Below are 115,343 nucleotides of genomic sequence, written 5' to 3' on the forward strand. Positions count from 1 at the left end.
GGTGTTTTATGCCTTGCTCCTGGGTGGCGTGGTTTACCGTACGTTGACGTGGCGTAAACTGCTTAAAGTCAGCATGGAAACCATCGAGACCACCGCGGTTATTCTGTTCATTGTGTCTTCGGCATCGATCTTCGCCTGGATACTGACCAGCAATCAGGTGACTCAGAATGTGATCGCCTTAATGGGCCCCTTTGCCGATAGCAAGCTCGCCGTTCTGGTAATGGCCAATATCGTGCTGATTATCGTGGGCTGCTTTATGGAAACGATCGCTGCGATCACCATCTTAGTCCCGGTGCTGTTGCCCATGGCCGTTGCGGTGGGGGTAGACCCTGTCCACTTCGGGGTCATCATGGTGCTTAACCTGATGATCGGACTATTAACGCCACCAGTGGGCATGGTGCTCTACGTGCTTTCCAGGGTCTCTAACGTGAGCTTTGAGCGCTGCATGCGAGGCACCATTCCGTTCCTAATACCCCTGGTGATCTGCCTTCTATTGGTGACGTTCATCCCGGCTATTTCTATGTGGCTACCCACGCTGATATATCGCTAAGCACCGCTGGAGCTGGCGGAATGCCAGCTCCGCTATTAAGACCCGGAGTATTTTATTAATGACTGATACCTCATTAGATTTTCGCGTTACCCACGAGGATCTTGCTCGTTTTATACAGGCGACACTCGCCGCTGTTGGCGCCAATCAAGCCTCGGCGCAGGCGGTGAGCCGCGCGCTGGTCACCGCATCGCGCATGGGGACCGATAGCCACGGTTTGCGTCTATTGCCTCACTATGTGCAGGCGCTTCAAGGCGGGCGCATTAAAGGGGCGCCTAACATGGTGTTTCAGCGCCGCTTAGCGGCCACAGGCTGCTTAAACGCTGACGACGGGCTTGGTCATCTGGCGGGTTATACCGCGATGGAACACGCCACGGCGATGGCTGATGAGGTCGGAATAGGCGCTGTCGCTGTGGGGCACTCATCGCACTTCGGCGCGGCAGGGTGCTATGCGTTAGCCGCGGCTGAACGCGGCTATCTTGGTATGGCGTTCTGTAATTCAGACCCCTTTGTACTTCTGCACGATGGTGCCAAGCCCTTTCACGGTACCAACCCCATCGCTTTTGCAGCGCCGGTAGCGGGTGAGTCGCCGTATCTATTGGACATGGCCACGAGTTCGATCCCCTGGAACCGAGTGCAGCAATTTGGCGCGATTGGCCGCCAGCTGCCCGACCAAGTCGCTGCAGATGCGGCCGGTCAGGTGAGTCGCGTACCTGCTGATATCGCTGCCTTGTTGCCGCTGGGCGGCAGTGATTTCGGCTTTAAAGGTGCCGGCCTAGGCGGCATGGTCGAAGTGCTGAGTTCGATGCTGTCGGGCATGCAGCATGGCTTCAGGTTATTGCCGATGGGCGGGCCGGATATGGCAACGCCGCGGGGTGTCGGGCATTTCTTTCTAGCCATAAAGCCCGATGCCTTTGTTGATGAAGGCACCTTTGCTCAAGGGCTGGCCGCGTATTTGAAAGACCTTCGCGCCCAGCCAGCCTCAAAAAATGCCAGAGTACTAGCACCCGGTGATCGTGAATGGCGCTGCCAGGCGCAGCGCGATGCTCAGGGCGTTCCACTCGATGTTGCCAACCAATTAGCCTATGCCGAACTGGCTGAGCGGCACCGGATTACGCCACTATCTCGGCTTGATTAAAGGCTCAATGAAAAGACAATGGCGAAAAATGCAGTAAAATGGCGGCCAATTCCAGGTTAACGAGGAGCGACTGCCTATGAGCAGATACCGGATTGAGCGCAAAACGCTTTCCGAACAGGTCGCTGAACAGCTTGAGGCGGAGATTCTTGAGGGGCGGCTGAGCGAGAATGATCAGTTGCCCTCAGAAAGAGAGCTGATGGAGCAGTTTGGCGTTGGTAGACCCGCGGTGCGCGAAGCGTTGTTCCATTTGCAGCAGCTGGGATTGATTGCGATCAACAGCGGCACGCGTGCCAGAGTCATTCGCCCTACGGCCGATGCGGTGATGGCGAGGCTTTCGGGGGTGACACGGCAGCTGCTTTCGAAGCCGGCTGGCCAGCAATACTTCCAGGAAGCTCGGGCTACGTTTGAAATATCGCTAGCCCGCTACGCCGCTCGTCACGCCAGCGATGAGGATCTGACGCGGCTGCGTGAAGCCTTACAAGCCAACCGTGATGCTATTGGTGACGAAGCGCGCTTCAAGCGCTCTGATAACGACTTTCATGGTGTATTGGCGAGTATCGGACGTAACCCTATTTTTGATGCTATCCATGTGGCGCTTTCCGAGTGGCTAGATGATCGGCGTGCTCATGTGTTGCAGCAAAAGGATGAAGACAAGGCTGCGACCGCTGCGCACACTGAGATCATTGATGCCATTGAATCACGCGACCCTGATGCGGCCGAGGCAGCCATGCGGCGCCACCTCGACCGTCACTACGGCACGTACATGCAGCTTAAAAGACGCTTGTCTGATACCCCTTAGCTTTCACGCTTGCCGTCGATTAAGCGTGAAACGTTAAACGGATTGCTATCGCGCAGCGCTTCGGGCAGCAGGCCTGCTGGCAAGTCTTGGTAGCAGACGGGGCGCAGGAAGCGATAAATCGCAGCACTGCCCACCGACGTCGTCCGGCTGTCAGACGTGGCCGGGTAGGGGCCGCCATGTACCATCGCATGACCCACTTCCACGCCGGTCGGCCAGCCATTGGCCATAATACGGCCCACGCGACGTTCCAGTGCGGGCATTAGGCGTTTAGCGGCATCTAAGTCGCCATCGTCTAGCTGCAGTGTCGCGGTCAATTGGCCTTCCAATTGCTCGGCCACGCGCTGCATTTCATCGCTGTCACGGCACTCAATCACCAGTGATGCAGATCCGAAGATTTCGCTCTGCAGCGCTTCTTGAGTTAAGAAGTCGTGGGCGCTAGCGGTAAATAAAGCAGTTTGGCAGCTATGCGGGCCGTCGTTGGTTTGTCCACGCGCGACTTCGTTAACGCAAGCGTTGCCCGAAAGCTCATTCACACCGCTTCGATAAGCCTCATGAATGCCGGGTGTCAGCATCGTTTGGGCTGCGCTGGCTTTTACCGCGTCACCCGCTGTTGCTACGAAGGCGTCAAGGTCAGCGCCTTTAAGGCCAACGACTAGACCAGGGTTCGTGCAGAACTGGCCTGCCCCCATGTTTAGCGATGCCACAAAACTCTCTGCAATTGCAGTGCCGCGAGCTTTCAATGCCTCTGGCATTAGGAACACGGGATTGATGCTGCTCATTTCAGCATAAACAGGAATCGGCTCGGGGCGTGCTTGTGCGGTGGCCATTAATGCAGTGCCGCCGCTACGTGAACCGGTGAACCCAACGGCTTTGATGCGCGGGTCGGCCACTAGCGCCTGGCCAATCTCTTTGCCTGAACCGAACAGCAGCGAAAAGACGCCTTCCGGCAACTCGCACTTAGCAACCGCACGCTGAATGGCGCGACCCACTAATTCGGACGTGCCAGGGTGTGCCGAATGGCCTTTAACAACCACCGGGCAGCCTGCAGCTAGCGCAGACGCGGTATCGCCACCCGCGACGCTGAACGCGAGGGGGAAGTTGCTGGCGCCAAAAACAGCCACTGGGCCTAGCGGGATGTGACGCTGACGCAGGTCAGCGCGGGGCATCGGCTGGCGCTCTGGCAGTGCAGGGTCGTGGCGTACATCCAGCCATTCTCCCGCGCGTACAACAGCAGCGAAAAGCCGTAGCTGGCCACAGGTACGGCCACGCTCGCCTTCAAGACGAGCCTTAGGAAGGCCCGATTCGGCGACACCACGCTCAGTTAAGTCGGCGCCAATGGCTTCAATTTCATCAGCAATGGTTTCTAAGAAGTGTGCGCGTGTCTCAAGTGACGTCTCGCGATACTGATCAAACGCCGCATCAGCAAGTTTGCAGGCCTGTTCCACGTCGGAACGGCTGCCGCCACGATAGCCTGGCTCAAGTACGTCACCGGTAGCGGGATTGATAGCGTGGATCTCATCCTGTGTGCCTGTCACGGTCTGTTGACCGATAAGCAGTGTGCCTTGCAGTGTCATGCTGGTCTCCTATTAAAGGGCATTATTGTCGATCTAGCGTAATACGTAGTGAGGTGATCGGTGTGCTGATCACCTTGTCGCTATTGATTTTATTGGGCGCAAATACTGGGCGTAAATACTGGGCGTAAATACTTAATTACCGCGCACAGCAGTCAGGTCAGGCAGCCACGTCACGATGCCGGGGAAGGCGATCAGGATAACCAGTACTACAAGCAGCGCGGCGTAGTAGGGCAGCATCGCTTTGACAAGTTGTTCCATGGAAACCTTACCTACGCCGCAGCCGACATAAAGGCAAGTGCCCACCGGCGGTGTCAAAAGACCAATGCCTAAAATGAACGACATCAGCACGCCGAAATACACCGGATCAACGCCTACCGAGGTAACGATGGGCGTTAGCATGGGCGCCATGATGACCATTGCTGGCGTTAGATCCATTACAAACCCCACCAGCAGCAGTAGGCCCGCCACTATCAGCAGCAGTAGGAAAGGATCTTGTGTGATCGCCTGTACCTGAGTGACCAGTGTTTGCGGCACCATATTAATGGTTAAAAACCAGGCAATAACGGTGGCAAACGCCAGTAACAGCAGCACCATACCGGTCAAACGGGCGGTACGGATGAGCATTCCCCACAGCTCAGTTATCTTGAATTCGCGATACACGATCAGCGAGATAAACAGTGAGTAAAGCAGCGCCGCAACGGCCGCTTCGGTGGCGGTGAATACGCCGCCGATAATGCCGCCAATCACGATCACGGGTAGCACCAGCGCCAGCCATGCTGCTTTAAAAGCTTCCCAGAGCACATCAAGACGGAACTTACGGGTTTGGCCAGCATGGCCAATGGTCGCCATGATAAAGGTTGTCGTCATCAGGCCGGCCGCAATCAATATGCCGGGTACAATGCCAGCAATAAACAGGCGGCTAATTGACGTCTCGGTAACAATACCGAAAAGAATCAACGGGATAGAAGGCGGAATAATGATGCCGATAACCGATGAAACGGTATTGATTGCGGTTGCTTGAGGTGCGGTATAGCCCTGTTTGGTCATCGACGGAATCATCATCGCGCCGGTGGCTGCCGTGTCTGCCACGGCTGAACCGCTAATGCCGCCGAAGAACATGGAACCGGTAATAGCGACCTGGCCTAAACCGCCGCGTACGAAGCCGACTAAGGCACCGGCTAGGTCCATTAAGCGGCGGGCGATGCCGCCGTTACTCATTACTTCACCGACCAGAATAAAGAACGGAATAGCCAGTAGTGGGAAGCTGTTAACGCCCCGGATAGACTGCTCAATCATGATCGAGAGCGGAATGTCAGACAGTAGCGCCATAATGACGGCGGCAATGCCTAGGCCAAATGCGATGGGCAGGCCAAGTGCCAGGGAGGCGAAAAGAATGCCTAAAAAGATCCATAGCATGATTAGTGATCTCCAGCAGGCGTGATAGTAACGCTAGGCGAGCGAATTTGTTGCACGCTCTGCCAGGCGCGCCAGATAGACACGGCGGCAATAAACACGGCGCAAAGGACTAGCGAAACGTTAATGATATTCCAGGGCACATTGAGAATCGCGGTGCGGCTTGAAGCGCGAGCTATCACCAAGCATCCACCCCAAATGATGACGCCCATCAGCGCGGTGATAACCACGTGCTGGAATAAATACAGCATATGGGCGGCCCGCGGTTTTAGTTTGCGGACCAAAATATCAACTGCAATATGTTCATAGCGGGCAAAGGCCGCGGCGGCACCGATAAATATCAGCCAGATAAACAGCATTCGCGCCAGCTCATCGGCCCAGGGCAGCGATCGGTTGAACACCGCGCGGCCGACGACATTCGCTGATACGGAAATGATCAAGGCGACCAGCAAGGTGGCAATCACATGTTCCATCGCCTGAGTCAGCCAGCGAAATATCGCCGGGCCGCGACGCTGCTCGGGTTCAATTTCCAGCGGTTGGCGTTGGGGATCATCAAAATATGCCGCGGTATCAGGAATTGGAGTATTGGGTGTGTCCATGAGCTTTCCGAAGTGGCGAGTAACGAAAAGGCAAGAGGCCTATGCCTCTTGCCTAACCTCTCAATAGAACGTCTATTGAGAGGAGGTCCTGCAATAGCAGACCGAACATTAGCGTCGGTCTTACCGTCAAGGACGCTTACTTTTCTGTAGACGATTCGGCCATAGAGGATTCAGCAAGACGCTGGAACTCAGCCACTAAATCTTCACCAATGCGCGGTGCCCATTCGGCGTAGACCGGCTGTACGGCTTCTTGGAAAGCAGCAATCTGCTCGTCATCAAGACGCGTGACTTGCATGCCGCGCTCTTCAAGCTGGTCGCGCGCCCAGTCGTCGTATTCGCTAGAAAGCAGAATTTCATAATCGGCTGCCTGCAGTGCGGCTTCCTGTACTAGCTCTTGATACTCGGGGTCGAGCCGATCCCAGGTACGCTGAGACATCATCTGGATGAACGGCGTGTAGACGTGACGAGTTTCCGAGCCGTAATCCTGCACCTCATAGAAGTTGGAGGTCAGAATGGTGCTCCATGGGTTTTCTTGGCCATCAACGACGCCCTGTTCCATCGCAGAGAAAAGCTCACCGAAAGCCATGGGGGTAGGGTTGGCGCCCAGCGCTTGCCAAATGGCCAGGTGCACCGGATTTTCCATGGTACGCACCGACAGACCACGTACGTCTAAGCCTGCGACGTCTTCAGGCGAGGAGACTTCCCGCGCGCTGTTAGAGAGCTGACGGAAGCCGTTTTCAGCGAAGGCCAGGGCTTTAATGCCAGTGCCATCAAACGCATCGAGCATCTCTTGAGCAGCATCGCTGCGCATGGCTTCAACGGCCGCTTCGCGCGTCGGAAGCAAGAAAGGCAAATCGAAAACGGCCAGTTCTGCTACGTAGCCGGTCGCGGGGGAAGACGAAGGATACGTCATGTCCAGCGTGCCGGTTTGCAGCATTTCCATCATCTGCACGTCATCGCCGAGCTGGCTGTTAGGGAACAGGTTAACGCTGATGCGCCCTTCGCTGCGCTGGTCGAGAATGTCCGCAAAATAACGGCTAGAAATGTATTGAGGCGAGGTCTCTGCCAGCCCCAGCCCCATGCGTATCGTCACCTTGCCGTGGTCACCCACCACCGCGCCTTCAATTTCAGGCGGATCTGACAAATCAGGCGTTTGGGCGTAAGCGATACTTGAGCTGAGCAGGGTGGCACCGGTCACTAACAGGGTGCGCTTCCAGAAATGTTGCATTGTATTAGTTCTCCTGGCGAGGTGCTGATGGCTGTGCGCGGCGTACTTCAAGAAACCGGCAAAGCGATAACTGTTGTTGTTTTACGTAAGCGGCCATACGCGTCCGGCGGACATATTGTTCAGAATGCCGTCACTTAGGAGCCTAGTCTTAAAAGGAATAGCCCTAAAGAAATGGCCCTAAAAGAAATAGCTCTAAACATAGACCTTAAGAGCGTATCGCTACCGCAAACACTGGAGGTTAATGTGGGACTTTTTTCGCATATGTTCAACATAGACTTTTGTATGTATCGACGCTGGGGGTAAGACAGCGTAACGTCACGGCATTATTTTCTTATTTCTTCACTTTAGGCGTGGAGTGACACCATGGCCAGTTCTCATCGTATTACGTCTGAACAGTTGCGTTCACGCTACTGGTTTGATAATCCCGATCATCCGGGCACCACAGCGCTCTGTATTGAACGCTATCTTAATTACGGCATCACGCTGGATGAGTTAACCAGCGGTAAGCCGATTATTGGCATCAGCCAATCGGGCTCTGATTTAACCCCCTGCAACCGTCATCACATTGATTTGGTGAAGCGCGTTAAAGACGGTATTCGTGCGGCAGGCGGGGTGCCTTTTGAATTCCCCATGCATCCCATTCACGAAAACGTACGCAGGCCTACTGCCGCGCTAGACCGCAACCTTGCCTATCTGGGATTAGTCGAGATTCTGCACGGCTACCCGTTAGACGGTGTGGTATTAACCACCGGCTGCGATAAAACGACTCCCGCGGCGCTCATGGCGGCAGCGACGGTGAATATCCCCGCGATTGTGCTTTCCGGTGGGCCAATGCTTAACGGTTGGCGCGGGGCTGAGCGCGTAGGCTCGGGAACGATTATTTGGGAGCTGCGCAAACGCCTGGCGGCAGGCGATATCGACTACGCGGAATTTCTTTCCCGCGCCAGTGATTCAGCGCCTTCGATTGGCCACTGCAATACGATGGGCACTGCGTCCACCATGAACTCTATGGCTGAGGTGCTGGGCATGAGTCTGCCCGGCTCGGCGGTAATTCCCGCGCCGTATAAAGAGCGCGCAATGGTGTCCTACGATACCGGCACGCGCATTGTCGATATGGTCTGGGAGGACGTGCGCCCACTGGATATCCTGACCCGCGAAGCGTTCGAAAACGCCATCGTTGCCTGTTCTGCACTGGGCGGCTCGTCCAACGCGCCGGTACACATTAACGCCATTGCCCGCCATGCAGGCATTGAACTAGATAATGACGACTGGCAGCGTTTGGGGCATGAAATTCCGCTGCTGGCGAACGTCATGCCCGCTGGCGTATTTCTCTGCGAAGAATTTTATCGCGCAGGCGGGGTGCCCGCCGTTCTGCACGAGCTTAATGTGGCCGGCAAGCTGCACGGCGGGGCGCTGACAGTGAATGGCCGCTCTATTGGTGAGAATCTTCAAGGTCGAGAAACGCAGGATCTTAACGTGATCTGCCGCTACGCCGACCCGCTGGTCGAGCATGCCGGGTTCCTTAATCTTAAGGGCAATCTGTTTGACTCGGCGCTGATGAAAACCAGCGTAATCTCCCGTGACTTTCGCGAGCGTTTCCTAAACGACCCCAACGACCCTGAAGCCTTTGAAGGGAAGGTGGCGGTGTTTGATGGCTCTGAGGATTATCACGCCCGCATTGATGACCCGGCATTAGGCATCGACGCCCGTACTATCCTGGTCATGCGCGGCGCAGGCCCGGTGGGCCATCCTGGCGGTGCCGAAGTGGTCAACATGCAGCCACCGGAGGCGTTAATCAAACAAGGTATCGAATCACTACCGTGTTTGGGCGATGGTCGCCAGTCGGGCACGTCGGGTTCACCTTCCATTCTTAATGCCTCGCCTGAAGCCGCGACCGGCGGTGGTTTAGCGCTGCTTGAAAGTGGCGACCGGATGCGGGTTGATCTCAAACGTGGCGAGGTGCAGCTGCTGATTGAGCCCGCTGAGCTGGACGCACGCCGTGAGCGTTTAGCCCAGCAGGGCGGTTATCGCTACCCAGGCCATCAAACGCCTTGGCAAGAGATTCAGCGCAGCATGATTGAGCCGCTGGACCGCGGCATGACGCTGGAACCCGCAACCAAGTACCGCGATGTTGCCCGTCTGCATCCGCCTAGAGACAATCATTAAAAGCGCGATGTTTTTAAGGACTAGCTACTAAAAGATTAGCTACTAAAGGATGAGCCACTAAAAGGACAGGTACTCGATGAGCCGGTTTAATAACTTATCGCATCGTCAGCAGGGTCTGCTGTTGACCGGTGGCGGTGCGATCATCATGGCGCCCGATGCTTTGCTGATTAAGGTGGCTGATCTTCCCGATGCCGAGATCCTAATGTGGCGCGGCTTTCTTTCGGCGTTGGGCTTTCTGCTTATCGCGTTAATGCGCTACGGTCGCGGCACGCTGGCGGCCTATCGGCGCTGTGGCTGGACCGGTATTGCCGTGGCGCTACTGTTTAGTCTGACGAGCTGTGGTTTCGTGCTGGGCAATCAATATACCAAGGCGGGTAACGTATTGATGATACTGGCCAGCGCGCCGTTAATTGCCGCCGTTCTCTCCTGGATCATCCTCAAAGAGCGTTTGCCCGGACGAACATGGCTGGCCATTTCACTGTGCATGGTCGGTATTGCCATGATCGCGCTTGATGACGTGGGGGCTGGCTCCTGGGTGGGCAACGCGTTTGCCCTAATGGCGGCGTCGACGCTGGCGATTAACTTTACCCTGTGCCGTACGCGCCCAGGGGTCGACATGAGTCCGATGCTGGTCTTTAACGGTATTATTGTCGGCAGCGTTGCCGGGCTGTTTTGGCTGGCGGGCAGTGAAACGACGCTGCCCACGGTCAATCAGCTCTCGGTGGTGGTTCTACTGTGCCTGATCATTTTGCCCTGCGGTGTAACGCTGCTTCAGCGCGGGCCGCTGTATCTTCCTTCGGCCGAAGTGGGCCTGCTGCTGTTGCTGGAAGTGGTGCTGGGCACGCTGTTGGCCTGGTGGATTCTGAAAGAACAGCCCGCCCCCGTGGCGCTATTGGGGGGAGGCCTGGTACTCGGCACTTTACTGGCCAAGGGGCTTTACGAAAGGCGGTTAGAGCTGAGGCAGCGGGCGGCGTTGCAGCTGGATTCGCCCATAACGGCAGACCGGTCAAGTACGCTATGATTGGCAGCCATTGAAATAGGGACCTATCGCAGTGACGTTATCTCTTAGCAAGCCACTGACTCGCCCTAGTATCGCTGAATACCTCGCCGAAGAGATATTTGGCGGTAACTATCATCCTGGCGACTTTGTTCCGCGTGAACTAGATCTATGCGAACGTTTTGCTATCAACCGCTCAGCGGTGCGTAGCGACTTGCGCCAACTGGTGGATGCGGGAATTATCGAACGTATTTCTGGCCATGGCTCTAAAGTGCGTGAGTACTCAGAGTGGCATATTCTTGATGCCCAGGTAACCGACTGGTTAACCCGCTACGCGGCGCCCAACCCTGATATTCAGCGTGAGATTCTCGCTTTTCGTCTTGATGTAGAGCCCTACGTGGCTATGACCGCCGCCAAACGTGCCACCGCCCGCGACCTTGTTGCTATTGAAGAAGCCTTTGAGGGGCTTGGGCAGAATTTGCGCAACGCGACCTGCGAAGAAGAACGTCGGCTGCACAGCGAGTGTGATATCGCGTTTCATGAGGCTATCTTTAAAGCCACACACAATATCGTCTGGGCACAGCTGTCACATATTTTACGGCCCTCCATCTATCTGCTGGTGTCGATGTCTAACCAGAGCGCCTCTGACCCTGAAGACAGTCTTGAACGTCACCGCCAACTGATGGAAAGTATTCGCCTGCGCCGCCCGCGCGACGCTTTTCTAGCAGCACAGGCCGTATTGGCAGGCACCGCAGAGGCGCTTGGGCTTGAGCATAGCGCTAGCTCCTTAGGGCGCAGCGTTGAGCTACCTCATACGGCTCCTTGAGCTCTTTTACCCGTTTTTTTCAATTAAGCTTCTGTCATCAAAATAAGGCCTGCATATGTCTGACGTTACCATCGGCTTGGTTGGCGTGGGTAAAATTGCCCGTGATCAGCATCTGCCGGCCATTGCTGCGACGCCAAACTGTCGGCTCGCGGCCGTGGCTGACCCCCATGCAGCGCTAGACGATGTACCGTCCTATGCGAACCTGGATGCCATGCTGGACGCGCACCCTGAGATTTCTGCCGTGGCGATCTGCACGCCGGCCCATCTGCGTTACTCCCAGGCACGTGCGGCGCTGCTGCGCGGTAAACACGTGCTGCTTGAGAAACCGCCAGGGGCGACGCTAAGTGAAGTGGAACACTTGATTACATTCGCTGGCGAACAGGGCGTTAGTCTCTTTGCGGCCTGGCACTCGCGGTTTGCGCCCGGCGTGGCGCAGGCTAAACAGTGGCTGGCAGAGCGCCAGGTGCAACGCGTTATGATCGAATGGAAAGAGGATGTGCGGGTGTGGCACCCAGGCCAGGCGTGGATCTGGCAGCCGGGTGGGATGGGCGTGTTTGACCCCGGTATTAACGCGCTTTCAATAGCCACTGAAATACTGCCCCAGCCGTTCTTCTTGCGCCAAGCGCAGCTGCTAGTGCCCAGTAACGCTCAAACTCCGATTGCTGCAGAGTTAGCCTTCACCGACCCGCGCGGCGCGGTAATTGAGGCGAATTTTGATTTTCGCCAAACCGGTCCGCAAATCTGGGATATTCATATCGACAGCGACGGCAGCCGTTTGAGCCTCACTCAGGGGGGCTGTCGTTTAGAAATTGATGATGAGCTGATTATTGAGGCCGAGGAACGTGAGTACCCCGGGCTTTACGCGCACTTTGTAGATCTTGTAGCAAACGGGCGTAGCGAGGTGGATGTAGCCCCGCTGCGCCAAGTCGCTGATGCTTTTTTATACGGCCATCGCGATACGACCGACGCATTTATTTAGTGAGTGTAGCGTCAGTTGCCTGCAGCGATGCCATTGCGCTGCAGGCAACTGTCGTAAGCCTGAGGAACGAAGCTTTCTTCCCCCACGTCGCTTTTCGCCTGTGAAAGAAACTCGCAAAGCGGCGGCAGCATACTCGACGTTAGCTGATAAGACGTTAATGTTTCAGCGAGATAGCGCATGTCTTTATCAGCGTTACCGAGGCTGAACTGCAGTTTGGTACATTCTCTTTGCAGTACCCATTCCATTACGGGCGCCAGCATGGCGCTGTTAGCACCGCCTTGAGAACAGATTTCCAATATTTTTTGCTGGGGAACATCCATGGCGGCGGCCATGGTGGCGGCTTCGCTCACCAGCGCCGCTGCACCTAGCGACAGGAAATTATTGATTAACTTTAGCTTGTGCGCAGAGCCCACCTTGCCAACGTGGAAGATATTTTCGGCAAAGCTTTTAATCACCGGAGTGAGGCGCGCCACCGTGGTATCGTCGCCCCCCAGCATGACATTGAGCCGGCCTTCACGCGCCTCGCGAGGCGTTCGCGCGAGCGGCGCATCCACTAACATGACCCCTTGCTGCGCGACTTTTTCGGCAAGGCGTTCCGTCGACTCAGGGTGTGCGGTAGAGCAGTCGACAATAATTAATCCTTCATGACTACCCGCGAGTAGTCCATCGGGGCCGGTCACGATCTCGTTCACCTGTTCGGATGTTTTGACGCAGATAAACACAATGTCACTGTTTTTGGCCATCTCCGAAGCACTGCTGACGTCTACCGCGCCTTCAGCACAGAGTGCCTCTAAGGGGGCGCGGTTGCGGTTAGCCATAACGCTCAGCGGGTAGCCGTTACGTACGATGTTTCCGGCCATTTCCTTGCCCATTAAGCCGAGCCCAATAAAACCTATGCGTTCCTGTTTCATAATCGCCTCTAAGCAGTTGCTTCAACGTGCCTGTAATAAGATCAGTGCATCAGAACTAGATCAGTACGTTTGAGTTAGGCCGGTGGTAGCCATTACTGTGCGTCAGGAAAAGCGACACCCAGTCGCTCCGACCATTCAGACAGCGCTTCGAATACGCCGTCTGGTAGCGGCACGCCCTCTTGTGAGTAGCGTTTATGCAGGGCAAGCCCGCGTTCTCCGGGGATGCGTACCGGAGGGCTGCCCTCGGCAACGGGGTTACTGCGACAAGCATCGGCCAGCGCCCCTGTTTCGCGCTTGAAGGCTGCTAATCCACCAAAGGCTGCTGGGTCCATCACTTGCACCATGACAGAGGCGCCCCATTGCGTAGGCGCTTGCACGCGGCCGAACCCGGCTAATCCAGACGTCAAGGCTTCTACCATAAGGCCTAGGGCATAACCCTTGTGGCCATGGTCAAGCCCACCGATGGGCATGATGCTGCCTTTGGGTTCATCAAACAGCACACCGGGTTGATCCGTCGCGTTCCCCTGGTGGTCTTTCAGCCACGGGTAAGGCAGTTGACTGTTCTGCTTGTGAAGACGGCCCACCATGCCGTTGGTGGTAATAGACGTGCTGACATCCAGCAAAACGGGGCCTGAATCGGTGGGGTAGCCCACGGCGATGGGGTTGGGCGTATGGGTGGCGGCTAAACCGCCATAAGGGGCCACGGATTTTGTCGCCGGGTCGGAGGATTCGATGACGACCACCAGGTCTCGATCGGTAGCGCGCTTGAGATACGCCGCCAAACAAGCGATATGGTTTGAGCGTCGAATCACAACCGTTCCCGTGCCGCATGAACGCGCCATCGCTTCGGCGGTTTCCATGGCCTTGATGATCAGCCAGGGGCCAGGCAAATAGCGCCCGTCCCAAGTCTCCACGGCGGCACGTTGGGAAATCACCTCGTAATCGCCGGTGACCGGCATCCGGCCTGACTGAATCTCGCCTAGGTAAGGGGAGAGCAGCTGGAGACCATGGGTGGTATGGCCCATCAGGTCGCCTTCCACGAGTATGTCGGCTACCGCCTGAGCTTTGTCATCATCAAGGCCCGCGGCTGCCAATAGCTGAGTGCTGAATTGTATGATTGCCTGCACGTCGCACTGTTTACTCATTGTCATTATTCTCCATACGATTATTCTTCACATGAGGTTCTTCACATGTAGTTCTTCGCGAGATGGCTCTTCAAAAAATTGTTATTGGCAGGTTCGGTTACTCATTGTGTCGTCTGAGTTGGCGTATCAAGGTGCTATGATCCAACTCGCCATCGCCTTGAGCGACGAGCTCTTCATAAAGCCCATTGACCAATGACGATACCGGCAGCTTAAGTCGCAGCTCTTCGGCTAATGCCATGGCCGTTTGGGTATCTTTTAACTGCCACTTTGACGGGCCGCCTGGGGAGAAATTTTCTTGTACCATGCGCTTGCCGTGGATCTTGAGAATTGTTGAGTCGGCAAAGCCGCCTTCCAGTGCCAACAGCATCTGCGCCGGGTCAGCGCCGCCGCGTTCGGCAAGTAATATGGCTTCTGCCACCGTAGCGATGGTATTGGCCACAATCATCTGATTCGCCAGCTTAACCAGCTCACCGCTGCCAGCGGGGCCCACGTGTACCGGCCGGCCGAGCGATAAGAGGATGTGTTCGACAGCTTTAAAGGCGGCGGCGTCACCTCCTGCCATAATCGCCAGGCTGCCATCGATGGCGCCTTGCTCACCCCCGGACACCGGTGCGTCTAAATAGTGGACCTGATAGGTGGCGGCTTCTGCCGCTTGGCGACGCGCAGTATCGACGGGAATGGAGCTCATGACGATTAAGGTCGCGCCCGGCCGCATGGATTGAAGCAGGCCATTGGTACCTAACAAAATGTCATCGCAAACAGGCCCTGAGCTGAGCATGACGATCACCACATCGCTGCCGCTCACGGCGTCTATAGGCGTTTCGACGATGCTGGCGCCCGTTGATTCTAAGCTTTCGGCTTTGTTTTTCGTGCGATTCCAAACACGCACTCTGTGCCCCGCTTTAGCCAAGCGTGCCGCCATAGGCGCGCCCATAATGCCTGTGCCAATAAAGCCGATAGTCTGTGACATTGTCATTGTTGGTTCCTCTGTCCATTTTAATTATTGCCGCAGATAAGGCGGTATATCGATATCTCCCGATTCTCTAAAGTGAATAAGACGATCAAGCACTTTAGATTCCGAGCGCTCTAAATGCGTTACCAGTGCTTTACCCGCCTGCTCTGGCCGCTGTTGGCGTATCTTTTCGAAGATACATAAATGCTCATCGAAAAAAGGATCTTGGTCGGGGAGTTTAAGCACGCGCCCAAGCAGGTGTTTACTGATGAGTAAAATAGGGTGAGTGCGCCTAAGCATATCCATTACCTCCTGATTGCCGCCTAAGCTAACGGCGCTATGGTGGAGGTCGTTTTCTAACGCATCGAGTAGCTCACCTTTAATATTAGGGTAGTTATCGGCGGCATCTTTAAGCTTGGCAATATAGCCGTTGAGCGTGCTTTCAGGCATATGCCGCGCCGCGCGGACAATCATATAAGGCTCTAGTTGGCGGCGTGCTTCATAAAGATTGTGTAGCCTCCCATTGTCGAGAGGCACAACGCTCCAGCTATTGTATTTAATCTTTTCGACCAGCCCGATGGACCGTAAATGGTGCAGAATCTGATGAGTGACCGTGCGACTTACGTTGAGTGATTTTGAAAGCTGCAGCTCGTTGAGCTCAAATGCGCCCTTAATCGAACATAGAACGATGTCATGTTCCACGCCGTCGATATGCGCCTGCCAGGAAACGGTACGATCTACTTGCGGGGCATAGCCTAACTGCTTGAAATCCCGCTCGCTAAGAGGGCGCCGGACGATCTCGCTAGGCGATGCACCCACCAAATAGCCGCGCCCTTCGAAGCGGCAGATGTACTGTTCTTCGTGTAAGCGGCTTAAGGTTTGACGAACGGGGGAGCGGCTAATGCTAAATAGCGCCGCTATGTTGCCCTCAAGCAGTACCAGGCCCGATTCAAGGCGATTGCCAACAATGCTCTGCTTAAGAGCCGTATAAAGTTGGTCGCGCAGCGTTTGTGTCATGATTAGCCCATTGCTCTTGAAACAACGCTTAGGTGACGGCACCTATCAGCCAAGGAACGAACTCATTATTACCGTAACCCAATGATTCGCTTGCGCTCATGTCACCTGAAGCAATCGCGATAATGCGTTCAAAAATTTCTTCCCCAACGCTTTCTACACTGCCAGTACCATCGACGATTACACCGCAGTTGATATCCATATCTTCATGCATTTTCTCATACATGGGCGTATTGGTGGCGAGCTTAAGGCAGGGCGCTGGTTTGAAACCTGACACCGACCCCCGCCCGGTGGTAAAGCACACCACCGTTGACCCGGACGCAATTTGGCCGGTCACGGAAATAGGGTCGTAGCCTGGGCTGTCCATAAAGTTAAAGCCGCGCGCAGTGATTTTTTCTGCATATTGCAGTACATCGTTAAGGCTTGAACTGCCGCCTTTTGCGACGGCGCCCAGCGATTTTTCTAGAATCGTTGAAAGCCCCCCCGCTTTATTGCCAGGCGAAGGGTTATTGTTTAACTCGGCACCGTTAATCTCAGTGTAATGCTTCCACCAAGTAATCCGATCCAGTAGTTTTTGCGCGACGCTTTCATCGATAGAACGGTCAATCAGCAGGTTTTCCGCGCCATAAATCTCAGGGGTTTCAGCTAGGATGACGCTGCCGCCTTGTTGCACGATGAGATCGGCGGCATGGCCAAGCGCTGGATTAGCGGTAATACCTGAATATCCATCCGAGCCCCCGCATTGTAACGCCACCACCAGGTGCTCTATGGAAGCCGGCGTGCGCTGTATTTTGCCGTGCTGAGCCGCCATCTGCATGACGTGATCGCAGGCTGTTTTGATACTAGTGCGCGTGCCGCCCGCGTCTTGAATATTGAAGTAGGCAAGTCTTGAGGCGTCTTCTAAGCCTTGGCGCTTAACGAGCGTTTTAACCTGATTTGTCTCGCAGCCCAGCCCAATAATAAGCACGAAGGCAAAATTAGCATGCTGTGCGTAGCCCGCGATCACGCGTTCAAGGAAGGTAAAACCCTCGGAGTCAGTGTTCATAGCACAACCCGAACCATGGGTAATCGCCACGACGCCGTCGAAGCCCATTTGGCTTAAGTCATCTGATTGATTAAGGATATCGGCGGCGGCTTTAGCCACCGTAGCAGAGCAGTTAACGGTGGAAAGAATACCAATGTAGTTGCGTGTACCTACGCTGCCATCAGCACGCTGAAAGCCTTGAAACGTGCGAGAAGAAGGCGCTGTTTCGGTTTTCGAGTGGGGCTTGAAATCTTTTAATGAAGAATTTAGCTCGATCATAGCGAGATTGTGAGTATGCACGTGCTCGCCGGGCTGTACATCCTGCGACGCTAGACCTATCAGTTGGCCATACTTATAAACGGCCTCACCTTTTTTGATATTAGTTAACGCAACTTTATGACCCGCATCGATATTCTCTGTGGCTAAGGTGCCATTTTTATCAATGGGAACACCTACCGGTACCGCTGTTGAGGCAACGCCTACGTTATCTCTTGGGTTTAGATGAATAATAACGGACGGGGAATTAATGAGTTCCATCGTTTACCTCAAACTGATTGTTGGGCTTTTGATGCGATGACTAGGCACAGGCTCAAAAGCGATCATTGTGGGAGCACTCTACCAAGCAGGCCGCGTACGTCGATTAGACTATCGTCCTATGTAATGGTCATTGAATGCAATGTTCATTTGTTCTAGATTGCTCTCAGCGACTAAGTGCAAGGCAGGTATTAGCTGCTTTAGCCACTGGCCATATCGGTAAAGAGTATTTTTTCGTAAAGGGCTTGGCAGGCACAAAATACGTTACTAGACTGTTGTTGTGCAGTCATACTGTATGACACCTTTTGAGTCTGCATTGGTGTTTTGTTTTGCACCCAATAATAATGAGAAATTACAATGCCTTATATCATCAACTACCTGACTAAAATTCAATTTGGTGAGCATGCCATTGCGGAGCTAGCCAACGAGCTGCATCTGCTGCAGGTTAAAAGGCCGCTGTTTGTGACGGATAAAGGCCTCAGCGCCACCCCCGTTCTTGCGCAAGTCGTTGAGGCAGCACGGCTTAATGCAGATGCCTGTATTTTCGATGGCACTCCTTCAAACCCAACGGAAATAGCCGTAGAAAGCGCCTTGGCATTTTTAAAGGAAAATGACTGCGATGGCATTGTGGCCGTTGGTGGGGGCTCCAGCATCGATTTGGCTAAAGCGGTCGCGTTACTTTTTAATCATCCCGCGCCATTGCGCCAATACGCTGCGATTGAAGGCGGCGTTGCAAAAATTAATGCAGACGTGCTGCCCTTAATAGCGGTACCGACAACGGCCGGCACTGGCAGTGAGGTAGGCAGAGCCTCTTTAATTACGATGAAAGATAATCGTAAGCTCGGCTTTCTTTCCCCATATCTGATTCCTGCGGTGGCTATCTGCGATCCTCGACTCACGCTCAGTTTGCCGCCGTTCTTGACCGCTGCTACGGGTATGGACGCCATCGCTCACTGCGTGGAAACTTTTTTAAGTCCCAAGATAAACCCTCCCGCCGAAGCGATTGCTTTGGATGGGCTGGCGCGTGCCAGCCAATATCTGGTAGAAGCCGTTGAAAACGGCGAAAACTTAACCGCTCGAAACGAAATGATGATGGCAGCCCTGGAAGGGGCGATGGCCTTTCAGAAGGGGCTTGGCGCGGTGCACTCCTTGTCTCATGCGTTAGGAGGCCTGCATGAGTTAAAGCTTCACCATGGCACGCTCAATGCCGTGTTGATGCCCACTGTGCTTAAGTTTAATCAGCCCGGCTGTGAGGAGAAATTTACTCGCCTTAAAGATGCTATGGGCCTCAACCCTGATGACGATTTAGTAAAAGCGTTTGAAAAGCTCAATGTGACATTGGGAATGCCCGCTAGTTTAAGCGAAATGGGGGTTACGGAAGAGCATCTGGACCAACTGGCTCAGTGGGCATTAGAAGATCACTCCACGGCGACCAATCCCAGAGCACCCTCGAAAGAAGATTTTTACAGCATGCTTAAAGACGCTTTCTAAGCGATAGGTCTCCCCACTTATTTAACTGAGAAAGCAGACGTTGTTAGAAAAGAAAGTCCTAAAGCATTAACCCGTGACGTTTCCAAAAAAGATAATTGACGCTAAGCAACCCATGACCAAAGGAAAGTGAATATGACAACTATAAATAATTCTCTTAAATCTATGCTTGTTTCAGGTGTTGCCGCGGCGGTGATGGTGGCATCAGGCGCGGCCCTGGCCGACTACCCTGAACGTCCTATCACGCTGATTGTACCGTGGGCGGCTGGCGGCGGTACCGATGCGACAGCGCGCACGATTGCGCGCGCGCTTGAAGATGAAATCGGGCAAAAAGTTAACGTGGTAAACCGCACCGGTGGCAGTGGCGTGGTGGGCCATACCGCGATGATTAACGCCGCACCAGATGGCTATACGATTGGCTTAGCAACAGGCGAAGTCAATATGATGCACTGGCAGGGTTTAACCGACCTTACCTATGAAGATTTTACACCGATTGCTCAGGTCAACTATGACTTTCCGGGCATACAGGTCGCCGCCGATTCCCCCTATGAAAGCCTTCAAGATCTGATTGATGCTATTAAGAACGAGCCCAAAGGCACCTTCACCGCGTCTGGTACGGGTCAAGGCGGCGTCTGGCACTTGGCCTTTGCGGGCTTCTTGATGGATCAAGGTGTCCCTGCAGATCAAGTGATCTGGATCCCGAGTGAGGGTGCTGCGCCAGCGATGATTGAGCTAGTGTCCGGCGGCATTGATATTGTGCCCAGCTCAGTGCCAGAAGCGCGCTCAATGATGGAAGCTGGGCGCGTCAAAAGTTTCGCCGTTATGTCCCCTGAGCGTATTGATAGCTTTCCCGATATTCCTACCACCCAAGAACTGCTTGACAGTAACTATCAAGTAGGTGAGTGGCGCGGCATTGCAGGCCCCAAAGGGATGGACCCAGAGGTTGTCGCCACGCTTGAGGCCGCGCTGGAATCCGCCTACAACAGCGATACGTATCAAGACTTTATGCATCAGCAAGGCTTCGGTACTGAATGGCGCAATGCTGAAGACTTTGGCCAGCTGATGGCAGACATGGATACCGTTTTCGGCGAGATCGTTGAGCAAGTTGGCCTAGCTAACTAAGGAAAGAAAATGCGGGATGTCCTCATCGGAATAGGGTTTGTTATTGCTGGGGTGGTGACCATTTTCATCGCTCAGCAGTTTCCCACCCTACCTAGTCTCCAGTTCGGGCCCTCACTTTTCCCCTCCATCGTTGGAGGGGGATTTTGTATCGGCGGCGTCGTTCTCATGTTGAGCGGAATGTGGCAAAGGCACAGGGGGGCTGATCAAATGATGCAAGGTGAATTACAAGGCGCTGAACTAGCAACCACAGAATTAGAAACCAACGCTTTTGAAACCAACGCTTTTGAAAACAACGCTTTTGAAAACAACGCTTTTGAAACATCAGCACTAAACGCCACTGAGTCAGAAGGCGCTGAGCACCCATCAGGCAAAAAAAGCTGGGTAATGGTATTGCCGCCGCTAATGATTGTTTTTTACGTCTTGGCAAGCCCTTACATCGGCGCGCTGTTTGCCATGATGATCATTATGTTTTCACTCATGATGCTAAGAAAAACGGCCTTATACGTCGCCGTGGCGGCCTCTGTTGGTGTCTCACTGGCTATTTATTTTATTTTTTCACACTATCTTTTAGTGCCGTTACCTCAAGGCGTTTTATTAGGGGGTAGCTTGCCATGGACGCTTTGATTAATGGCTTTGCGTTAGTTTTAACGCTAGACACTATGTTAGTCATCATAGCGGCTTCGCTATTTGGCATCTTCGTCGGCGCCGTGCCTGGCCTAACGGCGACCATGGCCGTGGCGCTGCTAGTCCCGGTGACCTTCTATATGGACACGACGCCGGCTATCGCCGCTATTGTATCGACATCAGCAATGGCTATTTTTGCGGGTGATATTCCAGGTACTTATTTAAATATACCGGGAACGCCGGCATCGGCGGCTTACGTGACAGAGTCGTATTCGCTGGCGAAAAAAGGCAGGGCACGAGAAGTATTAGGTATCAACTTAGTCTGCTCAGTATTCGGCGGCATTTTTGGTACCGTCATCTTAATTGTGGTGGCTCAGTCTTTAGCGGAAGTGGCGTTAAAGTTCAGTGCGTTTGAATACTTTTGGCTTGCGGTATTGGGTTTAAGCTGTTCGATATTTATTTCGATTGGCTCTAAAACGAAAGCCTTTCTCTCATTGCTCTTTGGTATTCTGCTTTCGACCGTCGGTCTCGATATGATGAGTGGCGCTCCGCGCTTTACCTTTGGCGTGCCTGACCTAATGGCGGGGGTCAACTTTATACCGGTGATGATTGGTATGTTTGCTCTGAATGAGCTGATGAACTACTACAGCTCAAAGTCTGAGAAAAAGACCATCAATATTGTTGCCACGGACAGCGTGTTTCATAACGTGCCGAGACATACGAAGCGCTATTGGCGAAATATGCTGCGCGGCAGCTCAATCGGTACATTGATTGGCGCTTTGCCCGGCGCAGGGGCCGACATTGCTGCCTGGATTGCCTATGCCGTGGGCAAAAGCCGGTCGAAGGACAAAGCGAAGTATGGCACCGGGCATATAGAGGGCATTGTTGATGCAAGCTCTGCGAATAACTCCGGCCTGAGCGGGGCGTGGGTGCCGGCATTGGTGTTCGGTATTCCGGGTGACTCCATTACCGCTATCGTGATTGGCGTGCTGTACATGAAAGGCATGAATCCTGGTCCCACCATTTTTATGGATGGTTCAGGACTGATCTATGCCTTATTTATCGTGTTTATCATCGCTAATTTAATGATGCTTCCCATTGGCTATATGGCGATTAGGTTATCGAAGTTCTTTATCCTGACCCCCAGCCGCGTCTTAATGCCGATTATCTTATGCTTTTGTATCGTTGGTGCTTTTGCGATCAATAACAGCATTGTCGATGTTTGGATAATGCTGGTGATTGGGCTGGTGGCTTATGTGCTTGCCGTCAATGGATTCCCAATGGCACCAGCCATTCTGGGGCTAGTACTAGGCTCAACGGTCGAAAATAACTTTATGAGCGCAATGCTGCGCACCGGTGGCGACTTAACTAGCTTTTTCGCGCGCCCCATCAGCGCGGGGTTGGGTATTGCTGTGATTGTGTTGTGGTGTTCGCCTCTTCTGGTTAAGGCGTATCGCTACCAAAAATCTAGATCAGCGAGAGCCTCTTCATAACGCACGATCATTATCACAGCCATGATGTGGTGCCGCAGGAGAAGATCCTAACGCGATAATGTCACGCAGTGTGCTCATTAACGCGGCGGCCCCGGGAGAGAGGCGCTGATTGCGTAAGCTTACCAGCCCGTATGGCTGAACGCTGAGCGCCTCGCTAAACGGTAATAGGTGAAAGCGCTGCGGTGCACATAGCAGATTGGCGGTTTCCCGGGTGGTGACGGTGATCGTGTCTGATTTATCAACCAGCGCGAGCGAGAGCAGTACATCGGCGGTGTCTACTATCTGGCTAGGGGGCGCTACCTGATGATGCAAAAAGAGGCTGTCTACACGCTGGCGCATGAGGGCGCCAGCAGGCTGTAGCGTCCATGGGTAGTCCGCCATATCGGTCAAGCTCAGTGACGTTTTGTCGGCTAGTGGGTGGCCTTGGCGACATACAAAGCAGAGCTCTTCTTCGCCAATTTCTTCAAAGACGAAGCGCTCTATATCAAAGCCTGCCTGGATACGTGTAATCGCAAAATCTAGCTCGCCCTCAAGCAGGCGCGGCACGAGTGTTTTACTGACATCGACATCAACGCGAATTTTTAACCCTGGCCGCTCTCTATGCACGCGCTCGATAGCGCTGGTGAGCAGCGTGACCGCTGGTGCCATCACGGTACCGACGGCAACCGTTCCGGCATTGCCGTCACGTAATGCATTTAGCTCTTCGCCGGTGTGGCGTAATGCCGACAGTATGCTGTGGGCGTGGCGAATCATTATTTCGCCGTACCAGTTAGGTGTTAACCCGCGGGCGTGTCGATCAAATAAACGAATCCCCAGATTTGTTTCTAGGTCGCTGAGTAGCTTTGAGGCCGCGGGCTGGCTCATGTTGAGCTGAGCCGCTGCCCTATGCAGATTACGCTGCTCATCAAGCGCCAAAAATAACTGAAAGTGACGCAACTTTAGTCTCACGTGGAGAAACCAGTTTTCATCGAGTACGCCCATGGAATAAGCCTTGTTGTGTGCGTGATAACTAAAAGTATATCGATATTGGCAGTTTTTGGCATTGGTTGGTTATTGCGTGGCTGCCTATAGTGGATTTGCTTTGGTGATTGCCAGTAACGGCAACACCAATAACAACAAAATTTTAGGAAAAAACGCCATGCTAGAAACGACGCAAGCAGCAGGAGCTTCAACGTTAGCGCTTATGCTGATCGCAGCTGCTGCCATTATCATTTTGCTGTTGTTAATTATCAGAGTACGCCTTCATCCATTTTTTGCGCTTGTTATCGTCAGTATTGGCACTGCATTGGCGACAGGTATTTCCGGCGCAGACTTAGTACCGACGCTTTTAGGAGGGTTTGGTAAGACGCTAGGCAACGTTGCGCTATTAATTGGCTTTGGTGCGGTACTAGGGCGGATTGTCGCTGTATCCGGCGGCGCTCAGGTGCTGGCCGATACGTTGATCAAGCTATTTGGCCATAGCCGGGCGCCGTTAGGGCTTTCCATTGCCTGCCTGTTATTTGGCTTTCCCATTTTTCTTGATGCCGCATTCGTTGTCATGCTTCCGGTCATTTATTCCGTGGCAAGAGAGCTAAAAGCGTCTTTATTACTCTATGGGTTACCGGCTGCAGGCGCCTTCTTGGTGATGCATGCGCTGGTGCCGCCGCATCCTGGGCCGGTTGCCGCCGCCGTTTTTCTTCAAGCGGATATTGGGCAAGTGCTGTTTATCGCCCTGCTTGTTGGATTACCGACGTGGTATCTGATGGGGTACCGGCTGTCACTGATACTGGCCAATCGTATGCCGTTTCAAGCGGTGCCCAATCTTATGGGCGGAAGCAATGCAGAAGTGCCGGCAGACAAGCGCCCCGCGTTTCGTACCGTACTACTGGTGCTGCTATTGCCGCTGGTACTTATTTTCCTCAATACGGGCCTTTCGACACTTTCTCATAGCGGCATGGTGGATGCAGACAATCCGCTGATTCAAGGGTTGATCTTGATCGGTGAAACGCCCATCGCGATGCTGATCAGTACCTGTATTGCTATGTGGCTATTGGTGATTCGTTCGCCACAGCGTGAAGCGATTGGATCTATTAATGAGACAGTTGAACAAGCGTTATCGCCTGTTTGTAGCATTATCTTAATCACCGGCGCAGGCGGCATGTTCGGCGGCGTACTGACCGCCAGTGGTATCGGCGACGCGTTGGCCGATAGCCTGCAAAGCTATGGCTTGCCGATCATCCTGGCAGGCTACGTGATCGCTTCAGTGATCCGTATTGCGCAAGGCTCGGCAACAGTTGCTGGCACTACGGCCGCCGGAATTATGGCGCCCGTTGTATTGGCAGACCCATCGCTTTCAGGCTTACCCGCAGCCTGCATTGCCGTGGCCATCGTCGCGGGTGCCATTGGTTATTCTCATGTCAATGACTCTGGATTCTGGCTGGTAGGTCGTTTTTTAGGTGTGGATACCAAAACCATGCTGAAGACCTGGACCGTCATTTCAATCGGAATTTCATTGATGGCGTTTGGTTTAGCGTGGCTGGTGTTCTCACTGGTGTAACTAAGATGTTGTGACTAAGAGCGTCACCAAATCTGTATGGATTGACCACTAATAAAAACATTGAGCTGCAGACAGTTCGAGACCGAGGAGAAGAATATGAGTGATTCATCAAATGTTAATAAGCCAAAACTGCGCTCTGCCGAGTGGTTTGGTACCGCTGATAAGAACGGTTTCATGTACCGCAGTTGGATGAAAAATCAGGGCATCCCCGACCATGAGTTTCAGGGCAAGCCGATTATCGGTATCTGCAATACCTGGTCAGAGCTGACGCCGTGCAACGCGCATTTTCGAAAATTGGCAGAGCACGTTAAGAAGGGCATTTTAGAAGCGGGCGGCTACCCGGTCGAGTTTCCGGTGTTTTCTAACGGCGAGTCCAACCTGCGCCCGACCGCGATGTTTACGCGTAATTTAGCCAGCATGGATGTCGAAGAAGCCATCCGCGGCAACCCGATGGATGCCGTGGTGCTGCTGGTGGGCTGTGATAAAACCACCCCGGCGCTGCTGATGGGCGCAGCGAGTTGCGATATTCCCACTATCGTGGTCAGCGGTGGGCCGATGCTCAACGGCAAGCACAAAGGTAAGGATATTGGTTCTGGCACCGTGGTGTGGAAACTCTCTGAACAGGTTAAAGCGGGCGAAATATCGCTGCACGACTTTATGGCCGCCGAGGCCGGTATGTCACGCTCGGCCGGCACCTGCAACACCATGGGCACTGCTTCCACAATGGCCTGTATGGCGGAGGCATTAGGTACCTCGCTACCCCATAATGCGGCAATTCCTGCGGTAGATTCCCGCCGCTATGTGCTGGCACATCTTTCCGGTAACCGAATTGTTGAGATGGTCCATGAAGATCTGCGTCTCTCCAAAATTCTCACCAAGGAAGCCTTCGATAACGCCATTCGTACCAACGCGGCAATTGGAGGCTCCACCAACGCAGTGATTCACCTAAAAGCGATCGCCGGGCGGATCGGTGTGGATCTCACGCTAGACGACTGGAGCCGGGTAGGGCGCGGCACGCCCACGGTGGTTGACCTGCAGCCGTCGGGCCGTTTCCTGATGGAAGAGTTCTACTACGCGGGTGGCTTGCCAGCGGTACTCAAACGCCTGGGCGAAGCCGACCGGCTGCCCTTCAAAGATGCATTAACCGTTAACGGCAAAACCCTCTGGGAAAACGTCCAGGACGCCCCGCTTTATAACGACGAAGTGATTCGCCCGCTGGATAATCCTTTGACGGTAGACGGCGGCATCTGCGTGCTGCGCGGCAACCTATCTCCCAATGGTGCGGTGCTAAAGCCTTCGGCAGCAACGGCAGAACTGATGCAGCATCGCGGTCGTGCGGTGGTGTTTGAGGATTACGATGACTACAAAGCGCGCATCAACGACCCGGATCTGGACGTTGAAGCCGACGATATCTTGGTCATGAAGCACTGCGGCCCACGCGGCTATCACGGCATGGCGGAAGTGGGCAACATGGGCCTGCCGCCGAAGATTCTGGCTCAGGGTATTACCGACATGGTACGTATTTCCGATGCGCGTATGAGCGGTACGGCGTATGGCACCGTGGTGTTACATGTGGCACCAGAAGCGGCCGCAGGTGGCCCGCTGGCGGCCGTGCGTAACGGCGATATGATTGAGCTTGATTGCAACGGTGGGCGGCTGCACCTGGATATTAGCGATGCCGAGCTTGCCTCGCGCCTGGCCGAGAGCGACCCCACCGCAGCGTCAACGGTCATCGCCAGCCAGGGCGGCTATCGTCAGCTTTATATCGAACATGTGCTGCAAGCGGACGAAGGCTGTGATTTTGACTTTTTGGTCGGCTGCCGAGGCTCTGATGTACCGCGTCACTCGCATTAACCGTCAACATTAATCATCAATATTAACCGTCAACAGTAACCATCAGTATTAACAACAAAGTCATAACATCCGGTTATAAAAACAGGAGAACGGTATGCGTCTGATTCAGTGTTTACACGAAGGCCAATTGAGAGCCGCCATGGTCGAAAGCCCTCAACAGGTTCGGCTTATCAGCGGTAGCCAAGGAGTATATGGCTTGGCCCAGCAGGCTATCGCCGAGTCGCGCCCGTTAACGGAGGTTGTTGAGGCGGCATTGACCGAAGAGCGCTTAGATTATGCCGCGCTGATAGAAGCAAAGCAGCTACTCCCACCATTGACTCACTCAAGCCCAGCGAACTGCCTTGTGACGGGAACGGGGCTGACTCACCTGGGCAGTGCCGATACCCGCTCGGCCATGCATGCTAAGGCGCAGGCCAAAGAAAGTGAGCTGACTGACTCGATGCGCATGTTCAAGCTCGGCGTGGAAGGCGGCAAGCCCGAGAGCGGTGCGTGCGGCGCGCAGCCAGAGTGGTTCTATAAAGGCGATGGCAGCATTATTGTTAATCCAGAAGGCGAATTTCCGGTGCCAGCGTTTGCGCAAGACGCGGGCGAAGAGCCAGAACTGGCCGGGCTCTACTTAATTGATGGCGATGGGCAGCCCCGGCGGGTTGGCTATGCGATCGGCAATGAGTTTTCGGATCACGTGACCGAGCGCTTTAATTATCTGTGGCTGGCGCATTCAAAGCTGCGTGCCTGCAGCTTTGGCCCTGAGCTGCTGGTTGGCGAACTGCCTACGCACCTTGAAGGCACCAGCCGTATTGTGCGCGATGGTAAAACGCTGTGGGAAAAGCCGTTTCTGACCGGCGAGGCGAACATGGCGCATTCACTGGCCAATCTTGAACATCACCACTTCAAGTACGCTAACTTCCGCAGAGCGGGCGATGTGCACGTGCATTACTTTGGCACGGCCACGCTTAGCTTTGCCGACAGCGTGAAAACCCAGCAAGGCGACCGCTTCGAGATCGACCTGCCCGAGTTTGGCCGTCCGCTGCGTAACACACTGCGCTTTAGCAGTGATGATGAAGCGATTGTCACGGTGCGTTCACTCTAAATTTCTGGTCATGTGAGAGGCCGCCAGTGCTCTCGCCAGTACTATCGCCAGTCTGATGGAGCCGGTGGCTCCATCGTGAGAGTGCTTATTCGATGCAAAAGAGTGAGCAGTGGGGCAACTTTAGTCGCGTATCTAGAAACCCGTTCTCATCGAGAATGCCCATGGGATAAGCCTTGAATTGTTATTGATACTTAGACGTATATCGATAGTGATGTATTTGTATATTGGTTGGTTATGAAAGACGTGGCTACTGTAGTGATTGAATCGGTATTAATAGCACTGACCTAACAACAAAAAGCTAACAACAAAAATCCCACCAGGAGGAAGCTCATGCCTCTCATGTCCAGCCAACGATTAAAAAACGGTTCTCCTCTGCTGCTCAGCGCTATCGCCGTGTTGCTGCTGATAAACGCCGCGCAAGCCCAGGACAATGCTGAAACTGACACGACGAGTAAAGCCGACAACAGCGTCCAGACGTCGGTGTTTGGTCACTTGCCCGATGGTCGCCAGGTCGATGTCTATCAGTTCACTAACGCCAATGGGATTGAGCTGCGGGTGACCAACTATGGCGGCATCATTCTGTCGCTGAAAACCCCTAATCTGACGGGCGAGTTTGATGATATAGCGCTGGGCTTCGACGCCTTGGAAGCGTATCTCTCCGATGAGTACCGACAGGCCAGCCCTTACTTCGGTGCCATCATTGGCCGCTACGGCAATCGTATCGCGGATGGCCAGTTCTCGCTTGATGGGGAAAACTACTCATTGGCCACCAACGATGGTAGCAACCACCTGCACGGCGGCCAGAAAGGGTTCGACAAAGTGCTGTGGCAGGCTGAGCCGTTTGAGAATGATTCGGGCACTGGGCTTGTGTTGCGCTATACCAGTGAGGATGGCGAAGAGGGCTACCCCGGCAGGTTGGAGACCGAAGTGACCTACACCCTGACCGATAATGACGAACTGATGGTGGATTATCGGGCGGTGACTGACAAAGCCACACCGATTAACCTCACCCAGCACAGCTACTTCAACCTTAAGGGCGAGGGTAGCGACACCATTCTCGATCATCAGCTAATGATTAACGCCCCTGCGTTTACCCCGGTCAACGACACGCTGATCCCTACCGGCGAGATTCGCCCGGTAGACGGCACGCCGTTCGACTTTACCCAGGCGACGCCTATCGGCGAACGGATTGAGCAGGACAACAAACAGCTCGCTTTCGGCGGCGGTTATGACCACAACTTTGTGCTGGCCCGTGATAACGCAGCATCGGATGAACTCGTTGTGGCTGCCAAGGTGTGGGAGCCGCAGAGTGGGCGCATGGTGGAAATCACCACCACCGAACCCGCGATCCAATTCTACTCTGGCAACTTTCTTGACGGCAGCCTGACCGGTAAGCAGGGCCAGGCCTACGGGCACCGCTCGGGTTTTGCCCTGGAAACTCAGCACTATCCTGATTCCCCCAATCAGGAAGCGTTTCCCAGCACGATCCTAGAGCCGGGTGATACGTACCGCTCGCGTACGGTATACCGCTTTTCGGCACAGCAGGATTTTGAAGAATAACCACCCCAATGGGTTGGTAATAAAAGATTGAAATATCAATAAAAATAACGTTAAAAATTGCAGGAGCATAACAATGAGAGTGACTAAGACATTTAGCCGTTTAGCACTTGGAAGCGCCATCATGCTGGCCTCGCTGGGATCAGTACAGGCTCAGGAAGACGAGGTGAAAATTGGCTTTATTGTTAAAAAACCGGAGCAGGCATGGTTTATTAACGAACAACAGGCCGCTACGGCGATCGGTGAAGAACTCGGTTTCGACGTGGTACGCCTGAGCGGCGAAGATGGCCAGGAAGTGCTCACCGCCATTGACAACCTCTACGCCCAGGGTGCGGACGGCTTTGTGATCTGCCCGCCGGACGTGCGTCTAGGGCCCGCGATCATGAACCGTGCCAACCAGTACAATATGAAAGTGGTCACTGTAGATGACCAGTTTGTTAACTCGAGCGGTGAGCCGATGGAAGGCGTACCGCACCTAGGCATGTCAGGTTATAAGATTGGCCAGCAGGCAGGCGATGCGATTGCTGCCGAGATGGAGGCGCGCGGCTGGGATCCCGAAAAAGTCGCCGCGCTACGCATTACCAATAACGAGCTACCCACTGCCGTTGAGCGTACCGACGGTGCGACCGCCGCCCTCCTTGACGCAGGCTTTCCTGAAAGCAACATCTTCGATGCGCCCCAGCAAAACAGCGATACTACAAGCGCCTTTTCGGCGGCATCCCCGGTGCTCTCTCAACGTGGCGATTATGAGCACTGGGTGATCTATGCCCTTAACGAGGAAAGTGTGTTGGGTGGCGTCCGGGCCACTGAGCAGTACGGCCTAGCGGCCGAAGACGTGATTGGTGTGGGTATTAACGGTTCCGGTGCTGCCTTTGCCGAGTTCTCACGCGATAACCCCACTGGCTTTCACGGCACAGTCGCGGTCAGCTCTACCATGCACGGCCGTCAGACCTCAGAAGATCTCTATCGCTGGATTAGCGAGGACACACAACCGCCGGCCAATACCGAAACCTCAGGTGTCTTAATGACGCGTGACAACTGGCAGGAAGTACGCGCAGAGCTGGGTTTGTGACGTGCATGTTTGTGAAGCACATGATCTGTAACGGTAAGTGACCGCGGGAGTTTTGACGCATGTCTGATGCTTATCTACGTTTCGACGCGATTAGCGTCGTCTTCCCTGGGGTGCGCGCGCTGGATAAGGTGAGCTTTGGCGCTCAAACCGGTCAAGTACATGCACTGATGGGTGAGAACGGTGCGGGTAAATCCACCTTGCTCAAAGTGTTGAGCGGCGTTAATCGCATGGCGGAGGGAGCGCTGTGGATAAACGGCCAGCGCCATGTGTTCGGTAACGCCCGAGAAGCGCTGCGGGAAGGGATCGCCATCATCTATCAGGAGCTGACGCTCTCGCCCAATATGTCGGTGGCCGAGAACCTGCTACTGGGCCAGCTTCCCACGCGGCGAGGCTTTGTTAACCGCCGCGAGTTGCGCGAAAAAGCGCTGGCAATTCTGGCCGACCTTGGCGAGGGGAATATCCACCCCTCGACCAAGGTGCGCGATCTCTCCATCGGCCAACAGCAGATGATTGAGATTGGCCGCGCACTGTTGCGCGACGCCAAGATCATCGCCTTCGATGAACCCACCAGTAGCCTCTCTATTCAAGAGACCCGTCAGCTAAAGCGCATCGTCAAACGGCTGCGCGACGAGGGGCGGGTAGTGCTCTACGTGACACACCGCATGGAAGAAGTATTCGAGATGTGCGATGCGGTCACGATCTTCCGCGATGGCCAGCATATTCGCACACACGAGGATATCTCGGTGCTCAACCACGACCTCCTGGTGAGTGAGATGGTGGGCCGGGATATCAACGATGTTTACGGCTATCGCCCTCGCGAACATGGTGACGTGATTTTGAACGTCGAGGGCATTCAGGGGCGCGGTCTCAAGGCGCCGGTCAGTTTCTCCGTTAAGCGCGGTGAAGTGTTTGGGCTGTTTGGTCTCGTCGGTGCCGGACGCAGCGAGTTGCTACGGCTGGTCTGCGGAGTCGAGGCGACCAAAGCAGGCAGTGTGCAATTCAACGGCGAGGTGCGACGGTTTAAAAGCCCTCAGGATGCCATCCGCGCGGGGATTGCCATGTGCCCGGAGGATCGTAAGTCCCAGGGTATATTCCCGGTGGCCAGCGTGGCCGACAACCTCAATATCAGCTGTCGACGCTTTTTTAAACGCTGGGGAATGTTCCGCCATCCTGGCCGTGAGCGGCGTAATGCCGAGTCGTATATCCAGCAACTCAGCGTTAAAACGCCGGGCCCGCGAACGCCCATTGGTAAGCTCTCGGGGGGTAATCAGCAGAAGGTAATTCTGGCCCGCTGGCTGGCTGAAGAGATTGATCTGTTCGTGATGGATGAACCGACCCGAGGCATCGACGTGGGCGCGCGGCGAGATATTTACTCGCTGCTTTACGACCTGGCCGAACAAGGCAAAAGCATCGTGGTGATTTCCAGCGACCTAGCGGAAGTCAGCTCTATTTGCGACCGCATCGCGGTGATGCGCGATGGGGAGCTGGTGGACGTGGTGCCGCGAGAATCGGCCACTCCCGAACGACTATTGGGGCTGGCATTACCCGCCTAAGTCGGCTTTTTTCAGCCCGCTTGCTCTTAAAAGAACACGCTCAGGACGACAACCATGACAACGAACGATGTAACCCAAGGCGATGGCCATGAGGCGCCTGCTCGCCCGGCGGGGCGCCAAGGGCTTATCAAGCCGCTACGTACACTGCTCGACACCTCGGGCATGATTGCGATTTTTTTGTTGTTGTTTATCACCCTAGCGGTGCTCATCCCCGATTTCCTAACTGGCCGCAATATGGTCGGGTTGCTGCTGTCGGTGACGCTGATCGGTAGTTTAGCGGCCACCATGATGTTGGTATTGGCGCTGGGTGAGGTGGATCTCTCGGTGGCCTCTACGGTGGCCTTTGCAGGGGTGGTAGCCGCGACGGTGACCACCAGTACCGGTAGCGTGTTTGTCGGTGTAATGGGAGGCATTCTTGCTGGCGGCGCGGTAGGCGCCTTTAACGGCCTAGTCATTGCCAAGTTCGGCATTAACTCGCTGATCGCGACGCTGGCGGCGATGGAGTTTGTGCGCGGGTTGGCTTACATCACCTCTGGCGGTGACGCTGTGATGATTACCGTGCCGGGCTTTTTTGACCTCGGCAGCGCCTCCTTTCTCGGTCTAACCCTGCCGGTATGGACGATGCTGGCCTGCTTTGTGATCTTTGGTGTGATACTCAATATGACGGCCTTCGGGCGCAATGTACTGGCTACTGGCGGTAACTCAGAGGCCGCCGCGTTGGCGGGGGTCAACGTCCGCCGTCTCAAGATTATTGTTTTTGGCCTCCAGGGTGTGGTGGCTGGGGTCGTAGGGGTGCTGCTGGCCTCGCGCATGGGTCTGGGCGACCCCAATACCTCCATGGGCCTGGAACTGGCGGTGATCTCCGCCTGTGTACTGGGCGGGGTCGCGCTGTCGGGCGGTGTGGCGACGATCACCGGCGTGGTGGTCGGGGTGCTGATCATGGGTTGCGTGCAAAATGCGATGGGCTTGCTCAACGTGCCGACGTTTTACCAGTACCTAGTCCGCGGTGGGATTTTACTGCTGGCGGTGATGTTTGATCGCTGGAAGCAGACCCGCCGTCAACGGGCCTGACAGGCGCACATTAATGCTTGATTGGCTAACTGAAAAGAAGACGTGAGGTGGGGTAATGACCGCTAGATTGGCCGCTAAGCATATCCTGGTGACCGGGGCAGCCACCGGCATCGGTCGCGCCATCGCCGAGGTCTGCGTGCAGGAAGGAGCTACAGTCGCCTTGCTGGATCGGGATGGCGCTAGCGTCGAATGCCTAGTGGCTAAGCTGCGTAGCGAAGGCTATAAGGCTCTGGCGTTAGTCGCCGATATTGCCGATCGTGCTGCGGTGGAGGCCGCCGTGGCGAGGGCGCGTGAGATTAACGGGCCCTTTACTACCCTGGTTAATAACGCCGGGATGAATGTCTTTCATGAGCCGCTCGCCATGCCGGATGAGGCCTGGCGACAGTGCCTCGCTGTCGATCTGGAAGGTGCCTGGTACTGTAGTCGGGCGGTGTTACCGGATATGTTGGAACAGGGCGGTGGTGCCATTATCAACATTGCCTCTACGCATAGCTTCTCGATTATCCCCGGCTGCTTTCCCTACCCGGTGGCTAAGCATGGTTTGATTGGTCTGACGCGGGCACTCGGCATTGAGTACGCCGCTCAAGGCGTCCGGGTCAATGCGATTGCGCCGGGCTATATCGCCACCCCGGCGGTGGAGATGCATTGGCAGACATTCGATGACCCTGGCGCGGCGCGAGCGCATATCGAAGCCTTGCTGCCGCCTGGGCGGCTTGGGGAGCCCAAGGAAGTGGCGATGACGGTCGTTTTTCTGGCCTCAGATGAAGCGCCCTTTATCAACGCAAGCTGCCTGACCATTGATGGTGGGCGCAGCGTGGTCTATCACGATTGAAGGCTTTTACGCCCGCTCATTGGTGGATAACAGCGTCTGAGAATCGGTGGCGTAAAGCGTCATGGCGATGCCGCCCATACAGGTCATGTCTTGATCCCAGGCGTGGCTTTCTATGCGGGTTGAGCCAACCAGTTCTGCCACTAGCGCTTCGCTGATAGCGTGTTGCATCGCTTCCTGCATCGCATCAAATCCGCGTACGCCAGCGCCGGTGATCAGCACTAGATCAGGATTAAACAGCGCCAATACATTGGCGATACCGTAGCCCAGTGCGCGGCCTGCCTCGGCATAAATGCGCATAGCCTGCGGGTCGCCCTGTGCTGCCATTTGCGTTAGTGACCGCATCTGTGACTCTGAGGGATGAGTCGTCTCGTCATTAAGCAGCACTGAATGGTGAACGGCCTCTCGGTAAAGTGCGTAATCGCTGACGTAGGCCTCGATGCAGCCGCGTCGTCCGCAGGCACATAGCGCGCCGTCCGGCTGATATTTACTATGTCCAAGTTCGGCTGCCGAACCGTTAGCGCCAACAAACGGCACGCCGTTAATCAGTACCGACATCCCAATGCCGTAGCCCAGCATAATCACCACTAAGTTGGGGCTGTCAGCGTAGGCAGGCTGTGCTGCCAGAAGGCTGATAATGCAGTTGGCATCGTTTTCCAGCAGCACGCTGCAGTTAAAGTACTCGACTAAATGGTCGGATATTGATGCGTTGCGAAAGCTTAGCGCGGGCGACCAGATAATCGTGCCATAAGCTGATGAAACCACTCCCTGCACCGCTAAACAGATTCCCGCTAAGCGCTGAAATTTCCCCTGCTGTTGTGCGCATACCGCGCTCACTTTCTCTTGCAGCAGCGTGACTAAATCGTCGGCTGTCAGCTTCAAGGTGGGGATTATATGGTATTCGCTGTGGCACACCTGGCCCGCAAAATTGCCCACTACCAGCTGAATCTCATTAATTGATAGCTTAATGCAGACCACGTAGGCCGCCTGTGGATCGAGCGCAATCAGCGTTTTAGGCCGTCCCCGCACGGCGGGGCGAGGCGTTGCATGGGGATGTTCGGTAATCAAACCCTGCTGGAGTAATTCTGCGCTGATTGAGGTCACGGTGGCGGAGCTGATGCCGTTCAAAGCACCTAGGTCAACGCGCGCGACCGGGCCCTGTTCACGCAACGTGCGCAGCACCGCCAGGATATTGTCGTGGCGGCTAGTATCAGTCGACGGAAGGGACATAGGGTCGCCGTTATACATCGTGATGAAAGGTAGCGTGTTAAAAAATCGCCTAGTGACATCATCGTGAGACGTTAACGCGATTACCAAAATACGACCTAAGTTGTATTTGCAGATATTTATTTTAGCACCTAAAGTAAATCAAGCGATTCAATTAAGCCTTACAGACAATAATAATAGTGATCATAGGTGGCCCCATGCCCGTGTCGGCGCGCAATATCTGCCGTTCTTTTGGCGACAATCAGGTGCTCTTCGATGTTGATCTCGACCTGCAGGCAGGCGAGGTTCACGCGCTGCTAGGTGAGAACGGCGCTGGCAAATCGACGTTGGTAAAAATTCTGGCAGGCTATCTTCGCCCCACCTCGGGGGAGGTGCTTTGCGACGGCAGCCCGCAGGATTACCGTTCAAGTGGCGACGCCGAAGCTGACGGCGTGGTGATGATCCATCAGGAGCTGGCGCTAGCGGAACAGCTTAGCGTGGAAGAAAATATTTTTCTGGGTCGCGAACTGCGCCGTGGGCCTTTTCTGGACCGCCGGGCGATGCGCGAGCGCAGCCAAGCGGCGCTTGCAGAACTTGAAACGCACGTTGACCCCCGCGCTAGAGTGAAAGACCTGAGTACCTCCGACCAGCAAATGGTCGAGATCGCCAAGGCGATTACACGCGATGTGCGCGTACTGATCATGGATGAACCCACCGCCACCCTGACGGAAAACGAAGTGACGGTGCTGTTTGCACTCATTGCTCGCCTGCGCCAGCGCGGGGTAGCCATTCTGTATATCTCTCATAAGCTGCGTGAAATCGAACAGATAGCCGATCGCGTGACGGTACTGCGCGACGGTCATTTAATTGATAGTGGGCCGATGGCCGGGCGAAGCAAAGAGGAGTTGGCACGCCTGATGGTCGGGCGTGAAATTACCGAGATGTACCCGCCGCTGACCGTGCTTTCAAGCGATGCGCCGGTGGTATTAGAGGCGCGAGCATTTGTCGTGCCTGGCGCGGTTAAACAGGCCAGTTTTACGCTTCGCCGGGGTGAAGTGCTGGGGTTTGGCGGGGTGGTGGGCGCTGGGCGTACCGCGTTGATTGAAGCGGTGCTTGGCCTGCGTGCGAAAAGTGCAGGGCAGGTGCTGCGTAGCGGTCAGCCGGTTGTGTTGCGCCACCTGCGCGATGCCGTGCATCAGCGCATTGCCTACCTGACGGAAGACCGCAAAGGTAAAGGGCTGGTGCTTAATATGGACTTGCGCTCAAACGTTACTCTGCTGAACCTGCGCGCTCACTGCCATCCGCTGCTAGACCGCCGCCGCGAAGAAAAAGCCTTTCAAGAGGCCGTCCAGCGCTTTGATATTCGGCTACGAACGGCCGCGCTCACCGCCGCTGAACTTTCCGGTGGCAATCAGCAGAAGCTGCTGCTCGCGAAAGTCATGTCCATTGATCCCGATATCGTGATTATCAACGAGCCTACTCGGGGTATCGATGTGGGCACCAAACATCAAATCTATCATTTCATCCATGAGCTTACCGAGGCGGGGCGTTCGGTCATTTTGATTTCTTCAGAGATGGGGGAATTGATAGGACTTTCGCATCGTGTCGCCGTGATGTGCGCGGGCGTGCTCACCGGCATTATCGAAGGCGAGCAAATTAATGAACACAACATTATGCAGTACGCATCCGGCATTAAGGGAGTAGGGGTAGATGAGCAGCGCCATGCTTAATAACAAAACAACTCAGAACACGGCAGCCCAGAACACAGTCGCTAGGCCTAAAGGCTTCTCCATCGACCTGAAAACCTGGGGGCCATTTATTGCGCTGGTGGTCTTAGCCATTTTAGGCGTGCTGATTAACCCGGCGTTTCTGGGGCTAGATAATCTTTCCAACATGCTTACCCGCAGCGCCTTTATCGGCATTATTGCCATCGGCGCTACTTTCGTGATTACGGCCGGCGGGCTGGATCTTTCGGTAGGCGCGATGGCCGCCTTTATTGCCGGGGTCATGATTATTCTGATGAACAGCCTGGTCGAGCAGTTTGGCGCAGGAATCACCACTATTGTGCTAGGCATAGGCGCTTCGTTACTGCTCGGGCTATGCGCTGGTTTTATCAACGGCATCGTCACTACCAAAGGCAAAATTGAGGCGTTTATCGTTACCCTCGGTACCATGGGTATTTATCGTTCGCTTGTCACTTACCTTGCCGATGGCGGCACCTTAACGCTGGATTGGGCCGTTCGCGATATTTACCGCCCGGTTTACTACGGCAGCTTTATGGGCATCACCTTCCCCGTATGGGTGTTTTTCGCGGTCGCCGTGATTGGCTACATCTTGCTTAACTACACCCGCTTCGGGCGTTACTGCTTTGCCATTGGCTCTAATGAAAAAGTTGCTGAGTACAGTGCGATTCATGTCGACCGTGTCAAAACGTTGACGTACATGCTGCAAGGCGTGTGCGTGGCACTGGCGACCATTATTTATGTGCCGAGGTTGGGGTCTGCCTCCGGCGCGACCGGTGTGTTGTGGGAGTTAGAGGCCATTGCCGCGGTAATCATCGGCGGCACCATGCTGAAGGGTGGGCATGGCCGTATTTGGGGCACGGTCATTGGCGCCATCATGCTCACTATGATTGGCAATATTCTCAATTTGACCGACGCCATTTCCAACTATTTAAACGGCACTGTGCAGGGGATCATCATTATTGTTGCGGTCTACCTGCAGCGAGCATCGTGGAGAAAAACTCGGCCCTAGGGCCTCTTGGCAACACTGCCTATCAGCGCATTATCGTTAGAAGCTAACGCAGCATAACAACTACAACAGCAAAGGAGCATTATCATGCCCAGCATCAAAACAGCGGTGGCGACTATCACCGCTACCGCAGCGCTCACGTCAGCAATAGGGTTCTCCGGTGCCGCCATGGCACAAGAACTCACCATTGGCGTTTCAATTCCGGCGGCCACGCATGGCTGGGCCGGCGGCGTTAACTATCATGCTGAAGAGGCTAAAAAGCGGCTCGAGGCACTCTATCCTGATATTGAAATCACCATCTCAACCGCGGGCACGGCAGGCGAGCAGGCCAATGACCTGGAAGACTTGGTGTCGCTGCGCAGTATTGATGCGCTGGTAATTCTGCCATTTGAGTCAGGCCCACTCACCGACCCGGTACGCCGCGTTAAAGAGTCTGGTGTGTTCGTGACGGTGGTGGATCGTGGCCTGACCGAAGAGGGCATCCAAGACCTTTACGTGGCGGGCAATAATCATGAGTTAGGTCGCGTTTCTGGTGAGTACATACGCGAACAGCTCGATGGCGAAGGCGATATTGTCGTGCTGCGAGGTATTCCTACGGTGATTGATGACGAGCGCGTTCAAGGTTTCCAAGAGGCTATCGAAGGCTCTGAGATCAACATCCTCGATATGCAGCACGCTAACTGGAATCGCGATGATGGCTTTGAGGTCATGCAGGATTATTTGTCGCGCTTCGACAACATCGATGCGGTTTGGGCTCAGGACGATGATATCGCCCTGGGCGTCATTGAAGCGGTGCGCCAGGCGGATCGTGAAGACGAGCTGTTTATTGTCGGCGGTGCTGGCATGAAAGAAATTATCAAGCGGGTGATGGAGGGTGATGAACTGGTGCCGGTAGACGTGCTCTATCCGCCCGGCATGATTGCCACCGCCATGGACCTGACCGTGCAGCATTTTGTTTCTAATGGCCCCGTATTGGGCGAGTACATTCTTGGCTCACCGCTGATCACCGAGGAAAACGCCGAGCAGTACTACTTTCCCGATTCTCCTTTCTGACCGCTCTAATCAAACGGGGCGGGTGGGACATCACTTCGACCCGCGCCTCACCAAGCACTTAATCGCAACGTTATTGAGAGAGTCCTATGAAAACAATCAAAGGGCCAGCGCTCTTTCTCGCCCAATTTGCCGGTGACGAGGCACCCTTTAATAGCCTGGATAGCATCGCCGCCTGGGCATCCGGGCTTGGCTATAAAGGTGTGCAGATTCCTAGTTGGGATGCACGCCTGTTCGACCTAAAGCGCGCAGCTGAAAGCCGTACTTACTGCGACGAGGTGAAAGGCACCCTGGCTGAACACGGCCTAGCACTCACCGAACTCTCTACCCATCTGCAGGGCCAGTTGGTGGCGGTGCATCCCGCTTACGATGAGATGTTTGATGGCTTCGCCGCCCCCGAAGTGCGTGGTAATCCCAAGGCGCGGCAAGAGTGGGCGGTGGGGCAGCTAAAGCTGGCCGCTAAAGCGTCACAAAATCTTGGCCTAACGGATCACGGCACCTTTTCGGGGTCACTGGCGTGGCCGTATATCTACCCTTGGCCCCAGCGCCCGGCAGGGTTGATCGAAACTGCCTTTGATGAGCTGGCGAAACGCTGGCGGCCGATTCTAGATGCCTTTGACGAGGCCGGAGTGAACCTCTGCTACGAGATCCATCCGGGCGAAGATCTGCACGATGGCATCACCTTTGAGATGTTCCTTGAGCGGGTCGGCAACCATCCTCGCTGTCACATTCTTTATGATCCTAGCCACTTAATCCTTCAGCAGCTCGACTACCGCGGCTTTCTCGATGTGTACCGTGAGCACATTCAAATGTTTCACGTTAAAGACGCCGAGTTTAACCCCAGCCCCAAACAGGGCGTTTATTCGGGCTATCAGTCATGGGCGGACCGTGCGGGTCGTTTTCGTTCATTGGGCGATGGCCAAATCGATTTCAAGTCGATCTTCTCGTGGATGGCGGCCAACGATTACCACGGCTGGGCGGTGCTGGAGTGGGAATGTTGCCTGAAACACCCGGAAGTCGGCGCGCGGGAAGGGGCGACCTTTATTCGTGATCACATTATAGAAGTGACCGAGCGGGCGTTTGACGACTTTGCCGCTGGCGGGGCCGATGAAGCTGCCAACCGTCGCATTCTGGGACTCAAATAGCAGGGAGAGCATTACGACATGGGTGACGACATGAGCCATCAACACGAGACGCCGCGTCGGCTGCGCCTAGGCATGGTCGGCGGCGGCCAAGGGGCCTTTATCGGTGGCGTGCATCGCATTGCCGCACGACTTGATGACCACTATGAGCTGGTGGCCGGGGCTTTCGCGTCTGACGCCGAACGCAGCCAAGAGGCGGCGGCACAGCTGCACGTAGCCGCTGACCGCGCCTATCCCGATTACCAAACCATGGCTGAAGAAGAGCAAAAGCGCGCGGATGGCATTGACGTGGTTGCGATCGTAACGCCCAACCATGTGCACTTCGACGTAGCGCGCACCTTTCTTGAGGCAGGCTTTCATGTGATCTGCGATAAGCCGATGACGATTACGTTGGAAGAGGCCCAAACGCTGGCGGAACTTGTCGAACGTAGCGGGCTGTTCTTCGGCTTAACCCATAACTACTCCGGGTACTCGCTGGTACGCCAAGCTCGCGAGATGGTCGCTAATGGAGAATTGGGTGATCTGCGCGTGGTGCAGGTGGAGTACCCACAGGACTGGCTTTCCACACGCCTGGAAGATAGCGGTGTTAAGCAAGCTGAGTGGCGCACTGACCCCAAACGCAGTGGCCCGGCGGGCTGTTTGGGCGATATCGGCACGCATGCTTATCACTTGGCGCGTTATGTGACCGGCCTGGAGCTTGAGTCCCTTGCTGCCGATATGCACACCTTTGTAGAAGGGCGTGCGCTGGATGACAACGTGCATATGCTGCTGCGCTTTAAGGGCGGCGCGCGAGGCATGTTGTGGTCTAGCCAAGTGGCGCCCGGTAACGAAAATGGCCTGCAGCTGCGTGTTTACGGTAGCCGAGGTGGCCTTGAGTGGCGACAGGAAAACCCTAATCAACTCATGCATTCACCGCTGGGAGAGCCCACGCGAATACTGACGCGCAATGGCCCAGGTCTTGGCGATGCTGCCATGGCCGCTGCGCGTATCCCGGCCGGTCATCCCGAAGGTTATCTGGAGGCTTTCGCTCAGCTCTATCGCGATTTCGCCTTGCAAATCCACGCGCGCCAACGTGGCGATACTACCAATGCGCTGGAAGCAAAAACGCCGGACGTGACCGATGGCGTCGATGGTTTGACGTTTATCACCCGCGCACTGGCGTCGTCTAAGGCGGGTGGGCAGTGGGTCGATTTCTAAAACAGCATAAGTAAGACACTACAAAATGGATATGAGAATCGATATGAACCAGCACTCAGTGCGCTATGCGAGCCTTGACCAGCGTGTGGTCTTTATTACCGGCGGCGGCAGCGGTATTGGTGCCGAGCTTACCCGTGCCTTTCACCATCAGGGCGCGCGGGTAGTGTTCGTCGATATCAATGATGACGCCAGCCACGCATTGGTCGCGGAGCTTAAAACCGAGACCGGACAAGCACCGATTTACCACCACTGTGATATTCGTGATGTGGCGAGCCTACAGCAGGTCGTCGCCGAGACTGGCGAAAACGTCGGGCCTATCCATACGTTGGTGAATAACGCTGCCAGCGATGATCGTCACTCCTGGCGGGATATCGATGTTGCCTACTGGGATGAGCGGATGTCGCTTAACTTACGGCCGATGTTCTTTACCGCCCAGGCGGTGGCCGAACAGATGATAAAAAACGGTGGTGGTTCGATCATTAATTTCGGCTCGGTGAGTGTCCAGATGGCGCTGGGCGGTTTGCCCGCCTACGTCACCGCTAAAGCGGCGGTACATGGATTAACGCGAAGCCTGGCGCGGGAGTTAGGTGAGCACAATATCCGCGTTAATACGCTGGTGCCTGGTTCGGTGATGACCGAACGACAGCTGGAAAAATGGATCGGCCCCGACGATGAGGCCGCCATTCAAGAACGCCAGTGTCTAAAGCTACGGCTTGAATCTGTACATATCGCGCCCGTAGCACTGTTCTTGGCCAGCGCCGAAAGCCAGGCCATCACAGGGCAAGAGCTGGCGGTAGACGCCGGTTGGGCTTAGGAAGAAGACGTATTAATAGAAATAAGCGATGACAATGACTTGCGTATCGCTGCGTGGTCCGAAAAAAATACGCAAAAACAAACGTTAAATAATAAGTACAAGGAGCTTCAGGTATGACTCAACAGCGAACGCTAAGCCGCTCATCTTATATCCTGGTGATATGTTGCATTGCCGCCATCGGTGGTTTTCTTTTCGGTTTCGACAGTGGCGTCATCAACGGTACGGTTGATGGCTTGCAGGCTTCTTTTAACTCCGATAGCGCGGGTACGGGCTTTAATGTTGCCTCTATGCTGTTGGGGTGTGCCATAGGGGCTTTCTTTGCCGGTCGCTTGGCGGACCGTTTTGGGCGGCGCACATTGCTTATTGTGGCCGCAGTATTTTTTCTGGTCAGCGCCTGGGGGTCGGGTATTTCCGGCAGCTCTATGGAGTTTGTGCTGTACCGTATTCTTGGTGGTATTGCGGTAGGTGCAGCCAGTGTCATGACGCCAGCCTACATTAGTGAAGTGGCACCTTCTGCTTATCGCGGTCGGTTAGCTACTATCCAGCAAGTGGCGATTATTTCAGGCCTGTTTGTGGCGTTTCTGAGTAATTATGTGCTGGCGTACGTTTCTGGCTCAGCAATGACTGAACTGTGGTTTGGTTTTGCGACGTGGCGCTGGATGTTCTGGATTGAGCTAATCCCTGCATCCATCTTCCTAGTGGCGTTATTGTTTATTCCCGAAAGCCCACGTTATTTAATCAGCACGGGCAAAGACACTGAGGCACGCCGCGTACTTGGCTTGGTGATGCCTGAGGAAGAAATTGAACCCAAAATACAGGAGGTTAATGCCACACTGAATCGTGATCATAAACCGCGTTTAAGCGATGTGCTTAACCGCACCACGGGGAAGGTGCATGGCATCGTGTGGGTGGGCATTGGGTTAGCGGTTTTCCAGCAGTTAGTCGGTATAAACGTAGTGTTCTATTACGGTGCCGTGCTGTGGCAGTCAGTTGGCTTTTCAGAAAGCGATGCGCTGCTGATTAATGTGATTTCGGGGGCCGTCAGTATTGCCGCCTGCCTCTTGGCGATTGCGCTGATCGACAAAATCGGCAGAAAGCCTCTGCTATGGGGCGGCTCCGTGGGAATGACAATAACACTGGCTTGCCTCTCCTATGCTTTCTCTACCGCAACAATGGTGGATGGCAGTCTGCGCTTATCAGATGACATGGGTGTGTTTGCGCTCGTTGCGGCCAACCTTTACGTGCTGTTTTTCAATGCTTCCTGGGGGCCGGTGATGTGGGTAATGCTGGGCGAGATGTTCCCCAATCAGATGCGCGGTTCGGGTCTGGCGATTGCAGGGCTTTTCCAATGGTTAGCCAACTTCGGTATTACCATGACATTTCCTATCATGCTGGCTTCCGTCGGGCTGTTCGGTGCTTACGGTTTTTATGCGATCAGTGCCGTGGCATCGGTGTTCTTCGTTGTTCTCTTCGTCAAAGAAACACGCGGTAAAGAGCTTGAAGAGATGACCTATGAGTAAACGGTAGATGCAGGCGGGGCAATTAAACATAGCAGGCTTACATTGCCCCGTTTGGCTGTACCGTTAAGGAGCATGTGCCAATTATAGGCAATAAAAAATTAATTTTTATTAATAAAAACAAATGGTTGGCATGAATATTAGAACTATAAGATACTGTTTGGTAATGATTTTTATTAATGATTGCCAGTAACTGGCACGGGGGGTGCAATGATAGAGGTAAGAACGGAGCAGGCAAGAGGCCTGACGTTCTTAACCTTTAAACCACTCTATGATTCTCGTATTGCGGTTTAAGAAGTAACGTTATTAGGAGGCAGTATCATGATGAAGAAGGATTCTCTCAAGAAGCTTGGCATCCTAGGTGTATCGTTTGGCCTGATGGCTAGCCCTCTCGCCTTTGCACAAATGGAAGGTAGTGGCACAGAGCAAGAACCGACGCCGCAAGAAGAAACCATGCAAGACGATCAAGGTACCTACAACTCTTACGACACTGAGCAAGAGCAAGGCCAGGACGTAGGAACGGAGTATGAAGAGGAAGAGGAAGAATTCACTTTCGAAGAAGAGGAAGAGGAGCAAGAAGCACCCACCACTGACGATCAGCAGGGCGATTCCGGGTGGTAATTGCAATCTTTAAGGAATAACTTTTCTCGGGTTCAAGGATGAGCCACAAAATGCCCCGTTCATTGCGGGGCATTTTTGTGCCTGACCATTTAAGGCCATCAACGTTAAGGTCATCAACGTTAAGACGATCAACTAAGGCGCACGATATAGTGGTGCATTGCTCCTCTACAAGGATGTCTCGATGCAGCTGACATGGTCGCAAATACCTCAATTGCCCAAAGCAGAGGGCCGTATACAGGCCATTGATTTGGCGCGTGGCCTGGCGATTGGCTTGATGATTATGAGTCACGCGGTCAGTGGGCTAGTCGGCATACGCAATGTGCCGGACTGGGGCATGGTGCCGATCCATTTTTTGACAAAGTTTTCTTCCTCGCTGTTTATTTTAGTCTTCGGTATTGCCTTGGCCGTGGCATTTTTGTCGCATACTCAAAGCGATGATTGGCCCAAGCGCAGGCTCAAGCTTTGTCTGCGCGGCGTGGAAGTATGGTTCTGGTACAAAGCGCTGCTCGTGATTGAAATGCTGCCGTTCTATCCCCCCGGCGATATCGTGGATGCCTTGCTCTACGGGCGCTTCGCGATATGGACGGAAATCTTAGGCTTTTACGCTATCGCGCTGCTGTGGGTGCCACTGATGTTGCCGCTATGGGCGCGGGCACCGCTGTGGAGCCGACTCGCCACGATTGGTGTCTTCATCGCGCTAACGGTGTGGCTGCAGAGCCTGACCTTCGGTGGTAACGATATTCTGAAAGCGCTGCTGGTCGACCACGAAAACCACTACGCATGGGGGCAGATTAGTCGTGCACCGTTGATTTTAGTTGGGCTGCTTATTGGTGAGTCGCTGCTACGCTGCTACTTTGAACCCGCCGCACGGCGCCGCTTAGTGCTTACGCTGCTGGGGCTTGGGGCGCTCATGGTCGGCGGATTTTATGCCTTAGCATTGGCGAGCGGCGATGTGCACGCGGCCATGCTGGCGGTGGCTAATAATGTTGGCAAGCATCCGCCTGGGCTTGAGTTTATGCTGTTTAGCTTAGGCGGTGCGCTGGTGCTGTTAGCCCTTGCACTGGCCGGGGGCGCCCGTGCCGCCAAGGTGTTAATGCCGCTGACTGTGATTGGCACAGACGCGCTGAAGACGTTTATTTTCCACATTGTGATGATTTTCTTGGTGCTGCGTTTTCTATTGCAAGGCGAGGGCCTTTACAGCTATCCACAGGCGCTCGGTATTGGCGGGCTGTTGATAATCGGTGCCGCCGCATGGATTTGGGTGACCCGTTGGATGGCCGCTCACCGCTGATTTTCACATAAAGCATTAAGAGGTAACGCATTTGCGACACTGGATACGGCGTGGGCTGATAGCGCTAGCGCTTCTCATCGTAGCTCTTCCCATCGTAGCTCTTCTCAACGTACTGCCTGCCTCTGCACAGGCTGACGAGACCAATGAGTACGATACTAATGGGTACGAGACCAATTGGTACTACGAGGTAGATAAGCGCAGCACCTGGCAGGGCGATTTAACTGCTCGACTGCAGGCCATCGAAGGTGTGTTTGGCGGCCAGCTAGGCGTTTATGTACAGAACCTGGCCACTGGCGAAGCCTACTCTTGGCATGCTGATGCCCCTTGGTATTTGGCCTCGCTGATCAAGGTGCCGGTAGCGGCCCAGGTGCTGGCAGAGCGCCAAGCAGGCACGCTGACGTTAGATGAGCGCTTAACGCTTGCGCGCAGCGACTTTGTCGATGGCGCAGGCCCCACTAATTGGCACGACCCCGGCACGCCGATTTCTATTCGCTACTTGATGGAGCAAATGATTACCGTCAGTGATAACACCGCCACCGATATGCTGATTGACCGGGTAGGGCTGGCGGCGGTTAATGCGCGTGCGCGAAGGATGATCGCGGCAAGCGGTGGTGATCCCTCTGCAATCGGCCCTATTACTAAGCTAGTCGGTGTGCGCCAAGGCATTTATGGCCAGCTGCACCCCGATGCCCGCGCGCTGGGCGGCATGGACTTCATGGCGCTGCGTCAACACGCGGTAAGTCAGCGCCCAAAAGCGCTAGCCCGCGCGCTTGGGGTAAGCACCGACACCTTCGCGCAGCCGGATTACGACCACGCCTTTGATGCCTACGAAGCCATGGGCGAAAATGTCGGTACGCTGAGTGCTTACGGGGATTTACTGGCGAGCCTGTACGGCACGCAGCAAGGTCTTTCACAAGAGCAGGACGGCCCGGACAATCTAGATGCCGAGCAGCGCCAAGCGCTATTAGAGGTGATGCGGCGAACGAGTTCCGGCAAGCAGCGCCTCAAGGCGGGCTTGGGTGAAGGCATTAACTTCGCGCATAAAACCGGTACTCAGCAGCAGCGCAGCTGCGATGCGGGCATTGCCCAGCGCGAACAGGCCGATATTAGCGCCGATGGCCCCTGGGTGATTGTTAGCTGTATGCGCGGCCCTGCGGCCTTAAGCACTCATGAGCGGGCGATGGCAAGTGTGGGTGAAGCGTTACGCCGCAGTGGTGCTCTTGGCAGGCCATGATAAACTAGTGCGTCCTCGTTTCCGTCGGCATCAAAACGGCGACGAAAAAACCACTTTAGGAGCAATTTATGTCACGCGCCAGCGCCCGCCACATTTTGGTCAGCAGTGAAGAACAGTGCCTAGCACTTAAGAAAGAAATTGAGAGCGGCAGCGATTTTGCTGACGTCGCCAAGCAGCATTCTAGCTGCCCTTCTAGCCGCCAAGGTGGCGATCTGGGCACCTTCGGCCCCGGTCAAATGGTGCCTGAGTTCGACAAAGTCGTCTTCAACGACGAAGTAGGCCAAGTCCACGGCCCGGTCAAAACACAGTTCGGTTACCACCTGTTAGAAATCACCAGCCGCAGCTAATGTCAGCAACGTTTGCCTGAAGGCCGTCAAGCGCCGCGACCCTTTGAGGGCGCGGCGTGAGGAGTACGCCTTGAACGACCCAATTATTACCATTAACGGCCTGAACAAAACCTATGAAGGTGGCTTTCAGGCGTTAACCCGTGTCGATTTAACGATTCAGCGCGGCGAAATATTTGCCCTGCTTGGCCCCAACGGGGCGGGCAAAACAACCCTGATTAGCGTGGTATGTGGCTTGGTCAATCCGACCGCTGGCCACGTCACCATCGACGGTTTTGATAACGTCAGCCAGTACCGCCAAGCCCGCGAACGCATCGGGCTGGTACCTCAAGAGCTCACCAACGAAGCGTTTGAAACGGTGTGGAACACGGTCAGTTTCAGCCGAGGCCTGTTTGGCAAGCCACCCAACCCTGCGCATATCGAAAAAGTGCTGAAATCGCTGGCGCTGTGGGATAAACGCCACAACCGGCTAATGACGCTGTCAGGCGGCATGAAGCGCCGGGTGCTAATTGCTAAAGCGCTTTCGCATGAGCCGCGCATTCTGTTTCTAGATGAGCCCACCGCTGGCGTTGATGTTGAGCTGCGCCGCGAGATGTGGGAAGTCGTGCGCCAACTGCGTGACAACGGTGTCACCATTATTTTAACCACGCACTATATCGAAGAAGCCGAAGAGATGGCCGACCGTATCGGGGTCATCAATCATGGCGAGATTGTGCTGGTTGAAGAGAAAGCGGTATTGATGAGTAAGCTAGGCAGCAAGCAACTAACGCTTAATCTACAAACGCCGCTTACCGAGGTGCCCGCTGCTCTACAGCGCTTCGAGCTAAGTTTGGCAGCAGAAGGCCATGAGCTTATTTATACCTACGACGGTCGCCAAGAAGAAGACGGGCGCGGCATGTCAGAGCTGCTGAGCGCCTTGGAGCGGGAAGGGGTGGCCTTTAAAGACCTCAACACCCGGCAAAGCTCGCTTGAAGATATTTTCGTCGATTTAGTTAAGGAGCGCGCATGAACCTTCATCCCGTTCGCGCCATTTACATGGCGGAAATGGCCCGTACGCGTCGCACCTTGCTGCAAAGTATCGTTTCGCCCGTCATCTCCACCTCGCTATATTTTGTGGTGTTTGGCGCCGCGATTGGCTCGCGCATCAGTGAAATCAACGGGGTCAGCTACGGGGCGTTTATTGTGCCGGGGCTGATTATGCTGATGCTACTGACGCAAAGTGTTTCCAACGCGTCGTTTGGGATATTTTTTCCCAAGTTTTCCGGCAGTATTTACGAGCTGCTTTCAGCGCCTATTTCGCACCTTGAAATTGTGATTGGCTACGTAGGGGCGGCGGCCTCGAAATCGATTCTGCTGGGGCTGATAATTTTAGCCACCTCAAACTTTTTCGTGCCGCTAGAAATCGCCCATCCGTTTTGGATGCTGAGCTTTTTAGTGCTTACGGCCGTCACCTTTAGTCTGCTCGGTTTTATTATCGGTATTTGGGCCGACGGTTTTGACCGGCTGCAGCTTGTGCCGCTATTAGTCATCACGCCGCTGACATTTCTTGGGGGCAGTTTTTACTCTATCGATATGCTGCCGCCGTTTTGGCAAACCGTCACCCTAGCCAACCCCGTGGTGTACTTGGTGAGCGGCTTTCGCTGGAGCTTTTACGGCATTAGCGACGTAAGCCTTGCGGCTAGCGTGGGCATGATTGCGCTATTTCTAACGGTTTGCCTGGCCACTATTAGCTGGATGTTCCGCACCGGCTATCGCCTCAAGCCTTGAGCCAACTTTTAACCCTTGGACACTGATAAACCCCTATGCCGCTACTGCAAAGTATTGTGCACCGCCTTGACCCGACGCTAGACGGTGAGCGCTTAACCTTGACCGCCGCGCCGGGTACTTCAGAGCCGAATGCTTCAGAGCCCGGTGACGATCCGGTGATGACGAGCCTGGTAGGTGCGCTCAATGACACCTACAACACCAAGCCCAAGGGCTGGGGGCGCTTCGCGGAAGAGGGCGAGCAGGCGGGGCCGCTGGCCATGTGGCTGCGCGACTACTTAGCCGGCGAGAAAAGCTTTGCTGAGCTTTCCGTTTCATTAGCTGAGCGGCTGGCCAAGCAGCTTCAAGAGCAGCTGTCAGTCAGTGGCTATTTAGTGGTCAGCCATCAGCGCCAGGGCGATACGGAAACTCTGCTTGTTGCGTTAGTGCACCAGCGCGAAGGCATTGGCATTAATCCTCAGCATCACGCAGTGCCTGCCGCACAGCTCAATACTAGCCAGCTCACGCTAGCTGCGCGCATTAACCTTACCCAGTGGCAAAGCGATGCGCCCAACGCGCAGTACGTCTCGTTCTTGAAAGACCGTGGCGGTAAAAAACTGGCTGAAGGCTTGATCGCGTTGCTAGGCATGGAGGAAGGCATAGATTCTCCGGCTGAAACGCGCACGCTGCTTAAGGCGTTTAGCGACTACGTCGAAAAAGAAGATTTCGATGAAGAAGTCAGCCGTGAAAAAACCGATACGCTGGTGGACTACGCCAACGAGCAGCTGCGCCGCGGGGAACCGATGACGCTTGAAGAACTCTCAGGGCTCGTCAATGAGCAGCAGCCGAAAGCGTTTTACGAGCATATCCGCAACGCCGATTACGGGCTCTCGCCGGAGATTCCGCCCGATAAGCGCACCTTAAGCCAGTTCCGGCGCTTTACCGGCCGCTCGGGAGGCGTTTCAATCAGCTTTGACTCGCACCTTCTGGGTTCCAGCATTGAATACGACGCCGCTCAAGACCGCTTGATCATCAAGCAAGTGCCCAAGCAGTTAAGAGAGCAACTTACCAAGCAGGATTAAGGCAAAAAGGCCCTGTTGCTATCCAGGAGAACACCCATGCTGAATGCCATTAGTGATTTTTTCCAGCGCACCCTAGCGCAGCCAGAGCAGCGTGAAAATCACAGCCTAACGCTGGAGCTAGCCACGGCGGCACTGCTGTGTGAAATCGTGCGCGCGGACTACAACACCACCGATGAAGAGTTGGCCACCCTGCGCACTATGCTGTTGACTCGCTATCGGTTAAGCGAAAGCGCCGCAGAAGAGCTGATGACGATGGCCGAAGCGCAGGTGGAAGAGGCCGTTGATCATTACCAGTTTGTCAGCCTGATTAAAGAGCACTATAACTACGACCAGCGCTGCGAGCTGGTCGCGCTTATGTGGCAGCTAGCTTGGGTTGACGGCAGCGTTGACCCGTTAGAAGAGCATCGGATTCGCCGCTTGGCAGCCTTACTGTACGTTAGCCACAGCGATTTTATTCGCACCAAGCTATTGGCGGAAGAAAGCCATTAACATTTATAGCGGTGATAAAAGAGTCTCGATCAGCCTATTCAACTGCTGCTGAAACTTCCCGCCCGGCGAGGGTGGGTTGGGGTCTGAGGTAATTACCACGGTCATCTCCCGTTCGGGAATTACGTAGAGCGCTTGGCCGCCGTAGCCGCGCCCGTAGTACACGTCTTCTCCTGCCAGCTGGGTAATAAACCAACCGAAGCCATAGCCGTCACCGGTCCAGGGGGACGAGCCGCGCGGCAGCCACGATGCAGCAACCCACCCTTCAGGCAGTACGCGCTGTGCATTGCCGCTTTCATCTAATACGATGCCGTCGTTGCGATATAGCTCACCTATCTCAATCAGCGCCCGCGGTGAAAGCTGCATATCGTTGCCGCCAAAATAGATGCCCTGCGGATCACGTAACCAGGGGCGAATATCGATATTGAGTGGATCACCCAGCAAGCGCTGAGCAAGGGCATGAGTGGTCTCGCCGCTGGCATGGGTGAGGGCTGCTGAAAGTAAGTGGCTGGTGCCGGTTGAATAGAGCATTTGCCCGCCGGGTTCATCAACGAACGGGCGTGTGATCGCATCGTTCACCCAGTTGGGGCTAGCGACCCAGGCGCTATAGTTGCTTCCCGATGTGCTCTCTAGCCCAGCCTGCTGGGCAAGCAAATGCGCCACGCTGATCTCGTTAACCCGTGGGTCAAGGCCGTTAGGAAGATGTTCGCCAAACAGCTCAACGATTGGCTGCTCAACGGATTCGATAACGCCCGCCTCAATCGCCGCACTGGTAATGGCCGCAAGCACCGTTTTAGATAGCGATTTAATGTTGGCAGGCGAGGCCACGCCCGGCCCATCTTGGTGAAGCTCATGGACAATATCGCCTTCGTAAGCCACCACGACGTTATGCACGCGGTTCAGTGCAGCGGCCTGCTGATCAAGCGCCTGAAGAGCATTGGCGGAAGGTTCATTGGCGGCGGCACTAAAGGTAGGAAATAACCACATAACGGCGAGCGAAATCGGCAAAACATGAACGCGCATTGCAATACCTTTGGTGTAGAGAATACAGGTTTGAGCAACCAGGCGGGATGGAGGTTCCGAATCTGCCATTAAACGTTGGGACAGATCCTTTTTAGTGGTCTGTCTCTTATGGTCAGGCGCTGTGCTGGTCAATGCGGAGCCACGCTTACAAGCAAATTTTGGGCCCCGAAACGCGTCAATATTACGCAAAAGGGTCAAAAGCCTGCTAGGATATGGGTGCTAGCTCAAGGGTGAGCAACCCTTTGATTTTCTCTAAAACGCACTAAGCAAGGAGCGCCCTATGCGTAATATTATCTATATCATCGGTCTTATCGTGGTAGTTCTGTTCATTCTTTCGATGCTTGGTCTGCGTTAATACCATGACAAAAAAGCCCGCCGGTTTTATACCGACGGGCTTTTTTTATGCGCTGCGTTCAGGTGTTTCTATCTGCGAGCTGCTAGGCGCAGTCAGCGGCGCCTTGCCCAAACATATCAAACATCAGCTCGCGGCCAAGGTGGGTTAGTACAAAGCGGCCATACTCGTTGAACGTAGCGGCTTCGCTGGTTTCCATCACCTGTTGGCAGGTTGCCCAAGTAGGGGCCGCGGCGCTAAGCGCTAGCAGCTCACGGCGGGCTAAGCCGCGCTGGGGCAGGGTAATGGTTTCTAACACATGGCCATGGTCGTAGAGCAGCTCGGCGGCAATCGATAAACACTGGCGAAGGCTACGCTGTACATGCGCAAGAGGCACGGGTGCTTTTATTAGCTCGGCAGGCATAAGTAGTGAAGGCATCAAATGATCTCCTGCAGTCAGCCCAAGGTGGGCCTGTTGCAGTGCATTATAGACCAAGGTCTAAGTCTGGCCAATGTCTAGATCGGGGCAATGTCTGTTGTGGAGTGGCCTATGACAAAGAATAGACGTTGGCCAGAGTAGGCAAGAGCAGGGCATTTGCTCTCACTAACCTTAACCTGCGGGATTGAAAATAGTGATTGCTGGAAAGGCGAAAGCTTAGCGGCGGTGGGCCTGCTATCAGCCGCTATTGTGAGAGAGTCGTTTGATAAGGTCGCGTCGGGCACTATATTCATAAAAAGAATAAAAAGAAGATTTAATATTCCTTTGTTCGTTTTTGTTTGAGCGAGTAAGATAATCTTCATTAGCCTTTTACCACTTAAGTAAGGAAGCAACGTTATGCGGTTAACTCGCCAGTTTAGTCTTACCCTTGCGGCACTCTCGCTTAGCCTTGCAGGTGGTTTGTTTGCCGCTTCAGCCCAGGCTGATACGCTGCGCGTGGGCATGTCCGGGGGCTATTTCCCGTTCACCTACGTTGAGCAAGACGAGCTTAAAGGCTTTGAGGTTGATGTCATGAACGCGGTGGGTGAGCTTTCCGGTGACGACATTGAGTTCGTTACTGCAAGCTTCTCTGGCTTGGCGGGCATGTTGGAGTCTGGGCGTATCGATACGATTGCCAACCAGATCACCATTACCCCTGAACGTGAAGCCAAGTACGTATTTACCGCGCCCTATGTGTATGACGGGGCACAGGTGGTTGTGAAGGCGGGCAATGACGCCATTGAAGGCGTTGAAGATTTATCCGGCAAAAGTGTCGCGGTGAACCTAGGCTCTAACTACGAGCAGCTGCTGCGCGAACAGCCCAATGCCGATGAAATCGACATTCGCACCTACGAGTCTAACGTTGAACAGGATGTGGCCTTGGGCCGTGTTGATGCCTTCGTGATGGATCGTGTGAGTGCATCGCAGGTCATTAGCGAGCGCGGTTTGCCGCTGATGCTGGCGGGCCAGCCGTTTACCACTATCGAAAACGCGCTGCCGTTCCGCGATGACGAAGCGGGTCGTGAGCAGCGTGATCGTGTTGATGCGGCGTTGTCAGAACTGCGTGAAAACGGAGCGCTACGTGAAATATCTGAAAAGTGGTTTGATACGGATATCACTCAGCCGTAACGCTTGGCCTAACCTGTTGAACGCGGCCGTGGCATTGCCACGGCCGTTTGCTTATCAGCGAAGTAGCGATGTTTACTTATATGTTTATTGATACGTTTAACTATCATGCTTAACCTTGAATATATGTGGGGGCTGCTGCCGGTTCTGCTGCGCTATTTGCCGCTCACCCTTCAAATGGCGACCATCGCAATGTTCTTTGCGCTGATTTTGGCATGCCTGCTGGCGGTCGTGCGCGTGTCAAAAGTGCCGGTGCTAAACGGGTTTTCAATGCTGTTTATCTCGTTTTTCCGCGGTACGCCGCTGCTCGTTCAGCTGTTTTTGTTCTACTACGGCCTGCCTCAGTTGGTTGAAGCGTTGGTGTCGATTAATGGCGTAACGGCGGCGGTATTGGGAATCACGCTACACTTTTCTGCTTACATGGCCGAGTCCATTCGTGCCGCGATTGTGGGAATAGACCGCAGCCAAACCGAAGCGGCGCTTTCTATTGGCATGACCCAGCCGCAGCTGATGCGGCGGATTATTTTGCCGCAGGCCACCCGCGTAGCCACTCCCACGCTGATGAACTACTTCATCGATATGATTAAAGCGACCTCGCTGGCGTTTACACTGGGTGTCACTGAGCTGATGGGCGCGACGCAAAAAGAGGCGGCGGGCAGCTTTTTGTATTTAGAGGCGTTCTTGCTAGTGGCGCTTATCTATTGGGCGGTGGTGGAAGTGCTTTCCTGGGGGCAGCGCCGTTTAGAGACGTATCTGAATAAGGCCTACCAACGATGATTTCGCTGCAAGGCATTACTAAGCGCTTTGGCGCCCATACGGTGTTTCAAGATGTCGATTTAAGTCTTTCGCAAGGCGAGATTATCGTGATCATTGGCCCTTCGGGTACCGGTAAGTCAACGCTACTGCGCTGTATTAACTTCCTTGAACGGCCGGACTCAGGTCGCCTGCAGGTGGGTGACCTGAGTATCGATACCCAGCGCGCCAGCCGGGCAGATATTCTTGCCCTGCGCCGTCGTACGGCATTCGTGTTTCAGAGCTACGGCCTGTTTGCGAATAAAACCGCGCTTGAGAACATCAGCGAAGGCATGATCGTGGTGGATAAGCTGCCCAAAGCGAAGGCGTATGCGCGGGCCAGGGAAATTCTAGAGCGAATCGGCCTAGCTGATAAAGCAGATGCTTACCCGGCTTCGCTTTCCGGCGGCCAGCAGCAGCGGGTAGGCATTGGCCGGGCCATGGCGGCCAATGCCGATGTGATTCTGTTTGATGAGCCTACCTCGTCCCTCGACCCGCAGTGGGTAGAGGAAGTGTTGAGTCTGATGAAGCAGCTGGCGGTTGAGCGCCAAACGATGATCGTCGTGACCCACGAAATGCAGTTCGCTAGAGAAGTCGCCGACCGCGTGGTGTTCATGGACGACGGCGGTATCGTTGAACAAGGTCCGCCTGAAACGTTATTCACTGCGCCCAAAGATGAGCGAACGCGGCACTTTTTGCGCAAAATTTTAGCTCCCTCGGGGCAGGCTGCGCCGTAAGCGCTGAACGTATATTGTCTGAGAATGAAATGCCGACACTGACCAAAGTGTTACTTAAAAGCGTTGAGCAGCTGGCTGTTGAGGCGGGCGCGGCGATTATGCAGGTGTATCGCCGTGAGTTTGCCGTTGAGCTTAAGGCTGACCATAGCCCGCTAACCGAGGCGGATAAAGCCGCGCATGTGATTATCGTGCGAGGCTTACAGGCGTTGACGCCTGACGTGCCGGTACTTTCAGAAGAAGACACTCAGCGCTTTGAAGGCGCTAACGCCGAGGGGTTTTATTGGCTGGTGGACCCGCTGGATGGCACTAAAGAATTTATTAAGCGCAACGATGAGTTCACCGTCAATATAGCGCTAATTGAGCGCGGGCAGCCGGTGTTGGGCGTGGTGGTGGCGCCGGCTTTATCGCGCACTTATGTGGCCGCCAGCGGCCTAGGCGCATTTAAAATTGTTGAAGACGGGCAATATGTGGCGATTAATACCGCCCCCGCGCCGCAAGTAGGGCAGCCATGGCGCGTGCTGGGAAGCCGCTCGCACCCTGATCCGCGGATGTCGAACTGGTTAGCGGCGCTTGGGAAGCACAGCGTTCAGCCCATGGGTAGCTCGCTGAAGTCATGCTTGATCGCGGAAGGTCGCGCCGATGTTTACCCGCGTTTTGGGCCAACCAGCCTGTGGGATACGGCCGCCGCCCAGGCGATTGTTGAACAGGCAGGCGGGCGCGTGGTGACATTGGAAGGAAAGCCCTTGTGCTACGCGGATTCGGCGCAAGTGTTGAATCCTGATTTTGTAGTGTGGGGAAGTTCTGCCTAGTGCTGTGTGGCTCTGTTTGGTGTGGAATGCTCTACTTTACCTTCGCTGACGTATTGACAACCGCTAGCAAGCACGCGTAGCGCGTGATAGACTACGCCATCCTGTTAGGCAAGAATTTTGAAAAGATAGTGCTAAACAACTGTCTTTTATGATTTTTGCAGGATTATTTTTTCAGGATTAGTTTTGTAGGGTGAAACGTCGCGCTGTGATAGCGCAGCCGACGAATACATATTTAATTTCGTTGCCGCTTATCGGCAACCTTTATTCTCCAAGGAGATACCCTGTGGCGAACAGCAAGCAAGCACGCAAGCGCGCCCGCCAGGCCGAGAACCGTCGCGTCCTGAAATCCAGCCAGCGCAGCATGGTCCGCACCTACATCAAGCGTGTAGTGAAAGCGATCAGCACCGGCGACCACGCTAAGGCAATGGAAGAGTTCAAGGCCATGCAGCCGGTCGTTGACCGTATTGCAGACAAAGACGTGCTGTCTAAGAAGAAAGCAGCTCGCCTGAAGAGCCGTTTGAACAAGCGTATTAAAGCACTGGCGGCGTAAGCCGGCAGGCGCCATAAAAAACCGGCTGCGGCCGGTTTTTTTGTGTCTGAATGGTTTCTCTAGTTACGATTGCTAAATACGTTTTTTGGGCGGGTTTTCTGGATAGCTTATGACGGCGACAAAAACACCCAATACTTCCCCCGATGCCTCGTCAGCCCGCCGTGGGCTAATGCGCTCTGGCCTCGTGGTGAGTGCGATGACCATGCTGTCGAGGGTGATGGGGCTTGCGCGTGATGTGGTGGTCGCTACCCTTTTAGGGTCAGGCGGCGGCGCTGATGCATTTTTCGTCGCGTTTAAAATCCCTAATTTCCTACGCAGGCTGTTTGCAGAAGGGGCCTTCAACCAGGCCTTTGTGCCGGTGCTTTCAGAGTATTCCACTCAGCGTAATCGGGACGAAATTCGTGAACTGCTGAACGCCACTGCGGGCAGCTTAACCGCGATATTGGCGCTGATTACCGCCGTGGCGATGCTCTGCGCGCCGTGGCTCATTTGGGTGTTTGCCCCTGGCTTTGGGCGTGATCCTGAAAAGCTGGCGCTCACCGCAGATATGCTGCGGCTAACGTTCCCCTATTTACTGCTGATTTCGCTCACTGCGTTTTCCGGCAGCGTCATGAATACCTGGAATCGCTTTGCGGTGCCCGCTATTACGCCGGTGCTGCTTAATCTTTCGCTAATCGGCGCAGCGCTGTTCTTAATGCCGATGATGGAAGAGCCGGCCATGGCGCTGGCCTGGGGCGTGCTGATCGCCGGGGTTGCGCAGTTGGCTTTTCAAGTACCGTTTTTACTGCGCTTAGGGCTGATGCCGACGCCGTGGCCCAATTTTGCCCACGAAGGTGTGCGGCGGATTCTAAAGCTGATGGGCCCGGCGCTGTTTGGGGTGTCGGTATCGCAAATTAATTTATTGCTGGATACCGTGTTGGCCTCATTGCTGGCCGCAGGCAGCGTGTCGTGGCTTTATTATTCAGATCGCCTCGTTGAACTACCGCTGGGCGTTTTCGGGGTGGCGATTGGTACGGTGATCTTGCCCGCGCTGTCGAAACGCCATGCCGACCAGTCTAAAGAGCACTTTGCAGCGATGCTCGATTGGGCTATTCGCATTGTATTGTTGTTAGGCTTGCCGGCCGCGCTGGCGTTGGCGGTGTTGGCGGAGCCGCTGCTGATTACGCTATTTCATTATGGCGCGATGACCGACAATGACATTCAAATGGCGGCCATGAGCCTGCGGGCGTACGCCTTCGGCCTAGTCGCGTTTATGCTGATTAAAGTGCTGGCGCCGGGGTTTTTCGCCCGCCAAGATACGCGCACCCCGGTGAAGGTAGGTATTATTGCCATGGTCGCTAATATGGCCCTGAATCTGGTGCTGATTTGGCCGCTGGCTCATGCCGGGCTGGCGCTAGCGACGGCACTTTCTGCGTTCCTAAATGCTGGCTTGCTGGGCTATTTGCTGCATAAACAGGGTGTGTTGGTCTTTCAGCCCGGCTGGAAACGCTACGCTGTGCAGCTAGTGGGCGGCAGTGCGCTAATGAGCGGGGCGCTCTATTTTGTTGCTCCTGACTGGCAGGCGTGGCTGACCTTTAGCCTTTGGCAGCGGATAGCCTGGGTGAGCGGGTTAGTAATGTTGGGTGGCTCGCTTTACGCTGCGTGGCTGGCAGCATTTGGCCTGCGTTTTCGCCATCTTAAAATGCAATCGTGAGACTGCGCGCTAGCGGGTGTATTTGTTACACGGCGTGTTCGTTATAATCAGAGGCTTTATGTCCTCTAACGGCTGAGGTGCCATGCGCGTCATTCGAGGTCTGCACAACTTAAAAGCGGCTCATCGTGGCTGCGTTGCAACGATCGGAAACTTCGATGGGGTGCATCGCGGCCATCAAGCCATTCTGCAGCAGTGCCGCGAGCATGCGGCGCGCTGGAATGTGCCGCTTACCGTGGTGGTGTTTGAACCCCAGCCGCGTGAGTTTTTTGCCGGTGATCAAGCGCCGCCACGTTTAACGCGGCTGCGTGAAAAGGTCCGCTTGCTGCGTGATTTCGGCGCCGAGCAGGTGTTGGTTCTGCCGTTTAACGAGGTGCTGCGCAGCCTGACCGGGCGTGAGTTTATCGATCAGGTGCTGATTGATGGGCTGGGTGTTAAGCATCTTGTGGTCGGTGATGACTTCCGCTTTGGCTGTGATCGTCTTGGTGATTTCGCACTGCTGGCAGAAGTTGGCCTCACCCAGGGCTTTGGCGTGGAGCACACCCGCACTTTCACCGTGGACGACGAGCGCGTTTCCAGTACGCGGGTAAGAACCTTGTTGGCCAGCGGCAATTTTTCCGCCGCTGCGCGCTTGCTTGGTCGGCCCTATTCGTTAGATGGCCGCGTGGTGCGCGACCAGCAGTTAGGCCGCACGATTGGCGTGCCGACCGCGAACCTGCCGCTTCTACCCCAGCCGTTAACGCTACGCGGTGTGTTTGCAGTCATCGTTGAGCTTGAAAATGGCCGGCGCTACCCGGCAGTCGCCAACGTAGGGTTTCGGCCCACGGTGGGGTCAAAACGGCCGACGCTAGAGGTACACCTGTTGGATTTTAGCGGTGACCTTTACGGCCAGCACATGACCGTTTTTCCCTGTACGCGCCTGCGCGGCGAGGTGAAGTTTGACGGCCTTGAGGCATTAAAAGCGCAAATTGAACGCGACCAGGCCCGCGCTCGCCAGTACTTCGCGGCGCCCCCGGGTGATCAAGGCAGCTCTGAACAAGACAGCTCTCTTCCGCTGGCCTCGGCTCCGCTTGAGCGTGAGGCTGCCGTTTCCATGACGACTGTTTCTAATACAACTGTTTCTAAGACAACTGCTTCCAAGACAATTTCTTCTGATTCTTCTTCGGCGGATGACGCCGATGCTACCAACGGCTGACCAGACCATGGATTATAAGCACACGCTGAATTTGCCTGAAACTGACTTTCCTATGCGCGGCATGCTGCCTAAGCAGGAGCCGGGGCGAGTTTCCCAGTGGCAGGATATGAATATTTACCAGCGCCTGCGGGAAGCACGTGCAGGCGCGCCGCTGTTTGTGCTTCACGATGGCCCTCCTTACGCCAATGGCAGTATCCATATTGGTCACGCCGTTAATAAGATTCTTAAAGACATTATCGTTAAGTCGAAAAACTTAGCCGGTTTCGATGCCCCCTATGTGCCGGGTTGGGATTGCCACGGCCTGCCCATTGAGCACAAGGTAGAAACGACCCACGGAAAGCATCTTGAACCGAGCCGAGCCCGTGAACTCTGCCGTGAGTACGCGGGTGCCCAAGTTGAAACGCAGCTGGCTGACTTTGTGCGCCTGGGCATTATCGGCGATTGGGATCACCCTTATCGCACCATGGATTACGCCAATGAAGCCGGCGAGATCCGTGCGCTAGCCGATATGGTGGAAGCGGGCTATGTGTTTAAAGGCCTGAAGCCGGTTAACTGGTGCTTTGACTGTGGCTCGGCGCTGGCGGAAGCAGAAGTGGAGTATGCGGATAAGAAATCGGATGCCATTGATGTGGCTTTTCCGGTGGAAGATACCGACAAGCTTGCCGCGGCCTTTGGTCTAAGCGAGCTTCCCAAGCCTACTGCTGTGGTCATCTGGACCACCACGCCGTGGACTATTCCCGCTAACCAGGCGCTGAACGTTCACCCTGAGTTCACCTATGCATTGGTTGATACCGGCGAGCGTTTGCTGCTGCTAGCAGAAGAGCTAGTGGCAAGCTGCCTAGAGCGCTTTGGCCTGGAAGGTGAGGTGATTGCCACCACGCAAGGCGCCAAGCTTGATCTGATCAATTTCCGCCATCCGTTCTATGACCGCCTGTCGCCGATTTATCTAGCGGATTACGTCGAGTCAGAGGTCGGCAGCACCGGTATTGTCCACTCTGCGCCGTCTTACGGTATGGATGACTTTGTCACCTGCCGCGAGCATGGCATGGAGTTCGACGACATGCTGAACCCGGTGCAGGGTAACGGCGTGTACGCTGACGACCTGCCGTTCTTCGGCGGCCAGATGATTTGGAAAGCCAACCCAAATATCATCGAGAAGCTGCGCGATGTTGATGCGCTGATGGCGCATACGCCGATCAAACATAGCTATATGCACTGCTGGCGCCATAAAACGCCGGTGATCTACCGCGCCACGGCGCAGTGGTTTGTGGGCATGGATATTCAAGGTAAAGACGGCAAAACCCTGCGCGAGAGCGCGTTGGAAGGCATTGCCGCCACGTCGTTTACCCCCGCCTGGGGGCAAGCGCGCTTGCACAGCATGATTGCTAACCGCCCAGACTGGTGTATCTCCCGCCAGCGTAACTGGGGCGTGCCTATTCCGTTTTTCCTTCACAAGCAAACGGGCGAGCTGCATCCGCGTACCGTTGAACTGATGGAAGAGGCGGCCAAGCGCGTTGAGCAAGAAGGAATCAACGCGTGGTTCCGTCTTGAGCCCGCTGAATTGCTGGGTGCTGAGGCCGCTGAGTACGATAAAGTCACCGACACACTCGATGTGTGGTTCGACTCCGGTACCACCCATCGCCACGTGCTGCGCGGCTCGCACCCGCACGGCCATGAGAGCGGCCCGCGCGCCGATCTGTATCTGGAAGGCTCTGATCAACACCGCGGCTGGTTCCATTCTTCGCTGCTCACCGGCTCGGCGATTGACGGCCATCCGCCATATCGTCAGCTGCTGACCCATGGTTTCACCGTGGATTCTCAGGGCCGTAAGCAGTCCAAGTCATTGGGCAACGTGGTCGCGCCTCAAGAAGTGATGGACAAGCTGGGCGGCGATATTCTGCGCCTGTGGGTCGCTTCTACCGATTATTCCGGTGAAATGGCCGTATCGGACGAAATTTTGAAGCGCACGTCAGACGTCTACCGTCGCATTCGTAACACCGCCCGCTTTCTGCTTTCAAACCTCAACGGGTTTGATCCTGAGCGTAATCAGGTGGCCTTTGGCGACATGCTGGCGCTAGACCAGTGGGTGGTCGATCGCGCCGCCCAGCTGCAGGTGCGCATTGAAAAAGCCTATGAAGAATATCGCTTTTTAGATGTTTACCAGCAGGTGCACGGCTTCTGCGCGCGTGAGCTAGGCGGCTTCTATCTCGACGTTATTAAAGATCGCCAGTACACCACGCAAACAGATTCGCTGGCACGTCGTAGTGCACAAACCGCGCTGTATCATGTCGTGGAAGCACTGAGCCGTTGGATTGCACCGATTCTCTCGTTCACTGCTGAAGAGATCCACGAGAACATCCCCGGTAAACGCGGCGATAGCGTGCTGCTTGAAACGTATTACACCGGCCTTGCCACTCTAGACGAAAGCGCTGACCTGGGTCGCGCCTTCTGGGAGCAGGTATTGGAAGTTAAGCACTCGGTGAATAAGTGCCTGGAAGATGCTCGTAATGCCAAAGTGATTAAGGGCAGCCTTGCCGCCGAGGTCACGCTGTATGTCAGCGATGAGCTGCAGGCGACGCTGGCCAAGCTGGGCGATGAGCTGCGCTTTGTGATGCTGACCAGCGATGTCACGCTCAAGCCTTTAGCAGACGCGAGTGATTCAGCGGAAGCAACCGAGCTTGATAGCTTGAAAGTCGCGGTTAGCACTAGCGAAAACACCAAGTGCGAGCGCTGCTGGCACCACCGTCCGGATGTCGGCACCCATGCCGATCACCCTGGTTTGTGCGGTCGCTGCATTAGCAACCTTCCCGAAGGCAAAGGCGAGATTCGTTACTATGCCTAATGCTGCCAATACGCCCAATGCTACCAATGCCAGTGAGCGGCCGCCCATGAAGCGGCCCTTGAGCTGGCTGTGGATCGCTGCGGCGGTGATCGTGCTCGATTTGCTCACCAAGTACGTGGCCAGCAGCCAGCTTGGCTACGCACAGCCGGTGGAGGTGCTGCCCTTTTTCAATCTCACTTTGCTGCATAACCCTGGGGCGGCGTTCAGCTTCTTAGCCACGCATCCGGGCTGGCAGCGCTGGTTTTTCGCCATTATTGCGGTTGGCGCCAGCGTCGCCCTAACGATATGGCTATCAAGAGTCAAAAACGATGAAAAGCTGCTGGTGATTGCGCTACCGCTGATTATTGGTGGTGCTTTAGGCAATCTGTACGATCGCCTCGTGCATGGCTATGTGGTTGATTTTCTCTCCTTTCATGTGGCGGGATGGTACTACCCGGCCTTTAACGTGGCGGATATTGGCATCACCCTGGGCGCAGTTGCACTAATCTGGGAATCTATCATGGGTGAGCGGCGGCGCAAGAAAGCGCACGCTGCTTCTCATTAATCGACTATTGAGAGCTGTAATGAGCGACTACCGTATCGATGATGGCATGGAAGTGACGCTACACTTCACCTTGAAGCTAGAAGATGGCACGCTGGTGGATTCGACCAAAGACAAAGCGCCGGCAACCTTTGAGTTTGGCGATGGAAACCTGCCGCCAGGCTTTGAGCACCCGATTAAAGGCTTAGGCGCCGGGCAGAACGGGAGTTTTCAAATTACCCCCGAACATGCGTTTGGCCAGCATAACTCGCAGAATATCCAGACGCTGAAGCGTGCCGACTTTGGTGATGAAGCGCCAGAAATAGGCATGGTGATGTCGTTTGCGGATAAAGCGGGAACGGAATTGCCTGGTGTGGTCAAAACTATCGACGGCGAGCGCATTGAGGTCGATTTTAATCATCCGCTAGCGGGCCGTACGCTCACGTTTGAAGTGGAAGTGCTGGACGTTAAGCCCGCCACCACGCACTAGGCTTACCATCACTAGGCCTACTAGCACTAGCGACGTTCTTATTCACTAAGCGATGCGCTTACGCATCAAGGCGCTACTATGCAATCGATGCAACCTATGCAACCGACGCCAGCACAGCCCATACAGATCAAATTGGCCAATCCACGTGGCTTTTGCGCCGGCGTGGATCGCGCAATCGATATCGTTAATCGCGCACTGGATGTCTTTGGCCCGCCTATCTATGTGCGTCACGAAGTCGTGCATAACCGGTTTGTGGTTGAAACGCTGCGCGCCCGTGGGGCTGTGTTTGTAGAAGAGCTGGATGAAGTGCCGGACGACGTCATCGTGATTTTCTCTGCCCACGGCGTGTCTCGCGCGGTTCAAGCAGACGCCGAACGGCGTGGCTTGAAGGTCTTTGATGCCACCTGCCCGCTGGTCACCAAAGTACACCTGGAAGTGCTGCGCTACGCTAAACGCGGTCAAGAGTGTGTGCTCATCGGCCACGAGGGCCACCCTGAAGTTGAAGGCACCATGGGGCGTTACGACACCTCCCTGGGTGGGCATATCTACTTGGTAGAAGATGAGGAAGACGTGGCTAAGCTTGACGTGCACGATCCTTCGCAGCTGGCTTTCGTGACTCAAACGACGCTTTCGATGGATGACACTGCCAAGGTCATTGCTGCGCTACGCGGCAAGTTTCCAGCGATCCAGGGGCCGCGTAATGACGATATCTGTTACGCCACTCAAAACCGTCAGGACGCCGTGCGTGAGCTAGCCGCCCAGAGTGATTTACTGCTGGTGGTGGGTAGCCCGAATAGCTCGAACTCAAACCGCTTGCGTGAGCTCTCAGAGCGCATGGGCACCCCGGCCTATCTGATCGACAATGCTGATCAAATTGATCCTCAGTGGCTTGAAAATGTAGCCCATGTTGGCGTTACCGCCGGTGCTAGTGCCCCTGAAGTATTGGTCAAAGGCGTTATTGCTAAGCTGCAAAGCCTCGGTGCTGCGGTGCCGGAAGAGCTGCAGGGGCGCGAAGAGACCATTACTTTCTCTATGCCTAAAGAGCTACGTGAAAAGGTCATTGTGAGCGGCTAGGCATCGTGTAGCAATCTGTGACATGCTAACTTTAATACGCTTTTTCAGTGCTGTTTTTAAGCACTATTTACTAAGCGCTGTTTTTTAAGAGCTATCGTTAGGTACTAATCTCTACGTGCTATATCCGCTCGCTAAGCCGTATGAGCGGATTGACCCAGGAGAAAAGTCGCATGTCCTATGCTCCTCATTCCTCCACTGGCCGTTTTCCGTTGAGCGGCCAGCTGGGTTTTACCTTGATTGAGCTAATGATGGTGGTCGCTATCATTGGCGTGATTGCGTCCATTGCCTATCCCAGCTATACCCGCTACGTGCAGCAATCAGTGCGCACGGATGCTCACGCTGGCCTAATGCAGGCAGCCTCTGAGCTTGAGCGCTGCTACTCGCGTACCTATTCCTATCATGACTGTGCCATTGGTGAGCTGTCTCCCGATCAGCACTATGCCATCGCGTTAACACCCCACGATAGCGGCTATATGCTAACCGCCAGCTCGTTTAAAGAAGACGGCTGCGCTGAAGATCTGCGCTTAAATGCACGTGGTGAAAGGTTGCCTAATGCGTGTTGGTGAGCCGAGCCAGCAGCGGGGCTTTAGCTTAATCGAAGCATTGATTGCGCTGGTGATTCTGTCCGTTGGCTTAATCGGCGTGGCGGCCATGCAGCTAAAGGCGCTACACAGCGCCACGACCGGCTATCAACATTCGATCGCTAATCTGGCCGCGGTGGACGCACAGGAACGGCTCTGGGCCCAGCTAGCAAGCGACGATGTCGATGGCTGTGCCAGTATTGATGTCGAAACAGACTGGAAGGCTCATTGGTTTGGTGGTAATGGATTGAACCCGCTGCGCGTCGCTGATGAATCAGCAACTGGCATACGGCGCTCTGGGTGTGAATTTACCATTGTGATTGCGTTGGCGAGTCGCGAAGGTGGCGCCGAATCAAACGCGCTGAACCATACGCTGACCTATACGCTTGGCCTGCCTGATCTAGCGGGAGGCGGACGATGACGAGCGGGCAAAGAGGCTTTACGCTTGTTGAAGTAATGGTGGCCATGGCGATTGGCACGGTCATTATTTTGGGCGCTGGCCAACTGTTTCTAACCACTTTCCAAACGTTTAGAGCCGTGGATGCCGTTAGCCGCAAGCAAGAGGCGTTAGTCTTTGCGGTGAATACCCTTACGCAAGCGGCGCGCAAAGGCAATATAGCGAATTACACCATAGCGCCCGATGAGCGTCGCACCGATGGCGGTACCCGCCACTACTGTGTGCTTCAAGATGAACGACAACATCAGCCCTTGGTTGATCTCGCCCAGGTCGACAGCGCGGCCGAGTGCCCGGCGCTTTACGAAGCCAATGCTGATGGTGTGTCGACGAGCGTAACGCTACTTGTCGGTGACTGTCGGGAAAGCACTAATGCAACGTGCGACCAGTTTACGCTGACGGTGAGTGAGCGTGACAGGGTGGCGGCCTTTTTGGAGGCTCGCTCATGAGACAGCAGCGGGGCGCGGCGTTGGTGATTGTTATGGCGCTATTCTCCGCTGCGCTGATGTTAGGTATGTCGGGCATGCAGGGCGCATTGATTGACGAGCGCTTAGCGGGTAACTACCGGGCAGTGGTGCAGGCCACGATGAACGCTGAGTCCGCTTACTCGAAAGCGCTAGAGGCAGCGTTCACACAAGATATGGATGCGCTAGATTGGGGGGCGAAAACGTACTCACGCAGCGCGATTGAAGAAATGACGTGGGATGATATTGTTCATCTCGGGCAGGTTAATGACCAATGCGCAACCGAAACGGCCGTGTGTTTCTATTTGCCGTTAATCGTTGATGATAGAAAGAGCCTCGTTGCGTTTGGCGCGCTATATGCAAATCAAGAAGGGCCGGTGGTGGTGAGCCATCCTTACTTTTTATTTCTTGAGTAAATGCCTGAATTTAGAGACTAACCGCAGTTGTCGCATCGCGATGTCGATGCACGTATCATATTGCCATGTACGTTCAACGACGAGCCAGAAATCATGAGTCAGTCTGCTAAAACCCGCGTTCTTACCGGTATTACTACCACCGGCACGCCCCATTTAGGCAACTACATTGGGGCGATCAAGCCTGCCATTGAGGCAAGCCAAGACCCCAACGTTCAATCGTTTTACTTTCTGGCTGATTACCATGCGTTGATCAAGTGCCCAGACCCGAAGCGTGTTCAGGAGTCACGGTTGGAGATTGCCGCGACCTGGCTGGCGCTGGGGTTAGATACTGACAATGCCATTTTCTATCGTCAGTCGGACATTCACGAAATCCCCGAGCTGATGTGGATGCTTTCCTGCGTATGCGCCAAGGGCCTGATGAACCGTGCCCATGCTTATAAAGCAGCGGTAGCAGAAAATGAAGAAGCGGAAAATCAAGATGCTGATAAAGGCATCACTATGGGGCTGTTTGGTTATCCCGTGCTGATGGCCGCGGATATTCTAATGTTCAACGCCAACAAGGTGCCGGTCGGGCGTGACCAAATTCAGCATATCGAAATGGCGCGTGATATCGCGGGGCGCTTTAATCACCTTTATAAAGGCCAGCACTTTGCCCTGCCTGACGCCGTCGTCGATGATAAGGTGCCGCTGCTGAATGGCTTAGATGGCCGTAAAATGTCCAAAAGCTACGATAATACGATTCCGCTGTTTGTCGCTGAGAAAAAGCTGCAAAAGCTGGTGCGTAAGATTAAGACCAATTCGCTAGAGCCGGGTGAGCCAAAAGACCCCGATAGCTGCACGCTATTCCAAATTTACTCAGCGTTCGCCACGTCAGCAGAGTCCGCTAGCCTGCGTGATCAGTACGCGGCAGGTATTGGCTGGGGCGATGCAAAAAATCAGGTGTTTGATTACTTGAACGCTCAGTTGAGCGCCCCACGTGAGCGCTATAACGAGCTAATGGCAGACCCTGCGCATATTGAGGCAGTGCTGCAAAAAGGCGCCGAGCGCGCCCGCGAAGAAGCCACGCAGACCATGGACCGTTTGCGTGCCGCTGTAGGTTTGGGGCGATTTGTTTAGACGCTGGGCCTTATGGCTTTCTAGCTGCTTTAGCATCTGGTGAAAAAAGCCCTTTCCAGCCGGTCGTATAGCCCTAAAGATATATAATCTAGATAATAGCCTCCTTCTTAGGGGGCTATTTTATGCTGGATATGGAGTGGCATAGTGAATTTGGCCATCTAATTAGAGAGGCTAATATGCACCAAGAAACAAATAGCTGGCAGTGGGCAACAAGACCAAAACGTAATTTCCGAACTGGCATACTGGCTAAAGCCAGTGGAATGCAGCGTAAAAAATCAGATTAGGCCGTTCGCAGCAATCAGTTGGGGAAAAGCGCTGATAATCTGTCACCGAACAGGGCGATGGCCAGTCCTACTAGCATCACTATCGACCCGCACAGCTTGATGAGGGAAACAGGCCGTTCATCGGCACCCATTAATCCAAAATGATCGATAAAAAGCGATGAAGTAATTTGCCCTGCGATAGCCAGCCCGAGTAGGGCTGACAGACCAATTTTGGGTGCAAGCACCACGTAACTAAGCAGTGCACTGGCCCCTAGCACGCCGCCTATCAGGCTCCACCAAGGCTGGGCAGGAATAGCGACTAGCGAGGTGACTATCCCGCCTCGCATGAGTGAAAAGAGACCCAGGCACACCGCGCCGGCAGTAAAAGAAAACAAAGCCGCAGCCACAGAGTCTCCTCCGATGCCTTTAGCCAACTGACCGTTCAACGTGGTCTGCAGGGTAATGCCTAGCCCGGCGAAGATGGCCAGCAGATAATATACTGAGTTCATCTCGCTTCTCCTTACTGAGCCGATTCAAGCGGCAAAAACGTCTCAGCAAAAATGTCAGGCTGATAGCCTGAGGCTGCGAAAAGATGCTCACGGGACTCGTCGACTGCGGCACGGAGTCGCTCGCTGTCCACTCCCACTACCTTGCCATCGCGCTTGACGATACGTCCGCCAATCATAACCGTATCAATATTGCTACGTTCTGCTGCATGTACCACCGTGCCGAATGCATTGCCTGATGGGTAAAGGTTGATGTCCTCAGCATTGATAAGAACAATGTCGGCCTGCTTACCTGGTGTCAGGCTACCAATTTTGTCCTGCAATCCAGCACAATACGCACCATCGACGGTCGCCGATTTAAGAAGCTGTGCGGCCGGGAGTGTTGTTAGCGCCTCTTTAAAGCCACAAGTATGCTGCTGATGCATGCCCATGACCCGCTGCAGGTAAAATGCCACGCGCATTTCCATAAACATGTCAGTGCTGTAAGACGTTTCATTGTCGACACTTAGCCCAGGATTGATGCCATGACGCTGCGCAGCCGGCATAGCGAACATGCCATCTTCTATGCCGTAGTGCGCATCTGAGCGCGGACATACGTTGACCCGCACACCCGCTTCACGCAAAATTTTCCAACCTTCATCAGGCAATGACGTGCAGTGATTAAAGATATTATCTGGGCCCAGAAGGCCTTGCTGATGCAGTGATTCAAGTTCAGACGCCATCAAAGAGCCAAAGAACTCAGTCACAATTGGTAGCCCTAATCGACGAGCCTCGGCCCACAACTCTGGCTCCAACTGAGCCATGACCCCAAGAGAAACAAGGCTGTCAGGGTTATTCTTAAAATACTTTTCCTGCAAGCGTTGCCAGTTACCTGGCCAGTGCGCTTCGTCCCACTCTCCGGCAACGGGCGCACCCGAGGCATGTATGGCGCGAATGCCCGTATCAAACAGGGCTTCAACGGCAGCATCGGAATGCTCAGCCGTACGGCTATTATGGGAATTGTCTATGACAGTGGTGATACCCGCGTCAATACAGCCTAAGGCCGTTAGCAGGTTGCCGATATAATTATCGGCAGGGCGATAGTATTTGGCAAAAGAGAAGTGCGTGGCATTGCTGTAGTCTTCCAGACATGTAGCATTCGGATTAAGTCGGCGTAGCTGCCCCTCCCAAGAGTGACGATGAGAATCAACCATGCCCGGTATGGCAATCATGCCTGCTGCATCGATAATGACGGCGTCACTGGCCTCAATATCTTCATCAATGGCTATGATGGTGCTGCCTTCGATAAGGATATCGGCGCTGACTAAATTGCCTATATCATCGTCCATACTAAGAACAGTAGCGCCACGGATAAGCGTCCGGGCCGTTAGCGAGTCATGGGCCTGTACTATATTTCGAATATAATCAGTCATCTGCATTTCACCTTTTTGAAATTCCATGAAGAAAAGATACGCAAAATGACTCCTCTGAAAAAGACGGCTAAACTGTTTTCATTATCCAGAAATCACGAACAATGATGGCCTCTGCTGTGGCTCATGGAAAAAGAATATGGATCGTATTCAGGCAATGCAGATTTTTGTCCGTGTAGCTGAGGCAGGGAGCTTTATTCACGCGGCGGAAACGCTGTCCTTACCGGCCTCGACGGTGAGTAGCACGATTAAAAGTCTTGAAAAATATTTACAGGTGCGCTTGCTGAACAGAACAACGCGGCGGGTCAGTCTGACGACTGAGGGTGCACAGTATTTGGCACAATGTCGCGAAATACTGAAACTGATTGAGCAGACAGAGTCTAGCCTGAGTGATTCGGTTAAACGGCCGCAGGGACGTTTGCGGGTTGATATGCCTGGCGGCATTGCACATTTTGTCGTCATGCCCAATCTGAAAGCCTTTTACAGGCGGTATCCAGATATCTATCTGATGATAGGCGTCAACGATCGGCAGGTCGATCTCGTTCAGGAGGGCGTAGATTGCGTTATTCGGACTGGGGAACTCAATGACTCAACGCTCGTCGCGCGATCGCTCGGCCGATTTCGCTGGGTGACGTGTGCTTCTCCGGCCTATCTCACAGAGAAGGGTATTCCGCAGACTCCAGAAGACTTGGCACAGCACCAAGCCGTCCACTATTTTTCAGGACACGCCAGGCGAGCGGGTGAAATGAGCTTTGCCAGTGGCACTGAAAAAATGTCAGTTTCGGTCAGCGGCGCTGCGGCCGCCAATGAGACAGGACTCTACATAAAAATGTGTCTTGAAGGGTTAGGGCTGGCACAGCTTGCTGAGGAAGTGGTATCAGATCATCTGGAAGAAGGCCGGCTGATTGAAGTTCTGGCGGACTGGCAGCCCGCCTCCGTGCCGGTCAACTTGCTCTATCCACATCAGCGTTTTCTCTCGCCAGCCGTGAGCGCATTTGCTGATTGGATCACCGAGCTTGTCCGCGATGGTAATTCGGCAATCTAAAGTGCCGATTCAGTTCGACGATGAACCAGGTTCAAGTTGGACATTTCGCCCGGCCATCATGCCGGTGAATGCGCCGGCAATGGCGATTGCTGCGGTTGTTAACAACGGCGCTGTCCAGCCGCCGGTCCAGTCGTGCAGTTGACCGAGCAGCAGGGGGCCAGCTGCTGCCATCAGGTAACCCACACACTGCGCCATTCCTGACAGCGCCGCCGTGTCGCCAGCATTTTTTGTGCGCAGCCCGATGAACGTCAGGCCGAGCATCATGCTAGCGCCAGAGCCAAAGCCCAAAAGCGCGGCCCATAACATGGCTAGGTTTGGCGCATAAATAAGTCCGATCAGGGATATGGCAACCAGCAGACTGGTCGTTACGGCCGCTAGCTTCTGGTCTTTCAGGCGGCGAAGCGTGGCTGCTAATATCAAGCCCGGAATTGCCGTAGCGAGTTGAAGCGTTCCGTGCACCGATCCTGCTTGTGTGGCCGATATGCCATGGTCTATCAGAATAGTAGGCAGCCAGCCTACAGCGACATAAAAAGGCATCGCATTCAGGCCCATGCACAGTGTGACCTGCCATGCCAGAGGCGATTTCCAGACGGCCACGGTTGCTGATTTTTTTGGACCGGACAGGTTCACCGGGTCGTGTTTTTTCAGCTGAGGCAGCCACAAAACCAGCGCAAACAGCGGAACTGCAACTAACAAGCTCAGAGCAATAGGCCACCCCCACGCCTGCGTCAGGGGAATGATCACGGCTGACCCCACCGCGCCCGATGCTCCCATCGTAATGGCGTAAGCGCCGGTCATGGAGGCCATGTTCTTTGAGAAGTCACGCTTAATCAGGCCAGGCAGTAAAACGTTGCCTAGGGCGATCCCCGTGCCTATCAGTATCGTACCGGCGTACAACGCCCAGGCGCTTCCTGCGGAACGCAGCAGAATACCCAGCGAAATGACTACTAGTGCGCCAAACAGGGTGCGCTCGATTCCGAACTTGTGGGCTACAGATGCACTCAGCGGGGAAAAGGCAGCAAATGCAAGCAAAGGCAGTGAAGTAAGCAGGCCCAGAGCGGAGTTGCTCAGTCCAAAATCATTCTGGATTAGCGGTAGAACCGGCGCTATGCCGGTAAACGGAACCCGCAGGTTGGCGGCAATAAACAGAATGCCCACTACGAGTGCAACGGCATGCCATTTGTTTTTTGTGTCTAACATATTCGCTAACTCTTCTCATAAAAAAGAAGAACTGTAGAGAATAGAACGCTCATATAATATAGAGATTATGACACCTGATAACTAAATTATGCCAAATTTCAAAAAAGGCGTTTCATCGCCGGAAGATTTCGATTCAGATGTGTTTGCTCAGGCAGCGATTGCCCTCAAGGTCGCGCCCGAACTGAATCATTCAGGTATTAGCCCGCATGATCACCGTAAAGGCCAGCTGATCTTATCCTTGCGCGGTGCGGTGAGCTGTGAGGTACAGAACGCACTGTGGCTCGTTCCTCCCCAGCATGCGGTATGGATACCCGGCGGCACCCCTCACAGTTGCCGAGTTACCCAAAACGCCCGCACCTGTTTCCTATTTGTTGAGCCTGACGCGGCAGTTATGCCTGAAGCATGTTGTACGGTTGCCATCACGCCCCTTGTCCGGGAGCTGATCCTGCATCTTGCTGAACAGGAGCTTACTTACCTTTCCGAGGGCAAAACAGCGCGGCTGGTTGCGGTGCTTCTCGAACAGCTTTCTGACGCGCCGGTTAAAGAGCTGCACCTGCCAATATCAGACCACCCGAAAATCAGACAAATTGCAGATACGCTCTTTGCAGACCCCGGCGACCGTACAACGCTTCGCCAGTGGGCCGCCCGGCTTGCAACCAGCGAGCGATCGCTGGCGAGACTAGTGCAAAGCACTACCGGACTGAGCTTCGGACGCTGGCGTCAGCAGTTGCATCTGATGATCGCACTGAGCCATCTGGCAGAGGGCGCCTCTGTGCAAAGTGTGGCCGGCACTCTGGGGTATGACTCTGTGAATGCATTCATCACGATGTTCAAGAAAGCGCTAGGCAAATCGCCTACACAATATTTTTCCACTCTGCGTTAATGCCCTGCTGTTCGATACTGGCCGAAAGCTGAAGTAAGAAGATAGAAGTGTGAACCCTTTGTTTAGCATCAGTAAGGAAACAGCTGTGCTTTAGACTAGATCTTGTCTTCCTCCGACAGAGGTACGGGGCGGTATAGCACGCAGGCACAATCTTGGTTAGCAAACCAAGATGGCAACAACAGCCAAGGTAGCTTTTTATTTTTTACACGCTGCGTAAAAAAACATCCCATGAATATGATATTCATGGGATGTGCAGCCCGGTATTCAGAGAATTACATAGAAATTACTATATTCTCCAAATGGAAGGGGCTTTTTTACAACATGCACTGTGCTTTGACACGCGGCTTTGCAGGTTCGTTTTAACGGTTCTGCTTAGCCTTCAATCGGAGCGCGCCAGTCGTCAGAACCGGAGGTGCCGGCAACGGTGTGTTCCCAATCGATTTTGCGGTAAGCCAATGACACATCCATCAACTGAGTAAATTCAGATTTGTTGATGTCCTGGGCATGTGGCATGCGCAGGTTGATGTCAACGATCGTGGCATCGGTCAATGTTGTGGTGAAGAAGTGTTCCTGCTTACCTTCAACAGACGTGCGGTACCAGTTGAGAGCTACGTTAGGCAGCATTTCCCCAGACGCAAGAGCGTTGTACATCAACGGTACTGATTTGTTGAGAGCAACGGTAAAGATAAAAGGTTTATGAGCGCGCTGGCCGGAAGGCTGACCAGACTGCGGGTCAGTCGGTACGGTAACCACATGCTTGAACTCTTGAACCAGCATCTCGTCTTCGTGGCCTTCAACATAAATGTTGCCGACAGAGTCCGGTGTAAAGGCACCAGCGGTAATGTTGCCCTGAGTTTGGCCCTCAATGCTGATATAACATGGTGTTGGCATGGTCTGCTCCTTGACTGAGATATAGAAAGAAATGTCACGCTGACTCAATATATAAAGCAAGGGTCATGCCGTTTATAATTTAATCAATAATTTCAATAGTTTATTTATAATTATATTAATTGTTAATTATTATTAGGCAAAATATTGCCTATTTTAAGCAACTCTTTGCTTGCTTGGCAACGAATTGCTCATTCATCTTTGGTTATAATTTTAGACTATTTTTTATAGTAATTTATGAGTGCTTTTGGTTTCATTGAGTAACGTAGATATTCAAAACGTGGTGCATATTTTCTTTTATTCAATCTCTGATCAGCTTAATCATTAAGGCGCTATTCATTTTAGCCGCCTCATTTGTGCGTGATTTCAGTCAATAACCTTAAGAGATTGCCGACAGAGTTTGTAAGAGATATCTTACAAATTATGATTAGCAAATGAATGTTAATTACTATTTTGATAATTTGCAGCCTAACTTCTTAAAATGTGTCGCTAACGTGGCGTAAATCCTATTTTGATGACTGAGTGCTTAACGGTTCTTAGGCAGCTGGGGTGTTATAGGTAGAGAAGCCGTGATTGGTGCATGTCCAAGCAATTAGTTACCGTCCCTAGATTGAGAACTATTAACAGTTACATTGATACATTTCTCTCCAGGGCTAAATTCCATGGCTAAGCAAGGAACCGTTGCGCCGAAAGAGCGCATCAATATCAAGTATGTGCCAGCTACCGGTGACCAGCAGTCCGAAACGGAACTGCCGCTCAAGCTAATGGTGGTGGGTGATTTTAAAGGCGGGGAGGAAGAAACCCCTATTGAAGAGCGCCAGGCCGTCTCTGTTGATAAAAGCAACTTCCAATCGGTCATGCGTGAGGCGGGGCTGAGTTTACAAACCGCGGTGCCTAACCGGCTCGATGAAGGTGATGAAGCGAACGATATCGCTGTCAATCTTGATTTCAAATCACTCGAAGATTTTTCGCCTGACGCAGTCGCAAAGCAGGTGCCTGAATTACGCAAGCTCGTTGAATTGCGCGAAGCGCTGGTTGCCTTGAAAGGGCCGCTGGGGAACGTGCCTGCTTTTCGTGATCGGCTGCAGAAGCTGCTGGAAAACGACGAAGCGCGCCAGCAGCTGTTAAACGAGCTGCACTTGCTGGATGCCGATAAGGATAAATAAATCTTAGGTATTAGCAGCGTTTTTTCAATGCGATATAGCGTATTCGAGGCACCGTGATGAGTAAGTCAGCAAAGCAGCAGGGCACAGCAGCATCGGTAGAGACAGAAGCAGAGGTATCGCTACTTGATCAGGTAATGGCGCAAACGCGCATGGCGCCTGCCGATGAAGGGTACGATGTTGCCAAGAAAGGCGTGGCGGCGTTTATCGCTGAGCTGCTGAATGGCGGCGAGGCGGCCCCCAAGGTCAATAAATCACTTGTTGATAACATGATTGTTGAGCTTGATCGCAAAATTAGTCATCAAGTTGATGAAGTATTACACGAAACCAGCTTTCAGCAACTAGAGTCAGCGTGGCGCGGCTTGAAGCTGCTGGTTGATCGCACCGATTTTCGTGAGAATATTAAGCTTGATGTGCTGCATGCGACCAAAGAAGAACTGCTAGAAGACTTTGAATTCGCCTCTGAAATCAGCCAGAGCGGCTTATATCAGCACGTTTATAACGCTGGCTACGGCCAGTTCGGCGGTGAGCCCGTTGCCGGCATCATTGGCCATTATGACTTTTCACCTTCCACGCCGGATATGAAGCTACTGCAGTATGCGTCAGCCGTGGGCGCCATGGCACACGCGCCGTTTATGTCATCTGTTGCCCCTTCGTTTTTTGGTATCGATAGCTTTGAGGAGCTGCCGAATATCAAAGACTTCAAAGCGATTTTTGAAGGGCCGAAATATGCTCGCTGGCGCAGCCTGCGTGAGTCAGAAGACGCCCGCTACCTGGGCTTAACCGCACCACGCTTTTTGCTACGGACGCCTTATGATCCGGTAGAAAACCCCATCAAGACCTTTAACTACCGTGAAAATGTGAGTGAAGGCCACGAAGACTATCTGTGGGGCAATACTGCTTACCTTTTAGCCGAGCGGCTAACCGATAGTTTTGCCAAGTATCGCTGGTGCCCCAATATCATTGGGCCACAAAGCGGCGGGTCGGTTGAGAATTTGCCCGTGCACACCTACGAAGCGCTGGGCCAGCTTCAGGCAAAAATTCCGACCGAGGTGTTAATCACCGACCGACGCGAGTTTGAAATGGCCGAAGAAGGCTTCATTTCACTAACCATGCGTAAGGGTAGCGATAACGCTGCGTTCTTTTCAGCCAACTCCGTTCAAAAGCCCAAGGTCTTCCCCAATACCCCTGAGGGAAAAGCGGCAGAGACCAATTTTAAGCTGGGCACACAGCTTCCTTACATGTTCATCATCAATCGCTTGGCACACTACGTAAAAGTGCTTCAGCGTGAGCAGGTCGGCTCCTGGAAGGAACGTCAGGATCTTGAGCGTGAGCTGAATGCTTGGATACGTCAGTACGTGGCTGATCAGGAAAATCCGCCTGCAGATGTGCGTAGCCGCCGCCCGCTACGTGCTGCCTCTATTCAGGTTTCTGATGTTGAGGGTGAGCCAGGCTGGTACCAAGTCTCCATGTCCGTGCGTCCGCACTTTAAATACATGGGTGCTAACTTCGAACTCTCACTTGTTGGACGCCTCGACAAAGAATAAAGGAATGTCGTCATGGCAGCTGACAGCGGTGGATTGCTGAGAAGTGGGTCGTTGAGAAGCAAGTCGTTGATAAATGAGTCGCAGGGAAGAGAGTCGTTGGGGAGCCGCTTATTCGAACGCCTTGCGGCGCCTCACCAGCCCGTGCTGCGGGACGAAGGCGACGAGCTAATGGCGGTGGTGGCGTCGGTCAAGCGCCACCTGGTTGATTTGCTCAATAGCCACCCAGGCAACAGTGCGTGCGCTCCTGAGCTGGGGCTGCTTGATTTCAACGACGCCACGATCGGCGTTTTGGATCTAGAACTCAATATTCAGCAAGCCATCCGCCAGTGTATTGAACGCTTTGAGCCGCGAGTCAAACGCGTGGACGTTGAGTCGTTGCCCAATCACGGTGACCCGCTGCAGCTACGTTTTCAGGTGCATGCAACGGTTGCGCTGGGCAGAGATAACACCCATGCCACTATCGATTTGTTGCTCAACAACAAGCGTTATCAGTGCCTTAACTGATAGACCCAAGAGGCACGCATGCTTAACCGCTACTATCGAGATGAACTCAACTTCTTGAAGCGCCAGGGGCGGGAGTTTGCAGATGCAAACCCCGGCCTGAGCCGCTTTCTTTCTGAGCGTAGCACGGACCCTGACGTAGAGCGTTTGTTAGAGGGGTTCGCTTTCCTCACGGGGCGAATGCGCGAGAAGGTGGATGATGAGTTCCCGGAACTCACTCACTCCTTAATAAGCATGCTGTGGCCGAACTACCTTCGTCCCGTACCCAGCATGACCGTGGTGCAGTTCACGCCGACGTGGCACGCGCTAAGCCAGCAGCAGCAAGTGCCGCGCGGCACTGAACTTGCTAGCGAGCCGGTAGACGGTACGGCGTGTCAGTTTCGTACCTGCCATGACGTGGTGCTTTATCCGTTAGCGCATGCCGGTGTAGATGCTCGCCATACGCGCGAGTCGTCTATCGTTGAGCTGACCATGGACGTACGCAGCGATCAGCCGATGAATGCCATGGGAATTAACGCTCTGCGCCTGCATTTGGGCGGCGATGGCTATACCGCTCGTACGCTGTACCTATGGATGAGCCATTACCTGGCCCGCCTTGAGCTAGAGATCGACGGTAAGGTACAGACATTACCCGCTAGCGCTTTAAAAGCCGTTGGGTTTGAGCGCGATCAGGCACTGCTGCCGTACCCGCAGAACGTTCATCAAGGTTACCGCATACTGCAGGAGTACCTCTGCTTTCCTGAGGCGTTCCATTTTTTCGATGTGCTGAATTTAAACCAGTATTTGCCTGTGGAAACGGCGCGCAGCGTGACGTTGCGCTGTGTGTTTTCACGGATATTGCCGACCGATGCGCGGGTGCAAGATGAGCACTTGGCGCTGTACTGCACGCCGGCGATCAATCTCTTTGAGCATGATGCTGAGCCCATCGATTTAAGCGGTGAACGCAGCGAATACCGTATTCGACCTAGCAGCCGATCGCCTTCTCACTACGAGGTATTCAGCGTTGATCAGGTGCAGGGCGGGTTGGCGGGCGAGCATGCGGATGCCCAGGGAAATCCAAGAAACTACGTCCCGTTTGAAAGCTTTCAACACCAAATAGAGCAAGACCGGGGGCGTGAAGCGCTGTATTACCGCGTTCGCGTGCGCGACAGCCTGCGCAGCGATGGCTTTGATCATGACATTGCGTTTGTGCGCGGTGATGAGCGGGCCCGCGTGGGGCGTCGCGAAACGATTTCTTTACAGTTGACCTGCAGTAACCGTGAGCTGCCCGAGCAGCTGACTATTGGCGACCTGTGCGTGCCGACCGAAGAGAGCCCTGCTTACGCTGCGTTTCGCAATATCACCCGGCCAACGCCGGTGCTGCGCCCTGCGCTTGACGATGGGCTGCTGTGGATACTGATTTCCAACCTGTCGCTTAACTATCTCTCGCTGCTTGAGCGTGATGCGTTGTGCTCGGTACTACGGGCGTATGACTTTCGTGCGCTGGTGGACCGCCAGGCTGAGCGGGTGGCGCAAAAACGCTTAGCCGGGATTATCGATATCGACACCCAGTCGGTTGACCGGCTGCGTAAAGGGCTGCCCGTGCGTGGCTTGCGTTCGGTGATGACGCTTGATCAGGAGGCCTTTGGTGACGAAGGCGGCCTCTATTTGTTTGGTAGCGTGCTGGCGCGCTTCTTTTCGCTTTACGCAAGCATCAACTCTTTTCACGAGTTGCATGTCATTAATCGCCATAACCAAGAGCGCTACACATGGACCTTACAGGCGGGGCAGCAGCCCCTAATGTAGCGCTTGCCCCCGTGATTCAGGGGGCGCGACGCTACGAGTTTTATCAACTCGTCGAGCTTCTGCACCGGCATCATGGCGATGACTTAGAGCAGCGGTATAGCGGTAGCGTGCCCTCTTTTCAACGAGTGCGCTACAGCGCATCGGCGTCGCTAGGCTTTCCCAGCAGTGACGTGCTCGCCCTGCGAGAAAGCCAGGCAGGCCAGTATGAGATGGAAGTCAGTTTTCTCGGGTTGCAGGGTTCGCAGTCCCCGCTACCCGGTTACTACTTGGAAACGTTGGCGCATAGCGCCGCCCACCAGGAAGGTGCCGCAGGCGATTTTCTAGACTTCTTCAACCATCGGCTGCTGACGCTCGCCCACCGTAATTGGCGTAAATATCGCCATTACGTGCGCTATCAAGATGACGCTGCCGATGGTTTTTCCGCCGCCATTTTTGCGTTGGTTGGGCTTGCCGACAGCGACCTGCGCGGCGAAACGCCAATCAACTGGAGCAAAATGCTCGCCTACGCAGGCCTGTTAGCGGGGCGCTCGCGCTCGCCGGATGTGGTGTGCGGCATTGTGGGCCACTGCTTTGATTTAGCCAGTGTCGAGATAGACGAGTGGGTGATGCGCTGGGTAGAAATTCCAGCGGACCAGCGAAGCCGCACCGGCATGGCAGGAATGACCCTAGGAGAAGATATGGTCACCGGGGAGCGTGTCGCCGATGTTAAAGGCAAGTTTGCACTTTGTTTGCGCGGGCTGAGCTTAGCGCGTTTCAGAGATTTTCTGCCCGACGGTGAAGAACACAAACCGCTACGAACCCTAGTGAGCTTTGTACTGCGCGAGCCGCTGGCCTACGACCTTGAACTTGAATTATTGGAGAGTGAGGTCAAGCCGATGCGTTTAGGCGACACCGGCTCATGCCAGCTTGGGTGGACCACGTTTGTTGACCCAGAAAGCGACGACAGCACAGCGCGCCGCTGTGTACGCATTCAGATGACGAGTTAAGCCATGCACGCTAATCAGCTTGAAGCCATAACGTTAGTGGTAACTAACAGCGAGCAGCTTGAAGGCCGCTCAGTCAGCAGCTTTGTTTTTAAACAGGACGGCGGCACGCTGGGTAGCAGCCCTCATGACGACTGGCTGCTCCAGGATCACGGTGGGCAAATTAGGCCCAGCCATGCCGAAATCATCAAGATTGACGGCAAGTATTGCTTGGTCGATCTCAGCGGCCACACCTATATCAACCGCACCACGCTGCCGGTGGGGCGCAACCGAAAAGTGGCGTTGCGCGATGGCGATGAATTGCTCGTCGGTGAGTACTGCTTAAAGGTGCACCTAGGCGATCGGCACGCTTGGCAGCCCGGTGTCCATTCGCTTTCTCGGCTCATCGACGAAGAGCATGACGACGTGACGGCTGATGCCACGCTATGGCCAGCGGGCGCCGGCGAAACGTTTAGCCATGAGGCTGAAAAGGGTGACCCCATCGAGGCGTTGGGTGGTGCCCTGCCAGGCTCTATTCAGCATGACCCGATGGTGGCCTTAGACCGTGATGACGCCGCTTCAGACGTCATTGAGCCGTTGGAGAGTGTGGCGTTTTCACAGCGTCAGACCTATCAAGGATCAGGCTATCAAGGTTCGGGCTATCAAGAGCCGTCTTATCAAGAACAGGCATTTAATAAACCGTCTTTTACCACGACTAGCACAACGACGCAGAGGAGCAGTGGCATGGATGAGCGGCAGCTAAACGACTTAGAGCGCTCGGTTGGTGAGCAATTGGAAGATCGCTGGCAAGCACCCACAACACAGGCGCTTGGCCATGTTGGCGCAGATCCGCTGCTTAAAGGCTTAGGTTTGGATCTAAGTTTTCGTGACAGCGAAGAACAGCAGGCGTTTCTAGAAGAAGCAGGCCAAACGCTGCGAGCCACTATCGATGGCCTGCGGATACTGCAGCAGGCCCAGGATAATAGTAAATATCCGCTGCGCGACCGTCGTTTACAGCCGATTGAAGATAATCCTCTGCGGCTGGGGCAGTCCTACGAAGAGACCGCTGAAACCCTGTTTTCGGCCCAGCGTAGCCCTGTGCATCTGTCCGCCCCTGAGGCCGTCGCCGAGTGCTTGCGCCATCAAGGCCAGCATCAAGCCGCTGTGGAGGAGGCCATTGGGCATGCGCTCGGCACTATTCTTGATGCGTTTTCACCTGAAGCGCTGCTAAAGCGTTTTCATGCCTACCGCGGTGCGGGAAATCGTATTGAAGACGAAGGCGGCTGGGCGTGGGAGATGTATCACCACTATTACCGCGAGCTCAACTCAGGGCGCCAGCAAGGTTTTCAAAAGCTGTTTTGGGAAGTTTTTGAGCAGGCGTATGACCAGTCGGTGCGTCGCCAGCAGCGGGAGGAGGCATGATCGCCTCAAGCATGAGCATGTCGAAGATGCTGCGGCTTGTTTGGTTGGCCGGCCTCATGCTGCTGTTGGCCGGCTGTGCTTCAACCCGTGAGGCGGGTGTGAAAACGTGGCAGGTTATGCGTGATCCTTCAATCCCCGTTGGCTATCCCGAAGATCGGCCCACCACGGTCGATCTGAGCATGATTGCCGAGCCGAACGTCAATCCCAATGTGGAAGGTGAAGGAACGCCGCTGCGCTTTCAGGTGCTGCAGCTAAAAGACGATTCCATGCTAATGGCTGCCGACTTGGGTCAGTTAAGCCGTGACTTAGAGGAAGCGCTAGGCACGAATTACCTGACCCATGACGACTTCACTTTACTGCCCGGGCAGTGGAAGTTTTACGAACCGTTTGAAGTCGATGAAGACACGCGTTACATCGGGCTGATTGCGTTTTATGCAACGCCCAACGAAGCCGAGTGGAAAAAGGTCGTTAAGGTAAAGGCTAGTGGCGAGCATTACCACCTGCTGGTTCACCTCCGTGCCAATGAAGTCGAGCTAAGGAAGGAGGAATAATGGCCAGCCGAAATCGTGTGGTGTGGAGCGAAGGCTTATTCATCAAGCCCCAGCATTTCCAGCAGCAGCAGCGCAGCCTAGAAGGCTTAATCGATACGCGTCTAAAAGGGGTTAGCCACTATTTATATGGCTTCCTATCGCTGGAACTGAACAGCGAGTTTTTAAGCTTTGGGCGGATAGCGATCAGTCGCGCTAGTGGCGTTATGCCTGATGGCGTTGCTTTTCATCTGCCCGCTGATGATATGGAGCCTAGCCCGCTAGAAATCAGCGATGCGAGCATTACCAACCAAGTGGTCTATTTAGGTCTGCCGCTGGCAACCGATGGCGTGGGCGAAGTGCGCTGGCCGGGCGATGATTTGCCGGCCCGCTATCGTCTCTTGTCACGCAGCGTGCGCGACCTACATTCCCGCGATGGCGACTCGGCAGATCTAGACGTTGCACGCGTCTCCCCTCGGCTGCTTTTAGAACGCGATGATCGCAGCGGCTACGCCTGTTTGGCGGTTGCGCGTATTGTTGAGCGTCGCCCGGATGGCAGCCTCGTGTTGGATGAGCAGTTCCTGCCCACGCTGCTTAACGTGCAGGCGGCTTCTGGGCTTCAGCGTTTCGTGGGTGAAATGGCCGGGCTAATGCGCGAACGGGCGCGCAATATTGCCCAGCGCCTCTCGACACCCCACCAGGCCGGCGTGGCCGATGTGACCGACTTCATGCTGCTTCAACTGCTTAACCGTGCTCAGCCGCGTTTTCAGCATCTGGCACGGCTAGGGCAGCTCCATCCTGAGCGGCTTTACGACACCATGCACGAAGTGGCCTGTGAGCTAGTGACCTTTACCGATGAGTCGCGGCTGCCGCCAGAGTGCCCCGCCTATGACCACGATCACCCTGATCGCGCGTTCCGGCCGCTGATGAAGATGATGCGCCAGGCGCTTTCAACCGTGCTTGAGCCACGTGCGGTGGCGATTCAGCTACAAACGCGCCGTTTTGGCTTGCTGGTGGCGCCGCTTTCCGATGTCAGCCTGATCGAGTCGGCGGAGTTTATTCTGGCGGTGCGGGCAGATATGCCCAACGAGCGGCTGCGTAAGCTTTTCTTACAGCAAACCAAAGTGGCCAGCGTCGAGCGTATTCGCGACCTTATCAGTCTTCAGCTGCCTGGTGTGCCGCTTGAACCGTTGCCGGTTGCTCCTCGCGAGCTGCCTTATCACGCCGGTTATAGCTACTTCCAATTGGACCGTCAGAGCGAAGCCTGGGGAATGCTCAACGGTGCCAGCGGGTTTGCCTTCCACGTCGCAGGGGAGTTCCCCGGCCTGGAAATGCAGTTCTGGGCCATCAGGAGTTAAGCCATGCAACATCTCACGACCGACGAGCGCAATTTGGCGCGCCCACGCGCTGAGCGCAGCAAAGCACGCCATGAAGACCTGATCAATGAGCGTGGCCTAGAGCATTTAATACACAGCCACGCCGAGCAGCTGGATGCCGATGAGGACTACTGGTTTCGCCTGCGCGGCCACAATTTAAATCCGCTGGTAGACGCCGCGAGCAGCCTGCTGGGCATGGTGGTACGTGTGCGCCAGCTCGATAGCGCAGGCGATGTTGAGCGGCTTTATCGCCAGGTCGTCGACGAAATTGCCGCGATTGAAATCGAGCTGACCGAACAAGGCTACGACCGGGCAACGCTGCTCGCTTACCGCTACGTGCTGTGCTCCTTCATCGATGAAGCGGTGATGGGAATGCCCTGGGGGCGGCAAAGTAAGTGGGCGGAACACTCCTTGCTAACGCGCTTTCATAACGAAACCTGGGGTGGCGAAAAAGTCTTTTCTATCCTGGCGCGATTGCAGCAAGAGCCCAAGCGTTACCGCGACATGCTGGCGTTTATTTACCTATGCCTATGCCTGGGTTTTGAAGGTCGCTATCGAGTGATGACCCACGGCCGTGATGAGTACGAACAAATCGTTCGTGCGCTAGGTGAGCAGCTTTCTACTCTGGATCAGCCCTCTGAAGAGGCGCTTACGCAGCCATTGCGTAACGTTGTTAACGCTCGCCAAGGGCGGCGAACGGGCTTTCCTATCTGGGGCATCTTTGGGCTATTTGGGCTTGCCATGGTGGCGGTGTATATGGGCCTGTCATGGTCACTTGACCAGCAGGCTGAGCAGATCACCTTGCTTCTTAACCAAATCTATCGTTAGGAGATACCATGCTCAGGGTAGAGCTACCGGCGCTTATTGATCGCCTGAACCCGATCACCCGCCAAGGACTCGAACAAGCCGCAGTGCTGTGCGCACAGCAACAGGCGCCAGAAGTTGCTGCCGCGCATTTGCTGCAAGCGCTGCTGGACCAGCCGCTGTGCGATGTACGCTGTTTGTGCGAGCATTTCGAGATCGATACTGCGGCGCTGCGTGCAACGCTTGCCGAAGAAACGCGCCCGCCACGCGATCTGGAGATCATCACGCCCAGCTTTTCACCGCTGCTGGTGGAGCTATTACAAGACGCCTGGCTGCTCGCCGCTACCGAATATCAGCACCGTGCATTACGCAGTGGCGCCGTGCTAACGGCTTTACTGCATAACGCTGAGCGCTATCTTGGCGCGGGTTCGGTGCGCCTGCTGGCGGATATCAATCGCGAAACGCTGCGCCGCCATTTAGAGCACCTTACCGCTGAATCGGCGGAGGCTCCCAGTGACCCATCCTTAAACGCAGGGCGCCAGTCTGGCATGGGGTCTGAAAGATTGGGGCCTGGAAGCGAGAAGCCTGGAAACGATAGTGCGCTGGCGCGGTTTGCCACCTCTTTAACCGAACAGGCACGCCAAGGCGAGCTCGACCCCGTGCTGGGCCGCGACCCGGAAATCGACCAGATGCTCGATATTTTGGGACGTCGGCGCAAGAACAATCCGATTGTGATCGGCGATGCCGGGGTGGGTAAAAGCGCCGTTGTGGAGGGGTTGGCAGCACGCATAGTGGCAGGGCAAGTTCCTGCAGCGCTAAAAGATGTTGAGCTACTGACCCTTGATTTAGGCGCCCTGCAGGCAGGCGCTGCCGTTAAAGGCGAGTTTGAAAAGCGCCTGAAAGCAGTGATTGATGAGGTGAAAAACGCACCGCGCCCTACGCTGCTGTTTATTGATGAAGCGCACACGCTGATTGGTGCCGGTAATCAGGAAGGCGGCGGTGATGCGGCCAACTTACTCAAGCCTGCGCTGGCGCGCGGCGAGCTGCGCACCATTGCCGCGACCACGTGGCGTGAATACAAAAAGTACTTCGAAAAAGACCCCGCGCTTTCAAGGCGCTTCCAGCCTATAGCGCTCTCTGAGCCGAGCGTGGAGCAGGCGCTGGTGATTCTGCGCGGCCTGCGAGATGTTTATGAGCGTGCCCATGGGGTTCTGATTGGCGACAGCGGTTTGCGCGCCGCCGCGGCACTGTCGGCCCGCTACTTGGCCGGGCGGCAGCTGCCGGACAAAGCGATCGACGTGCTGGATACCGCCTGCACGCGATTAGCACAGGCGTTAGACACGCCGCCGCGCAGGCTTAGCCATCTACAAAGCGAGCACACCGCCGCATTGCGTGAGCGCGACCAGCTCGAGCGTGAGCGACTGTTGGGTCGCGAGCCCGATAGCGAAAACCATCACGTATTAACGGAGCGCCTAGTCAAGCTTGAGCAGGAGCTAGCAAGCCTGGAAGCCGCCTGGCAGGCGCAGCGTGAGTGTGTTGATGCGATTGTTGCGATGCATCGCCAGTTGCTAGATGCCACCAATAGCGATGCGCTGGATCAACTGCCTGAAGGCATTCATCAGGCGCTGGCCGAGCGTGAACAGCAGCTGACGCAGCTGCAAGAAACCTTTGCGCTGGTTAATCCTAGCGTTGAAGAAGCACAGATTGCCCAGGTGATCGGCGACTGGACAGGCGTCCCGGTAGAGCGCATGACCAGTGATGAGCTAACGCGGCTTACCGAACTGCCTACTTATCTAGGGGAATTAATCCAGGGCCAAAGCAGCGCGGTAGAGCGCATTCACCGCCATCTGCTGACTGCCCGTGCGGATCTACGTCGGCCAGGGCGGCCCTTGGGCGCCTTTTTATTGGTGGGCCCCAGCGGGGTCGGTAAGACTGAAACCGTGGTGCAGATTGCCGATCAGCTGTATGGCGGGCGCCAGTTTCTGACCACTATCAATATGTCCGAATACCAAGAGAAGCATACCGTTTCTCGGCTAATTGGCTCACCGCCTGGCTATGTGGGCTTTGGCGAGGGCGGCCTATTGACCGAGGCGATCCGCCAGCGGCCTTACTCGGTGGTGCTGCTGGACGAAGTCGAAAAAGCGCACCCCGATGTGTTGAACCTTTTCTATCAAGCGTTCGATAAAGGTGAGCTGGCCGACGGAGAAGGGCGCTTAATCGACTGTAAAAACGTGCTCTTTTTCATGACCTCGAACCTTGGCTATGAGGTCATTGTCCGCCACGGCGACAACGCTGCTCAGCTTGATGCAGCGCTTTATCCCGTGCTGGCTGAGTTCTTCAAGCCCGCACTTCTCGCCCGTATGGAAGTGGTGCCTTATCTACCGCTAGACGGCGATACGCTGCGCGATATCGCCAAAGCCAAGCTGCACACGCTGGCAACACGCATTCGCGAACGCCACAGGCATGCGGATGTAGCGCTGGATGACACCCTGGTTGATGCAATTTGTCAGCGCGCCACCCGCAGTGAAAACGGCGCGCGCATGCTGGAGTCGGTGATTGACGGTGAGCTGCTTCCGCCGCTGTCGCGTGCCTTGCTCGAACGCATGGCGCGTCGCGAACAGGTGACCCGCGTTGCGCTGGGTGTCGATGCTGAACTGGGCACCTTTACCGCGGAGGTTGCGTAACTTCATGACGCTGCTAGCCGCAATGCCGATTGCATTAACCCTAGTAGAGAGTGCTAACGCAGAGGCGTTGCGCGCGCGAGCAGCAACGCTGGTGCGTGATGGTCTGGGCCTGGATGGCGCAGAATGCCTCTATGTAGAGGGCAGCGGCCGCTGGCTGGGGCGTGACGGCGATGCAGCGCAGTTCGATTGCAGTGATTTTAGCCATCCCTACGCCCACGTTATTCGTAGCGGTAAAGCGCTAACGCTCAGCGTGGGGGACGCACGCACGCGCTTGGATCACCGCGCGTTTCAAACGCAAGTGGCGCGCTTAGCGGCGAATAAATGCCTCCAAGTGCGGCCACTACGGGCAATAGATGGTGATCAAGAGTGGCTGGGTGTGCTGATGATGATCGGCGAGCGGGACGCTCTCACCGCGCTTAATGACGAGCCCGGCATGGCCGCTTTTGAAGCATTGCTATGCAGGCTGTGGGCACGGCTTTCGAGAGAGCAGGGCGAGCGGCATCGTACGCGCGCGCTGCGTGATTCCCTCGCCAAACTTAACGACGGTGCCCGGCGCCAGACGCTGGCAGATCAGCTAGCAGAAGACCTGCTGGGGCAGTCGATGGCTATGCACACGCTGCGCCGACAAGTGGTTAGAGCAGCAGAAACTAATCTGGCCGTGTTGCTGCAAGGCGAAACCGGGACGGGTAAAGATCGTGTGGCACGTGCCCTGCACCAGCTTTCGGCGCGCTCAAAAGGCCCGTTTATGGCGATTAACTGCGCTGCCATTCCCGAGGCGCTGCTGGAGTCTGAGCTGTTCGGCCATTCCAAAGGAGCATTTTCAGGCGCGGACCAGGCCCAGGAAGGGCTGATTAGCCAAGCCGACGGCGGCACGCTGTTTCTGGATGAAGTGGGTGATATGCCGCTGGCGCTGCAGGCCAAGCTGCTGCGCGTGCTGGAAAGCGGCCGGTATCGTCCTTTGGGGGCGAGCGAAGAACGCTGCGCCGATTTACGCATAGTGTCTGCAACCCATCAGCCGCTTCGCGAGCATATCCGCGCGCAGCAGTTTCGCGCCGACCTTTACTACCGGCTCGGCCAGTTCCCGTTGACCCTGCCCCCGCTTGCCGAACGGCGCGATGACATCGCTCAGCTGGCGCAATCGTTTATCACCGATTTCTGCCAGCGTGAAGAGCGTGTCGAAATGGGTATTACGCCCGCGGCGCTGCGCTTACTGCACGGTCGCGATTACCCTGGCAACGTACGCGAGTTAAAAAACCTCATCGACTACGCCTGCGCTATGACCGCGCAAGGCACTGATATTGATGCCTACGTGCTGCCAGGAGAGCTTGATAATGACGCGCCCGTAAATACGACTCTGCCGACCAGCGGTGGCGCGTACGCGTTGCCGGACAGTATTGACGATTTGCGCCAGGCGCTGCGGGACGTTGAGTCCGACATTATTCGTCAGCGGTTGCTGCACTTTGGCGGCAACCGAGCACAAACCGCTGAAAGCCTTGGCTTACCTAAGCGAACGCTGGCGCACAAGTGCCAACTGCTAGAACTGGATACCAAATGAAAATGACCTTACTGACGCGCCAATGGTCATGCAGAGCGCTGCTCATTATAGGCGCTGGCAGTAGCCCAGGGCTGTACGCCGACGCGCACCAAGCAGGGCTAGAGAGCGTGTTGGATAACGCGCAGGCCTGTGCGGAAGAACCCTCGCGTTTAGATCGGCTCAGCTGCTACGACGACGTGTTTAAACCAACGCTGACCACGACAAACGATTCAGAGCTATCCGACCTGTGGTACGCCATTGAGCGCCAAGAGGCCGAGCGAGATACACAGGCGCTAGGGCTGATGGTGGAACAAGTCGGCGACGATGTGTTGATGAGCGTGCCTGCGTTGGGAACCACGCCGCCGCGCCCGGTGATGGTGATGGCCTGTGAGAAAGCGATCACTCGCTTCCAACTGCACATGCCTGAACCGGTCAACGCGGCTCGCGTTGATCTTCAGCTTTCGACTAATACGGGCAGTATTCAGCAGCAGTGGCGTGCACGCGACGATGGCCATGTACTTAACGGCGGCCGAGGGCTACCCGCGATTGAGACGTTGCGACAGCTGCTTAACGCCAATGAGGTCACGCTGACGAGTGATGTCGCCGTGTTGAATGGTTTGCGTTTTGACATCACGGGCTTGCGCCAAGCCATTCAGCCCATGCGCGAAGCGTGCCGCTGGTAAGGGAGCCAACTATGCGTATTACTGCCGTCGCTCATCTTGACCCCCTGTTGGCCCCGCTGGCTAACAATGCAGACGGGCAGCCTGTGGGGGAGTCGCTTGAGGAAACCAGCGACTACCTAGCCCTTGATGCTGAAATGATGAAAGTCGGCTCGCTGCAACATGCAAGTGTCGCGTGGGAAAGCGCTGAAACGCTGGCGATTCGCATGCTGAGCGAGCGCGGCAAAGACCTAAAAGTGCTAGGCCATTTGCTGCACTGCCTACAGCACGATGGCAATGGCGTGCGCTTTGCGCTGTCACTGCGCCTGTTAACGCATGCTCTGGAGCAGCCCTGGTGGGCGCATGCCTATCCCTTTAATGGCCCGCGGGGCGCCAAGCTGCGCCCGCGGCTGTTTCAGCAGTTTAGCCAGCGCAGCGTAAAGCTCGCCGCCGGGCTGGACTTTCATAATGCGGACGATGAGTTCGAGGCTTGCAATACAGCGCTAACGGAGCTGCAGGCACGCGTAGAGCAATACTCGCTACCCGGGCAAGCGCTGAATGAGTTAAGCCGCCAGCTCACTGCGCAGCGCCCTACTCAAACACCGTCTTCAGCCAATAGCGATAGCGCTACGCCACCGAGTGAGCGAAGCGAGACCGCGAGCAGCCAAGCAGGGCAGCAAGCGGCACCGACGGCTGAGGCGCCCGCGAAAGTGCCGGAACTGCGCTTAGAGGCGGGTAACGAGCGCTCGAATCGTCAGGCGCTGCTCAAGATGGCGGATTTTTTGACCGAGCAGGCCTCGGGGGAACCGCTTGCTTACCGCCTTCGCCGCTACGCCGTGTGGAGTGCCATACAGGCGCTGCCTTCGGCTAAAGAAGGCGGGCGGACAGAGCTTGCGCCCGTTTCCGCCGACCGCATTGCCGGCTACCGAGAAGCCTTTGCGCGCGGCGGCGACAGCGACTTATGGCAGCGCATTGAAAATAGCCTAGCGGTTAGCCCCTATTGGCTAGAAGGCCATCGGCTGAGCGCTGGGATTGCCAAACAGCTGGGGCATCCGCGCTGCGCTGAGGCAATCCGTGATGAAGCGCAGCGCTTTGTGCAACGCCTGCCTGGCATTGAGGCGCTGACCTTTAATAACGGTGCGGCGTTCGTCGATGATGAGACACAGCGCTGGCTGCATAGCAGCGGAATGCCGGGTAGCGGCGGGGCCAGCAGTGGCGGTAATGATACTTGGCAGGCGGGTTTAGAAGAGGCTCGCGAGGAAATGGAAAGTGGCGATATGGGAGCGGCATTAAAAGTGCTTGATCAAGGCCTTAGCGCCGCCCGGTCGCCTCGTGAAAGCGCCTACTGGCGTTTAGCGAGTGCGGACCTTTTGCATGAAACCGGCCTGGAAAGCCTTGCGCAGCAGCACTACCGCACATTGCATCAAACCATCACCGAACTTGCGATGGAGCAGTGGGAACCATCGCTTGTGTCGCGTCTTCACGCGGCGGTTAAAGAAACGCACTAAACAATATTCATCAGTAACAGGGACGAGGGATAAAGGCTAATGTGGTCAACATTAACATCAAAGCTGAGCCGCTGGGTGCCTGGCTTGTCGCGGGCACAAACAGCGAAAAACCGTGCCAATGCGCATGGTAATAAAGCGAAAGGGCTATTGCGGATCTCAACACTGCTGTGGGCGGTGCTGCTCATCGTATTGCTGGTCGCTATTTGGTGGCTGGGGCCGGGTTGGGAAATACGCGACGTCATGCCGCTTGCTCCGTTAACTAACCGCCTGTTGGCAACGCTGGCCGTCGTCACTCTTATTGCTGTGATCTGGGGTGTCCGCTTAGCGCGCCGGCTGCGCACCCTGGATGAAGAGCGTGAGCACGAAGACGCTCGCCAGCAAGATCCGATTATGTCGCAGGTGGAGCGACAAGAAGCGTCGCTCGACAGCGTGTTGACTGAGATTACGTCGAGCCTAGGCGGTGGCCATAACAGCCGTTATCGCCTGCCTTGGTACCTGGTGATGGGGGTCGAAAATGCGGGCAAAACCAGCCTGATCAATCGCTCCGGCCAAACCTTTGCGCTGACCCACGTGATGAAAGCATCCGGGCAGAGTAGTAAGCAGGGCCAGCTTGGCTTTGACTGGTGGATTGGCGATAAAGCGGTGCTGATTGACCCTGATGGTGAGCTGCTAACGCAAGGCGCTATGGAGGGCGGTGAGCCTCAAGAGCTACAGCGCAGGCTGTGGGATCATTTTGTCGATTGGCTTGAGCGCAATCGTGCCCAGCGGCCGTTAGATGGCGTTGTACTGGTGCTGGATCTAGCCCGTTTAAGCCACGCCCAAGTGGCGGTGCGCAAAGCCTATGCCGCGCTGTTGCGAAGCCGCTTACGTGAATTAATGGAGCGTCACGGCACCCGGCTACCGGTTTACGTCACGTTTAGCAAAATGGACTTGCTGCACGGCTTTGACGACTTTTTCCGCCACTATTCCCGCGCAGCCCGCCGTGCGCCGCTTGGCTTTACCTTTTCAGCGGCTTCGATGGACACGCCCGGAAAATGGGAGTCTGAGTTCGAAGCTGATTATGATGCCATGCTGGCACGCTTGAACCAGCATATGCCAACCATGCTTTCCGAGTGCCGCGACCGCGATGAGCGTGAGTCAGTATTCCGGTTTGTACGTCAGTTAGCGGGGCTGCGCGATGTGCTGTTCGGCTTTCTGGCCGAGGCGCTGTCGAGCGATCGCTTCTCAACGGCGGCGATGGTGCGCGGCACTTATTTTACCTCGGTTTATCAGCAGGGCGTGCCGGAAGACCCGTTTGTTGATGCCGCCGCGCGCCGCTACGGCATGGGCGATACCGTGCAGCCTGCGCACAGGGCCACCCGCAGCGCGCTTTATTTCACCGAAGAGCTGTTTGATAAAGTTATTTATCCCGAGGCAGGCTTAGCAGGCGATAACGCCCGTGTGACTCAGCGTCGACGTCGGGCGCGCAATGTCAGCCTAGCTGCTTGCTTGATTATGGGCGTTGGGCTGGTCGGTGGCTGGGCGCATTTCTATCAAAAGAACAGTGTCTCTCTCGCCGCAGTAGAAGAGCGGGCGGCAACGTTTTTAGCCACTCAGCCTGAGGCTTTCCAAAGCGACGATCCCAGCGGCTATGAGTTTTTAGAACCGCTGGACAGGCTGCGCTATGCGCTGGAAACCTTCTCCGAATACCGTACGCACACGCCTTATCTCGCCGATATGGGGCTTTATCAAGGGCATATCATTGGCGCCCAGGTTGAACGTGCCTATCTGGCGATGCTGGAAAATCAGTTCCTGCCGGCATTAATGATCGGCATCGTAGACGACATGAATCGCTCCGAGGAAGGCAGTAACGCGAAATTAGCGCTACTGCGCGTGCTGCGCATGATGTCAGACGCCAGTGGCCGCCAGCCTGAGCGGGTAGAGCGCTTTATGGCGCAGCGCTGGCAGGGTTACTTTCCTCAGCAGGGCGATGTCCAAGAGCGCCTGTTGACACACCTTGACTACGCGTTGATACATAGCGATCTAAAGGGGCATATTGCTGACGGTCAGCAGCGCGCCCAGCAGGCCATGGCACCGCTTCAAGGCAGCATCGACGCTGCACAGCAAGAGCTTTCTCGTCAGCCGATTGATGAGCGGGTGTATACGTCCTTGAAAGTCGCCGGTAGCCGCCAAGGTGAACCGCTTGACCTGCGTCGTAGCGTCGGCACGCTGTTCAATACGGTATTTATGGCGCGCAATGACCAGGCTGAGTACGTGCAGCTGCCTCACTTGGTGACCCGCGACGGCTTCGAGAACTACTTTCTACAAGAGCTTGATCGAGCCACAGAGCTTGCGCTAATCGACGTGTGGGTGTTGGGCCAGCGCGATAACATCAACTTTAGCGAAGCCGATAAACAGCAGCTGCAAACGGCGCTGCGCGAATACTACGTGAGTGACTATCACGTTAGCTGGCGCGATGCCTTGCGCAATACGCAGCTGGTGCCCTTGCCGGACATTCATCAGGCCATCGTGGTGGCGGATGCGCTGGTGGGCTCACAGCGCCCATTAGACAGGTTGTTGAATGCCGTTGAACGTAATACCAGCCTCTATCCTGAACTGCCCGAGGATGACGAACAGGCCCGCGCAGCGCTGCGCGAATCTCAGCGATACCAGCTAGCGCTGGCCATTGAGGAGCCCTTTACGCCGATTAACCAGCTCAGCCAGGCGCGTAATGACAATCCCTCGTCGCTTGAGGAAATTAAGGTAGCGGTCACTGAGCTGCGCAACTACTTGCAGGAAATTGAAGAGTCGAGCGATGCAGAGCGTGCCGCCTTTATGACTGTGCGTGATCGGCTTTCACTACGCGGTAACGACCCCATCTACAATCTACAGCGCATTGCCGAAAACACGCCGCAGCCGGTAGGCCGCATGCTGCATGATTTGGCTGATCAGAGCTGGCAGCTAATGATGGTGAGTGCCACGCGTCATTTAGAACACCTCTGGCTGGATGAAGTGGTCGCGCCTTATCAAGAGCGACTAGCCGGCCGCTACCCGCTTGCCCCTAGCGCCACCAGTGAAGTAGCGCTTAGCGACTTTGAAGACTTCTTTGCCCCCAGCGGCACCTTAGATGCTTTTTATGAAGAGAGCTTAAAGCCCTTTATTGAAGGCGCGCCCGAGTACTTAGTTGATGCTGACGGTAATTCGCTACTGCGCGATAGCCTGCACACCGCCGTTCAACAGGCTGAGCAAATTCGTCGCGCCTACTTTAGCCGCGACGGCGCGCTGGATGTGGAGTTCGCCCTAGAGCCGGTGAGCTTAAGTCCAGACAAGCGTCGCAGTGTGATCAGCGTGGACGGCCAACTGATCGAATACGCCCACAGCGCCAGCCAGCGTGTTTCGATGATTTGGCCCAATACTTTACGCGGTGGCAATGAAAGTCGCGTCACCATGGTGCCTAGTGAAATCAACCGCTCTCCGCGCAGCGTGACTCAAGACGGCGCCTGGGCCTGGTTCCGGCTGTTAGAACAAGCCGATATCACCAGTGTCAGCGAGCGGGAGCTGGAACTGCGCTTCAACGTCGATGGCGGCTCGATGCGTTATCGCCTGTTTGCTAACGGCTCAGCCAACCCCTTTACGCGCCCGCTAGCGGCGGGCTTCCAGTTGCCAGCGGCGCTCTACGCCGAGCGAGGCAGCAATGCTGACCAAACTTAAGCAACTGTTTAGCGCCGGCACGTCTCAGCCTACGACGCGCCATAAGCGTCAGAGCAGCGTGAAGCGCGCCCGCCCGCTAGTGGAGGCGCGCAGCGAGGACATCGACAGTTTTATTGAAGCGGTCTACCACGCGGATGCCAAAGGGCACTCACCGTGGGTGCTAAAAGATAAAAGCGTGCTGGAAACGCTGCGTCGGGCGCTGGAATTTACCGTTCACCGCGGCCTGTGGCTACAGCGCGACGAAGGTAAGGTCGCGCATTGGCAGGGCCGACTGCTGGCACTACGCCATGGCGACGGACCGCCGTTAGGCATGGTGCTGGCCTGTCGCCCTGACGATGAGGCTGCCTGGCAGCTGCGCTTTTTCTACATCAGCCAAGAGTGGAAAGGCAGCGGCCATGGCACCCGCTTACTCATGGCCGTGCGCCGCAGCCTCAGCGGTGTACCGCTGCAGACACGCCTGCCGTTGGTGTGCCACTCGGCCATCGATAGCCTGGAAGCCGCCGGCTTTACTCGCCAATACGTTGATGCCTTTGAGGTCGCCAGCTACGAAGCGCCCGCAAAGTGGGACGAATAAGTGGGATGAGTAAGTGGGATGAGTAAGTGGGATGAGTAAGTGGGATGAGTAAGTGGGATGAATAAGCCGCACGAATAAGCAGTCATGTAAAAGGAGTACCCGCAATGGGCCAGCAATTTGTACTAGTGGGCGATATGGGAACCGACCACGACGGTTTTCCTGCTACGCCGGTAACCGCCGGTAGCGGCACGGTGCTAATGGACGGTAAGCCCGTCGCTCGCGTAGGCGACCCGCTCGCGCCACACGACAAGCCCAGCCACTCCACGCATCCGCGCGCCATTGCACAGGGCTCGGGCACTATTTTAATCGACGGCAAACCCGCTGCGTTAACGGGCCACGGCGTGGACTGTGGCGGCGTGGTCATCGGGTCTGGTTCAGGAGAGGGACGTTGAGATGACAAGCACAGGACTGCAATTTACGTTAACACTCCCCGGTGTGGACGAGGTGGCGGTGATCGACTTCACCCACCGCGAAGCGCTTTCCCAACCCTTTGAACTGGCGCTGAATCTGGCTAGCCGCGATGGCAGCCTAGACGCCGCCGATCTCCTTGATAGCGAAGCTACCCTGACTATTTGGCAGGATGGCGAACCGCTGCGCCGCGTGCACGGCATTATCGCTGAATTTGGCCGAGGTGATCGCGGCCACCGGCGCACTTTTTACTCGCTGGTACTGCGCCCCGCGCTCTGGCGGCTTTCACTACGCCAGAACTCGCGGATTTTCCAGAAGACCGATCCGCTCACTATGATCAATACTCTGTGCGATGAGCGCGGTATTACCGATGTGGCTTTCGCCGTCACCCGTGAATTGCCGGAGCGCGAATACTGTGTGCAGTACCGCGAGACTGACCTGGCGTTTATCGAGCGCCTGGCCGCTGAAGAGGGCTTGTTCTACTTCCATGAGCTTGAGGAGGGCGCTCACCGGCTGATCTTTGCCGACGATCCGCAAGTACTCACGAGCCTCGGCGAACGCACTTATCACAGCCGAGCGGGGGGCACGGCTCCCAGCCGCCATGTACGCAAGCTGAGTCAAAAGGCCCGCGTCGCTGCGGCCTCCGCCACGCTGAAAGACTATAGCTTCAAGAACCCGGCCTACGCCCAGTTACACGAACATTTGGGCCGCGATGTCGAGGCCCACGGTCAGCAGTCTGACTACGAACATTTTGATTACCCCGGCCGCTATAAACAGGACGCCTCCGGTGAACCGTTTACCCGCATTCGCCTGGAGCAGCTGCGCCGCGAGACCATCACCGCCAGTGCCGAAAGTGATCTACCCGAGCTTGCCCCCGGCCTGCGCTTTACACTCACTGATCACGATACTGACAGCCTCAACCGTGATTGGCAGGCAATCAGCGTTATTCACCACGGCGAGCAGCCCCAGGCGCTGGAAGAAGACAGCATCAGCAGCAGCGAATCAGGGGGTATGACTCGCTATATTAACCACGTCACGTTAACGCCAGGCGACTCTCCCTGGCGGGCCACTCCCAATCCCAAGCCCCGCGTGGATGGCCCTCAAGTAGCCTTTGTGGTCGGCCCCGAAGGCGAAGAGATTCACTGCGACGAGCATGGCCGGGTTAAGGTGCAGTTCCCCTGGGACCGCTACGCGGAACCCAATGACACTGCGAGCTGCTGGGTGCGCGTTGCCCAAGGCTGGGCGGGCGGCGGCTACGGCAGTATCGCCATTCCGCGTATTGGCCACGAAGTGATTGTTTCTTTCCTGGAAGGCGACCCCGATCAGCCGCTGGTCACCGGGCGTACCTATCACGCAGTCAACACCGCGCCGTACCCGCTGCCAGAGCACAAAACCCGCACGGTCATCCGTACCCAGAGCCACAAGGCCGAAGGCTTCAACGAACTTCGTTTTGAAGATGAAGCGGGTGAAGAGCAGATTTGGCTGCACGCCCAGAAAGACCTGGAGCTGCTAACGCTTAACGACCGCACTGAAGAAATTCAAAACGACAGCCACCTTAAGGTACACAACAACCGCATCAGCGAGATCGACAACGATGATCATCACACGGTGCATAACAACCGCCACACCCAGGTCGACGGCGACGACCACCTGATGATCGACGGCACTCGCCACGAGAAAGTTGGCCAGGCCCAGCTGCTGGAAGCCGGGCAGGAGATTCATCACAAAGCGGGCATGAAGGTCGTGATTGAAGCCGGTGCTGAAATTACCCTAAAAGCCGGCGGCAGCTTCCTGAAAATCGACCCAAGCGGCGTCACGATTGTTGGCCCGCAAGTCAAGATTAACTCCGGAGGTAGCCCAGGCTCGGGTAGTGGGCAGGCGGCGCAGGGGCCGCAGTTGCCGGTGGAAGTGGAAGCGCCGCCTGTGTTCACCAAGGTGGAGCCTCCACGCCAAGAGGCTGCGCTTAGGCAGGAAATGGCATTAACACAGCCCTGTACTCCTCTGGATCAACAGGAGTAATGCATGGAAGAAGGGCATACCGTTTCTTTTCCCTTGCGGGCTAGCTACGGGCGGAATCGTTATTTGGTGCTCGACGGCCTCAAGCTGGAGCCTCTGGAAAAGTGGCTTTATGAGCACGCTGAGTCACCTGTTTACGAGCCTATTTATTTAGATACGCCGCTTGATGGGTGCCGAGGCATTTCACCCTGTTTGTTAAAGCTTGAGGACAACGACCCCCTCTGGGACATATTTCTTAAAAAAGGGGCAGAGAACCAGTGGGGTTGGGCTTTCGTAAGCACTGCCACCTTTGATGAGCTTTTGCAGCACCTTCGGTGGTTGCTTTTCGTTGAGCATCCGCAAGAAGGCGAAAAGGTCCTAAGAGTGGGCTCTCCTGAAGTGATGAAGTGTCTCTTCAGTGCGGAGCCTCAGCCTTCAAAGAGTGAGTTGCTAGGTATGCTGGATGCTATTTGGCTACCCAGCAAAGAGGGCGGGGTAATGCGTTGGTATCAAGTCGATAATGAGCGCTCAAAACATCCTCAGCGCAAAGAGAGATTCACACTTCAGCAAAAGCACCTTGATGCGCTCAGTGAAATTGCCTGGCGACGCTTTGCTCAGGACCTAGCGAAACACCTTGACACTTTTTTTGCAGATAGTCCTTTGCTGCTGGAGCAGGGAACGAGCATAAATGCTGCGGACAAGGTCATTAACGTCACTCGGGAGTTAGGATTTGCTGGACGGCGAGCACACTACTACATGGCCAATATTCTGGGGGCACACGGTGAAGAGGCATTGGATAAGAATGCTATGCCGGATATCGCGGTAAACCTTCTTCAATCAGATCCTCGGGCACCAATGGAACGATTAAAAGCCGCTGCTGAAGCTTCTCAGCAACGACTGAACACGGAGATAAACGTATGAGCCACTCCATGGAAGAAGCGCAGCGCGTTGCGGATTCCCAGCCGGATAACGATCCAGGCCAAGAGCAAGGCCAGTGTTCATTGACGCTTCCGGATCTTCAATTAGTTCCCGTGCGTTACGCAATCGTTGAAGCAACCCAGGCAGAGCTTGCCAGCGTGGTCTCTGGGTTTTCTCCGGTATATAGCGGCTCTTATCGTCAGCCAGGTATTCGGCCCATACGCAGTGGTTGGCTCTATCTAGTACATAGCATATCGCCAGATGAAGTGCAGGTATTCAAGGTGGAGCCAGATGGCAGTGGCGATAGCATCATTATAAAGCGGGAGGGCTCGGTGGAGGTGCTCTATAGCCCGCTTGAACTAACGCCGCTGCATGTTTCCATGCTGCAACACGGGGCATTTCGAGAGCAAGTCATGATGCGCGTGAACGTAGGGGCCTACTGCCCAGGCAATGGTACGGCGCACCTACTCAACCCTGACGATCTAGCGAGTGCTTTAGCGGATGACGTTGGCGAGCACTTACCTACCCCTGCTGCTCCAGAGCACCCTGGCGAACAAAACGAACTAGATATGGGTAGCTACTCCTGGTGCGAAGGGGAGGGCGAGGATAAAGAGTGGCAGCTTGCGGCGGCTAGTAGCATAACGGCGTCAATAGCAGGCGAGTATAAATTAGATAGTGCCTGTTTAATTGTTGAGGATATTACCGGGCGGTTAAAAGATTTATCTCAAGCTTGGGCATGCGCTGCAGAGCAGCAGGGTAGTTGGCACGATAAGTATCAAACCGAGAACTTTGCCGCGCGAACCATTGATGGCTTGATGAATGTCGACTTTACCCCTCATTCTGCTAATGCGGGCCAGGGCAATATTCCCGAATGGCTAGGCGATGCTGGCAGCGATGATCAAGCTGATTTACGAGAACTGGCAGACCTTTACGAGCAGCGCCGCGAAAGGCGAGAGGCTATCCATACTGCTCACACTGGAGTGGTCGGTAGCGCCTTGGCGCCCATTAACCGGGATATCGATGAACTCAGCCAGCATATAGCTGAAAACCTAAGTACGGATGCTGAGTCAGTAAAAGCATTTGTTGAGCAGAGCGAGCAGGCCCACTTTAATGAAGTGATTGGCGGCAACTATGCCTTAGCACCCAACGGCATTGTCGATGTTATTCGTCAGCAGGAATTGGAGGACTTCCTTGCTTACGCCAATGGGCTTGAAGAGGCTTGGCAAGCCGCTTATCGGGGGATAGGGCAGGATTTGGCAGGCCTATTACCTGTATGGCACAACTATGCCCTCCTATTGGATCGGGAAGACGAAGTACACATCAGCTTCACCAGTAAGCTGGAGCATTGCGCGATGGAAACACTGGCCCTGTGTGGGCAAGGCGACTTCCTTTCTCAACACTATATGGGGAATGTTCCCACAACGGCCCATCTGCTTCACTTTCAGCCGACTGACACCTTTATTAAGACCTTTCTGACTGAGCTGGGAGGCCCGCAAAAAGCCTTAACGCTGGCGGCGGCACTGATGACGGCCGCAGGTGCGTTGGGGAATTACCAGACGTGGCGGAGTACTATCGAGCAGCAAGTGGGGCTGCGCTTCCGTAGCATCGCGGGAATTTCCGACGAAGTCGCCGCCGATATTGCCGGAGAGGTCTATTTTAAAGAAAAAATGCTCGGTGAAGCGGTGATCAAGACATTGCTGGACGATGCGCAGCAATTGGAACTACCACAACGCTTTGCCAATCTGGCTGGCATGTTACCCGAAGGCCAGCGGCTAATGTTTGTTGAGCGCTTGGGACTGCTGGAAATGGCCTGGGAGATTCCTGACCAAACGATACTGGGGAAGTTACAGCAAGCCATTACTAAGGCAGAACGCTCCTTATCACAGCTCCAGCGGTTGGAGCAGGAGATGGCGAGCTATTATCAAGAGCGCGATGCACAGATAAAACAAGCGTCCAGGCGCGGTGCCAGCCAAGCCCATCGCCGCGCTGCCGATCAATACCACGCCAATAATATCCGCAACAAAGCCTCGGAAATCAAACAGCAACAACAGTTGATTAGCGAGGCGTTGGACGACCTAGCAGAGCATAGCTTTCCTGCCAATGAAAACGGGTCACACGCGTTAAAAGTGGGCGGCTTGAGCCAGGCGGCGACGCGAGCCGCGTTGGCCGAGCGTACCGCATTCAAGGAATTGGCTAACCAGCCCCGTGATACGATGCGCAGCACGCTGGATACGCTGGTGCGGAACGAGCAGAGCGAAGTGTCGATCACTCGTGCAATGGGTGTATTGGTGAACGGTAGTTTGTCTGTCATGGGGGCTATTACTACCTTCGTGGCTATGAAAGATATGTTCAATCGAATAGGACAGGAAGACATTCTTGAACATGTTGGTAATACGGGTTCTCAAACGATGGCTACAGCTGCTTCGATCATGGCGATTAGAGAAATGATCGTCGATGCCCGCCATCGCAAGCTTTATGAAGGACGTGCTTTCCAACAAGTCGCACAGGCTGAACTGAAGGCAGCAGCGGGAAGCCCTGCACAGTTGGAACGTTGGGCCAAAGTAGCTAATAAAGCTATGGGATTTGTTGCTGGTTTAGGTGGCGTGGCAGGTGCTTTCGAGATGCTTAGGCAAGCTCAGAAGCTGGGGCGTGCGGAGACGCAGGCGGAGCGTTTAGCCACTCAGGTGGCTCTGGTAGGTGCTACTGGCACAGCCGGTGGGGGGTTGTTCTTGGGTAGCATGGGTCTCGTAGGCAAAATATTGGGCGCGCCTGCCGCGCAGTGGCGATTATTGATGTTGCAGTTTGCCGGGCCAGTAGGTTGGTTTGTGGCGGTGAGTACGTTGTTATTGGTGATGGGCGACTTGCTGGCCAGCCGCTTTTCGTTAAGCCCGGTACAGCGCTGGTGCCAGCGCAGCCACTGGGGGCTGCGCCGTGAGTTTCAAGGGCTTGAGGCGCATGAGCAGGCACTAGGTCAATTAAGCGGCAGTGACGCAAGCGTGGAGCGGCAAGGCGTGGCAGTATCTCATGCAGGCCCGGGGGTTGGTCCTGCGGCCAGTGACTTGGCCTTCCGGCTAACCATGCCCGGTGGCCAGCCTCCTGATGAGGAAACGCTGTCTGTCGGGCTGTGGGGCGTGCCCATGAGCGGTTCCCATCAAGAGCTGACTCGTGATGTGCTGGCACACGCTTATCAAGAAGTTGAAGAAGCAGGTTCGGTAGTCACCTATCACTTAGCGCCCGAGGTGCTAAGCCAGTATTACTTTGTGCGGCTGGTGGTGTGTTCGCGTCTCAATGGTGAGACCTCCACTCAGGTATACGAGCTACACCGTCGCGGTCGGTCACTGCCAGAGAGTTGGCGTGAGGTGAGCGCCCTCACGGATAGTTTTTTCAGTAGCAGCAAAGCAGGTACTTGGCCCAGCATGCCTCTTATCCCCTGGGCGTTCTAAACAAGGAAGAGTGATGTTTAACACAAACCCCAAAGAAGTCCTGCCTCCGATGCGGGCAGGCGAACGGGAAAGTCGCGCCGGGGGCGAGCAGTACTGTTTAAGCCCCTTGCCACTGCCTACAGACAGCGAATACGCAGTGGATGTGGCCCATATCGATGTGCGTCACGATGACGTCACCATGGATATTCGCCAGGGCGCAAGCCCCGATAGCATGATGACAGCGGGGCATATATTAAGTGGACTAGTGTTGGTTATAAGTAGCTTTTGTTTAATACTTTTTTTGATGGTAGTGATAAAAAATACTATGTATGGGGTTGCCTTTGCAGTGTGGGGGGGGGGGCTCTATACCGTTTTTCTTTTTGTGTTTATTCTTAGCATCGTCTGGATGAATACGCTTCTCAAACGCCTACCTCCAACCCGCCTCAATCGGCAGCGCCGTGAAGTGGCCTTTGTGGTTGACCCTCCTGGTCGCTTTTGGCTTCCCGCTCCTCAGAATCCATGGGTAGTTTCTATCATAGGGGCTATCGCTATGGGGAGTGGATTAATCGTAGTAGTGGAATTAGGTGAGTGGCTTCGAGGTGCCGAGGATTTATTTCCGCTTACAGTCTTCGTTATCCATACGTCCTCCATGGCTTTTCTCTTCGTTTATCCCCCCCTTTACGATCTCATCTGCCGACTCTGCAAGCGCGAACGGCGCACGGTGTTGGTACCCTGGGAAGATGTGGTCGCGGTGTGTGGCTTCAATCCTAACCTGGGTCCAGGAGCGGTCACCGGCTTTGGCTGGAACTTTGCACTGCTGCCGCCCGACCCGGAGCGCCCTGGTTACACATTGCCGGGTGCAGGCATTATGGTCAGCGTCGGTGGTCTGCCCGGTGCGCAGGCCCAGTGGGAGTATATTCGCCGCTTTATGGAAGAGGGCGCCGAGGCCATTACCCCTTCCGCTAAAGAGTGGGGCGTAGAGTGGTACAGCGCCTACGTGGCCCGCGAAAAAGCTGAATGCGAACGTACCAACGACCCCGCCCGGTGGCGGCGCTTTCGGCGCAAGCGCCTGTGGGAACATGCTCGCTTCGCTCACTGGTACACCGAATACCGCATGAAGCATATTCTTCCTAAAGCCGTGCCTAAGGATTGGTTGGAGGAGTGGTCGAAGCCATTGCCTGAATCCCAGTGTGCTAAGCCGTCGGTGGCTGTTAATGAACTTAGCGAGCATCTGCATGCGGCTTACCAGCGCGGTGAAAAGTTTATTGAGATGGGCGATGTCGCTAAGCGATTTAGCGTCGCGGTACCCGCTACTAACTACAAGGCCTACCCATCGTTCCCCTTTAGAACCCACGCTCAGCCTGTTTTAGATAACCATCATTAAGGATCATGTCATGACCCAAAAAAAGTGGCCGCTGGGCACCTTGGCCGTTCTAACTTGCCAAGGGTGTCATCATAAATGGCCAGCCAATTGGAAACAGACTAAAGCACTACAGGATGATAAACCGGTGTCCTGTCCTCAGTGCCCTGCTGAGTTACCGCTCAATGAAGAGCAGAAAGCCGCATTCAAGGAGCATGTCGAGGGTATCGAAAAAGCGACAGGCAAAGGATCCATTTGGGTTACGCTTGCTGGCCTGGCGAGTTTCGCGGTGGCGATTGGTTACTTCTTTAACGTTGTGCCCATGCCTGCTCTGGTGGCCGTGATCATTCCTTGCGTCTTGATCATGTTTTCCTCTTCATCGAGCGCCAAAGAGATACAGCCGCTGCATCTGGCGATTTTGCCTCAGCGTGTCGATAGTTAATGAGTGCTAGCTTTAGTATTGATAATCGTACCGCACAGTCGTAAAGACTCCGCCTTGCCGATGGAGATAGTGTTGTCCGAAGCCTATCGACGGCAGGGTATTTAACAGGGACGTTGATTGATAAATATCTTGATCAATCAACAGCTGCTGAAGCTGGTTGTTTCAAAATGCGCCTTTGATACAGTCGTTTACCCGTATTCGCCTGGAGCAGCTGCGCCGTGAGGCCATCACCGCCAGTGCCGAAAGTGATCTACCCGAGCTGGCCCCCGGCCTGCGCTTTACACTCACTGATCACGATACTGACAGCCTCAACCGTGATTGGCAGGCAATCAGTGTTACTCACCACGGCGAGCAGCCCCAGGCGCTGGAAGAAGACAGCATCAGTAGTAGCGAATCAGGGGGTATGACTCGCTACTTTAACTACGTCACATTGACGCCAGGCGACACTCCCTGGCGGGCCACTCCCAATCCCAAGCCCCGCGTGGATGGCCCTCAAGTAGCCTTTGTGGTCGGCCCCGAAGGCGAAGAGATTCACTGCGACGAGCATGGCCGGGTTAAGGTGCAGTTCCCCTGGGACCGCTACGCGGAACCCAATGACACTGCGAGCTGCTGGGTGCGCGTTGCCCAAGGCTGGGCGGGCGGCGGCTACGGCAGTATCGCCATTCCGCGTATTGGCCACGAAGTGATTGTTTCTTTCCTGGACGATCAGCCGCTGGTCACCGGGCGTACCTATCACGCAGTCAACACCGCGCCGTACCCGCTGCCAGAGCACAAAACCCGCACGGTCATCCGTACCCAGAGCCACAAGGCCGAAGGCTTCAACGAACTTCGTTTTGAAGATGAAGCGGGTGAAGAGCAGATTTGGCTGCATGCCCAGAAAGACCTGGAGCTGCTAACGCTTAATGACCGCACCGAAGAAATTCAAAACGACAGCCATCTGAAGGTGCATCGCAACCGGTTGACCGAGATTCACAACGACGATCACCTAACGGTACGCAACGACCGCTTTACCCAGGTAAAAGGCGATGACCACCTTCAGGTGGATCAAACGCGCCATGAGCTTTATGGCGAAGCGCAGCTGTTGGAAGCCGGACAGGAAATCCATCATAAGGCCGGTACGCAGATTGTGTTAGAGGCCGGTGCGGAGATCACCCTCAAAGCGGGCGGCAGCTTTGTAAAACTCGACCCGAGCGGCGTCACCATTGTCGGTGCCCAGGTGAAAATCAACTCCGGCGGCAGCCCTGGGCGTGGCCAGGGGCAGGCGATTGTGCTGCCCAACTTGCCCGGAGAGGCCGAACCCGAAGAGAGCGAGGATGTCACTCTTGAACCTCATCAAACACCTCTGCTGAGCAGTGATATTGCCGCCGCCACACCGCTGGCCCTGAATGCTATCGACATTATCGATGGCCTGGCCGATGACTGTAGCGCTTGTGAGCCAGCGGTAGGCAGCCCGGTGAACCCGCTACTGGGTGCTAAACTGCTGCCCGCCGAGACCGATTTTGCGCTACCGGCACCGCGCCCCTTTGTATTTAGCCGTGGGTATCTTTCCAGCAATGGGCGGGTTGGGGTGCTGGGCCAGGGCTGGTCGCTACCCGGCGAAAGCCTTGCGATGACGCTGAGCGACGATGCTTGTATCGTCCATGATGCTCAGGGTCGAGCCATTACCTTTGGGCCACTCGAATCCGGGCAGGCGCGTTTCTCACCTACCGAACAGCTTTGGATACGCCGTGGGGGTTCGTCAGCGTCTCAAGACAACGCACAGAGTGACGATATCCGCTGGCAGGCGTTGGATGAGACGCTGCGTCAGAATCCTGACCGTATCGTGCTTAGCGATGCGGGCGGCCTTTACTACGTGTTTGCCCGCCCTGACGACGCTACCGCGCGCTGGGCGTTGACCGAAGAGCGCGACCGCAACGGCTATACCACCCAGTATCAATGGGAGGCTGATCTATTGGTGCGCGTTATCGACAGCGCCGAGCGCCATTATCAGTTCGTCTACGATGCCTTGCTGCCCAAGCAGGTCGATGATGCAGGCCAGCGCCTGACCGGCGTCAAGCTGGTTCAGGATCATGACGGCAGCGCTCAGAATGACTGGTTAGTGCGCTACTCGTATAGTCCCGTAGGGGATTTGATTGCCGTGCGTCACCGCCACGGCGAGGTGGTGCGAGAGTTTGAGTGGCAGAATCACATGCTCATCGCCCATCGAGTGCCTGGCGGCATGGAGACCCACTACACCTGGGATCGCCACGCCCCGGATGGCCGCGTGGTCGGCCAGCAGGAAGCCGGCGGCCTGGCGCGATCTTATACTTATCACGTTGATCACACTCAGGTGGCCGACAGCCTGGGTCGGGAAGAGCTGTATCACTTTGTGGGCAGTGGCCCCGGCCAGCGCTGGACCGCTCACACCCGCGCTGACGGCTCACGCATTGAGTTCCGCTACGACCGCGCCGGACGCAAGGTGGCGACGGTTGATCCGCTGGGTCGCGAGACGCTGATCGAACGCGATGAGAGTGGCCAGGTAATCGGTCAGACGACGCCCGGCGGCCAGCGCTGGACGCTAAAACGTGACGCTATGGGCGATACGGTCAGCGTGGAAGGGCCTGAGAGCCAGCGTTGGCAAATAACGCGCAACGAACGTGGCCAGCCGCTAGAAGTGACCGGGCCAGAAGGCACGACGGCGTTTGCTTATGGCGATGAGCGTCTGCCCGACCGTCCCACCACGGTGACTGATGCAGTTGGCGCCACGCACCAGCGCGAGTGGAACGACCTGGGCCAGGTCACCGCCCAGATCGACTGCTCCCAGCAGCGCACGGCGTATGAATACGACCGCCACGGCTACCTGGCCAGTGTCACCAATGCGCTGGGAGAAACCACCCGCACCCAGCACGATGTGCGCGGCCAACGGCTGGCTACTCAACAGCCGGATGGCACCCACTGGCACCATCACTACGACCCCCAAGGGCGGCTGGTGGAGCTTGAAGGCCCGCAAGGCTTCCGCCAACAGTTCTTCTTTGATGACCACGGTCGCCCGGTGCAGCGCATCGAGGCCGATGGCAGCCAGCAGTTTACCGCCTATGACGACGTGGGCCGCCTGAACGAACTCACCCTGGGCAACGGCGCGGTCTACCGTTTTGCGTTTGATGATATGGATCGCCTGATCAGCGAGACCGGCCCCGACGGCCGCGAGCAGCAATACCGCTACGATGAGGCGGGCCAGTTGATTGAGCGAAGGGAGGTCAACCGCCAAGGCCCAGACGGTCAGCCGCTGGCCACGCGCTACGCGTATGATGCCGCCGGCCGTCTTACCGCTCGCCATCTACCGGCCACCGAGCACGCCACGGCCAGCAGCGAACACTACCGTTGGGGTGCCAACGGTCAACTGGCCAGCGTGACCAACGACCATGGCGACGTCACGTTCCAGTACGACCACGCCCAGCGGCTGACCGGCGAACAGCAGCGCCATACCGGCATTGACGGCAACAGCGCCTGGCAGTGGCAGCAGCAACATACGCTCACCGCCAACGGTGCGCCCCAACAAAGCCAGCTTGGCGACCTGCCCGCGCTGAACTGGCACACCTACGGCAGCGGTCACCTGCACGGTTTGAGCGCACCTGACCTCAACCTTGAAATCGACCTGACGCCGGATGCCCTGCATCGCGAAACCCAGCGCCGCCTGAGCCTGGAAAGCGGCGATCAAACGCAGCCGCTGATTCTGGAGCGCGGCTATACTCACCTTGGCCAACTGGACCACCTCACCCTGCGCGGAGCGCAGCACGAGGGCGGCCAGCAGTACCAGTACGATGCCCTGGGTAGGATGAGTTTCCGCGCGCTGCAAGGCGATCAAACCAAGGTGATTGCCTATAGCTACGACGCCGCTGGCCGTTTGACTGGCAGTCAGCACGGCGATAACGCCCATCGCTATCACGTAGACGCCGCCGGTAACCGCTTAGACGGCCAGCAGGCCCTCTCCAACAATCGCCTTGACCAACTCAATGGCATTGGCTACCGCTACGACGGCGCGGGCAACTTGATCGAAAAACAAGACCCCAACGGCGAACGCTTAACGCTGGGCTACGACGGAGCCAACCGCTTAGTGCACCTCATCCACGCCAGCGAGTTAGGCTACACCCGCGACGCGACGTATCGATACGACGGCCTAGGAAGACGCATCAGCAAAACCGTGCGCGATACCAACGGCATCACCGCCACCACCCACTACGGGTGGGACGGTGATCGTATTGTGCGGGAAGAAACGGATAACCAGCGCACCACAATAGTCTACGAACCGGGCAGCTTTGTGCCCATGCTGCGCATTGATGATACTCAGCAGGGTCAACACCTCAGCGCCTTCATCACCGATGCACTCGGTACGCCCATGCAACTGGTGGCGCCCAATGGGGAGACGAAATGGCAGGCCCAACCCGACGACTGGGCGGCGATTAAGAGCGAGCGCGGTGACACTACCCAGCCTATCCGGTTCCAAGGCCAATGGCAGGACGAAGAGAGCGGGCTCTACTACAACCGCCACCGGTACTACGACCCGCAGCAGGGGCGGTATATTGGTCAGGATCCGATTGGTCTTAGAGGTGGCACGAACTTGTATGGCTATGTTGCTAATCCGACGGGGATGGTGGATCCATTAGGTTTAGAAGGGTTTTTCTCTCAAACTGGTACTTCCATCGCTAATTCTGCACGCAGGGGGTATGAAGCCTTCAACGAAGCAACAGGCCCATTTAGAGATAATGCTTGGGAGTATGTAAATACTGCTGCTAACTATGTAGGTGGAGCCGGACAGATTATGACCGGAGCCGCGTTCTGCTCTACAGTTGCAGGTTGTATGTTAGGTGGACCAATGATGGGCCTTGGAGTTAATAACGTACAAGAAGCTTATACTGGAGAAAATGGATATATACGCAGCGCCGCCATTGCTGCAGGGGGCGAACAAATGGGCAGTCTTGCTGTTGATACTGCTAATTTGGGAACTTCTGTAGGGGGGCTATCAAGAAAGGTCGTATCGCCTGATTCTTGGAAGTTATTCAGAAATATAAGATCTGATTACGTTAGAAAATACGAAACAATGTCTCGTGGAGGTCTAACTGTAGAAGGTATTGGAGGTGCAACAGGGATTGCGTCAGGGGTTGAAAATTATTTTGACAGTGTTGAAGGGCAATAAAAATGATCACTTTAGTAATATTATCAACAATTCTTATTCTTGAAATACCGCTCTATGTATGGCTCAAGTCACTTGTCAAGCGTATTAGTCATGGCAAATTAACTTGGATAATGATGCCTATCATCTTTCCTACTGGAATACCGGGATTGCTAGTGGAAAAAGAATATCTCGAAAAGACTTCTGTGACAGTACTTTTATCTATACTAATTCCCGTAATTGCAGCTTGGATTTTCATGAGAGTTGATAAAGCGGCATTAAAATATAGAGATAGACACTTAATTAAGTAGAAAATAAGCCTAGGAGCAGGAAACAGTCCTTTGACCGAGAGGCGTTGATCTAGCCTGATCTTAGTGCAATGTGCATTGGCGTTCGTTAGAGGTTCTCAGGCTAGGGTACCTTTGTTTATGAAAACTAACAGTTATTCGACAGTTCTATTACCCCGATCTTACCCAGTAACAGTGTCCACGGTCGCTGGGTAAAGCTAGATATATTCCATAAAGCTATAAGAACTGCTAAATAAAGAATTTCCCGCGCTGTACTACTATCGTTAGGCTTGCAACTATTGTCTATGTCTATCAAAAGCGCCTGTTTTCTAACAGGCGCTTTTGGTGCTGCAAAAGGTGAATGTATGTCTACAACGACTGTTGCTGCGCCTCAGAGCTATCGTGTGCCGCTGATCGCCACGGCGGCGATTGTTTTAGGCGCGTTGCTGGTGGGGATGGTGTTTGAAGCCAATACCGGGCTGCTGATGATTGTCGGCGGCCTGCTGGGGATGGTGCTTTACCATGCGGCGTTTGGCTTTACGTCCGCATGGCGTGTGTTTATTACCGAGCGACGAGGGCGTGGCCTGCGCGCGCAGATGGTGATGCTGGCGATTGCCGTGGTGCTGTTTTTCCCGGCTCTTGGCGCGGGCACGTTGTTTGGTACACCGGTGACTGGGTTTGTCTCGCCGATTGGTATTTCGGTGCTGGTTGGGGCATTTATTTTCGGCGTTGGCATGCAGCTGGGCGGCGGCTGTGCCTCTGGCACGCTGTTTACAGCGGGCGGCGGTAATGCGCGCATGTTGATCACCCTGGTTTTCTTTATTGTTGGTTCGGTGATTGGCTCGGCGCATTTTGCCTGGTGGCAGAGCTTACCCGCCTTTCAGCCAGTGTCGCTGGTTAACGTTGCCGGAGTAAGCGGCGGAATAGCGGTTAGCCTGGTGCTATTTGCGGCTATCGCTGCCTTTACCTGGGTGATGGAGAAACGTCGCCATGGACAGCTTGAGCAGGCGCCTGTCGTGAATAAGTATGGCTATTCGCGTTGGTTAACAGGCCCGTGGCCGCTGGTAGCGGGTGCGGTGGCACTGGCGCTGTTAAATTTTGCCACCCTGGCACTGGCAGGCCGCCCTTGGGGCATTACCTCTGCGTTCGCGCTGTGGGGTGCCAAGGCCTATGGGCTGGTAGGCGGTGATGTCAGCCAGTGGGGATATTGGCAGGCGCCTGGCAATGCAGCGGCCTTGGAAACCAGTGTGTGGAACGACATTACCACGGTAATGAACGTCGGTATTATGCTTGGCGCGCTGGCGGCCTCAAGCTTGGCTGGCCGCTTTGCGCCTAATTTCAAAATTCCGTTGAGGTCCGTATTAGCCGCGATTATCGGCGGCCTTATGCTTGGCTATGGCGCGCGCTTGGCGTATGGCTGCAATATTGGCGCATATTTCAGCGGTATTGCCTCGGGCAGCCTGCACGGCTGGGTGTGGCTGGTGGCGGCATTTGCGGGAAATATGGTGGGCGTAAAGCTGCGTCCGTTCTTTTTTGCAGGTATAGAAGGGCGCCAAGCCGCGGCCAAAAGCTGCTAATCAAGATTTGCTTTAACGTGTCATTGTGTTCGATGCCTCGGCCGTTGGTCGGGGCATTTTTTTACGCTTAACGCGGGTCTCTTCTACCTTTGTATCAGGAGCATGTTACATTAAGCCCAAACGCCGCAAACGCCCGATGTTGCTGCATTGCAGCAGTGATAGACATTAAAAGAGAGTGCTTATGACTACCCAGAGTAAACGCCCCTTATACCTTCCTTACGCCGGTCCTTCTTTGCTCGAAATGCCGCTATTGAACAAAGGCAGTGCGTTTACTCAACAGGAGCGCTTGGCGTTTAACCTGATTGGTTTGCTACCTCAGAAAGTAGAAACCATTGATGATCAGTTAGCGCGCGTCTATCGCCAGTACCAGCAGTGCCATAGTGATCTTGAGAAGCACATTCATCTGCGCGCCATTCAAGACGATAACGAGACGCTCTATTTCCGCCTGGTTTCCCAGCACCTTGAAGAGATGCTGCCGATTATCTATACCCCGACGGTGGGGCAGGCGTGTCAGGAATTCTCTAATATTTATCGTAATCACCGCGGCCTGTTTATTAGCTACCCTGATCGCGAACATATGGATGACATCCTGCGCAGCGCGACCAAGGATAACGTTAAAGTTATCGTCGTCACGGACGGTGAGCGGATTCTAGGCCTGGGCGACCAGGGAATCGGTGGAATGGGCATCCCGATTGGTAAACTGGCGCTGTATACCGCCTGTGGCGGCATCAGCCCCGCCTATACACTGCCGATCATGATTGATGTGGGCACCAACAACAAAGCACTGTTGGATGACCCTATGTACATGGGGTGGCGCCACGAGCGGGTAGGGCAAGAAGAATATGACGCGTTTATGGCAGAGTTTATTGCCGCCGTGAAGCGCCGTTGGCCTAATGTGTTGTTACAGTTTGAAGACTTTGCTCAGGCCAATGCCGTTCCGCTTTTAGAGCGCTATCGCGATGAGCTGTGCTGTTTCAATGATGACGTTCAAGGCACTGCTTCGGTTGTAGTCGGCACCTTAATGGCCGCCTGCCAGGCCCGTGAAGAAACCATTGCTCAGCAGCGAGTGGTGTTTGTGGGCGGTGGTTCAGCGGGTTGCGGTATTGCTGAGCAGGTCGTTGTCGCGATGGAAGCCGAAGGCTTGACCGAAAGCGAAGCGCGGGCGCGTATTTATATTGTTGATCGCGATGGCCTGATGACCAACGACCAAGCCTGGCAGCGGGATTTTCAGCGCCGCTTAGCCCATGACGCTACGTTAGTGGCGCATTGGAATGGTCAAGGTTTGGAAGAGACCATTGCACAAATCAAACCAACCGTATTGATTGGCGTATGCGGCCAACGCGGTATTTTCACCGAGCAGGTTGTACGCACGATGCACGCGGGCTGCGAGCACCCGGTGATCATGCCGCTGTCGAACCCCACTTCGCAGGCTGAAGCCGTGCCGGAAGATGTCATCCGCTGGACTGATGGGCAGGCGCTAGTCGCTACCGGTAGCCCTTTCGCGCCGGTTGTTTATAACGGCCGTACCTATGCCATTGCCCAGTGCAACAATGCCTATATCTTCCCAGGTATTGGGCTGGGCGTTATTGCTGCGAGTGCCACTCGCATCACGGATGAGATGCTGATGAGCGCTTCGCGGGCACTGGCTCGCGAAGCGCCGCTGGTGAAAGATGGCAAGGGTGCGCTGTTACCGCCGCTGTCGCGCATTCGTGAGATCAGTAAGTCGATTGCCTTTGAGGTGGCTGCGCAGGCCCAGCAAAACGGCGTGGCGTTGCAAACCAGTGGAACTACGCTGCGTGAGCTAATTGACAAAGCGTCCTGGTCGCCGGATTACCGTACTTACCGTCGCCGCGCTTTCTAAACGCAGGTTGAAAGCAAAAAAAAAGCCCCCACCGAGGTGGGGGCATGCAAGCATTGGTAGGTTTTACCTTTAGGCTGCGCCGATCATCTTGCGCAGCACGTAGTGAAGGATACCACCGTGGCGGTAGTAAGCCAGCTCGTTTACCGTATCAATTCGGCACTTGGCATCAACGGTGCGTTCTCCGTCGGCAGTTTTGATGACCACCTTCACCGTGCCGCCCGGCGTGAGATCGCTTAAACCCGCAATCGAAATCTCTTCGTCGCCGGTCAATTTTAGCGTTTGACGGCTTTCACCTTCCGCAAACTGCAGCGGTACAACGCCCATGCCGATTAGGTTGGAGCGGTGAATACGCTCGAAGGATTCGGCAATCACGGCGCGCACGCCCAGCAGGCGCGTACCTTTGGCAGCCCAGTCTCGCGAGGAGCCGGTGCCGTACTCTTTACCGGCAATAACGACTAGCGGTTTACCTTCCTCTTTGTACTTCATGGCCGCATCGTAAATAGCCATCTGTTCGCCACTGGGCACATGGCGAGTCTCACCACCGACGACGCCATCAAGCATCTCGTTTTTGATACGCACGTTAGCGAAAGTACCGCGCATCATGACTTCATGGTTGCCACGGCGTGAACCGTAAGAGTTGAAGTCGACCGGCTTGACGCCGTTTTCTTGCAAGTAGCGGCCTGCAGGGCTGTCGGGTTTAATGGCACCGGCAGGGGAAATGTGGTCGGTGGTCACCGAGTCACCCAGCATCGCTAGTACGCGGGCGCTGTGTACGTCTTCGATGGCATCCGGCTCACGGCCCATGCCTTCAAAGAACGGCGGGTGCTGGATGTAGGTGGATTCAGGCCACTGATAGACCTTGCTTTTCGAAACGCTGATCGCTTTCCAGACATCATCGCCCTCAAACACCGCACCGTATTCTTTACGGAACATATCGGTGTTGACCTTCTCGACGGCAGTGGCAATCTCAGCCTGAGTCGGCCAAATGTCTTTGAGATAGACGGGCTCGCCATTGCTATCTTGTCCTAGCGGTTCCTGGGTAAGGTCGCGCTGCACGTTACCGGCCAGTGCATAGGCAACAACCAGAGGGGGCGATGCAAGCCAGTTGGTTTTTACCAGCGGATGAACGCGGCCTTCGAAGTTACGGTTGCCGGAAAGCACCGATGCGACAGCAAGGTCGCCGGTGTTAATCGCCTGCTCAATCTCATCGGCCAGAGGGCCTGAGTTGCCGATACAGGTCGTGCATCCGTAGCCGACCAGGTTAAAGCCTAGGGCGTCCAAGTCCTCATTTAAGCCCGCGGCTGCTAGGTAGTCGGTGACTACTTTAGAACCCGGTGCCAGTGAGGTCTTCACCCATGGCTGGGTGGTTAATCCTTTTTCGCGAGCCTTACGTGCCAGCAACCCCGCCGCCATCATAACGCTGGGGTTTGAAGTGTTCGTGCACGACGTAATGGCTGCAATGACCACCGCGCCAGGGTCAAGGCTGAAGTCGCGATCATTCAGCTTAACGGCTTGGCTGGTGTCATCTTTGAAGCTGCGCTCTACGCCCACGGCGGTTTGGCCACCTTCAGAAGAGAACTTGCCCTTCTCTGTAGCGTTCGCCTTCGTATCTTCCTGCATGAACTTACCAAAGGCCGACGCCATATCTTGTAGCGCCACGCGATCCTGAGGGCGTTTGGGGCCGGCAAGGCTAGCGACTACCTCTGTCATATCTAACTGAAGGGCATCGGTGAATATCGGCTCATCGTTAGGCTCGCGCCATAGGCCCTGGGCTTTGCTGTAAGCTTCGACAAGCGCAACTTGGTCATCTTCGCGTCCGGTTAGGCGCAAATAGTTCAGCGTTTCATCATCGACCGGGAAGAACCCGCAGGTAGCGCCGTATTCAGGCGCCATATTGGCGATAGTGGCACGATCAGCCAGCGGGAGGTCTTTCAAACCGTCGCCGTAGAACTCAACAAACTTACCCACTACGCCTTTTTTGCGCAGCATTTCAGTGACCGTCAGCACCAAGTCGGTGGCGGTAATGCCTTCGCGCATCTTGCCGGTCAATTTAAAACCAATCACTTCGGGAATCAGCATCGACACCGGCTGGCCGAGCATGGCTGCTTCGGCTTCAATGCCGCCCACGCCCCAGCCAAGCACGCCCAGGCCGTTAATCATCGTGGTGTGTGAGTCAGTGCCCACCAGCGTGTCAGGGTAAGCAAAGGACTTGCCGTCCTCTTCTTTGGTCCATACGGTTTTGCCCAAGTACTCCAGGTTCACCTGGTGGCAAATGCCGGTGCCGGGTGGCACAACGCGGAAGTTGTCAAAGGCCTGCTGGCCCCAGCGCAAAAACTCATAGCGCTCGCGGTTGCGCTGCATTTCAATATCGACGTTTTCTTGAAATGCGCCAGCGTTGCCGAAATTATCGACCATCACTGAGTGATCGATGACCAGATCGACAGGGGTCAGCGGATTGATCTTCGCAGGGTCTTCGTTAAGGCTTTCTACGGCGGCGCGCATGGAAGCTAAATCCACTACGCCGGGCACGCCGGTAAAGTCCTGCATTAATACGCGCGCGGGGCGATAACCTATTTCGCGGCTAGATTTGCCTTCGGTCTGCCAGTCGACCAAGGCCTGCATGTCTTCTTCGGCTACGCTCTCGTCATCGGCGAAGCGCAGCTGGTTTTCGAGTAGAATCTTGAGCGTTTTGGGCAGCCGATCAATGTTGCCGAGCACCCCGGCCGCTTGGGGGAGGCTGTAGTAGTGATACGTGGTGCTGCCAACCTCTAAGGTACTTAGCGTATCAGGTATCTTGCTCATGCCATTCTCCTCTTGTTGCTGAGCGTTTAGCTCAACGTGACGGTCACGGTCTTTCTTTATAGTATGGCTTACCATAGTAATAATACATGGGTGTTTGCACAGTTGCTTTCAAGGTTTATTCGCCTAATAGCCTATGGCAAACCTTGCAATAGCTTGTACTTGACGCCATTTCAGGCAGACTCTCTGCCAAATTGTTTGCATAGCTATTGTTTACACGGCTATCGATAAAGCTATCAGTTAAGTCTCTAGAAGGTGGTGTCATGGAAACTCGTCATGAGCGTTTGATTATTCTTGGATCCGGCCCGGCTGGCTACACGGCCGCCGTTTACGCCGCGCGGGCAAACTTGAAGCCGTTATTGATCACCGGTATTCAAGCCGGCGGGCAGCTAACGACGACGACCGACGTGGATAATTGGCCGGGTGACGCTCAGGGTGTTCAGGGCCCAGAATTGATGGAACGCATGCAGCAGCATGCTGAACGCTTCAATACGGAAGTACTGTTCGACCATATCAATGAGGTCAGTTTAGGCGAAAAACCGTTTACGTTGAAAGGCGATAGCGGCCTTTATACCTGTGATGCGCTGATTGTGGCGACCGGTGCCAGCGCGCGTTATCTGGGGCTGCCCACTGAGCAGCAGTTTATGGGCCAGGGCGTTTCTGCCTGCGCTACCTGCGATGGTTTTTTCTATCGTAACCAAGAAGTCATTGTGGTGGGTGGCGGTAACACTGCCGTGGAAGAGGCGCTGTACCTTTCCAATATCGCTTCCAAAGTGACGCTGGTGCATCGCCGCGATACCCTGCGCGCGGAAAAAATCTTGCAAGACAAGCTGTTTGAGAAAGCCGAAGCGGGCAAAATCGCGCTTGAGTGGTTCCAGGAGGTCGAGGAAGTGCT

At 55.1% G+C, this 115,343-nt stretch carries 96 protein-coding genes and 1 pseudogene (2 of these 97 only partly in view); 79 read left to right on the forward strand and 18 right to left on the reverse strand.

The window, feature by feature from the left end; translation table 11 throughout:
* The 3 genes from CIK78_RS04955 to nanR all read left to right on the forward strand — a co-directional run.
* A protein-coding gene (locus CIK78_RS04955) for a TRAP transporter large permease (protein WP_096277795.1) crosses the window boundary here: on the forward strand, positions 1-550 show its final stretch. It extends 830 nt beyond the left edge of the window; the window shows 550 of its 1,380 coding nt (coding positions 831-1,380); its start codon lies off the left edge, out of view; its stop codon occupies positions 548-550.
* 58 nt (positions 551-608) lie between these two features.
* Positions 609-1,685 (forward strand): Ldh family oxidoreductase, encoded by a 1,077-nt coding sequence (locus CIK78_RS04960; protein WP_096277797.1) that lies wholly within the window; start codon positions 609-611, stop codon positions 1,683-1,685.
* A gap of 76 nt (positions 1,686-1,761) precedes the next feature.
* Positions 1,762-2,484 carry a transcriptional regulator NanR gene (gene nanR / locus CIK78_RS04965; protein WP_096277800.1) on the forward strand — a complete coding sequence of 241 codons (723 nt, stop codon included), beginning with the start codon at positions 1,762-1,764 and terminating at the stop codon, positions 2,482-2,484.
* Here nanR and CIK78_RS04970 read toward each other — a convergent pair.
* The 4 genes from CIK78_RS04970 to CIK78_RS04985 all read right to left on the reverse strand — a co-directional run bounded on the left by CIK78_RS04970 (position 2,481) and on the right by CIK78_RS04985 (position 7,298).
* On the reverse strand, positions 2,481-4,058 hold the full coding sequence (locus CIK78_RS04970; RefSeq protein ID WP_096277802.1) for an aldehyde dehydrogenase (NADP(+)): 1,578 nt from the start codon (positions 4,056-4,058) through the stop codon (positions 2,481-2,483). The two genes, nanR and CIK78_RS04970, sit on opposite strands and share 4 nt — an antisense overlap.
* A gap of 132 nt (positions 4,059-4,190) precedes the next feature.
* Positions 4,191-5,474 carry a TRAP transporter large permease gene (locus tag CIK78_RS04975; protein ID WP_096277804.1) on the reverse strand — a complete coding sequence of 428 codons (1,284 nt, stop codon included), beginning with the start codon at positions 5,472-5,474 and terminating at the stop codon, positions 4,191-4,193.
* A gap of 2 nt (positions 5,475-5,476) precedes the next feature.
* A complete protein-coding gene (locus CIK78_RS04980) occupies positions 5,477-6,070 on the reverse strand; it encodes a TRAP transporter small permease (RefSeq protein ID WP_096277806.1) in 594 nt (197 codons plus the stop codon).
* Between the two features lie 136 nt (positions 6,071-6,206).
* Positions 6,207-7,298: a TRAP transporter substrate-binding protein gene (locus tag CIK78_RS04985; RefSeq protein WP_096277809.1), complete on the reverse strand. Its 1,092-nt coding sequence runs from the start codon at positions 7,296-7,298 to the stop codon at positions 6,207-6,209.
* 363 nt (positions 7,299-7,661) lie between these two features.
* Here CIK78_RS04985 and CIK78_RS04990 point away from each other — a divergent pair, with 363 nt between their 5' ends.
* The 4 genes from CIK78_RS04990 (at position 7,662) to CIK78_RS05005 (ending at position 12,266) form a co-directional block, all read left to right on the forward strand.
* On the forward strand, positions 7,662-9,464 hold the full coding sequence (locus CIK78_RS04990; RefSeq protein WP_096277811.1) for an IlvD/Edd family dehydratase: 1,803 nt from the start codon (positions 7,662-7,664) through the stop codon (positions 9,462-9,464).
* A gap of 76 nt (positions 9,465-9,540) precedes the next feature.
* Positions 9,541-10,485: a DMT family transporter gene (locus tag CIK78_RS04995; protein ID WP_096277813.1), complete on the forward strand. Its 945-nt coding sequence runs from the start codon at positions 9,541-9,543 to the stop codon at positions 10,483-10,485.
* A 31-nt stretch (positions 10,486-10,516) separates the two neighbouring features.
* A complete protein-coding gene (locus CIK78_RS05000) occupies positions 10,517-11,287 on the forward strand; it encodes an FCD domain-containing protein (protein ID WP_096277815.1) in 771 nt (256 codons plus the stop codon).
* Positions 11,288-11,342: 55 nt separating this feature from the next.
* Positions 11,343-12,266: a Gfo/Idh/MocA family oxidoreductase gene (locus CIK78_RS05005; protein ID WP_096277817.1), complete on the forward strand. Its 924-nt coding sequence runs from the start codon at positions 11,343-11,345 to the stop codon at positions 12,264-12,266.
* Between the two features lie 11 nt (positions 12,267-12,277).
* On the opposite strand, the gene CIK78_RS05010 is transcribed toward CIK78_RS05005, so the two are convergent.
* From CIK78_RS05010 to CIK78_RS05030, 5 genes are all read right to left on the reverse strand, one after another.
* Positions 12,278-13,177, reverse strand: a complete 900-nt coding sequence (locus tag CIK78_RS05010) for an NAD(P)-dependent oxidoreductase (RefSeq protein WP_096277819.1) — start codon at positions 13,175-13,177, stop codon at positions 12,278-12,280.
* 92 nt (positions 13,178-13,269) lie between these two features.
* A complete protein-coding gene (locus CIK78_RS05015) occupies positions 13,270-14,322 on the reverse strand; it encodes an Ldh family oxidoreductase (protein ID WP_096277821.1) in 1,053 nt (350 codons plus the stop codon).
* 97 nt (positions 14,323-14,419) lie between these two features.
* Positions 14,420-15,298 (reverse strand): NAD(P)-dependent oxidoreductase, encoded by an 879-nt coding sequence (locus CIK78_RS05020; RefSeq protein WP_096277824.1) that lies wholly within the window; start codon positions 15,296-15,298, stop codon positions 14,420-14,422.
* A 24-nt stretch (positions 15,299-15,322) separates the two neighbouring features.
* Positions 15,323-16,291, reverse strand: a complete 969-nt coding sequence (locus CIK78_RS05025) for a GntR family transcriptional regulator (protein ID WP_096277826.1) — start codon at positions 16,289-16,291, stop codon at positions 15,323-15,325.
* A 28-nt stretch (positions 16,292-16,319) separates the two neighbouring features.
* Positions 16,320-17,849, reverse strand: coding sequence for an altronate dehydratase family protein (locus CIK78_RS05030; RefSeq protein WP_096277828.1), 1,530 nt, complete (start codon positions 17,847-17,849; stop codon positions 16,320-16,322).
* Positions 17,850-18,203: 354 nt separating this feature from the next.
* Between CIK78_RS05030 and CIK78_RS05035 the strand changes: the two genes are divergently transcribed.
* The 4 genes from CIK78_RS05035 to CIK78_RS05050 all read left to right on the forward strand — a co-directional run bounded on the left by CIK78_RS05035 (position 18,204) and on the right by CIK78_RS05050 (position 22,573).
* A complete protein-coding gene (locus CIK78_RS05035) occupies positions 18,204-19,337 on the forward strand; it encodes an iron-containing alcohol dehydrogenase (protein ID WP_096277830.1) in 1,134 nt (377 codons plus the stop codon).
* A gap of 132 nt (positions 19,338-19,469) precedes the next feature.
* The gene (locus CIK78_RS05040; RefSeq protein ID WP_096277832.1) at positions 19,470-20,456 is read left to right on the forward strand and encodes a tripartite tricarboxylate transporter substrate binding protein; all 987 of its coding nucleotides are present in this window, start codon (positions 19,470-19,472) and stop codon (positions 20,454-20,456) included.
* 9 nt (positions 20,457-20,465) lie between these two features.
* Positions 20,466-21,080 (forward strand): tripartite tricarboxylate transporter TctB family protein, encoded by a 615-nt coding sequence (locus CIK78_RS05045; protein ID WP_096277834.1) that lies wholly within the window; start codon positions 20,466-20,468, stop codon positions 21,078-21,080.
* A complete protein-coding gene (locus CIK78_RS05050) occupies positions 21,068-22,573 on the forward strand; it encodes a tripartite tricarboxylate transporter permease (protein ID WP_096277837.1) in 1,506 nt (501 codons plus the stop codon). Before CIK78_RS05045 ends, CIK78_RS05050 begins: the two co-directional genes overlap by 13 nt.
* Here CIK78_RS05050 and CIK78_RS05055 read toward each other — a convergent pair.
* On the reverse strand, positions 22,568-23,554 hold the full coding sequence (locus tag CIK78_RS05055; RefSeq protein WP_096277839.1) for a LysR substrate-binding domain-containing protein: 987 nt from the start codon (positions 23,552-23,554) through the stop codon (positions 22,568-22,570). The genes CIK78_RS05050 and CIK78_RS05055 overlap by 6 nt on opposite strands.
* Positions 23,555-23,711: 157 nt before the next feature.
* On the opposite strand from CIK78_RS05055, the gene CIK78_RS05060 reads away from it, so the two are divergent.
* From CIK78_RS05060 to CIK78_RS05095, 8 genes are all read left to right on the forward strand, one after another.
* Positions 23,712-25,109, forward strand: a complete 1,398-nt coding sequence (locus CIK78_RS05060; RefSeq protein WP_096282266.1) for a GntP family permease — start codon at positions 23,712-23,714, stop codon at positions 25,107-25,109.
* Between the two features lie 96 nt (positions 25,110-25,205).
* Complete coding sequence (locus tag CIK78_RS05065) at positions 25,206-26,963, forward strand: IlvD/Edd family dehydratase (protein WP_096277841.1); 1,758 nt, start codon at positions 25,206-25,208, stop codon at positions 26,961-26,963.
* A gap of 94 nt (positions 26,964-27,057) precedes the next feature.
* Entirely contained in the window at positions 27,058-28,053 is a 996-nt protein-coding gene (gene araD1, locus CIK78_RS05070; RefSeq protein ID WP_096277844.1) for an AraD1 family protein, read from the forward strand.
* Between the two features lie 330 nt (positions 28,054-28,383).
* The gene (locus CIK78_RS05075; RefSeq protein ID WP_096277846.1) at positions 28,384-29,613 is read left to right on the forward strand and encodes an aldose epimerase family protein; all 1,230 of its coding nucleotides are present in this window, start codon (positions 28,384-28,386) and stop codon (positions 29,611-29,613) included.
* A 73-nt stretch (positions 29,614-29,686) separates the two neighbouring features.
* Positions 29,687-30,682 (forward strand): arabinose ABC transporter substrate-binding protein, encoded by a 996-nt coding sequence (locus tag CIK78_RS05080; protein ID WP_096277849.1) that lies wholly within the window; start codon positions 29,687-29,689, stop codon positions 30,680-30,682.
* 59 nt (positions 30,683-30,741) lie between these two features.
* On the forward strand, positions 30,742-32,235 hold the full coding sequence (gene araG, locus CIK78_RS05085; RefSeq protein ID WP_096277851.1) for an L-arabinose ABC transporter ATP-binding protein AraG: 1,494 nt from the start codon (positions 30,742-30,744) through the stop codon (positions 32,233-32,235).
* Positions 32,236-32,289: 54 nt separating this feature from the next.
* Positions 32,290-33,306 (forward strand): L-arabinose ABC transporter permease AraH, encoded by a 1,017-nt coding sequence (araH, locus tag CIK78_RS05090; protein WP_096277853.1) that lies wholly within the window; start codon positions 32,290-32,292, stop codon positions 33,304-33,306.
* Between the two features lie 55 nt (positions 33,307-33,361).
* Entirely contained in the window at positions 33,362-34,138 is a 777-nt protein-coding gene (locus CIK78_RS05095) for an SDR family oxidoreductase (RefSeq protein ID WP_096277855.1), read from the forward strand.
* A 6-nt stretch (positions 34,139-34,144) separates the two neighbouring features.
* Here CIK78_RS05095 and CIK78_RS05100 read toward each other — a convergent pair whose 3' ends face one another.
* On the reverse strand, positions 34,145-35,365 hold the full coding sequence (locus tag CIK78_RS05100) for an ROK family transcriptional regulator (protein ID WP_096282267.1): 1,221 nt from the start codon (positions 35,363-35,365) through the stop codon (positions 34,145-34,147).
* 194 nt (positions 35,366-35,559) lie between these two features.
* Here CIK78_RS05100 and CIK78_RS05105 point away from each other — a divergent pair, with 194 nt between their 5' ends.
* From CIK78_RS05105 to CIK78_RS05175, 15 genes are all read left to right on the forward strand, one after another.
* Positions 35,560-37,071, forward strand: a complete 1,512-nt coding sequence (locus tag CIK78_RS05105; RefSeq protein ID WP_096277857.1) for a sugar ABC transporter ATP-binding protein — start codon at positions 35,560-35,562, stop codon at positions 37,069-37,071.
* Positions 37,052-38,095 carry an ABC transporter permease gene (locus CIK78_RS05110; protein ID WP_217990271.1) on the forward strand — a complete coding sequence of 348 codons (1,044 nt, stop codon included), beginning with the start codon at positions 37,052-37,054 and terminating at the stop codon, positions 38,093-38,095. Before CIK78_RS05105 ends, CIK78_RS05110 begins: the two co-directional genes overlap by 20 nt.
* 84 nt (positions 38,096-38,179) lie before the next feature.
* Positions 38,180-39,145 (forward strand): ABC transporter substrate-binding protein, encoded by a 966-nt coding sequence (locus CIK78_RS05115; protein WP_096277859.1) that lies wholly within the window; start codon positions 38,180-38,182, stop codon positions 39,143-39,145.
* Between the two features lie 86 nt (positions 39,146-39,231).
* Positions 39,232-40,287, forward strand: coding sequence for a sugar phosphate isomerase/epimerase (locus CIK78_RS05120; protein WP_096277861.1), 1,056 nt, complete (start codon positions 39,232-39,234; stop codon positions 40,285-40,287).
* A 30-nt stretch (positions 40,288-40,317) separates the two neighbouring features.
* The gene (locus CIK78_RS05125) at positions 40,318-41,481 is read left to right on the forward strand and encodes a Gfo/Idh/MocA family oxidoreductase (protein ID WP_096282269.1); all 1,164 of its coding nucleotides are present in this window, start codon (positions 40,318-40,320) and stop codon (positions 41,479-41,481) included.
* A gap of 43 nt (positions 41,482-41,524) precedes the next feature.
* Positions 41,525-42,295 carry an SDR family oxidoreductase gene (locus CIK78_RS05130; RefSeq protein WP_096277863.1) on the forward strand — a complete coding sequence of 257 codons (771 nt, stop codon included), beginning with the start codon at positions 41,525-41,527 and terminating at the stop codon, positions 42,293-42,295.
* 113 nt (positions 42,296-42,408) lie between these two features.
* Complete coding sequence (locus CIK78_RS05135; protein ID WP_096277865.1) at positions 42,409-43,815, forward strand: sugar porter family MFS transporter; 1,407 nt, start codon at positions 42,409-42,411, stop codon at positions 43,813-43,815.
* 318 nt (positions 43,816-44,133) lie between these two features.
* Positions 44,134-44,433 carry a hypothetical protein gene (locus tag CIK78_RS05140; RefSeq protein WP_096277867.1) on the forward strand — a complete coding sequence of 100 codons (300 nt, stop codon included), beginning with the start codon at positions 44,134-44,136 and terminating at the stop codon, positions 44,431-44,433.
* Between the two features lie 181 nt (positions 44,434-44,614).
* The gene (locus tag CIK78_RS05145; protein WP_096277869.1) at positions 44,615-45,724 is read left to right on the forward strand and encodes a heparan-alpha-glucosaminide N-acetyltransferase domain-containing protein; all 1,110 of its coding nucleotides are present in this window, start codon (positions 44,615-44,617) and stop codon (positions 45,722-45,724) included.
* A gap of 31 nt (positions 45,725-45,755) precedes the next feature.
* A complete protein-coding gene (locus CIK78_RS05150; RefSeq protein ID WP_225734153.1) occupies positions 45,756-46,958 on the forward strand; it encodes a serine hydrolase in 1,203 nt (400 codons plus the stop codon).
* Between the two features lie 68 nt (positions 46,959-47,026).
* Positions 47,027-47,305: a peptidylprolyl isomerase gene (locus tag CIK78_RS05155; protein WP_096277871.1), complete on the forward strand. Its 279-nt coding sequence runs from the start codon at positions 47,027-47,029 to the stop codon at positions 47,303-47,305.
* Between the two features lie 70 nt (positions 47,306-47,375).
* Positions 47,376-48,311 (forward strand): ABC transporter ATP-binding protein, encoded by a 936-nt coding sequence (locus CIK78_RS05160; RefSeq protein WP_096277873.1) that lies wholly within the window; start codon positions 47,376-47,378, stop codon positions 48,309-48,311.
* Positions 48,308-49,069: an ABC transporter permease gene (locus tag CIK78_RS05165; protein ID WP_096277875.1), complete on the forward strand. Its 762-nt coding sequence runs from the start codon at positions 48,308-48,310 to the stop codon at positions 49,067-49,069. Before CIK78_RS05160 ends, CIK78_RS05165 begins: the two co-directional genes overlap by 4 nt.
* Before the next feature lie 35 nt (positions 49,070-49,104).
* A complete protein-coding gene (locus CIK78_RS05170) occupies positions 49,105-50,127 on the forward strand; it encodes a nucleoid-associated protein (RefSeq protein ID WP_096277877.1) in 1,023 nt (340 codons plus the stop codon).
* A gap of 36 nt (positions 50,128-50,163) precedes the next feature.
* Positions 50,164-50,616 carry a TerB family tellurite resistance protein gene (locus CIK78_RS05175; RefSeq protein WP_096277880.1) on the forward strand — a complete coding sequence of 151 codons (453 nt, stop codon included), beginning with the start codon at positions 50,164-50,166 and terminating at the stop codon, positions 50,614-50,616.
* A 3-nt stretch (positions 50,617-50,619) separates the two neighbouring features.
* On the opposite strand, the gene CIK78_RS05180 is transcribed toward CIK78_RS05175, so the two are convergent.
* Positions 50,620-51,636, reverse strand: coding sequence for a serine hydrolase (locus CIK78_RS05180; RefSeq protein WP_096282271.1), 1,017 nt, complete (start codon positions 51,634-51,636; stop codon positions 50,620-50,622).
* Between the two features lie 437 nt (positions 51,637-52,073).
* Positions 52,074-52,406, reverse strand: coding sequence for a hypothetical protein (locus tag CIK78_RS05185; protein WP_096277882.1), 333 nt, complete (start codon positions 52,404-52,406; stop codon positions 52,074-52,076).
* A 396-nt stretch (positions 52,407-52,802) separates the two neighbouring features.
* Here CIK78_RS05185 and CIK78_RS05195 point away from each other — a divergent pair, with 396 nt between their 5' ends.
* From CIK78_RS05195 to CIK78_RS05270, 16 genes are all read left to right on the forward strand, one after another.
* Entirely contained in the window at positions 52,803-53,573 is a 771-nt protein-coding gene (locus CIK78_RS05195) for an amino acid ABC transporter substrate-binding protein (protein ID WP_096277887.1), read from the forward strand.
* A 105-nt stretch (positions 53,574-53,678) separates the two neighbouring features.
* A complete protein-coding gene (locus tag CIK78_RS05200; RefSeq protein WP_096277889.1) occupies positions 53,679-54,347 on the forward strand; it encodes an amino acid ABC transporter permease in 669 nt (222 codons plus the stop codon).
* On the forward strand, positions 54,344-55,099 hold the full coding sequence (locus CIK78_RS05205; protein ID WP_096277891.1) for an amino acid ABC transporter ATP-binding protein: 756 nt from the start codon (positions 54,344-54,346) through the stop codon (positions 55,097-55,099). Before CIK78_RS05200 ends, CIK78_RS05205 begins: the two co-directional genes overlap by 4 nt.
* Positions 55,100-55,128: 29 nt before the next feature.
* Positions 55,129-55,908 (forward strand): 3'(2'),5'-bisphosphate nucleotidase CysQ, encoded by a 780-nt coding sequence (cysQ, locus tag CIK78_RS05210; protein ID WP_096277893.1) that lies wholly within the window; start codon positions 55,129-55,131, stop codon positions 55,906-55,908.
* A gap of 283 nt (positions 55,909-56,191) precedes the next feature.
* Positions 56,192-56,458 carry a 30S ribosomal protein S20 gene (rpsT, locus tag CIK78_RS05215; RefSeq protein ID WP_008959243.1) on the forward strand — a complete coding sequence of 89 codons (267 nt, stop codon included), beginning with the start codon at positions 56,192-56,194 and terminating at the stop codon, positions 56,456-56,458.
* Between the two features lie 109 nt (positions 56,459-56,567).
* Positions 56,568-58,151, forward strand: coding sequence for a murein biosynthesis integral membrane protein MurJ (murJ, locus tag CIK78_RS05220; RefSeq protein WP_176483364.1), 1,584 nt, complete (start codon positions 56,568-56,570; stop codon positions 58,149-58,151).
* Positions 58,152-58,233: 82 nt separating this feature from the next.
* Positions 58,234-59,343 carry a bifunctional riboflavin kinase/FAD synthetase gene (gene ribF / locus CIK78_RS05225; RefSeq protein WP_096277895.1) on the forward strand — a complete coding sequence of 370 codons (1,110 nt, stop codon included), beginning with the start codon at positions 58,234-58,236 and terminating at the stop codon, positions 59,341-59,343.
* The gene (gene ileS, locus CIK78_RS05230) at positions 59,327-62,185 is read left to right on the forward strand and encodes an isoleucine--tRNA ligase (protein ID WP_096277897.1); all 2,859 of its coding nucleotides are present in this window, start codon (positions 59,327-59,329) and stop codon (positions 62,183-62,185) included. Before ribF ends, ileS begins: the two co-directional genes overlap by 17 nt.
* A complete protein-coding gene (gene lspA, locus CIK78_RS05235) occupies positions 62,178-62,729 on the forward strand; it encodes a signal peptidase II (RefSeq protein ID WP_096277899.1) in 552 nt (183 codons plus the stop codon). The genes ileS and lspA overlap by 8 nt, the downstream gene beginning before the upstream one ends.
* A gap of 19 nt (positions 62,730-62,748) precedes the next feature.
* Positions 62,749-63,195, forward strand: a complete 447-nt coding sequence (gene fkpB / locus CIK78_RS05240; RefSeq protein ID WP_096277902.1) for an FKBP-type peptidyl-prolyl cis-trans isomerase — start codon at positions 62,749-62,751, stop codon at positions 63,193-63,195.
* Between the two features lie 78 nt (positions 63,196-63,273).
* Positions 63,274-64,269 carry a 4-hydroxy-3-methylbut-2-enyl diphosphate reductase gene (ispH, locus tag CIK78_RS05245; protein WP_096277904.1) on the forward strand — a complete coding sequence of 332 codons (996 nt, stop codon included), beginning with the start codon at positions 63,274-63,276 and terminating at the stop codon, positions 64,267-64,269.
* A gap of 170 nt (positions 64,270-64,439) precedes the next feature.
* Positions 64,440-64,835 carry a type IV pilin protein gene (locus CIK78_RS05250; protein ID WP_096277906.1) on the forward strand — a complete coding sequence of 132 codons (396 nt, stop codon included), beginning with the start codon at positions 64,440-64,442 and terminating at the stop codon, positions 64,833-64,835.
* Positions 64,822-65,271 (forward strand): type IV pilus modification protein PilV, encoded by a 450-nt coding sequence (gene pilV, locus CIK78_RS05255; RefSeq protein WP_096277908.1) that lies wholly within the window; start codon positions 64,822-64,824, stop codon positions 65,269-65,271. Before CIK78_RS05250 ends, pilV begins: the two co-directional genes overlap by 14 nt.
* Positions 65,268-65,753 (forward strand): prepilin-type N-terminal cleavage/methylation domain-containing protein, encoded by a 486-nt coding sequence (locus CIK78_RS05260; protein ID WP_096277910.1) that lies wholly within the window; start codon positions 65,268-65,270, stop codon positions 65,751-65,753. The genes pilV and CIK78_RS05260 overlap by 4 nt, the downstream gene beginning before the upstream one ends.
* The gene (locus tag CIK78_RS05265; RefSeq protein WP_096277912.1) at positions 65,750-66,184 is read left to right on the forward strand and encodes a hypothetical protein; all 435 of its coding nucleotides are present in this window, start codon (positions 65,750-65,752) and stop codon (positions 66,182-66,184) included. Before CIK78_RS05260 ends, CIK78_RS05265 begins: the two co-directional genes overlap by 4 nt.
* Before the next feature lie 93 nt (positions 66,185-66,277).
* Positions 66,278-67,300 (forward strand): tryptophan--tRNA ligase, encoded by a 1,023-nt coding sequence (locus CIK78_RS05270; protein ID WP_096277914.1) that lies wholly within the window; start codon positions 66,278-66,280, stop codon positions 67,298-67,300.
* A 298-nt stretch (positions 67,301-67,598) separates the two neighbouring features.
* Here CIK78_RS05270 and CIK78_RS05275 read toward each other — a convergent pair whose 3' ends face one another.
* Entirely contained in the window at positions 67,599-68,072 is a 474-nt protein-coding gene (locus CIK78_RS05275) for a DMT family transporter (protein ID WP_096277916.1), read from the reverse strand.
* An 11-nt stretch (positions 68,073-68,083) separates the two neighbouring features.
* Positions 68,084-69,481, reverse strand: a complete 1,398-nt coding sequence (locus tag CIK78_RS05280) for an amidohydrolase family protein (protein ID WP_096282273.1) — start codon at positions 69,479-69,481, stop codon at positions 68,084-68,086.
* Positions 69,482-69,617: 136 nt separating this feature from the next.
* Here CIK78_RS05280 and CIK78_RS05285 point away from each other — a divergent pair, with 136 nt between their 5' ends.
* The gene (locus CIK78_RS05285) at positions 69,618-70,523 is read left to right on the forward strand and encodes a LysR family transcriptional regulator (protein WP_096277918.1); all 906 of its coding nucleotides are present in this window, start codon (positions 69,618-69,620) and stop codon (positions 70,521-70,523) included.
* Positions 70,524-70,532: 9 nt separating this feature from the next.
* On the opposite strand, the gene CIK78_RS05290 is transcribed toward CIK78_RS05285, so the two are convergent.
* A complete protein-coding gene (locus CIK78_RS05290) occupies positions 70,533-71,723 on the reverse strand; it encodes an MFS transporter (RefSeq protein ID WP_096277920.1) in 1,191 nt (396 codons plus the stop codon).
* An 88-nt stretch (positions 71,724-71,811) separates the two neighbouring features.
* On the opposite strand from CIK78_RS05290, the gene CIK78_RS05295 reads away from it, so the two are divergent.
* Positions 71,812-72,606, forward strand: coding sequence for a helix-turn-helix transcriptional regulator (locus CIK78_RS05295; protein ID WP_096277922.1), 795 nt, complete (start codon positions 71,812-71,814; stop codon positions 72,604-72,606).
* A gap of 372 nt (positions 72,607-72,978) precedes the next feature.
* Here CIK78_RS05295 and CIK78_RS05300 read toward each other — a convergent pair whose 3' ends face one another.
* Positions 72,979-73,497, reverse strand: coding sequence for an Hcp family type VI secretion system effector (locus tag CIK78_RS05300; protein WP_096277924.1), 519 nt, complete (start codon positions 73,495-73,497; stop codon positions 72,979-72,981).
* 659 nt (positions 73,498-74,156) lie between these two features.
* Between CIK78_RS05300 and tssB the strand changes: the two genes are divergently transcribed.
* From tssB to CIK78_RS05425, 26 genes and pseudogenes are all read left to right on the forward strand, one after another.
* On the forward strand, positions 74,157-74,660 hold the full coding sequence (tssB, locus tag CIK78_RS05305; protein WP_096277926.1) for a type VI secretion system contractile sheath small subunit: 504 nt from the start codon (positions 74,157-74,159) through the stop codon (positions 74,658-74,660).
* A 56-nt stretch (positions 74,661-74,716) separates the two neighbouring features.
* Complete coding sequence (gene tssC, locus CIK78_RS05310; protein ID WP_096277929.1) at positions 74,717-76,204, forward strand: type VI secretion system contractile sheath large subunit; 1,488 nt, start codon at positions 74,717-74,719, stop codon at positions 76,202-76,204.
* Positions 76,205-76,216: 12 nt separating this feature from the next.
* Positions 76,217-76,708 (forward strand): type VI secretion system baseplate subunit TssE, encoded by a 492-nt coding sequence (gene tssE, locus CIK78_RS05315; protein ID WP_096277931.1) that lies wholly within the window; start codon positions 76,217-76,219, stop codon positions 76,706-76,708.
* A gap of 18 nt (positions 76,709-76,726) precedes the next feature.
* The gene (tssF, locus tag CIK78_RS05320; RefSeq protein ID WP_096277933.1) at positions 76,727-78,490 is read left to right on the forward strand and encodes a type VI secretion system baseplate subunit TssF; all 1,764 of its coding nucleotides are present in this window, start codon (positions 76,727-76,729) and stop codon (positions 78,488-78,490) included.
* Entirely contained in the window at positions 78,454-79,476 is a 1,023-nt protein-coding gene (gene tssG / locus CIK78_RS05325; protein ID WP_096282274.1) for a type VI secretion system baseplate subunit TssG, read from the forward strand. The genes tssF and tssG overlap by 37 nt, the downstream gene beginning before the upstream one ends.
* A 3-nt stretch (positions 79,477-79,479) precedes the next feature.
* Complete coding sequence (gene tagH, locus CIK78_RS05330) at positions 79,480-80,874, forward strand: type VI secretion system-associated FHA domain protein TagH (RefSeq protein ID WP_096277935.1); 1,395 nt, start codon at positions 79,480-79,482, stop codon at positions 80,872-80,874.
* Positions 80,871-81,425: a type VI secretion system lipoprotein TssJ gene (gene tssJ / locus CIK78_RS05335; protein ID WP_225734152.1), complete on the forward strand. Its 555-nt coding sequence runs from the start codon at positions 80,871-80,873 to the stop codon at positions 81,423-81,425. Before tagH ends, tssJ begins: the two co-directional genes overlap by 4 nt.
* A complete protein-coding gene (gene tssK, locus CIK78_RS05340) occupies positions 81,425-82,759 on the forward strand; it encodes a type VI secretion system baseplate subunit TssK (RefSeq protein WP_096277937.1) in 1,335 nt (444 codons plus the stop codon). Before tssJ ends, tssK begins: the two co-directional genes overlap by 1 nt.
* Positions 82,760-82,762: 3 nt before the next feature.
* A complete protein-coding gene (gene icmH, locus CIK78_RS05345) occupies positions 82,763-83,605 on the forward strand; it encodes a type IVB secretion system protein IcmH/DotU (RefSeq protein ID WP_176483365.1) in 843 nt (280 codons plus the stop codon).
* 8 nt (positions 83,606-83,613) lie between these two features.
* Entirely contained in the window at positions 83,614-86,265 is a 2,652-nt protein-coding gene (tssH, locus tag CIK78_RS05350; protein ID WP_096277940.1) for a type VI secretion system ATPase TssH, read from the forward strand.
* Between the two features lie 4 nt (positions 86,266-86,269).
* Positions 86,270-87,820 carry a sigma-54 dependent transcriptional regulator gene (locus CIK78_RS05355; RefSeq protein ID WP_225734151.1) on the forward strand — a complete coding sequence of 517 codons (1,551 nt, stop codon included), beginning with the start codon at positions 86,270-86,272 and terminating at the stop codon, positions 87,818-87,820.
* Positions 87,817-88,482 carry a type VI secretion system-associated protein VasI gene (vasI, locus tag CIK78_RS05360; RefSeq protein WP_096277944.1) on the forward strand — a complete coding sequence of 222 codons (666 nt, stop codon included), beginning with the start codon at positions 87,817-87,819 and terminating at the stop codon, positions 88,480-88,482. The genes CIK78_RS05355 and vasI overlap by 4 nt, the downstream gene beginning before the upstream one ends.
* An 11-nt stretch (positions 88,483-88,493) precedes the next feature.
* Positions 88,494-89,966, forward strand: a complete 1,473-nt coding sequence (gene tssA / locus CIK78_RS05365; protein ID WP_096277947.1) for a type VI secretion system protein TssA — start codon at positions 88,494-88,496, stop codon at positions 89,964-89,966.
* A 39-nt stretch (positions 89,967-90,005) separates the two neighbouring features.
* Entirely contained in the window at positions 90,006-93,656 is a 3,651-nt protein-coding gene (tssM, locus tag CIK78_RS05370) for a type VI secretion system membrane subunit TssM (RefSeq protein WP_096277949.1), read from the forward strand.
* Positions 93,640-94,230: a GNAT family N-acetyltransferase gene (locus CIK78_RS05375; RefSeq protein ID WP_096277951.1), complete on the forward strand. Its 591-nt coding sequence runs from the start codon at positions 93,640-93,642 to the stop codon at positions 94,228-94,230. Before tssM ends, CIK78_RS05375 begins: the two co-directional genes overlap by 17 nt.
* A 104-nt stretch (positions 94,231-94,334) precedes the next feature.
* Complete coding sequence (locus CIK78_RS05380) at positions 94,335-94,622, forward strand: type VI secretion system PAAR protein (RefSeq protein ID WP_096277953.1); 288 nt, start codon at positions 94,335-94,337, stop codon at positions 94,620-94,622.
* Position 94,623: 1 nt separating this feature from the next.
* Complete coding sequence (tssI, locus tag CIK78_RS05385; RefSeq protein ID WP_096277955.1) at positions 94,624-96,657, forward strand: type VI secretion system tip protein TssI/VgrG; 2,034 nt, start codon at positions 94,624-94,626, stop codon at positions 96,655-96,657.
* A gap of 3 nt (positions 96,658-96,660) precedes the next feature.
* Positions 96,661-97,554 carry a DUF4123 domain-containing protein gene (locus CIK78_RS05390; RefSeq protein WP_096277958.1) on the forward strand — a complete coding sequence of 298 codons (894 nt, stop codon included), beginning with the start codon at positions 96,661-96,663 and terminating at the stop codon, positions 97,552-97,554.
* Complete coding sequence (locus tag CIK78_RS05395) at positions 97,551-100,994, forward strand: toxin VasX (RefSeq protein ID WP_217990272.1); 3,444 nt, start codon at positions 97,551-97,553, stop codon at positions 100,992-100,994. The genes CIK78_RS05390 and CIK78_RS05395 overlap by 4 nt, the downstream gene beginning before the upstream one ends.
* 13 nt (positions 100,995-101,007) lie before the next feature.
* Positions 101,008-102,357, forward strand: coding sequence for a hypothetical protein (locus CIK78_RS05400; RefSeq protein WP_096277960.1), 1,350 nt, complete (start codon positions 101,008-101,010; stop codon positions 102,355-102,357).
* Between the two features lie 10 nt (positions 102,358-102,367).
* Complete coding sequence (locus tag CIK78_RS05405; protein WP_096277962.1) at positions 102,368-102,775, forward strand: hypothetical protein; 408 nt, start codon at positions 102,368-102,370, stop codon at positions 102,773-102,775.
* A 184-nt stretch (positions 102,776-102,959) separates the two neighbouring features.
* A pseudogene (tssI, locus tag CIK78_RS18010) lies at positions 102,960-104,069 on the forward strand (type VI secretion system tip protein TssI/VgrG); the annotation flags it as partial.
* A gap of 159 nt (positions 104,070-104,228) precedes the next feature.
* Positions 104,229-107,948: an RHS repeat-associated core domain-containing protein gene (locus CIK78_RS05410; RefSeq protein WP_255249119.1), complete on the forward strand. Its 3,720-nt coding sequence runs from the start codon at positions 104,229-104,231 to the stop codon at positions 107,946-107,948.
* 2 nt (positions 107,949-107,950) lie between these two features.
* Positions 107,951-108,235, forward strand: a complete 285-nt coding sequence (locus CIK78_RS17915; RefSeq protein WP_096277966.1) for a hypothetical protein — start codon at positions 107,951-107,953, stop codon at positions 108,233-108,235.
* A gap of 341 nt (positions 108,236-108,576) precedes the next feature.
* Positions 108,577-109,788, forward strand: coding sequence for a YeeE/YedE family protein (locus CIK78_RS05420; RefSeq protein WP_096277968.1), 1,212 nt, complete (start codon positions 108,577-108,579; stop codon positions 109,786-109,788).
* A 181-nt stretch (positions 109,789-109,969) separates the two neighbouring features.
* Entirely contained in the window at positions 109,970-111,649 is a 1,680-nt protein-coding gene (locus CIK78_RS05425) for an NAD-dependent malic enzyme (protein ID WP_096277970.1), read from the forward strand.
* 69 nt (positions 111,650-111,718) lie between these two features.
* Here the strand turns inward: CIK78_RS05425 and acnA are convergent, their stop codons facing one another.
* On the reverse strand, positions 111,719-114,451 hold the full coding sequence (acnA, locus tag CIK78_RS05430) for an aconitate hydratase AcnA (RefSeq protein WP_096277973.1): 2,733 nt from the start codon (positions 114,449-114,451) through the stop codon (positions 111,719-111,721).
* A 260-nt stretch (positions 114,452-114,711) separates the two neighbouring features.
* On the opposite strand from acnA, the gene trxB reads away from it, so the two are divergent.
* Positions 114,712-115,343, forward strand: partial view of a thioredoxin-disulfide reductase gene (trxB, locus tag CIK78_RS05435; protein ID WP_096277975.1) — the 5' portion only. The gene runs 322 nt beyond the window's last position; only the first 632 of its 954 coding nucleotides appear in the window; the start codon lies at positions 114,712-114,714; the stop codon falls past the right edge of the window.

Origin of the sequence: Halomonas sp. JB37 (assembly GCF_002332255.1) — a bacterium.
GTDB classification, from domain to species: Bacteria; Pseudomonadota; Gammaproteobacteria; order Pseudomonadales; family Halomonadaceae; genus Vreelandella; species Vreelandella casei.

Coding starts and splice junctions, on each gene's coding strand:
- CIK78_RS04960 (WP_096277797.1), top strand. CDS start 609: ATGACTGATACCTCATTAGATTTTCGCGTTACCCACGAGGATCTTGCT.
- nanR (WP_096277800.1), top strand. CDS start 1,762: ATGAGCAGATACCGGATTGAGCGCAAAACGCTTTCCGAACAGGTCGCT.
- CIK78_RS04970 (WP_096277802.1), bottom strand. CDS start 4,058: ATGACACTGCAAGGCACACTGCTTATCGGTCAACAGACCGTGACAGGC.
- CIK78_RS04975 (WP_096277804.1), bottom strand. CDS start 5,474: ATGCTATGGATCTTTTTAGGCATTCTTTTCGCCTCCCTGGCACTTGGC.
- CIK78_RS04980 (WP_096277806.1), bottom strand. CDS start 6,070: ATGGACACACCCAATACTCCAATTCCTGATACCGCGGCATATTTTGAT.
- CIK78_RS04985 (WP_096277809.1), bottom strand. CDS start 7,298: ATGCAACATTTCTGGAAGCGCACCCTGTTAGTGACCGGTGCCACCCTG.
- CIK78_RS04990 (WP_096277811.1), top strand. CDS start 7,662: ATGGCCAGTTCTCATCGTATTACGTCTGAACAGTTGCGTTCACGCTAC.
- CIK78_RS04995 (WP_096277813.1), top strand. CDS start 9,541: ATGAGCCGGTTTAATAACTTATCGCATCGTCAGCAGGGTCTGCTGTTG.
- CIK78_RS05005 (WP_096277817.1), top strand. CDS start 11,343: ATGTCTGACGTTACCATCGGCTTGGTTGGCGTGGGTAAAATTGCCCGT.
- CIK78_RS05010 (WP_096277819.1), bottom strand. CDS start 13,177: ATGAAACAGGAACGCATAGGTTTTATTGGGCTCGGCTTAATGGGCAAG.
- CIK78_RS05015 (WP_096277821.1), bottom strand. CDS start 14,322: ATGAGTAAACAGTGCGACGTGCAGGCAATCATACAATTCAGCACTCAG.
- CIK78_RS05020 (WP_096277824.1), bottom strand. CDS start 15,298: ATGACAATGTCACAGACTATCGGCTTTATTGGCACAGGCATTATGGGC.
- CIK78_RS05025 (WP_096277826.1), bottom strand. CDS start 16,291: ATGACACAAACGCTGCGCGACCAACTTTATACGGCTCTTAAGCAGAGC.
- CIK78_RS05030 (WP_096277828.1), bottom strand. CDS start 17,849: ATGGAACTCATTAATTCCCCGTCCGTTATTATTCATCTAAACCCAAGA.
- CIK78_RS05035 (WP_096277830.1), top strand. CDS start 18,204: ATGCCTTATATCATCAACTACCTGACTAAAATTCAATTTGGTGAGCAT.
- CIK78_RS05040 (WP_096277832.1), top strand. CDS start 19,470: ATGACAACTATAAATAATTCTCTTAAATCTATGCTTGTTTCAGGTGTT.
- CIK78_RS05045 (WP_096277834.1), top strand. CDS start 20,466: ATGCGGGATGTCCTCATCGGAATAGGGTTTGTTATTGCTGGGGTGGTG.
- CIK78_RS05050 (WP_096277837.1), top strand. CDS start 21,068: ATGGACGCTTTGATTAATGGCTTTGCGTTAGTTTTAACGCTAGACACT.
- CIK78_RS05055 (WP_096277839.1), bottom strand. CDS start 23,554: ATGGGCGTACTCGATGAAAACTGGTTTCTCCACGTGAGACTAAAGTTG.
- CIK78_RS05060 (WP_096282266.1), top strand. CDS start 23,712: ATGCTAGAAACGACGCAAGCAGCAGGAGCTTCAACGTTAGCGCTTATG.
- CIK78_RS05065 (WP_096277841.1), top strand. CDS start 25,206: ATGAGTGATTCATCAAATGTTAATAAGCCAAAACTGCGCTCTGCCGAG.
- araD1 (WP_096277844.1), top strand. CDS start 27,058: ATGCGTCTGATTCAGTGTTTACACGAAGGCCAATTGAGAGCCGCCATG.
- CIK78_RS05075 (WP_096277846.1), top strand. CDS start 28,384: ATGCCTCTCATGTCCAGCCAACGATTAAAAAACGGTTCTCCTCTGCTG.
- CIK78_RS05080 (WP_096277849.1), top strand. CDS start 29,687: ATGAGAGTGACTAAGACATTTAGCCGTTTAGCACTTGGAAGCGCCATC.
- araG (WP_096277851.1), top strand. CDS start 30,742: ATGTCTGATGCTTATCTACGTTTCGACGCGATTAGCGTCGTCTTCCCT.
- araH (WP_096277853.1), top strand. CDS start 32,290: ATGACAACGAACGATGTAACCCAAGGCGATGGCCATGAGGCGCCTGCT.
- CIK78_RS05095 (WP_096277855.1), top strand. CDS start 33,362: ATGACCGCTAGATTGGCCGCTAAGCATATCCTGGTGACCGGGGCAGCC.
- CIK78_RS05100 (WP_096282267.1), bottom strand. CDS start 35,365: ATGTCCCTTCCGTCGACTGATACTAGCCGCCACGACAATATCCTGGCG.
- CIK78_RS05105 (WP_096277857.1), top strand. CDS start 35,560: ATGCCCGTGTCGGCGCGCAATATCTGCCGTTCTTTTGGCGACAATCAG.
- CIK78_RS05110 (WP_217990271.1), top strand. CDS start 37,052: ATGAGCAGCGCCATGCTTAATAACAAAACAACTCAGAACACGGCAGCC.
- CIK78_RS05115 (WP_096277859.1), top strand. CDS start 38,180: ATGCCCAGCATCAAAACAGCGGTGGCGACTATCACCGCTACCGCAGCG.
- CIK78_RS05120 (WP_096277861.1), top strand. CDS start 39,232: ATGAAAACAATCAAAGGGCCAGCGCTCTTTCTCGCCCAATTTGCCGGT.
- CIK78_RS05125 (WP_096282269.1), top strand. CDS start 40,318: ATGAGCCATCAACACGAGACGCCGCGTCGGCTGCGCCTAGGCATGGTC.
- CIK78_RS05130 (WP_096277863.1), top strand. CDS start 41,525: ATGAACCAGCACTCAGTGCGCTATGCGAGCCTTGACCAGCGTGTGGTC.
- CIK78_RS05135 (WP_096277865.1), top strand. CDS start 42,409: ATGACTCAACAGCGAACGCTAAGCCGCTCATCTTATATCCTGGTGATA.
- CIK78_RS05140 (WP_096277867.1), top strand. CDS start 44,134: ATGATGAAGAAGGATTCTCTCAAGAAGCTTGGCATCCTAGGTGTATCG.
- CIK78_RS05145 (WP_096277869.1), top strand. CDS start 44,615: ATGCAGCTGACATGGTCGCAAATACCTCAATTGCCCAAAGCAGAGGGC.
- CIK78_RS05155 (WP_096277871.1), top strand. CDS start 47,027: ATGTCACGCGCCAGCGCCCGCCACATTTTGGTCAGCAGTGAAGAACAG.
- CIK78_RS05165 (WP_096277875.1), top strand. CDS start 48,308: ATGAACCTTCATCCCGTTCGCGCCATTTACATGGCGGAAATGGCCCGT.
- CIK78_RS05170 (WP_096277877.1), top strand. CDS start 49,105: ATGCCGCTACTGCAAAGTATTGTGCACCGCCTTGACCCGACGCTAGAC.
- CIK78_RS05175 (WP_096277880.1), top strand. CDS start 50,164: ATGCTGAATGCCATTAGTGATTTTTTCCAGCGCACCCTAGCGCAGCCA.
- CIK78_RS05180 (WP_096282271.1), bottom strand. CDS start 51,636: ATGCGCGTTCATGTTTTGCCGATTTCGCTCGCCGTTATGTGGTTATTT.
- CIK78_RS05185 (WP_096277882.1), bottom strand. CDS start 52,406: ATGCCTTCACTACTTATGCCTGCCGAGCTAATAAAAGCACCCGTGCCT.
- CIK78_RS05195 (WP_096277887.1), top strand. CDS start 52,803: ATGCGGTTAACTCGCCAGTTTAGTCTTACCCTTGCGGCACTCTCGCTT.
- CIK78_RS05200 (WP_096277889.1), top strand. CDS start 53,679: ATGCTTAACCTTGAATATATGTGGGGGCTGCTGCCGGTTCTGCTGCGC.
- CIK78_RS05205 (WP_096277891.1), top strand. CDS start 54,344: ATGATTTCGCTGCAAGGCATTACTAAGCGCTTTGGCGCCCATACGGTG.
- cysQ (WP_096277893.1), top strand. CDS start 55,129: ATGCCGACACTGACCAAAGTGTTACTTAAAAGCGTTGAGCAGCTGGCT.
- murJ (WP_176483364.1), top strand. CDS start 56,568: ATGACGGCGACAAAAACACCCAATACTTCCCCCGATGCCTCGTCAGCC.
- ribF (WP_096277895.1), top strand. CDS start 58,234: ATGCGCGTCATTCGAGGTCTGCACAACTTAAAAGCGGCTCATCGTGGC.
- ileS (WP_096277897.1), top strand. CDS start 59,327: ATGCTACCAACGGCTGACCAGACCATGGATTATAAGCACACGCTGAAT.
- lspA (WP_096277899.1), top strand. CDS start 62,178: ATGCCTAATGCTGCCAATACGCCCAATGCTACCAATGCCAGTGAGCGG.
- fkpB (WP_096277902.1), top strand. CDS start 62,749: ATGAGCGACTACCGTATCGATGATGGCATGGAAGTGACGCTACACTTC.
- ispH (WP_096277904.1), top strand. CDS start 63,274: ATGCAATCGATGCAACCTATGCAACCGACGCCAGCACAGCCCATACAG.
- CIK78_RS05250 (WP_096277906.1), top strand. CDS start 64,440: ATGTCCTATGCTCCTCATTCCTCCACTGGCCGTTTTCCGTTGAGCGGC.
- pilV (WP_096277908.1), top strand. CDS start 64,822: ATGCGTGTTGGTGAGCCGAGCCAGCAGCGGGGCTTTAGCTTAATCGAA.
- CIK78_RS05260 (WP_096277910.1), top strand. CDS start 65,268: ATGACGAGCGGGCAAAGAGGCTTTACGCTTGTTGAAGTAATGGTGGCC.
- CIK78_RS05265 (WP_096277912.1), top strand. CDS start 65,750: ATGAGACAGCAGCGGGGCGCGGCGTTGGTGATTGTTATGGCGCTATTC.
- CIK78_RS05270 (WP_096277914.1), top strand. CDS start 66,278: ATGAGTCAGTCTGCTAAAACCCGCGTTCTTACCGGTATTACTACCACC.
- CIK78_RS05275 (WP_096277916.1), bottom strand. CDS start 68,072: ATGAACTCAGTATATTATCTGCTGGCCATCTTCGCCGGGCTAGGCATT.
- CIK78_RS05280 (WP_096282273.1), bottom strand. CDS start 69,481: ATGACTGATTATATTCGAAATATAGTACAGGCCCATGACTCGCTAACG.
- CIK78_RS05285 (WP_096277918.1), top strand. CDS start 69,618: ATGGATCGTATTCAGGCAATGCAGATTTTTGTCCGTGTAGCTGAGGCA.
- CIK78_RS05290 (WP_096277920.1), bottom strand. CDS start 71,723: ATGTTAGACACAAAAAACAAATGGCATGCCGTTGCACTCGTAGTGGGC.
- CIK78_RS05295 (WP_096277922.1), top strand. CDS start 71,812: ATGCCAAATTTCAAAAAAGGCGTTTCATCGCCGGAAGATTTCGATTCA.
- CIK78_RS05300 (WP_096277924.1), bottom strand. CDS start 73,497: ATGCCAACACCATGTTATATCAGCATTGAGGGCCAAACTCAGGGCAAC.
- tssB (WP_096277926.1), top strand. CDS start 74,157: ATGGCTAAGCAAGGAACCGTTGCGCCGAAAGAGCGCATCAATATCAAG.
- tssC (WP_096277929.1), top strand. CDS start 74,717: ATGAGTAAGTCAGCAAAGCAGCAGGGCACAGCAGCATCGGTAGAGACA.
- tssE (WP_096277931.1), top strand. CDS start 76,217: ATGGCAGCTGACAGCGGTGGATTGCTGAGAAGTGGGTCGTTGAGAAGC.
- tssF (WP_096277933.1), top strand. CDS start 76,727: ATGCTTAACCGCTACTATCGAGATGAACTCAACTTCTTGAAGCGCCAG.
- tssG (WP_096282274.1), top strand. CDS start 78,454: ATGGACCTTACAGGCGGGGCAGCAGCCCCTAATGTAGCGCTTGCCCCC.
- tagH (WP_096277935.1), top strand. CDS start 79,480: ATGCACGCTAATCAGCTTGAAGCCATAACGTTAGTGGTAACTAACAGC.
- tssJ (WP_225734152.1), top strand. CDS start 80,871: ATGATCGCCTCAAGCATGAGCATGTCGAAGATGCTGCGGCTTGTTTGG.
- tssK (WP_096277937.1), top strand. CDS start 81,425: ATGGCCAGCCGAAATCGTGTGGTGTGGAGCGAAGGCTTATTCATCAAG.
- icmH (WP_176483365.1), top strand. CDS start 82,763: ATGCAACATCTCACGACCGACGAGCGCAATTTGGCGCGCCCACGCGCT.
- tssH (WP_096277940.1), top strand. CDS start 83,614: ATGCTCAGGGTAGAGCTACCGGCGCTTATTGATCGCCTGAACCCGATC.
- CIK78_RS05355 (WP_225734151.1), top strand. CDS start 86,270: ATGACGCTGCTAGCCGCAATGCCGATTGCATTAACCCTAGTAGAGAGT.
- vasI (WP_096277944.1), top strand. CDS start 87,817: ATGAAAATGACCTTACTGACGCGCCAATGGTCATGCAGAGCGCTGCTC.
- tssA (WP_096277947.1), top strand. CDS start 88,494: ATGCGTATTACTGCCGTCGCTCATCTTGACCCCCTGTTGGCCCCGCTG.
- tssM (WP_096277949.1), top strand. CDS start 90,006: ATGTGGTCAACATTAACATCAAAGCTGAGCCGCTGGGTGCCTGGCTTG.
- CIK78_RS05375 (WP_096277951.1), top strand. CDS start 93,640: ATGCTGACCAAACTTAAGCAACTGTTTAGCGCCGGCACGTCTCAGCCT.
- CIK78_RS05380 (WP_096277953.1), top strand. CDS start 94,335: ATGGGCCAGCAATTTGTACTAGTGGGCGATATGGGAACCGACCACGAC.
- tssI (WP_096277955.1), top strand. CDS start 94,624: ATGACAAGCACAGGACTGCAATTTACGTTAACACTCCCCGGTGTGGAC.
- CIK78_RS05390 (WP_096277958.1), top strand. CDS start 96,661: ATGGAAGAAGGGCATACCGTTTCTTTTCCCTTGCGGGCTAGCTACGGG.
- CIK78_RS05395 (WP_217990272.1), top strand. CDS start 97,551: ATGAGCCACTCCATGGAAGAAGCGCAGCGCGTTGCGGATTCCCAGCCG.
- CIK78_RS05400 (WP_096277960.1), top strand. CDS start 101,008: ATGTTTAACACAAACCCCAAAGAAGTCCTGCCTCCGATGCGGGCAGGC.
- CIK78_RS05405 (WP_096277962.1), top strand. CDS start 102,368: ATGACCCAAAAAAAGTGGCCGCTGGGCACCTTGGCCGTTCTAACTTGC.
- CIK78_RS17915 (WP_096277966.1), top strand. CDS start 107,951: ATGATCACTTTAGTAATATTATCAACAATTCTTATTCTTGAAATACCG.
- CIK78_RS05420 (WP_096277968.1), top strand. CDS start 108,577: ATGTCTACAACGACTGTTGCTGCGCCTCAGAGCTATCGTGTGCCGCTG.
- CIK78_RS05425 (WP_096277970.1), top strand. CDS start 109,970: ATGACTACCCAGAGTAAACGCCCCTTATACCTTCCTTACGCCGGTCCT.
- acnA (WP_096277973.1), bottom strand. CDS start 114,451: ATGAGCAAGATACCTGATACGCTAAGTACCTTAGAGGTTGGCAGCACC.